101 protein-coding genes and 1 pseudogene (2 of these 102 running past the window's edge) are annotated in these 115,343 nt (G+C 39.5%); 55 read left to right on the top strand and 47 right to left on the bottom strand.

From position 1 onward, the window contains the following. A protein-coding gene (locus LG336_RS09285; RefSeq protein ID WP_404332293.1) for an AAA domain-containing protein crosses the window boundary here: on the top strand, window positions 1-3,690 show its 3' portion. Its footprint begins 63 nt before the window's first position; only the last 3,690 of its 3,753 coding nucleotides appear in the window; its start codon lies off the left edge, out of view; its stop codon occupies window positions 3,688-3,690. Window positions 3,691-3,810: 120 nt separating this feature from the next. On the opposite strand, the gene LG336_RS09290 is transcribed toward LG336_RS09285, so the two are convergent. Then, complete coding sequence (locus LG336_RS09290; RefSeq protein WP_404332294.1) at window positions 3,811-4,098, bottom strand: hypothetical protein; 288 nt, start codon at window positions 4,096-4,098, stop codon at window positions 3,811-3,813. A 274-nt stretch (window positions 4,099-4,372) separates the two neighbouring features. On the opposite strand from LG336_RS09290, the gene LG336_RS09295 reads away from it, so the two are divergent. Continuing rightward, window positions 4,373-4,525 carry a hypothetical protein gene (locus LG336_RS09295; RefSeq protein ID WP_404332295.1) on the top strand — a complete coding sequence of 51 codons (153 nt, stop codon included), beginning with the start codon at window positions 4,373-4,375 and terminating at the stop codon, window positions 4,523-4,525. 216 nt (window positions 4,526-4,741) lie between these two features. Here LG336_RS09295 and LG336_RS09300 read toward each other — a convergent pair whose 3' ends face one another. Continuing rightward, the gene (locus tag LG336_RS09300; RefSeq protein WP_404332296.1) at window positions 4,742-5,185 is read right to left on the bottom strand and encodes an Rrf2 family transcriptional regulator; all 444 of its coding nucleotides are present in this window, start codon (window positions 5,183-5,185) and stop codon (window positions 4,742-4,744) included. Window positions 5,186-5,616: 431 nt separating this feature from the next. Between LG336_RS09300 and hmpA the strand changes: the two genes are divergently transcribed. The 4 genes from hmpA to queE all read left to right on the top strand — a co-directional run bounded on the left by hmpA (window position 5,617) and on the right by queE (window position 9,156). Next, window positions 5,617-6,840, top strand: a complete 1,224-nt coding sequence (hmpA, locus tag LG336_RS09305; RefSeq protein WP_404332297.1) for an NO-inducible flavohemoprotein — start codon at window positions 5,617-5,619, stop codon at window positions 6,838-6,840. 456 nt (window positions 6,841-7,296) lie between these two features. Beyond that, window positions 7,297-7,962 carry a 7-cyano-7-deazaguanine synthase QueC gene (gene queC / locus LG336_RS09310; protein WP_404332298.1) on the top strand — a complete coding sequence of 222 codons (666 nt, stop codon included), beginning with the start codon at window positions 7,297-7,299 and terminating at the stop codon, window positions 7,960-7,962. Further along, window positions 7,962-8,444 (top strand): 6-carboxytetrahydropterin synthase QueD, encoded by a 483-nt coding sequence (queD, locus tag LG336_RS09315; protein ID WP_404332299.1) that lies wholly within the window; start codon window positions 7,962-7,964, stop codon window positions 8,442-8,444. Before queC ends, queD begins: the two co-directional genes overlap by 1 nt. Further along, window positions 8,437-9,156 carry a 7-carboxy-7-deazaguanine synthase QueE gene (queE, locus tag LG336_RS09320; RefSeq protein WP_404332300.1) on the top strand — a complete coding sequence of 240 codons (720 nt, stop codon included), beginning with the start codon at window positions 8,437-8,439 and terminating at the stop codon, window positions 9,154-9,156. Before queD ends, queE begins: the two co-directional genes overlap by 8 nt. Before the next feature lie 86 nt (window positions 9,157-9,242). Here the strand turns inward: queE and LG336_RS09325 are convergent, their stop codons facing one another. From LG336_RS09325 to LG336_RS09335, 3 genes are all read right to left on the bottom strand, one after another. Beyond that, window positions 9,243-10,619: an MFS transporter gene (locus LG336_RS09325; RefSeq protein WP_404332301.1), complete on the bottom strand. Its 1,377-nt coding sequence runs from the start codon at window positions 10,617-10,619 to the stop codon at window positions 9,243-9,245. Window positions 10,620-10,742: 123 nt separating this feature from the next. Beyond that, entirely contained in the window at window positions 10,743-11,192 is a 450-nt protein-coding gene (locus LG336_RS09330; protein ID WP_404332302.1) for a PaaI family thioesterase, read from the bottom strand. 62 nt (window positions 11,193-11,254) lie between these two features. Next, window positions 11,255-11,830 (bottom strand): TetR/AcrR family transcriptional regulator, encoded by a 576-nt coding sequence (locus LG336_RS09335; RefSeq protein ID WP_404332303.1) that lies wholly within the window; start codon window positions 11,828-11,830, stop codon window positions 11,255-11,257. A 392-nt stretch (window positions 11,831-12,222) separates the two neighbouring features. On the opposite strand from LG336_RS09335, the gene LG336_RS09340 reads away from it, so the two are divergent. From LG336_RS09340 to LG336_RS09365, 6 genes are all read left to right on the top strand, one after another. Further along, on the top strand, window positions 12,223-12,555 hold the full coding sequence (locus LG336_RS09340; protein WP_404332304.1) for a PadR family transcriptional regulator: 333 nt from the start codon (window positions 12,223-12,225) through the stop codon (window positions 12,553-12,555). After that, the gene (locus tag LG336_RS09345) at window positions 12,552-13,244 is read left to right on the top strand and encodes a DUF1129 family protein (protein WP_404332305.1); all 693 of its coding nucleotides are present in this window, start codon (window positions 12,552-12,554) and stop codon (window positions 13,242-13,244) included. The genes LG336_RS09340 and LG336_RS09345 overlap by 4 nt, the downstream gene beginning before the upstream one ends. Before the next feature lie 217 nt (window positions 13,245-13,461). Continuing rightward, window positions 13,462-14,229 carry an HAAS domain-containing protein gene (locus LG336_RS09350; protein WP_404332306.1) on the top strand — a complete coding sequence of 256 codons (768 nt, stop codon included), beginning with the start codon at window positions 13,462-13,464 and terminating at the stop codon, window positions 14,227-14,229. 157 nt (window positions 14,230-14,386) lie between these two features. Continuing rightward, window positions 14,387-15,616, top strand: coding sequence for a Bcr/CflA family efflux MFS transporter (locus tag LG336_RS09355; RefSeq protein WP_404332307.1), 1,230 nt, complete (start codon window positions 14,387-14,389; stop codon window positions 15,614-15,616). A 369-nt stretch (window positions 15,617-15,985) separates the two neighbouring features. After that, window positions 15,986-16,876: an acyl-ACP desaturase gene (locus LG336_RS09360; protein ID WP_404332308.1), complete on the top strand. Its 891-nt coding sequence runs from the start codon at window positions 15,986-15,988 to the stop codon at window positions 16,874-16,876. Between the two features lie 278 nt (window positions 16,877-17,154). Next, on the top strand, window positions 17,155-19,437 hold the full coding sequence (locus LG336_RS09365) for a helicase C-terminal domain-containing protein (protein ID WP_404332309.1): 2,283 nt from the start codon (window positions 17,155-17,157) through the stop codon (window positions 19,435-19,437). Between the two features lie 605 nt (window positions 19,438-20,042). Here the strand turns inward: LG336_RS09365 and LG336_RS09370 are convergent. Further along, window positions 20,043-20,894 (bottom strand): LysR family transcriptional regulator, encoded by an 852-nt coding sequence (locus tag LG336_RS09370; RefSeq protein ID WP_404332310.1) that lies wholly within the window; start codon window positions 20,892-20,894, stop codon window positions 20,043-20,045. A 146-nt stretch (window positions 20,895-21,040) separates the two neighbouring features. Between LG336_RS09370 and LG336_RS09375 the strand changes: the two genes are divergently transcribed. The 3 genes from LG336_RS09375 (at window position 21,041) to LG336_RS09385 (ending at window position 25,007) form a co-directional block, all read left to right on the top strand. Beyond that, on the top strand, window positions 21,041-22,006 hold the full coding sequence (locus tag LG336_RS09375; protein ID WP_404332311.1) for a DMT family transporter: 966 nt from the start codon (window positions 21,041-21,043) through the stop codon (window positions 22,004-22,006). 346 nt (window positions 22,007-22,352) lie between these two features. Beyond that, window positions 22,353-23,804 carry an MFS transporter gene (locus LG336_RS09380; protein WP_404332312.1) on the top strand — a complete coding sequence of 484 codons (1,452 nt, stop codon included), beginning with the start codon at window positions 22,353-22,355 and terminating at the stop codon, window positions 23,802-23,804. 18 nt (window positions 23,805-23,822) lie between these two features. Next, window positions 23,823-25,007 carry a M20 family metallopeptidase gene (locus LG336_RS09385; protein WP_404332313.1) on the top strand — a complete coding sequence of 395 codons (1,185 nt, stop codon included), beginning with the start codon at window positions 23,823-23,825 and terminating at the stop codon, window positions 25,005-25,007. A 133-nt stretch (window positions 25,008-25,140) separates the two neighbouring features. Here the strand turns inward: LG336_RS09385 and LG336_RS09390 are convergent, their stop codons facing one another. Together LG336_RS09390 and LG336_RS09395 are read right to left on the bottom strand one after the other, a co-directional pair. Then, window positions 25,141-26,025, bottom strand: coding sequence for a 3-hydroxyacyl-CoA dehydrogenase (locus tag LG336_RS09390; RefSeq protein ID WP_404333124.1), 885 nt, complete (start codon window positions 26,023-26,025; stop codon window positions 25,141-25,143). Window positions 26,026-26,584: 559 nt separating this feature from the next. Then, window positions 26,585-26,812 carry a hypothetical protein gene (locus LG336_RS09395; RefSeq protein WP_404332314.1) on the bottom strand — a complete coding sequence of 76 codons (228 nt, stop codon included), beginning with the start codon at window positions 26,810-26,812 and terminating at the stop codon, window positions 26,585-26,587. A 290-nt stretch (window positions 26,813-27,102) separates the two neighbouring features. Here LG336_RS09395 and LG336_RS09400 point away from each other — a divergent pair, with 290 nt between their 5' ends. Next, window positions 27,103-27,741 carry a hypothetical protein gene (locus LG336_RS09400; protein WP_404332315.1) on the top strand — a complete coding sequence of 213 codons (639 nt, stop codon included), beginning with the start codon at window positions 27,103-27,105 and terminating at the stop codon, window positions 27,739-27,741. A gap of 316 nt (window positions 27,742-28,057) precedes the next feature. On the opposite strand, the gene LG336_RS09405 is transcribed toward LG336_RS09400, so the two are convergent. The 5 genes from LG336_RS09405 to LG336_RS09425 form a co-directional block, all read right to left on the bottom strand. After that, window positions 28,058-31,768, bottom strand: a complete 3,711-nt coding sequence (locus LG336_RS09405) for a polysaccharide deacetylase family protein (RefSeq protein WP_404332316.1) — start codon at window positions 31,766-31,768, stop codon at window positions 28,058-28,060. 527 nt (window positions 31,769-32,295) lie between these two features. Next, window positions 32,296-33,405, bottom strand: a complete 1,110-nt coding sequence (locus LG336_RS09410; protein WP_404332317.1) for a GerAB/ArcD/ProY family transporter — start codon at window positions 33,403-33,405, stop codon at window positions 32,296-32,298. A gap of 16 nt (window positions 33,406-33,421) precedes the next feature. Next, window positions 33,422-34,600 carry a Ger(x)C family spore germination protein gene (locus LG336_RS09415; protein ID WP_404332318.1) on the bottom strand — a complete coding sequence of 393 codons (1,179 nt, stop codon included), beginning with the start codon at window positions 34,598-34,600 and terminating at the stop codon, window positions 33,422-33,424. Window positions 34,601-34,621: 21 nt separating this feature from the next. Beyond that, on the bottom strand, window positions 34,622-36,139 hold the full coding sequence (locus LG336_RS09420; protein ID WP_404332319.1) for a spore germination protein: 1,518 nt from the start codon (window positions 36,137-36,139) through the stop codon (window positions 34,622-34,624). 646 nt (window positions 36,140-36,785) lie between these two features. After that, window positions 36,786-37,316 (bottom strand): DUF2179 domain-containing protein, encoded by a 531-nt coding sequence (locus LG336_RS09425; RefSeq protein ID WP_404333125.1) that lies wholly within the window; start codon window positions 37,314-37,316, stop codon window positions 36,786-36,788. Between the two features lie 352 nt (window positions 37,317-37,668). Between LG336_RS09425 and LG336_RS09430 the strand changes: the two genes are divergently transcribed. The 6 genes from LG336_RS09430 to LG336_RS09455 all read left to right on the top strand — a co-directional run bounded on the left by LG336_RS09430 (window position 37,669) and on the right by LG336_RS09455 (window position 43,600). After that, window positions 37,669-38,493, top strand: a complete 825-nt coding sequence (locus LG336_RS09430; protein ID WP_404332320.1) for an amino acid ABC transporter substrate-binding protein — start codon at window positions 37,669-37,671, stop codon at window positions 38,491-38,493. A gap of 25 nt (window positions 38,494-38,518) precedes the next feature. Then, the gene (locus LG336_RS09435) at window positions 38,519-39,181 is read left to right on the top strand and encodes an amino acid ABC transporter permease (protein WP_404333126.1); all 663 of its coding nucleotides are present in this window, start codon (window positions 38,519-38,521) and stop codon (window positions 39,179-39,181) included. A gap of 15 nt (window positions 39,182-39,196) precedes the next feature. Next, window positions 39,197-39,946 carry an amino acid ABC transporter ATP-binding protein gene (locus LG336_RS09440; RefSeq protein WP_404332321.1) on the top strand — a complete coding sequence of 250 codons (750 nt, stop codon included), beginning with the start codon at window positions 39,197-39,199 and terminating at the stop codon, window positions 39,944-39,946. A gap of 213 nt (window positions 39,947-40,159) precedes the next feature. Beyond that, complete coding sequence (locus tag LG336_RS09445) at window positions 40,160-40,732, top strand: TetR/AcrR family transcriptional regulator (protein WP_404332322.1); 573 nt, start codon at window positions 40,160-40,162, stop codon at window positions 40,730-40,732. Window positions 40,733-40,882: 150 nt separating this feature from the next. Then, the gene (locus LG336_RS09450; protein ID WP_404332323.1) at window positions 40,883-43,258 is read left to right on the top strand and encodes a YhgE/Pip family protein; all 2,376 of its coding nucleotides are present in this window, start codon (window positions 40,883-40,885) and stop codon (window positions 43,256-43,258) included. 87 nt (window positions 43,259-43,345) lie between these two features. Next, window positions 43,346-43,600, top strand: a complete 255-nt coding sequence (locus tag LG336_RS09455; protein ID WP_404332324.1) for a hypothetical protein — start codon at window positions 43,346-43,348, stop codon at window positions 43,598-43,600. Between the two features lie 73 nt (window positions 43,601-43,673). Here the strand turns inward: LG336_RS09455 and LG336_RS09460 are convergent, their stop codons facing one another. Then, window positions 43,674-43,997, bottom strand: a complete 324-nt coding sequence (locus LG336_RS09460; RefSeq protein ID WP_404332325.1) for a hypothetical protein — start codon at window positions 43,995-43,997, stop codon at window positions 43,674-43,676. A gap of 214 nt (window positions 43,998-44,211) precedes the next feature. On the opposite strand from LG336_RS09460, the gene LG336_RS09465 reads away from it, so the two are divergent. The 4 genes from LG336_RS09465 to LG336_RS09480 all read left to right on the top strand — a co-directional run bounded on the left by LG336_RS09465 (window position 44,212) and on the right by LG336_RS09480 (window position 46,900). Continuing rightward, window positions 44,212-44,439, top strand: a complete 228-nt coding sequence (locus LG336_RS09465; protein WP_404332326.1) for a VOC family protein — start codon at window positions 44,212-44,214, stop codon at window positions 44,437-44,439. Beyond that, window positions 44,375-44,584 carry a VOC family protein gene (locus tag LG336_RS09470; protein ID WP_404332327.1) on the top strand — a complete coding sequence of 70 codons (210 nt, stop codon included), beginning with the start codon at window positions 44,375-44,377 and terminating at the stop codon, window positions 44,582-44,584. Before LG336_RS09465 ends, LG336_RS09470 begins: the two co-directional genes overlap by 65 nt. A 144-nt stretch (window positions 44,585-44,728) precedes the next feature. Further along, window positions 44,729-45,646: a LysR family transcriptional regulator gene (locus LG336_RS09475; protein WP_404332328.1), complete on the top strand. Its 918-nt coding sequence runs from the start codon at window positions 44,729-44,731 to the stop codon at window positions 45,644-45,646. Window positions 45,647-45,796: 150 nt separating this feature from the next. Continuing rightward, window positions 45,797-46,900, top strand: coding sequence for a 5-methyltetrahydropteroyltriglutamate--homocysteine S-methyltransferase (locus LG336_RS09480; protein WP_404332329.1), 1,104 nt, complete (start codon window positions 45,797-45,799; stop codon window positions 46,898-46,900). A 156-nt stretch (window positions 46,901-47,056) separates the two neighbouring features. Here LG336_RS09480 and LG336_RS09485 read toward each other — a convergent pair whose 3' ends face one another. The 3 genes from LG336_RS09485 to LG336_RS09495 form a co-directional block, all read right to left on the bottom strand. Continuing rightward, window positions 47,057-47,269: a hypothetical protein gene (locus LG336_RS09485; RefSeq protein ID WP_404332330.1), complete on the bottom strand. Its 213-nt coding sequence runs from the start codon at window positions 47,267-47,269 to the stop codon at window positions 47,057-47,059. Window positions 47,270-47,585: 316 nt separating this feature from the next. After that, a complete protein-coding gene (locus tag LG336_RS09490) occupies window positions 47,586-48,044 on the bottom strand; it encodes a GNAT family N-acetyltransferase (RefSeq protein WP_404332331.1) in 459 nt (152 codons plus the stop codon). 169 nt (window positions 48,045-48,213) lie between these two features. Then, the gene (locus tag LG336_RS09495) at window positions 48,214-49,281 is read right to left on the bottom strand and encodes an NAD(P)H-dependent flavin oxidoreductase (RefSeq protein ID WP_404332332.1); all 1,068 of its coding nucleotides are present in this window, start codon (window positions 49,279-49,281) and stop codon (window positions 48,214-48,216) included. Between the two features lie 288 nt (window positions 49,282-49,569). Between LG336_RS09495 and LG336_RS09500 the strand changes: the two genes are divergently transcribed. Beyond that, entirely contained in the window at window positions 49,570-50,097 is a 528-nt protein-coding gene (locus tag LG336_RS09500; RefSeq protein ID WP_404332333.1) for a YceI family protein, read from the top strand. Window positions 50,098-50,181: 84 nt separating this feature from the next. Here LG336_RS09500 and LG336_RS09505 read toward each other — a convergent pair whose 3' ends face one another. The 4 genes and pseudogenes from LG336_RS09505 to LG336_RS09520 all read right to left on the bottom strand — a co-directional run. Beyond that, window positions 50,182-51,489 carry a M48 family metallopeptidase gene (locus tag LG336_RS09505; RefSeq protein WP_404332334.1) on the bottom strand — a complete coding sequence of 436 codons (1,308 nt, stop codon included), beginning with the start codon at window positions 51,487-51,489 and terminating at the stop codon, window positions 50,182-50,184. Between the two features lie 293 nt (window positions 51,490-51,782). Next, entirely contained in the window at window positions 51,783-52,136 is a 354-nt protein-coding gene (locus tag LG336_RS09510) for a small nuclear ribonucleoprotein (RefSeq protein WP_404332335.1), read from the bottom strand. A 185-nt stretch (window positions 52,137-52,321) separates the two neighbouring features. Then, complete coding sequence (locus tag LG336_RS09515) at window positions 52,322-53,641, bottom strand: peptidoglycan-binding protein (RefSeq protein ID WP_404332336.1); 1,320 nt, start codon at window positions 53,639-53,641, stop codon at window positions 52,322-52,324. 394 nt (window positions 53,642-54,035) lie between these two features. Beyond that, a pseudogene (locus LG336_RS09520) lies at window positions 54,036-54,323 on the bottom strand (SIS domain-containing protein); the annotation flags it as partial. Between the two features lie 188 nt (window positions 54,324-54,511). On the opposite strand from LG336_RS09520, the gene LG336_RS09525 reads away from it, so the two are divergent. Further along, window positions 54,512-55,948, top strand: coding sequence for a glycoside hydrolase family 1 protein (locus tag LG336_RS09525; protein WP_404332337.1), 1,437 nt, complete (start codon window positions 54,512-54,514; stop codon window positions 55,946-55,948). A gap of 52 nt (window positions 55,949-56,000) precedes the next feature. On the opposite strand, the gene LG336_RS09530 is transcribed toward LG336_RS09525, so the two are convergent. The 4 genes from LG336_RS09530 to LG336_RS09545 form a co-directional block, all read right to left on the bottom strand. Then, complete coding sequence (locus LG336_RS09530; RefSeq protein WP_404332338.1) at window positions 56,001-57,008, bottom strand: FecCD family ABC transporter permease; 1,008 nt, start codon at window positions 57,006-57,008, stop codon at window positions 56,001-56,003. Then, window positions 57,005-58,015, bottom strand: coding sequence for a FecCD family ABC transporter permease (locus LG336_RS09535; RefSeq protein WP_404332339.1), 1,011 nt, complete (start codon window positions 58,013-58,015; stop codon window positions 57,005-57,007). Before LG336_RS09535 ends, LG336_RS09530 begins: the two co-directional genes overlap by 4 nt. A gap of 67 nt (window positions 58,016-58,082) precedes the next feature. After that, window positions 58,083-59,012: an iron-hydroxamate ABC transporter substrate-binding protein gene (locus tag LG336_RS09540; RefSeq protein ID WP_404332340.1), complete on the bottom strand. Its 930-nt coding sequence runs from the start codon at window positions 59,010-59,012 to the stop codon at window positions 58,083-58,085. Next, window positions 58,963-59,808, bottom strand: a complete 846-nt coding sequence (locus LG336_RS09545; protein ID WP_404332341.1) for an ABC transporter ATP-binding protein — start codon at window positions 59,806-59,808, stop codon at window positions 58,963-58,965. The genes LG336_RS09540 and LG336_RS09545 overlap by 50 nt, the downstream gene beginning before the upstream one ends. A gap of 377 nt (window positions 59,809-60,185) precedes the next feature. Between LG336_RS09545 and LG336_RS09550 the strand changes: the two genes are divergently transcribed. After that, window positions 60,186-61,253 carry an NAD(P)/FAD-dependent oxidoreductase gene (locus LG336_RS09550; RefSeq protein ID WP_404332342.1) on the top strand — a complete coding sequence of 356 codons (1,068 nt, stop codon included), beginning with the start codon at window positions 60,186-60,188 and terminating at the stop codon, window positions 61,251-61,253. Between the two features lie 143 nt (window positions 61,254-61,396). Here the strand turns inward: LG336_RS09550 and LG336_RS09555 are convergent, their stop codons facing one another. Further along, window positions 61,397-61,594 carry a hypothetical protein gene (locus LG336_RS09555; protein ID WP_404332343.1) on the bottom strand — a complete coding sequence of 66 codons (198 nt, stop codon included), beginning with the start codon at window positions 61,592-61,594 and terminating at the stop codon, window positions 61,397-61,399. Between the two features lie 512 nt (window positions 61,595-62,106). On the opposite strand from LG336_RS09555, the gene nhaC reads away from it, so the two are divergent. After that, window positions 62,107-63,543 carry a Na+/H+ antiporter NhaC gene (nhaC, locus tag LG336_RS09560; protein ID WP_404332344.1) on the top strand — a complete coding sequence of 479 codons (1,437 nt, stop codon included), beginning with the start codon at window positions 62,107-62,109 and terminating at the stop codon, window positions 63,541-63,543. A 352-nt stretch (window positions 63,544-63,895) separates the two neighbouring features. Here nhaC and LG336_RS09565 read toward each other — a convergent pair whose 3' ends face one another. Beyond that, window positions 63,896-65,242, bottom strand: coding sequence for an N-acetylmuramoyl-L-alanine amidase (locus tag LG336_RS09565; RefSeq protein ID WP_404332345.1), 1,347 nt, complete (start codon window positions 65,240-65,242; stop codon window positions 63,896-63,898). 224 nt (window positions 65,243-65,466) lie between these two features. Here LG336_RS09565 and LG336_RS09570 point away from each other — a divergent pair, with 224 nt between their 5' ends. Beyond that, window positions 65,467-65,973 (top strand): GNAT family N-acetyltransferase, encoded by a 507-nt coding sequence (locus tag LG336_RS09570; protein WP_404332346.1) that lies wholly within the window; start codon window positions 65,467-65,469, stop codon window positions 65,971-65,973. A gap of 244 nt (window positions 65,974-66,217) precedes the next feature. Here LG336_RS09570 and LG336_RS09575 read toward each other — a convergent pair whose 3' ends face one another. Further along, window positions 66,218-66,946: a glycosyltransferase gene (locus LG336_RS09575; protein WP_404332347.1), complete on the bottom strand. Its 729-nt coding sequence runs from the start codon at window positions 66,944-66,946 to the stop codon at window positions 66,218-66,220. A gap of 301 nt (window positions 66,947-67,247) precedes the next feature. On the opposite strand from LG336_RS09575, the gene LG336_RS09580 reads away from it, so the two are divergent. Genes LG336_RS09580 through LG336_RS09595 form a run of 4 tightly spaced genes read left to right on the top strand, consistent with a single transcriptional unit; the run spans window position 67,248 to window position 70,248 of the window. Continuing rightward, window positions 67,248-67,991: a sugar phosphate nucleotidyltransferase gene (locus tag LG336_RS09580; RefSeq protein WP_404332348.1), complete on the top strand. Its 744-nt coding sequence runs from the start codon at window positions 67,248-67,250 to the stop codon at window positions 67,989-67,991. Then, window positions 67,988-68,938 carry a dTDP-glucose 4,6-dehydratase gene (gene rfbB / locus LG336_RS09585; RefSeq protein WP_404332349.1) on the top strand — a complete coding sequence of 317 codons (951 nt, stop codon included), beginning with the start codon at window positions 67,988-67,990 and terminating at the stop codon, window positions 68,936-68,938. Before LG336_RS09580 ends, rfbB begins: the two co-directional genes overlap by 4 nt. Before the next feature lie 12 nt (window positions 68,939-68,950). Continuing rightward, complete coding sequence (rfbD, locus tag LG336_RS09590; RefSeq protein ID WP_404332350.1) at window positions 68,951-69,793, top strand: dTDP-4-dehydrorhamnose reductase; 843 nt, start codon at window positions 68,951-68,953, stop codon at window positions 69,791-69,793. Beyond that, window positions 69,790-70,248, top strand: coding sequence for a dTDP-4-dehydrorhamnose 3,5-epimerase family protein (locus LG336_RS09595; protein WP_404332351.1), 459 nt, complete (start codon window positions 69,790-69,792; stop codon window positions 70,246-70,248). Before rfbD ends, LG336_RS09595 begins: the two co-directional genes overlap by 4 nt. Before the next feature lie 321 nt (window positions 70,249-70,569). Here LG336_RS09595 and LG336_RS09600 read toward each other — a convergent pair whose 3' ends face one another. After that, a complete protein-coding gene (locus LG336_RS09600) occupies window positions 70,570-70,740 on the bottom strand; it encodes a hypothetical protein (protein ID WP_404333301.1) in 171 nt (56 codons plus the stop codon). A gap of 102 nt (window positions 70,741-70,842) precedes the next feature. Continuing rightward, entirely contained in the window at window positions 70,843-71,007 is a 165-nt protein-coding gene (locus LG336_RS09605) for an NAD-dependent epimerase/dehydratase family protein (RefSeq protein ID WP_404332352.1), read from the bottom strand. A gap of 178 nt (window positions 71,008-71,185) precedes the next feature. Between LG336_RS09605 and LG336_RS09610 the strand changes: the two genes are divergently transcribed. Then, the gene (locus LG336_RS09610) at window positions 71,186-71,746 is read left to right on the top strand and encodes an acyltransferase (protein WP_404332353.1); all 561 of its coding nucleotides are present in this window, start codon (window positions 71,186-71,188) and stop codon (window positions 71,744-71,746) included. A gap of 102 nt (window positions 71,747-71,848) precedes the next feature. On the opposite strand, the gene LG336_RS09615 is transcribed toward LG336_RS09610, so the two are convergent. The 3 genes from LG336_RS09615 to LG336_RS09625 are packed head-to-tail and all read right to left on the bottom strand — an operon-like array spanning window position 71,849 to window position 75,062. Further along, window positions 71,849-72,268: a sugar 3,4-ketoisomerase gene (locus LG336_RS09615; RefSeq protein WP_404332354.1), complete on the bottom strand. Its 420-nt coding sequence runs from the start codon at window positions 72,266-72,268 to the stop codon at window positions 71,849-71,851. Between the two features lie 23 nt (window positions 72,269-72,291). Further along, window positions 72,292-73,449 (bottom strand): DegT/DnrJ/EryC1/StrS family aminotransferase, encoded by a 1,158-nt coding sequence (locus tag LG336_RS09620; RefSeq protein WP_404332355.1) that lies wholly within the window; start codon window positions 73,447-73,449, stop codon window positions 72,292-72,294. An 8-nt stretch (window positions 73,450-73,457) separates the two neighbouring features. Next, window positions 73,458-75,062, bottom strand: a complete 1,605-nt coding sequence (locus LG336_RS09625) for a glycosyltransferase (RefSeq protein WP_404332356.1) — start codon at window positions 75,060-75,062, stop codon at window positions 73,458-73,460. A 445-nt stretch (window positions 75,063-75,507) separates the two neighbouring features. Here LG336_RS09625 and LG336_RS09630 point away from each other — a divergent pair, with 445 nt between their 5' ends. Together LG336_RS09630 and LG336_RS09635 are read left to right on the top strand one after the other, a co-directional pair. After that, window positions 75,508-75,861 carry a hypothetical protein gene (locus LG336_RS09630; RefSeq protein ID WP_404332357.1) on the top strand — a complete coding sequence of 118 codons (354 nt, stop codon included), beginning with the start codon at window positions 75,508-75,510 and terminating at the stop codon, window positions 75,859-75,861. A gap of 225 nt (window positions 75,862-76,086) precedes the next feature. Beyond that, window positions 76,087-77,124, top strand: a complete 1,038-nt coding sequence (locus LG336_RS09635) for a hypothetical protein (RefSeq protein ID WP_404332358.1) — start codon at window positions 76,087-76,089, stop codon at window positions 77,122-77,124. 260 nt (window positions 77,125-77,384) lie between these two features. On the opposite strand, the gene LG336_RS09640 is transcribed toward LG336_RS09635, so the two are convergent. Together LG336_RS09640 and LG336_RS09645 are read right to left on the bottom strand one after the other, a co-directional pair. Beyond that, complete coding sequence (locus LG336_RS09640) at window positions 77,385-78,851, bottom strand: S8 family peptidase (protein WP_404332359.1); 1,467 nt, start codon at window positions 78,849-78,851, stop codon at window positions 77,385-77,387. Window positions 78,852-78,905: 54 nt separating this feature from the next. Next, on the bottom strand, window positions 78,906-79,265 hold the full coding sequence (locus tag LG336_RS09645) for a hypothetical protein (RefSeq protein ID WP_404332360.1): 360 nt from the start codon (window positions 79,263-79,265) through the stop codon (window positions 78,906-78,908). A gap of 429 nt (window positions 79,266-79,694) precedes the next feature. Between LG336_RS09645 and LG336_RS09650 the strand changes: the two genes are divergently transcribed. From LG336_RS09650 to LG336_RS09660, 3 genes are all read left to right on the top strand, one after another. Beyond that, window positions 79,695-82,202 (top strand): hypothetical protein, encoded by a 2,508-nt coding sequence (locus LG336_RS09650; protein WP_404332361.1) that lies wholly within the window; start codon window positions 79,695-79,697, stop codon window positions 82,200-82,202. A 33-nt stretch (window positions 82,203-82,235) separates the two neighbouring features. Continuing rightward, window positions 82,236-83,435 carry a hypothetical protein gene (locus tag LG336_RS09655; protein ID WP_404332362.1) on the top strand — a complete coding sequence of 400 codons (1,200 nt, stop codon included), beginning with the start codon at window positions 82,236-82,238 and terminating at the stop codon, window positions 83,433-83,435. A gap of 666 nt (window positions 83,436-84,101) precedes the next feature. Next, window positions 84,102-84,371 carry a hypothetical protein gene (locus tag LG336_RS09660; RefSeq protein WP_404332363.1) on the top strand — a complete coding sequence of 90 codons (270 nt, stop codon included), beginning with the start codon at window positions 84,102-84,104 and terminating at the stop codon, window positions 84,369-84,371. Window positions 84,372-84,539: 168 nt separating this feature from the next. Here the strand turns inward: LG336_RS09660 and LG336_RS09665 are convergent, their stop codons facing one another. Next, entirely contained in the window at window positions 84,540-86,069 is a 1,530-nt protein-coding gene (locus tag LG336_RS09665) for a glycosyltransferase (protein ID WP_404332364.1), read from the bottom strand. A gap of 236 nt (window positions 86,070-86,305) precedes the next feature. On the opposite strand from LG336_RS09665, the gene LG336_RS09670 reads away from it, so the two are divergent. After that, a complete protein-coding gene (locus LG336_RS09670) occupies window positions 86,306-87,382 on the top strand; it encodes a glycoside hydrolase family 99-like domain-containing protein (protein ID WP_404332365.1) in 1,077 nt (358 codons plus the stop codon). Next, complete coding sequence (locus LG336_RS09675; protein ID WP_404332366.1) at window positions 87,375-87,959, top strand: class I SAM-dependent methyltransferase; 585 nt, start codon at window positions 87,375-87,377, stop codon at window positions 87,957-87,959. Before LG336_RS09670 ends, LG336_RS09675 begins: the two co-directional genes overlap by 8 nt. A gap of 164 nt (window positions 87,960-88,123) precedes the next feature. On the opposite strand, the gene LG336_RS09680 is transcribed toward LG336_RS09675, so the two are convergent. Next, a complete protein-coding gene (locus LG336_RS09680) occupies window positions 88,124-89,116 on the bottom strand; it encodes a glycosyltransferase family 4 protein (RefSeq protein ID WP_404332367.1) in 993 nt (330 codons plus the stop codon). 170 nt (window positions 89,117-89,286) lie between these two features. Beyond that, on the bottom strand, window positions 89,287-90,513 hold the full coding sequence (locus LG336_RS09685) for a glycosyltransferase family 4 protein (protein WP_404332368.1): 1,227 nt from the start codon (window positions 90,511-90,513) through the stop codon (window positions 89,287-89,289). A gap of 357 nt (window positions 90,514-90,870) precedes the next feature. Here LG336_RS09685 and LG336_RS09690 point away from each other — a divergent pair, with 357 nt between their 5' ends. The 3 genes from LG336_RS09690 (at window position 90,871) to LG336_RS09700 (ending at window position 93,112) form a co-directional block, all read left to right on the top strand. Continuing rightward, window positions 90,871-91,581, top strand: a complete 711-nt coding sequence (locus LG336_RS09690) for a glycosyltransferase (protein ID WP_404332369.1) — start codon at window positions 90,871-90,873, stop codon at window positions 91,579-91,581. Window positions 91,582-91,866: 285 nt separating this feature from the next. Next, entirely contained in the window at window positions 91,867-92,622 is a 756-nt protein-coding gene (locus LG336_RS09695) for a hypothetical protein (RefSeq protein ID WP_404332370.1), read from the top strand. Window positions 92,623-92,635: 13 nt separating this feature from the next. Next, window positions 92,636-93,112 carry a hypothetical protein gene (locus LG336_RS09700; protein WP_404332371.1) on the top strand — a complete coding sequence of 159 codons (477 nt, stop codon included), beginning with the start codon at window positions 92,636-92,638 and terminating at the stop codon, window positions 93,110-93,112. Between the two features lie 147 nt (window positions 93,113-93,259). Here LG336_RS09700 and LG336_RS09705 read toward each other — a convergent pair whose 3' ends face one another. Then, on the bottom strand, window positions 93,260-94,939 hold the full coding sequence (locus LG336_RS09705) for a hypothetical protein (RefSeq protein ID WP_404332372.1): 1,680 nt from the start codon (window positions 94,937-94,939) through the stop codon (window positions 93,260-93,262). A gap of 558 nt (window positions 94,940-95,497) precedes the next feature. On the opposite strand from LG336_RS09705, the gene LG336_RS09710 reads away from it, so the two are divergent. Continuing rightward, the gene (locus LG336_RS09710) at window positions 95,498-96,853 is read left to right on the top strand and encodes a beta-propeller fold lactonase family protein (RefSeq protein WP_404332373.1); all 1,356 of its coding nucleotides are present in this window, start codon (window positions 95,498-95,500) and stop codon (window positions 96,851-96,853) included. Between the two features lie 98 nt (window positions 96,854-96,951). On the opposite strand, the gene LG336_RS09715 is transcribed toward LG336_RS09710, so the two are convergent. Further along, entirely contained in the window at window positions 96,952-98,085 is a 1,134-nt protein-coding gene (locus tag LG336_RS09715) for a glycosyltransferase (protein ID WP_404332374.1), read from the bottom strand. Window positions 98,086-98,320: 235 nt separating this feature from the next. On the opposite strand from LG336_RS09715, the gene wecB reads away from it, so the two are divergent. The 5 genes from wecB to LG336_RS09740 all read left to right on the top strand — a co-directional run bounded on the left by wecB (window position 98,321) and on the right by LG336_RS09740 (window position 103,302). Next, the gene (gene wecB, locus LG336_RS09720; protein WP_404332375.1) at window positions 98,321-99,412 is read left to right on the top strand and encodes a non-hydrolyzing UDP-N-acetylglucosamine 2-epimerase; all 1,092 of its coding nucleotides are present in this window, start codon (window positions 98,321-98,323) and stop codon (window positions 99,410-99,412) included. Next, entirely contained in the window at window positions 99,405-100,391 is a 987-nt protein-coding gene (locus LG336_RS09725; protein WP_404332376.1) for a polysaccharide biosynthesis protein, read from the top strand. The genes wecB and LG336_RS09725 overlap by 8 nt, the downstream gene beginning before the upstream one ends. Then, window positions 100,392-101,225, top strand: a complete 834-nt coding sequence (locus LG336_RS09730) for a dTDP-4-dehydrorhamnose reductase family protein (RefSeq protein WP_404332377.1) — start codon at window positions 100,392-100,394, stop codon at window positions 101,223-101,225. Beyond that, window positions 101,218-102,120 (top strand): NAD-dependent epimerase/dehydratase family protein, encoded by a 903-nt coding sequence (locus LG336_RS09735; protein ID WP_404332378.1) that lies wholly within the window; start codon window positions 101,218-101,220, stop codon window positions 102,118-102,120. The genes LG336_RS09730 and LG336_RS09735 overlap by 8 nt, the downstream gene beginning before the upstream one ends. A gap of 105 nt (window positions 102,121-102,225) precedes the next feature. Continuing rightward, a complete protein-coding gene (locus tag LG336_RS09740; RefSeq protein ID WP_404332379.1) occupies window positions 102,226-103,302 on the top strand; it encodes a glycosyltransferase family 4 protein in 1,077 nt (358 codons plus the stop codon). A gap of 67 nt (window positions 103,303-103,369) precedes the next feature. Here the strand turns inward: LG336_RS09740 and LG336_RS09745 are convergent, their stop codons facing one another. From LG336_RS09745 to LG336_RS09755, 3 genes are all read right to left on the bottom strand, one after another. Then, window positions 103,370-103,843 (bottom strand): hypothetical protein, encoded by a 474-nt coding sequence (locus LG336_RS09745; protein ID WP_404332380.1) that lies wholly within the window; start codon window positions 103,841-103,843, stop codon window positions 103,370-103,372. 271 nt (window positions 103,844-104,114) lie between these two features. Then, a complete protein-coding gene (locus tag LG336_RS09750; RefSeq protein WP_404332381.1) occupies window positions 104,115-104,993 on the bottom strand; it encodes a glycosyltransferase family 2 protein in 879 nt (292 codons plus the stop codon). Window positions 104,994-105,092: 99 nt separating this feature from the next. Beyond that, complete coding sequence (locus LG336_RS09755) at window positions 105,093-107,810, bottom strand: hypothetical protein (RefSeq protein WP_404332382.1); 2,718 nt, start codon at window positions 107,808-107,810, stop codon at window positions 105,093-105,095. 307 nt (window positions 107,811-108,117) lie between these two features. Here LG336_RS09755 and LG336_RS09760 point away from each other — a divergent pair, with 307 nt between their 5' ends. After that, a complete protein-coding gene (locus tag LG336_RS09760; RefSeq protein ID WP_404332383.1) occupies window positions 108,118-109,377 on the top strand; it encodes a hypothetical protein in 1,260 nt (419 codons plus the stop codon). Further along, window positions 109,374-110,108: a GT-D fold domain-containing glycosyltransferase gene (locus LG336_RS09765; RefSeq protein ID WP_404332384.1), complete on the top strand. Its 735-nt coding sequence runs from the start codon at window positions 109,374-109,376 to the stop codon at window positions 110,106-110,108. Before LG336_RS09760 ends, LG336_RS09765 begins: the two co-directional genes overlap by 4 nt. A 57-nt stretch (window positions 110,109-110,165) precedes the next feature. On the opposite strand, the gene LG336_RS09770 is transcribed toward LG336_RS09765, so the two are convergent. Together LG336_RS09770 and LG336_RS09775 are read right to left on the bottom strand one after the other, a co-directional pair. Continuing rightward, complete coding sequence (locus LG336_RS09770) at window positions 110,166-110,669, bottom strand: Mov34/MPN/PAD-1 family protein (RefSeq protein ID WP_404333127.1); 504 nt, start codon at window positions 110,667-110,669, stop codon at window positions 110,166-110,168. 271 nt (window positions 110,670-110,940) lie between these two features. Then, the gene (locus LG336_RS09775; RefSeq protein ID WP_404332385.1) at window positions 110,941-112,059 is read right to left on the bottom strand and encodes a hypothetical protein; all 1,119 of its coding nucleotides are present in this window, start codon (window positions 112,057-112,059) and stop codon (window positions 110,941-110,943) included. Between the two features lie 660 nt (window positions 112,060-112,719). Between LG336_RS09775 and LG336_RS09780 the strand changes: the two genes are divergently transcribed. Continuing rightward, window positions 112,720-113,574: an HAD family hydrolase gene (locus LG336_RS09780; RefSeq protein ID WP_404332386.1), complete on the top strand. Its 855-nt coding sequence runs from the start codon at window positions 112,720-112,722 to the stop codon at window positions 113,572-113,574. Window positions 113,575-113,721: 147 nt separating this feature from the next. On the opposite strand, the gene LG336_RS09785 is transcribed toward LG336_RS09780, so the two are convergent. Further along, a complete protein-coding gene (locus LG336_RS09785) occupies window positions 113,722-114,732 on the bottom strand; it encodes an NAD-dependent epimerase (RefSeq protein ID WP_404332387.1) in 1,011 nt (336 codons plus the stop codon). After that, window positions 114,729-115,343, bottom strand: partial view of a hypothetical protein gene (locus tag LG336_RS09790; RefSeq protein ID WP_404332388.1) — the 3' portion only. The gene runs 639 nt beyond the window's last position; the window shows 615 of its 1,254 coding nt (coding positions 640-1,254); its start codon lies beyond the right edge, outside the window; it ends in the stop codon at window positions 114,729-114,731. The genes LG336_RS09785 and LG336_RS09790 overlap by 4 nt, the downstream gene beginning before the upstream one ends.

Raw genomic sequence — 115,343 nt, forward strand, 5'->3', positions numbered from 1 at the left:
ATTCGGTTGCTGAAGCTTTATAATAAATGGAGTTTTGATTTAACGGAGCTTGATGAGCTCGAGGGCGGTGCGGTTAGTCATTCGATTGTAGAAAAAGTCATCAAGCAGTCGAAGAGTGATGTTTTGTTGTTGAAGCCGTCATTGAATGACGACCAATCGATGCTGATTTCACGAAAGCTGACCGATTTGAGCAGAAATATGAAAGGAATCGAAGAAGAAACAGGGGTTCATGATTTTTATTTAGGGTTTCCGTTTTTGTCGGGAACGTTGGCTGACGGTACGTTTTTTCAAGCGCCGTTATTTTTATATCCTGTCAGGCTCGAAAAGAACAATGTGAACGCACAGAAATGGGTGTTAAAGCAGGATGAAGGTGGGCCACAAATCAATCGCACATTGTTTTTAGCCTTTAAAAAGTTGAATAGCCTCACGTTTTCGGAAGAGTTTTTTGAAGAGGCGGCAGAAGTGGCAAAGAACTATGATTACCAAACCTGGCTGTCGTTTTTTTCAGAACGTGATATCCAGATTTCATTTACCGAAAATGGGCTGACCCGGCTAAAGCAATATAAAAAAGAGGAGATTCCAGAACTGGCGAATCTCACACTACTGGAGAATGCCGTGATTGGGAACTTTCCTCAAGGAAGCTCCTCATTGGTGAAAGATTATGAGGCACTCATTGAACGGTCAGAGGAAGGCGGTTTGTCATTGGCTGGGGAGCTAATTTCGCCTGATGATCAAGAAGTGGGCGAGGGCCTCGGAGACCAAACTAATGATGAGGAAAATACCAGAGAAAATCCAGACATCCTAAACCTATTGGAGGCGGACGGTTCTCAAGAGGAGATTTTAAAGGAAGCTCGTTATAAAAAAGGCATTGTCGTTCATGGGCCACCTGGGACAGGGAAATCGCAAGTCATTGTCAACCTAATCACAGATGCTCTGAAACAGGAAAAGAAGGTCCTTGTCGTTTGCCAAAAACGTGCGGCTTTGGATGTGGTCTACCAAAGGTTGGATGGATTGGGCTTAAGCAGTCATATTGCCCTCGTCCATGATGAGAAGAACGACCGGAAGAAGCTTTATAGTAAAATTTCCGCCGTTTTGGAACACAATCAGGTCACCTATGAGCAGGCTGTGCAATTTTTAGCATCGGTCTCCAATAAATTGTCTTCTCAAGAAGAATTATTAAATAGCATTGCGAATGCTTTGTACGAATATCAGGACTTTGGCTTCCGCTTGTACGATTTATATGGAAAAGCCAAACCGGTCGGAGAAACCTCACAAATTGTGGATTTAAATGATGTGCTGCCAAGCTTAAACCGAGACCTTTTAGACGATGTATCGGAAAAGGTGTTTACATACGCAGAATGGTATGAACGCTTTGGGGATGAATCGTATCCTTTAAAACAGAGGAAATCGTTTGCTGCGTTCAGTATGAAAGACAAACTTGAACTGATTGAATTAATGGACCAACTCATCGGAAAGGCCAGAAATTCGGTTGACTACCTAAATTCGCTTGACCACGAGAAGATTACACCGGCTTACACCTGGTTAATCCAAAATAAGCTTGATAAAATTTATCCTGACCTCGAGGAGGGAAACAAGCGAACCTTACAGGGATTGAGGTTATGGTGGTGGACCTCTTTCTCAGGAAAGTCGATTATCGAAGAGTTGATTGAAGGGGAGAAATTTAAAGGAACCAACTCAACGGAATGGTTGAAGGTGAAAACTTCCCTAATTACCATGCATCAGCTTGGCAAGGAAACGAAGAAAATGGCGGATGAAATTGAGCAGTTAAAACGATACTTTGACGATTCATTTGTGGATGGGCTGAAAACTCGGGTCTCCGAGGGAGATATTCCACTAAGTGAATTAGATAAAATGGTTGAGTACCTCCATCGTGATTTTGATGACCTGCAGCAAATGGATCATTATTGGAATAGCTGCACGGAACTAGAGAGGAAGGTAATCTCGAAATTACAAACGAAAACGAACAACACCGAGTTGGGGCTAGCTGACTTTTGGGTTGACCTTTTTAGGAATTCGGCCTATGTTCATTGGATTGACCAAACAGAACAGAAATATCCTCAAGTTCAGAAGGTCTCTACTAGTGAGTTTGGAAGGATTCGCGAATCGTTCGCCAATCTTATTGAGGAAAAACGGAAGGCGGCTACTCAGTATTTGATTCATACCCTGACATCCAATGTTGACCAAGCAAAGCAACACCATTTTAGACGCGTGAAAGAGCTGAAACACCAAGTAGGGAAGAAGCGAATGATTTGGTCGCTACGGAAATTGGTGAATGAATTTGCCCCCGATGGGCTGGTTGATATCTTGCCTGTATGGCTCGCCTCTCCTGAGATTGTGTCCTCAATCTTCCCGTTAAAAGAAGGACTGTTTGATCTTGTTATTTTTGATGAAGCGTCTCAATGTACAGTGGAAAGTGGGATTCCTGCTGTCTACCGGGCCAAACAATTGATTGTTGCCGGAGATGAGAAGCAACTTCCGCCATTTAATATGTTTCAATCATCGGTCGTGAATGAGGACGATGAGGAAGAACAACATGCACTAGATGATTCCGTCAGCTTGTTAAACCTTGCGCAAAGACGGTTTCCAGAAAAGATTTTACAATGGCATTATCGTTCAAAATACGAAGAGCTCATTAACTTCTCTAATCATGCTTTTTACAATGGCCATGTCCAAATTGCGCCCAATGTCGTTCCGTTTAAAACACCACCGGCGATGCAGTGGATGAAGGTGGATGGAAGATGGATTAATCAGTGCAATGAGGTTGAAGCTCTAGAAGTGATTAAAGCGTTAAAGGATATATTGGTGAAACGGCCAAACAAGACGGTTGGGATTATCACGTTTAACGCGAAACAGCAAACGAAGATACAGGATCTGATTGAAATGACTGCAGGAGAAGATGAAGAATTCAGCGCTGTTTACAATCAGACGATGGCCAGAGATTTAGATGAGCGCGTTTTTGTTAAAAACATCGAGAATGTCCAAGGGGATGAAAGAGACATCATTCTCTTCTCAATTGGCTATGCCAAGAATGAAGAAGGCAGAATCTACAATCGGTTTGGGATGCTGAATCAAAAAGGTGGAGAGAACCGGCTGAATGTTGCGGTTACTCGTGCGAAGGAAGAAATTATCGTTGTCTCTAGCATCGAGCCTGAGGAACTGAATGTGGCTAGCACGTCGCAGATGGGGCCAAAACTTTTAAAATCGTACTTGAAATTTGTAAAGGCTGTTGCGAATGCACAGACTGAACAAATCGACGCTGTGGTTCAAGAAATCAATGAAAACGTCAATACCCGTGTTCAACATCAAGACTTACACTTTGACTCTCCATTTGAGGAGCAAGTGTATAAGCAGCTACGGAATCTTGGATACGAAGTCACGACACAAGTGGGGATGTCAGGATACCGGATTGATTTGGCCATTGTTCATCCGAAGGACCCTTCGAGGTTTATTTTAGGAATTGAATGTGATGGAGCAATGTACCACAGCTCAGCAAACGCTAAAGAACGGGATGTCTATCGCCAGCGTTTCCTAGAAAGCAGAGGCTGGACGATTGAGCGAATCTGGAGTCGAAACTGGTGGAAAAATCCTTCAGCAGAGATTGAGCGAATCGGTCAGAAGGTGAAAGAGTTGTTGAAGAGTGGGGAAGTTAGGGAAAAGGTTGTGAATTAGGTGGGGCGGGGCAGTCTGGATTGGGTTATCCAGACTGTTTTTTATAGAAAGATTAGATAAGTAACATAATTACGTTAATCAATACAATCGTTAGAATTAAACCTAACGTTTGGGTAAGTACTATGTTACTTTTTTCGAAAAGCTAAATAATGCGATGACGAAACAAAGCATACTCAATGCCCAAACTACTCCAGAAATACCGATCTGGAGCGAAATTTCTTCTGAAGCCATTGGATGATTGAAGTCAAAGGCCATACCAGTCAATGCAAAATAGACCGCAATCGAAACAAATAATAAATGCAGGAAGGTCCAAATGTATCCTGAACGTTTATTTTTCACCCAAAGGAATATGGTAACTAAGATGGCAATCCCCATCACAATCGTAAATCCACCTATTAACAAACCCATAACTTCCTGTTCTAATGGTATAAGCCTACACCTCCACTTAAAATTTCATTTTAAATACAAAATTTCCCAATCTCTTTTACTTTAACATAGAAATTCCCGTTTTTATTAAGCAAAGGGTCGTAATCTTTGTTTATTTTGATAAGTTTTCGTTCAAAGCAGAGTTATTTGTGAAAAAGAGAGCATAGAATGCGTCCACTGTCTTGAGAAAGATTATTTCAATTAATTTTGGGAAAGGTAAAAATGGAAAAGAGTCGAGAGGATTGGAGGGAAAAGAATGAAGGAAGATTTTAAAGAGAAGCGAATAACCAATGATCAACACAAAATGAAGTCGTTCGTCGAATTGTCTGAAGAAATCACCAATAACCCAGAATTAGAAAATAGGCAACCAACACCTCAACCGAAAGACTTTGACGAAATTGAGTATTGATTGACTAGATGTGTGAACTTGAGGAGCAAAGGGATTTACCCTTTGCTGCTTTTGCTAAGTTTTGTTCGAAGGAAAGTGATTGTTTTATTTTGAAATGGGAGTATATCAATGCGTTCCCACTCTTCCTAGTAGAACTGGATTTTATAGATTTCCGGATTATAAAAAAACGTACATTCTAAAAAAGGCAGCGAAGTTCACCGCTGCCTTTTCTACAATCTAATTATCTACTGTCGACTGGAATAGCTGATTCAACTCGTCTTTGTTATGGATCATGTCTTCTAATGTATATCCATTTAGGACGTTGATAAATGCGAGAAAGGCTTCATAGAGTGCGTGCTTTAGTTTGCAAGCGGGAGAAATGGCGCAATAGCCGCCCTCCTGAAAACAATCAACAATATGGAAATCCTCTTCGGTTTTTGAAACAACGTCTCCGATATTAATCTCGTTTGGCTTCTTGGCGAGCTTGATACCGCCGTTCCGGCCGCGAATTGTCTCAATATAGCCAAGCTGACCAAGCTGATGAATAATCTTCATTAAGTGGTTTTTCGAAATACTGTAAACCTCAGAAATTTCTTTTATCGTGCTTAATTCTTCTTCCTTTTTTAATGCCAAAAATATTAAAACTCGTAAGGAATAATCCGTATAGTTCGTTAGCCTCATGCTAAAAATCCCCTTAACTCCCGTGAAATTGTATAGTTAGTTCCATTATATCATTTTTAAAAGGTTGTTTTCGTAAAGATTGTTGTTAAAATTGTAAAAATCTTAAAGCCGATTTTTACTACCTAAAGCCGATTTTAACGCAAGATAAGCTATTTTTTGTACGTCGTAGTTAGTTTGCAAGCTCTTTTCTCATAATATAAAAACTATTTTGCAGTGATACAAAGGTTAACCCATTCTATCTTGTATCCCAAACCCATCAAGAGAAAAGAGCCTTTTAAAAGAATGTGTTGAATGTGATGTAAATCTCTGATTCTGCTTAATTTGTGACAAATTTATGAAAGATGTATTTAAAATGTATCTTTTATTAGCGCTGTTATTATATTATAAACATGTAAATAAAATATATCTTTTATGAAAAAGGGGACGGAACCATGCTAAATGAAAAGACAATTGCAATTATTAAAAGTACGGTACCAGTGTTAGAAAAACACGGAAAGGACATTACAAGCCATTTCTATCAGCGTATGTTCAGTAATCATCCGGAACTTTTGAATATTTTTAACCATGCGAATCAAAGACAAGGGCGTCAGCAAACCGCATTGGCGAATGCTGTTTATGCAGCAGCAGCGAATATTGACAATTTAGGGGCAATTATTCCGGTTGTTAAACAAATTGGTCAGAAACACCGTGCATTAGGAATTTTACCAGAGCATTATCCAATTGTTGGAGAGAATCTATTAGGTGCAATTAAGGAAGTATTAGGAGATGCAGCGACAGATGAGATTATCGACGCTTGGGCGGAAGCGTACGGGGTAATCGCAGATGCATTCATTGGCGTTGAAGCGGAGATGTATAAAGAAGCAAAAGAGCAAGAAGGCGGTTGGGAAGGATTTAGATCCTTTGTTGTTTCAAATAAAGTGGAAGAAAGTAATGTCATCACTTCTTTTTACTTAAAACCTGAAGATGGAAAGGCGATTGCTTCTTATCAACCAGGACAATATCTGACTGTAAAAGTTCAGCCAGAAGGGGATAACTATACACATATTCGCCACTACAGCCTATCGGATGCGCCAGGAAAAGAGTATTATCGCATCAGTGTAAAACGCGAAGACAAGGGCGTTGTTTCAAATTACTTACATCAATCTCTTCAAGAAGGAGATAAAATTTTGGTGAGTGCGCCTGCCGGTGATTTCGTTCTTGAGCAAAAAGATACACCAGCTATCTTAATTAGCGGTGGGGTTGGATTAACACCGATGGTCAGCATGGTGAAAACGATTGTTGAACAGCAGCCAGAGCGTGGGGTAACGTTCATTCATGGTGCGCTAAACAGCACTGTGCATGCACTAAAAGAAGAAATCACGCAATTAGCAAACGAAAATAAAAATGTTAACAGCTTTGTCGCTTATTCTGAACCAACTGCAGAAGATCGTGGTGCGAAAAACTACGATAAAGAAGGATTCATTGATTTAGCGTGGTTAAAATCAATTGTGCCTAGCAATCAAGCAGACTTCTATTTCTGCGGACCACTGCCATTTATGCAAGTTGTTTATCGTGCGCTTAAAGAATGGGGTGTACCAGCAGAAAACATTCATTTCGAATTCTTCGGTCCAGCAAGTCAATTAGAAGAACCGGTTTCTACGTCAGTATCTAAATAAAATAGGGAGACATTGAGATCTGGCCCCCGCCGTGTTAACGCTTTAGTACACTGGGGGTCAGTGAGACAATGTTAATTCTATCATCCACAGGATCAAATCTCTTATTCATACTCTTGTCTAGTTGTTCCTCCATTTCGTTCATTCTTTCATCCATATGTGCTGTGCCTAAAGGAATTTCAATATATCTTGAATTCTTGTCTGTTCCATGCTATCATCTTTTTTGTTCTATAAAATTGTTATTTCTGTTTTCAAGATGTTTATCGTATGGCATTATCCATTTTTCCGTGGGACAATGAACCTGTCCCCTTGTCCCACATGGAACAAGGGAGCATTGTCCCAATATATAAATCCGCGGATGCGGTGGAGGTTCTAGCACCCCTCTTTAAAAAAACTAGATGAAGCGGTACTTCCATCTGGGGGTATCGCTTTTTCGATTTGAAGGGAGTATTTTTATAAATGTTAAAAGATGAAAAAGCGATTGTGGTGTTTAGTGGTGGTCAAGATAGTACCACTTGTTTGTTTTGGGCGTTGAAACAGTTTAAAGAAGTTGAGGCCGTGACGTTTGACTATAACCAAAGACATAGTCTTGAGATTGAGTGTGCAAAAAATATCGCAAATGAACTTGGTGTCAGGCACCATATTTTAGATATGTCCTTATTAAACCAACTAGCTCCTAACGCTTTGACGCGTTCAGATATTGAAGTGACAGAGGGGAGTGAAGGGGAGCTTCCTTCGACATTTGTTCCAGGTCGAAATCTGTTATTTCTAACCTTTGCCGGGGTCTTGGCAAACCAGGTAGGAGCAAAACATTTAGTGACCGGAGTATGTGAAACCGACTTTAGCGGCTACCCAGACTGTCGCGATGTGTTTATAAAATCCTTAAATGTCACATTAAATCTATCCATGGATTATGATTTTGTGATCCATACGCCTCTCATGTGGTTAAACAAGGCAGAAACATGGAAATTAGCAGATGAATTAGATGCATTTGACTTTGTTCGAGAAAAGACTCTCACCTGCTATAACGGTGTGATTTCGGATGGTTGCGGAGAATGTCCTGCATGTAAACTTAGACAAAAGGGTCTCGACGACTACTTGTCTGAAGTGAAGGAGAGGATCTAATGACAGAGTTTCGCATTGTAGATCAACTTCAAAAAATCGATGTTGATATTCATAGAAATCAGCTAAAATATCATTCAAAACGTGTGCTTGTAAGCAAGGAATTCACCTTCGACGCCTCTCATCATTTGCACAATTATGAAGGCAAATGTAAAAATCTTCACGGTCATACGTATCGAGTGATTTTTGGGATAAGCGGGTATGTCGATGACCGTGGATTAATGATTGATTTCGGTGATATCAAGGAGATTTGGAAGTCGGAAATTGAAATCTATTTAGATCATCGATATTTGAATGAAACGCTCCCACCTATGAATACAACAGCTGAAAATATGGTGGTTTGGATCTATGAGAAAATGCTAGATGCACTTAAAACAGAAGAAAATACGAAGAAATATAAAGGGGCAAGAGTCGAATTTGTTCGACTATATGAAACTCCGACAAGCTATGCCGAAGCGAGACGGGAGTGGATGGAACTTGAGTAAAATCCCGGTAATGGAGATATTCGGCCCAACGATTCAAGGGGAAGGAATGGTCATTGGGCAAAAAACCATGTTTGTTCGAACAGCAGGATGTGATTATTCATGTTCATGGTGTGACTCAGCTTTCACTTGGGATGGTTCTGGAAAACATTTAATCAAACAAATGGATGCTGATGAAATATGGAAAGAGTTAACACTACTCGGTGACGACCGTTTTTCCTTTGTAACCATTTCAGGAGGGAATCCAGCTTTATTAAAAAATCTAGATTCCTTCATCCTTTTGTTAAGAGAAAAAGGGATTAAGATTGGATTGGAAACACAGGGGAGCAAATGGCAAGACTGGTTTACCAACATTGATGAACTGACCCTGTCCCCAAAACCACCTAGCTCAGGAATGGAAACCGATTATGAGATGTTGGACACGATTACTCAGAGGTTAGAATCAATCAATAACTTCAGCTTAAAGATTGTTGTCTTTGATGAGAAGGATTTTGAGTACGCCAAAGATATCCATAAAAGATATCCTCGCGTGCCTTTCTTTTTACAGGTCGGCAATCAGGATAGCACGACAATGGAGCAGGACAAATTAGTACTAGACCTGATCAATCAATATGAATGGTTAATCAACAAAGTGGTAGAAGATTCAGAGATGAATGATGTTAAGGTACTTCCTCAACTTCATACGTACGTATGGGGGAATAAACGAGGAGTGTAACTAGGAGCAAAGGGGGACCACCCTTTGCTTCTTTTGTTTGAATAGAAAAGGGAGCATTGGGTACGTCTCCGCGCTTACCCCGTTACCTAACTTGGCTGGCTTACTCTAACTCTTACTCTTCTTCTATAGAGGCCGAATATGATCCCAGCTATTAGGATAACACAGGAGAATCCAATATAAATATTTCGATAAACCATTTCGAAAGCTAGACCTTCTTGAAGGGTCATGAGTAATGCGGAAATGGTTACTCCGAGTCCAGCACCGAAAAATTGCATTAATTGGAGAATGCCTATCCCTGAACCAATTTGTTCGGTTGGCAAGATCCTTGTTATCTCGTTCGAAATACTCGAAGAAATGGATGTAAAGCCAACGCTAGCAAGCATATAGATGAAAAGGATGAAATTAGGATTAACAGTAGAAAACCATGCAAATAGGATAGAGGCACTTACTAACAATAGCTGCCCAAAAATAATTAAGGGTGCATTCCCAAAACGGTCAATGAGTCTTCCGATAAATTGACCAGCAACCACGGCGATAACGGCTCCTGGAAAAATAATCATTCCTACCTCTGCTGCTCCTTTTTCGAAAACAGTTGTTAGAATGATGGGCATTAAAAACAGATTTGAAAAGTTGATGTAAAAAGCTGAACTATTAATAAAAAGGAGCTTTGTATATTGCTTGTTTCTGAGAAGAACGGGCGGAATAAACGGCTCTTCCGTCCTATGAAGATATTTCCACCAAATGGAAAAAAGTACGACTGTTCCTAATAAAATCCAATACGAAAACGTCGTTAGATACAGTAACAGACTTGTCACACTAAGTCCCGTAAGAATCGCGCCGAATAAATCAAAATGCCCTTTTTTAATTGCTTCCTTTGGCAATAAATTTAGGAAGAAAGGAATCGATAGGACAGAAATGATTGTGACAACGAAAAGATACTTCCAGCCTAAGTATTGAGTAATCACTCCCCCTAAAACAGGTCCTAACCCAAAGGCCAATGAGGCAGCTGAAGTAATAAAGGCCATCGCTTTTCCACGCCTTGATAAAGGGATATATCGTCCAGCCATGATCATGCTTAAACCCATAACGGCTCCTGCTCCAGCTGCTTGAAGAATACGAGCTCCTAAAAGAAACAAAAAATGAGTTGAAAAGAAACCGATTACTGATGCGATTCCAAATAAGAAAATTCCATGAAGTAGAAGTCTTGAGAGGGGAACAAAATCGGATAGTCGACCAAAAGTTAGCGTTGAAATAGCAAAGATGATGGAATAACCTGAAACCAGCCAAGAGGCCATAGATGAGTTTAAGGATAAGTCCTCAATGATAAAGGGTAAGGCAACATTAAACATGGTTGTATTCATGACCACCAGCAAAATGGTCAAACTCCATACTAAAATGAGTTTATTCTCATGAAAGGACACTGTGCTTTCCGGTTTGGAAGAAGCCGTTAGAATAGAAGACATTTGATCCCACCTACTTTTATCATTTTTATAAAAATGAACGCTAAATCGTTCTACTGTTGGATGACATCTAAAACGATTATTGCCCTCACATTGCATGGGCCTTCTTTTCACAAGAGGCCAGTCCTATGAATCTATTTTCACTCTTTTACCATTAGAATTCCCCTTCAAAACCATACACGAACTTGTCGAATGTGCGACGAGACTTTGTTTTTCATCATATACATGACATTCCAGCAATCCGACAGAGGAGCCTTTTTTAATCAATTGTCCCTCAGCTCGGAGTTTCGATTTAAAAATCGGTTTCATGAAATTTAATTTAATTTCCATCGTGGTAAAAAGTTCATCCTCTGCCAAGGTCGTCGCAAATGCATAGCCCATAGCGGCATCGGAAATATCACATAAAATCCCCCCGTGAAGTGTGCCCATCGGATTATGTAATCGTTCTGTGGCATCCATTTCAATCACAACTCTGCCTTCTTCAACATCTGTTACGTGAAAACCTAATACCTGTGCAACAGGCGAACCCGGGATTTCACCTTTGGCCATTTTTTTCAAGACCTCTAAATGATTCATTTCTTTTACCCTCCATATTTATAATAAGGTTATTTCTTTTTAGAACGTTCATTCTAAAAAGGCTAATCTAAGATGGCTAAAGTTGAATCAATGATGTTTTCTAACTTCTCTTTATCCTCTGTTGTTTTGCATAACACTCTAATCCCAATGAATGAATTATGAATAAATTGAGCGGCTTTTTCTAAATCAAGTTCCTCGGATATTTCTCCATTCCTTTGTCCCTGTACTAATAGCTCGTAGATGAATGATTCCGTCTTATTAAAACTTTTACGAATCCTGTCTGCAATTTTTTCGTCATGTAAGGATAATTCGACTGCAGTATTCACAATTAAACATCCTGGAGGCTTCTTTTCATTCGAAGAAACCGTCATTTCAAATAATCTTCTGATCGCTAATTTGGCAGATTGGGTCGGTCTAATTTCCTGCTCCATTTTTTTTTCCGTTGTTTCTTCGAAAAGTTGTAAAGTCCGTAAAAACAACGTCTGTTTATCCCCAAATGTATCATAAATGCTTCGTCGATGGATGTTCATATAGTCAACTAAATCCTGCATAGATGTTTTTTCATAGCCATTTTGCCAGAACAGCACCATGGCTTTCCGCAACACCTTCGCTTCATCAAATTCCTTGTGCCTGGCCATCGCTACACCTCCTTAAAAGAAGCTTATCATTATTAGAACGATTGGTAAAGAATATTCTGATTATTAAATAAAAAGTGAGACCAAGGATAGACATAGGGAACGGAGCATATTTGATTTATTTTAAAAAGGAAGCATACCGAATCTGGTGGGGGGAAGAACCAGGGATTTTAACAAAATAGCCTATTGACGAAAAAATGAAAAAAATTTACAATAGAGGAAACTACTAGGTAAAACAAAGTAGTTGTTTTTACATTCACTATCTTGCTTTACCAAATACTCAAGGGTTGCCTTATTTTTTAATTCACTATCTTGTTTTACCAAATACTCAAGGTGCCTTATTTTTTATCGTTCACTACCTTGTATAACAAGTTAGTGGGGAAAGGAAATCGATCATGTCAATAAGAAGCCAACTATTAAAAGGAATTTTGGACGGGTGTGTATTGGCTGTCATTGAAAAGGAGCCTGTCTACGGCTATGAGCTTTCACAGAAGTTGCTGAAGATTGGTTTAGCGGACGTGAGTGAAGGAACAATCTACCCGATTCTTTTACGGCTCCAAAAGAATGGACTCATTCGGGGGGAAATGCGACCTTCTGAATCAGGACCAAATCGCAAGTATTATTTTTTAACAGAAGAAGGGCAAGAGGCATTAGCCATCATTACCGAGGAATGGAAGCAAATCTCAAAGCCTGTGAGCGAATTACTGATTGGGAGGAGAGAAGGATGAATGCCAAGAAATTAATCGAAGAAAACAATCGGAAACGGGAATGCTTAACCCCGGAAAATGAAGCCTATTATAGTGATTTGCTGATTTATATTCGACTGCAGTTTACCCTATCCGAGCAGAAATCGGAAGAAGTCTTGATGGAATTGCTTGATCATTTACTGGATGGCCAAAAGGCTGGGAAAACAGCAAAAGACATATTTGGCGATGATCCAAGGGGCTATGCGGAGGAGATGATTGAACATCTTCCAAAGGAGGAAAAACGAGCACTTATTCCATATATAGGGGGAATCATTGGCGACATTCTCGGGTGGGTATTGATCATTAGAGGGGTGCTTTTCCTTGTTTTATCCCGATTTATAGAAGTGGACACACTGGTTCACCCTGTTACTGTGTTGGTAATGGCGCTTATCATTGCATGCCTTATCATGTTTACGGTTGTGTTTCTTTTTAAGATGGTCGAACGCTCCTTGTTTAAAGGAAAACGGAATACGCGTAAAGAAACCATTATTGCTGGACTCATCGGTGCAGGAGGTATGGCTGCTGTCCTACTCGTAACCAAATTTCTACCTGAAATGGGCCCGTCATTTGACTTCTCGTGGTGGGCATCCTGTCTCGTGGGTAGTGTACTTTTGGTCGCACTTTATGTGAGCAAGAAAATAAAAGGCTGTTTTCGTAAAGATTGTTGTTAAAATTGTAAAAATCTTAAAGCCGATTTTTACTACCTAAAGCCGATTTTAACGCAAGATAAGCTATTTCGTACGTAATAGGTGGTTTGCACGTCCTTTTCTCATAATTAAAAGGCTACTTTGTAGTGAAACAAAGCTTAATCCAACCTATTTTGTTTCCAAGTGCAACAAAGTTTGAGAAAAGAGCCAAATAAAAAGTGTGTAAGGAATGGAGGAGGAAATGATGCTTTCAGTAAAAAGTGAGGCGTTTATTGATAATCTGAGGATGTACTTAATGATGTCAGGAAAAAATGAACGTGAAATAAAAGAGCTAATCGAGGAATTAAAGGATCATCTCGTCGAAGTGGAGAAAAGCGGGAGAAAGATTGAGGATATCATTGACCTTACACCCGAACAATATATGGCTTCACTGAAAAAGGAAATGAGGACGGATTATAAACATTTATTCAAACTTCTTCCCATCTTTTTTCTTGGGGTCATTGCTTATTTCCTAATGGGTCCTGCCATAAGGGGGGAGTTTGCCTTAAATATCATACAGGTAATAGGGTTCCCCATTATCGCTATGTTTGGGCTTATCATCTATGTTTCCTTTTTACAAAAAGCGGGTCGGAAACAATATTCCAATAAGAAGTTCTTTATTGGGGGAATGATCGCAAGTTCAATTGTCACCGTCACAACCGTCCTCTTATTGGTTGTAAGTTCTATTCTGGTTGACCCGTTTTTTATCGGTGATTGGATAACAGATCTCATTGTCATTTTGATTTGCTGCTGTATTTTCGTCACAACAGCGGTTTGGAGTAAAACCTGGTTTCCTATTTGGCTCCCAGCGATTCTCTTTATTCCGGATGTGGTGTCCCGATTTTCGGATTGGAGTGTTGAAAGAATCCTTATCGTTCAATTGGCTTCCTTTGTACTGATGTTCGTAGTCCTCTTTTTGAATTTATGGAGAGAGGAAAGAAGGAAGAAAGCTAAGATTATTCCCAAATAAAAACCAGAAAAGGAAATACCGATTTTTTTTAGTAGGTTTTCCTTCAAGGGAAAGGGTTTATTCTATTTCAAAAGGAAGCCAATCACGACGTCCCCATGCTTGCTTCTATGTTAAAATGTGTAAGTATGTTTATTTGAAGGAGAGGAGCTGGAGATGGATGTATCATAACCCGACAGGGAAGGAACGCTTAGGGTTGGCTTTTCTTCTCAGTATGCTGGGAATATTAGGTCCTCTTAATATCGATATGTATTTGCCGAGCTTTCCAAATATTGCGGAGGATCTTGGTGTAGGTGCTTCCCTCGTGCAGCTAAGTTTAACGACTTGCTTGATTGGTCTGGCGGTTGGTCAGATTGTCGTCGGTCCCATCAGTGATGCTAGGGGGAGAAGAAAACCATTATTGGTTTGTATTTCTTTATTTGCAGTGTCTTCTCTATTATGTGCGCTCGCACCTAATATCGCGACCTTGGTTGTCGCAAGGTTTTTACAGGGTTTTACGGCTTCAGCAGGAATTGTCCTTTCACGTGCGGTTGTACGAGATGTATTTAGTGGCCGGGAACTGACGAAATTCTTTGCGCTTTTAATGGTCATCAATGCAACTGCTCCGTTAATGGCACCAATGGCTGGAGGAGCCATCTTGCTTTTGCCTTTTGCAAGCTGGAATACGATTTTTTATTTCTTAGCTCTAATTGGACTGATCATCGTTTTGACGACTGCGATGAAATTAAAAGAGACCTTACCACCTGAAAAGCGGACACCAAGCTCGGTTCGGCACTCTGTCCGCACAATGGGAAGTTTGATAAAGGACCGATCCTTTATCGGCTATGCGTTGACCGTTGGATTGATTCATGGTGGAAGCTTTGCTTATGTAGCGGGAACTCCTTTTGTTTACCAGGGGATTTATGAAGTATCTCCGCAGGTGTTTAGTATACTATTTGGGATAAATGGTTTAGCCATCATTACAGGTAGCTTTATGATTGGGCGCTTTAGTTCGTTCATTCATGAAAGAAGCTTGCTAAGAATCGCCGTTATTACGGCCGTAAGTGCAACTTCTGTACTCCTGATTATGACCATCATTAAAGGGCCAATTGCATCGCTTGTAATCCCTATTTTTATCTATATGACAACCATGGGGATGATCCTTACAAGCTCCTTTACACTAGCCATGGAGAAACAGGGACATAGGGCAGGAAGTGCGAGTGCCTTGTTAGGTCTACTGCCTCTGTTAATCGGTTCCATTGTCTCACCTCTTGTTGGAATCAACGAAACCACGGCCGTGCCTATGGGGGCAACCATGTTTATCACCTCATTGATTGGAGCAATGGCCTTCTTTACATTAACAAAACCCAAAGAAATTAAATCCAGCCTAAAATTAAAGATGGGGAACTGAAGGAAGCAAAGGGGATGTCCCCTTTGCTTCTTTAGTTTCGTTTTAGTGAGTATCATCGATGTATTTAGAAAGTGGAGCATAGGATATGTTCCTATGCTTCTTCTTTTTCCTCATAAAACAAGTGGATATGTTATAATAGAACTTGGTAATAGGTACTAATACTTGGTGTAAAAATATTCCGGCGCAGAAAATAATCCGAATTTTTACAGTTTTCGAGGAACTACTATTCACTAAAATTATAGAAATCATGTTTGGTTTGGGAGTTGTAAGAGGGATTATTAATGGGGCAGAGCTTCATTATCGAGGTGGAACGAACACTTTTTATCGATTGAATCATTTTATTAACTTTAAAATAATGGAGGCGTTACTTTGCTAACAAATCATTTAGACTTTAGATTGGAACCAAAACTGAAAGAAATGTACGAAGAACATAAAAAGCGGGCTGAAAAAATCGATTGGGGGTACCATGAGTTTTTGCCATGGGACAAGGCAATGGATTTCAGGCGTGTTCCTTGGGATGAGAGCCAAGTTACCCTGCCTAAATCAATCATTACAGCAGTTGAAACAGCGCTGTTAACAGAAGTGAATCTTCCTTGGTTTACTTCTCATTTGGACCAAACCTTTAAAGGCTCCTTATCCATTATTAAGGACTTTGTCCATACGTGGACAGCGGAAGAGGATCAGCATTCCAATTTGCTTGAAACCTACCTGTTAATCACCCGTAATGTAGACCCTAATCGACTTCACCAACTGCATAAACAAACTTTAGAGAATGGCTGGAATCCTGATTACGATACACCTTTCGAAACCATGGTGTATACCTCGATGCAGGAACTTGCAACGATGGTGTTTTATTATAATGTAGCCAAAGTAGCTGGTCCCCATGATAAGGATTTAGCCAGCATGCTTCGCCGCTTGGCAAAGGATGAGACCCTACATTATGCCTTTTACCGCGATGTGATAAAACTTCATCTCCAATTAGAGCCTAATTACTGTTACTATTTGGGGAATGTGATCAAGAACTTCCAAATGCCAGGTGCCGTGATGCCTGATTTCGAAGATCGGATGGCGATCATTGCTAAAGAGGCAAACTATGGTCCATTAGAATATTTCGACCAAGTTTTAGATGTCATTGTTGAGTACTGGGAGTTAGAAAAATTAAGACCGATTGCCCCAGAAGCGGAAAAAGCAAGGCTTGATATTTTAAAGTATCACTCCAGGTTGAAGAGAGTAAGAGATAGATATTATAAAAACAAGTAGTCCAAAAGAATCAGCAGAGTCATTTTGCTGATTCTTTTTTATACATTGGAAGCATTTGCCCACAGGAGAAGGAACCACATAACAGGTTTAAAAGTGATAAAATAGTGATTGAAGATTTGTCGTGTAAACATCTATAAAACTAAAGGCTTAAGTCGGGTTAGAAGCTGTACTTAGAAAATGGGCAACGCCTCTGCGACACCTCGCAACGTTTCCCGTCTGTTCTTTATATTCTCGTAGACAAGCTACAATACTATAATTTGAAAAATTAGGAGATAAGGATGCTACCTGAAATAAAGCTCTCTGTGCGCTCATTAGTTGAATATGTATTCAGAAGTGGAAGTATTGATAATCAATTTCGAACGGCCACCACCATGACCGAGGGGACAAAAGCGCACAAGGCGATTCAAAATACGTATGCAGAAACCGATCAAAAGGAAGTTTTTCTTAAGACGGAAGTCGAATATGATTCGATGATTTTCGTGATTGAGGGCCGGTGTGACGGGCTTCTTTTTCATGATGATGAAATCCTAATCGATGAAATTAAGTCTACTTCTAGGGACTTGAGTTTAATTGAAGAAGATAGTAATCCTGTGCACTGGGCCCAGGCGAAGGTTTATGCCTATATCTATGCAAAAGATCATGATCAGCAAGAAATGAGTGCTCAATTAACTTACGTGCAGACCGCAACTGATGAGCAAAAGAAATTTAAAAAGCGATTCAGCTTTCAGGAGCTTGAACAATTTGTTAACGAACTAGTAAGGCAGTATTCTCCCTATGCATCGCTTATAAATGAGCATCGATTACGTAGAAACCAAAGCATTCAAGAATTAGCTTTTCCTTTTGAAAAGTACCGTGAGGGTCAACGCAAGCTTGCGGGGGCCATTTATAAAACCATTTCTGAGGAAAAGAATATCTTTGCCAATGCCCCAACAGGAATTGGAAAAACGATTTCGACCATCTTCCCCACGGTTAAGGCGATGGGCGAAGGGAAGCTTGAACGAATGTTTTATTTAACGGCAAAAACCATTACAAGACAAAGCGCAGAAGATGCTTTTTCGCATTTGAAAAAGAAAGGTTTATGTTTGAGCGCTGTGACGATTACGGCAAAGGAAAAAGCCTGTTTTAAGGAGGAGACCCTTTGTCAAAAGGAATATTGCGAGTTTGCGAATGGATATTATGACCGAATCAATGAAGCAATGTTGGATATTTTCTCTCATGAAACGTTTATTAATCGAACCATCATTGAAGAATATGCGAGAAAGCATACGCTTTGTCCATTTGAGTTCTCTTTGGACATAGCTTCTATCGCGGATGCGATTATTTGCGACTATAATTATATTTTTGACCCAAAGGTATCATTAAAGCGTTTTTTTGATGAGCATAAAAAACAATCTGTTTTATTGATTGACGAAGCGCATAACCTAGTTGATCGTGCGCGAGAGATGTTTTCAGCAGAATTGTCAAAATCAAACTTCCTTGCACTAAAACGGGAATACAAGGGTTCCACCATATACGATTCTGTTACGAAACTAAATAAGTATTTTATTGAAATAAAGAAACAGTGTTCGGAAAAGGGGCATCTTGTGCTAAAGGAGTTACAGGCTGACTTGGTCGAGATGCTTGAGGAATTTGTCCGTCATGCTGAGGTTGAATTATTACAACAATCAAGGTCAGACCATCAGCAATTGCTAGTAGACACTTATTTTACTGCCACCGGTTTTGTTCGAATATCCAAGCTGTACGATGAACGATATGTGACTTATGTGGAAGCGGAGAAAAATGAGGTACATCTAAAAATGTTTTGTTTGGATCCTTCTCATTTGCTGCAGCAGGTTCGTAAGAAGTTTCGAACCACTGTCTATTTTTCAGCCACACTTTTACCACTGCCTTATTTTGCCGATATGCTTGGTGGCACAGCGGAGGACTATTCCATTAAGATACCTTCGTTATTTTCAAAAGAACAAGCTGAAGTATTTATTCAACCATTATCCACCCGTTATCATGACAGAGATCATACAAAGAAACAGTTGGTTGACATGCTTTCAAAGCTAGTTCAAGGGCGAAGCGGAAACTACCTGATTTTCTTTCCTTCTTATCAATATATGAAAAATGTCTATGAGGACCTAACAACAACCTATCCTGATATTCCTACCATCATCCAAACGAATAAGATGGAAGAGGAAGAACGGGAACAGTTTTTAGAGAAGTTTAAAGAAGGAAATAACCAAACATTCCTTGGCTTTGCCGTATTAGGTGGGATTTTTTCTGAGGGGATTGACCTAAAAGGGGACAGGCTAAATGGTGTGATTGTCGTTGGGGTCGGCCTCCCACAGGTTTGTCTCGAACGAAACATTATAAAGGATTACTTTCAATCAATCGGAAAAAATGGGTATGATTACGCCTATACCTTCCCTGGAATCAACAAGGTGATTCAAGCAGGGGGGAGATTAATCAGGTCTGAAACTGATTCGGGCACGATTGTCCTGGTAGATGACCGTTTTCTTACTAAGAAATATCAACAACTTTTACCTGTTGAATGGGAAGATTTTACGATTATTTGAGGTATGGAAGCAAAGGACGAACCGAGACCACTGAAAAACGTATTTTGGATAAGGCCCAAGTTGTGCACAATCAGCGAATAGGGATTTATTGGAGTCTAGGAGGAAAACAGTAGGACTTATTAAGATCGGTGAAACCGAACCTATTAATGTGACTGCTTCATTAATATCGAAAGCAGATTGGTCACATGAACGGCTATAGCGCACCAAAAAGGCTGAGAAGAAAGAAAAAGTGCTGTATGAAAGCTTCATAGCGCAGCAAAAAGGCTGAGAAGAAAGAAAAAGTGCTGTATGAAAGCTTCATAGCGCACCAAAAAGGCTGAGAAGAAAGAAAAAGTGCTGTATGAAAGCTTCATAGCGCAGCAAAAAGGCTGAGAAGAAAGAAAAAGTGCTGTATGAAAGCTTCATAGCGCAGCAAAATGGCAGGGAAGAAAGAAAAAGTGCTGTATGAAACTCTCAACATGACCGTTTTCCTAATTCTGAAAGCAGATTGCTCACATTGAAGTAGTGAATTTAGTCAGTACCCTCGGACGTACCCCTTTGCTTCTTTCATTTATTTTATTTCAAATGGAAGCATACGGTACGCCTCATGCGCCTCTAAACGAATCCTATTTATTGGTTTCAATGGTTTCAATAAATTTTTCGATGGTTGTCGTTAAATAGGCATCCGCTCTTCTAATAAACACCGTTTTAATTGTGCTGTATTGCTTTGGAAGGCGATGGCATTGGATGAGTCCGTTTTGTTCCATATGAGTGACGGCTGACTTTGGAACGAATGTTACACCCAGTCCCATGGTGACACTTTGCAAGATGGTTTCTAAGGTACCGAATTCCATCACTCTTTTCGGTGTGATGTTTTGGTCTTTATACCAAGCTTCAAGACGCGCCCGGTATCCACAGCCTTTGCTAAAACATAAAAATGGTTTCTCTTTCAACTCTTCCAGGGTGATGGCCCCTATATCCGAAATTAAAACAAGTTCCTCTTGAAACACCTGATGCGATACAAGGTCTGGATGAAAGTCTGATTCTGTAACGAACGCTCCGTCCAATTTATGGTGGAGCACTTCTCTTTGTAGTGTTTCGGTTACCCCCGTATATACAGATAAATCGACATTTTGATAGTTTTTAATATAGCTAGATAAAATTTTAGGTAAATGAATGACGGTTTCAACGGTCCCAATTTCTAATTTGCCGGACGGTACCGTTTGATTGCGAACGGCTTGTTTCATTTCATCTGTTAACGACAATATTTTGTGACTATAAGTTAAAAGCTTTTTCCCCTCAGGTGTCAAACTCATCCCACGGCGGTGTCGGTTAAATAGGGGAGTATTCAGTTCACTTTCTAATTTATGTATTCTAGCTGTAAGATTCGATTGCACATAGTTGAGCTCTTTTGCTGCGCCAGTAATGGTTCCTTGCTCCGCAACTGCCTGAAAAATCTCTAAATCTTTAAATTCCATTTTGCTCCCCATCCCCGTCTATTTTTCTATAGATATATGATATCACAAATAATGATGATTGATTATCATCATTATTCATTTTACGAGATACCAAAAAGGATGGATAATGAACCTTATATTTATTGAGGAAGGTAGGCAGATGGAAATTGAGTAAAAATGTATTGTTTGGGGCCATTTTATGTTTTATTGCTGCTGTTTCATGGGGAGCTATGTTTCCTGTCGCCCATGCAGCTTTCAAACATATTGATCCATTTTATTTTACACTGATTCGGTATGGGGCGGTAACGATTATTTTGGTCGTACTCTTACTCTGGAAAGAAGGAAAGCAGGCTTTTCGCATGGAAGGAAAAGGTCTACAATTGTGGTTTTTCGGGACAATGGCGTTTACGGTTTATAATCTCTTGATCTTCTGGGGAGAAGATTTATTAGGCGAACCAGGGGTAATGGTCGCGTCGATTATGGAGTCATTAATGCCGATGATATCGATTGTGATTGTCTGGATGTTTTTTCAAAAACGTCCCCACCTCTTTACCTTCCTATGTGTGCTGGTATCCTTTATCGGTGCGATGTTCGTGATTACAAAAGGGGATATGAAAGCATTTCTAGGTGCGACGGATGATTTTATTCCTTCCTTTCTTATCTTCATTGCAGTCGTTGGCTGGGTCATTTACACAATGGGTGGTAGTGAATTTAGAGGATGGTCCGCTTTGCGGTATTCGACGCTTACTTGTATCCTTGGCACGCTGACATCGCTTGTCGTGGTGATTGGTGCAACCATGGTTGGCTACATCTCAATTCCGTCAGGAGAAGTCATCCAAGCCACAAGTCCACATTTATTGTTTATGATTGTTTTTCCAGGGTTGATCGCGTTGCTAGGTTGGAACATCGGAGTGAGCATTCTATCACCGATTAATGCGTTATTATTTATTAACTTTGTGCCCGTCACGACGCTATTGGTTTCGGTTTTCCAAGGTTATGATGTAACCGTTTTTGACTTAGTTGGAACGGTCTTGATCATTCTTTCCCTTTTATCCAACAATCTTTTCGTCAGATTGCAAAAGAAAGAATCCAACCAATCTGTTCAAACAAAATTACGTCAGCAGGTATCTTAACGGTCAACAAAGAAGCAAAGGACGTACCCTTTGCTTCTTTCTTATTTCACAACTCTGTTTCTAGAATGACCTGGAAAATCTAAAAATGCAGGTAAAAAAAAGACAATTCATTCAAATGATTGTCTCTATTTAGGCTTCATTTTTAGATATCCCAAAAAACACCTCTTTATGCAAGTGGTTTAAAATAGGAAAAGTGGATTATTCTAATTAAAAGTGGATGATCAAAATGCTTTGGTATCATTTGTGGGTCTATACCCACCTCATTAATACAAAATGGTTTCTGTGGATGGTCGTGGTGAAACGCAGGTTCGCTTTTTATTCGAATAAATGAAGCGGAGGAAATCTTATGGAGAAAACAAGTTATAAAGGCACGAATAAAATGATTACGGGAATTGTCTTTGGCGTGATTACGTTTTGGCTGTTTGCTCAAGCAATGGTCAATGTGGTTCCGGCTGTTCAGGAGGATTTGGGCATTTCACTTGGTACCTTGAACATTGCCATCAGTTTAACGGCATTATTCTCTGGAATGTTCATTGTTGCTGCGGGTGGATTAGCAGATAAAATAGGTCGCAAGAAAATGACTTATATCGGGTTGATCCTAAGTGTAATCGGCTCCCTTTGCCTTGTATTGGCACAAGGTTCGGTTCTATTGATCATCGGTCGTGTGATTCAAGGACTTTCTGCAGCATGTATTATGCCTGCAACCATTGCGTTGATGAAAGCTTATTTTGAAGGAGCAGAACGTCAACGGGCTTTGAGTTATTGGTCCATCGGATCCTGGGGAGGCTCAGGGGTTGCTTCTTTCGCGGGAGGTACCATCGCAACGTACCTAGGGTGGAAATGGATTTTTATCTTTTCGATTCTTTTTTCTTTACTTGGTATGTGGCTGATTAAAGATACACCAGAAAGCAAAGGAGAATCAACTGGTGCATTTAAATTTGACTATACCGGGTTAGTTGTTTTTATTATCACAATGGTGGCATTGAATGTATTTATTACGTTTGGCTCAGATTTAGGCTGGACAAGTCTCATTACCATCGTCCTAGCGGTTGTGGCCATTGTTGGGGCCATCGTGTTCTATAAAATTGAAAAAAACAAAGAGATTGTTTTAATTGACTTTGCCTTATTTAAAAACAAACCGTATTCTGGTGCCACTTTCTCAAATTTCTTATTAAATGCGATTGCTGGGACGCTTGTTGTCGCCAATACTTATGTCCAGGTAGCGAGAGGCTTTAGTCCCTTTCAATCAGGGATGCTTTCGCTTGGGTATTTAGTTGCTGTGTTAGCCATGATTCGTGTGGGTGAGAAAATTTTGCAAAGAGCAGGTGCAAAATCACCGATGATTTGGGGAGCTGTCATCACGACCGTTGGTGTCGCGATGATGGGATTAACTTTTTTACCTGACTTGGCGTACACAGTAGTGGTTTTTATTGGCTTTGCTTTATTTGGACTTGGATTAGGGATCTATGCGACTCCATCAACAGACACATCTGTATCCAATGCTCCTTCCCACAAAGTCGGAGAAGCTGCAGGGATTTATAAAATGGCGAGTTCACTGGGAGGGGCTTTTGGTGTCGCAATATCTGCAACGGTTTACACGACCATTTCCGCAAATGGAAACTTGAATCTGGCTGCAACGATAGGGATTATCGTAAATGTCGCATTCGGTGTTCTCTCCATTCTCTCGATTATTTTTATGGTCCCTAAAGATGCAGGGAAGACATCGACCGAAAAAGAAACGAAGAAAGCACCATTAAAAAACCCTCCTGGGCAACCAGAACCTGAACCTACTCATTAAGGAAAGAAGGCTAGACAAATGTTAGCAAACGAATTAATGAAGAAATTAGATGAAAAAAAGGATCGGATAATCGAGATTCGCCGTTATCTCCATGAACATCCAGAACTTTCTTTCCATGAAGAACAAACGGCTAACTATATTGCCGATTTCTATAAAAATGTCCCTGTTGATTCTGTCGAGACAAATTTCGGTGGTGAACGTGGGATTGTGGTCACGATAAAAGGATCCAAGCCAGGAAAAACGATTGCCATCCGTGCGGATTTTGATGCCTTGCCAATCAAGGAAGAAACGGGTCTGCCTTTTGCCTCAAAAAACGAAGGGGTTATGCATGCTTGTGGGCATGATGGTCATACAGCCTACATGTTGATTTTAGCTGAGACCATAGCGGAAGTGAAAGATCAATTAAAAGGAACAATCAGGGTCATCCATCAACCAGCTGAAGAAACGCCTCCTGGTGGAGCAATTGGCATGATTAAAGCAGGTGTTCTGGATGGCGTAGATGCAATTCTTGGAATTCATGTGATGTCGAATATGAAAACCGGTCATATTTATTATCGAAGTGGCAACACGCAAACGGGAAGATCTTATTTTAAATTACTCATTCAAGGGAAAGGTGGTCATGGCTCCTCGCCTCATTTGGCAAACGATGCGATTGTCGCAGGAAGTGCTTTTGTCATGAATATCCAAACAATCGTCAGTCGCCGAATCAACCCCTTTGACACTGCTTCCGTGACCATTGGAAGCTTTGACGGGAAGGGCAGCTTCAATGTCATTAAAGATGCGGTAACCATTGAAGGAGATGTTCGGACGATGTCCCCTGAGACCCGAGAGGTGGTGGAAAGGGAGGTACACGCCTTTGCTGAAGGGTTAGAAAAAACGTATGGCGTTAAAGCTACACTTGAATATAAAAATGACTATCCAGTCCTCTATAATGACCCAGAAGTAACGGAACAGGTACGGCAAGCTTTAGAACAAGCTTCCATCCCAGAAGTAGAAGCCGTTTTGGAGACACGACCACAGCCGCCTTCAGAGGATTTTGCTTACTATCTTGAAAAAGTACCGGGTTGTTTCTTCTATGTGGGTGCTATTCCTGAATCAGGTGAGGCCTTTCCACACCATCACCCAAAATTTGATATCAATGAGAAAAGCTTAATCATTAGTGCGAAAGCGATGGCTTCTGTTGTCGCATCTTATTGTGAGTAGGGACACCTGCTTTTTTTTTGATTTTGGAAGCAAAGGGGACGTCCCTTGTATTAGGTAAGGGAAAAATTTTGAGGGATAGAGAGAGGAGCACAAGGTACGTCCCCCTATGCTCCTCATGACCCTAACCCATTCTTTAAACGTTTAGTAAATCAGCTTTCTTTTTGTAACTATAAAACCCTTCGCCCGTTGCGATTCCAAGTTTTCCTTTATCGATATACTCAGTCTTCAATAACTGTGCTACCTTTTCAAATTCTGGATTTCCTGCCTGTGCTTTTGCATTGGCGATATTATAGGCTGTTGTAATGCCGATTACATCTAAAATCTGAAACGGACCTTTTGGGGATCCTGTGGCAATTTGCCACGTTTTATCAATGGATTCCACATCGGAAATTTCATTCACTAGAAGCAACTGAGCGGCTTCTAACAAGGGAACCAATAGGGAGTTTAAAATATATCCTGGTTGTTCTTTATGTAACGGTAAGGCAACCATGCCAATAGCCTTGGCAAACTCTAGCATATCATCAAATACTTCCGAATCTGTTCCAGGATGCTTCATGACTTCAGCTGAGTTGCTTACCCAAATTTGATTGGCAAAATGCAACGCTAAAAACTTCTCTGGTCGACCCGTATCTTCTGCGAATTGACTTGGCAGTAGAGTAGAAGAGTTGGTCGCAAAAATCGTTTTTTCAGGAGCGACTTGCCCTAATTTCTTATAAAAATCAGATTTAACTTGAACGACTTCAGGGACAGCCTCAATGACAAGGTCCGCTTCTGCGACTGCTTCCGATAAGTCACTGAAGAAAGAGAGGCGATTGTAAGCTTGATTGACTTCTTCCTCGGTAGACTTGAAATGTTTTTGATAACGAGGCTTTAGTTTCAAGAGTCTTTCTTTTGCCCGCTCTACTGCTTCCTCATTAATATCGTATACTGCAACATGAAATCCTTTGAAAGCGATTTGGAATGCGATTTGACTCCCTAAAACGCCACAACCAGCAACAGTAATATGCTTGTAATTCATCATCATTTTCCCCCTTGTAAACGATTACTTTCCTAAAATATTATTGCATTAATTTGGAAAAAAATGAAGAGGTTTGGGAGAGATTGAGGATAATATTTTGAAATTTAGCTATTTTCCATAAGTGGTTTATGAGTTTTGTCCATGACAAGAGCTCTCAAGGGCATTTTGAGTATCATGGAGGAGAATTTGTCCATGACAAGAGCTCTCAAGGACATTTCGAGCATCATGAAGAGGATTTTTGTCCATGACAAGAGCTCTCAAGGACATTTTGAGTATCATGAAGAGGATTTTTGTCCATGACAAGAGCTCTCAAGGACATTTTGAGCATCATGAAGAGAATTTTGTCCATGACAAGAGCTCTCAAGGATGCACAAACCATTTTTCACTTTGCATATGCCATATTCCAAGATTTAAAGGAGATATGGAGGACAAAGGGGGTATTTCAGGGAAAAGAATCTATTGAATTATAGATTTACAAGTAATGGTAGTAATTGTATTTAAGTCATCCAGAATTTAAAAAAGAGACAATTCATATTCAAAATGATTGTCTCTTTTTCCTTTACCATCCATAACCGTATGGTCTAACAATAATAGGTACAGCAGGACCTGAATATGGAAAAGATTGTGGGAAAGCTTGGGTAGGTGGTTGGATATTGTAGTGAGTTCCTCCGATATTATAAAATTGCGGATGCCCAGGGAAAATGTGTTGACCCCATGCCCCGACGGTTGCATGCGGATACCCTTGATACGTAGCGGTACCATTCATTCCAGTTATAATGGTGTACATGATCATCTCCTCCTTCCAATCACTGCCATATCCTATGCAGGGGAGACAAGGAAGGGAGTTTGTCCTTGTGGGAAATAGTCTTTTAACTAGAAAATTATGGTGCCTGACCCCCTGCGAGGGAACGCTTTAGTGCACTGGGGCAGGCACCAATACTTATATTTTATTGGGGAGTGGCTTCAGTAAAAGGAAATAAAAAGAGACTTTCAGAATTCTGTTTGTTTACCCCCATAATATGTGTTGGTTCGTTCGTATTTTATAAATACAATCATAAACAACACAAGGGGAATCATATGAACGGATTAAACAAGGGAGCCATTGCTATGGTATTAGCGGGCTCTGTTACATTTTCAGTCAGCAACATTTTGTTAGTCGAACAAGCTTTTCAACGAATATCTGATGCTAATCCTTTATCTATAACTGGAGACATCATAAAAGAAAATGGAATTAGCCAAAGAGAAAAAACGAAGAAAGAACTGACTCCAACAGCTGAAGAAAAAGAGGTCCGGACCGATTTTTCTTCTAAAGCAGCTACTAAAAACAATAGGGCAGCTAATCAACAGGATACGAACACACCTAGCAAGAGTTCGACAACAACTCCTGATGTTACGAAAAAGACAACGACAACAAAAGAATCATCACCAAAGGCTACGACTACTACTACGTCATCAAAGACAAGTACAACAAGCTCAGCCACAAAACCAACTGAAAATACGACAAACCCAAAAGTACAAAAGACATCGACTACCCCCGCGCCGACAGGAAACACAACAAGTAGTACGAAAAAGGCAACAACTACTCCTGTGCCGTCAGGAAATAAAACAAGCAGTACCAAAACGACTACCAACCATGGACAACAAGTTTCGCAAGACGCAAAAGAAAAGGCCGCAACCCAGCGGGATCAAAAAGAAAATAACGGAAAGAAAAAGTAATTCTTTCAAAAAGGGGTCGCCAAAGGTGACCCTTTCATTATTTTCATTCAAAGAGAAAGGCTCTTTTCTCAAACTTTGTTGCTCTTAATATAAAATGGGTTGGTTGAAGCTTTGTTTCACTACAGAATAGCCTTTAAATTATGAGAAAAGAGCGGGCAAACTTCCTATAACGTACAAAATAGCTTATCTTGCATTAAAATCGGCTTTAGGTAGTAAAAATCGGCTTTAAGATTTTTACAATTTTAACAACAATCTTTAGGAAAACAGCCAATAGAAAAAAGGCCTTCCCAATGGGAAGACCTATACACATTCTCTATTACATATCTTCCTTCATCTTCACAACAGAGGTTTCCTGAGTTACATTGCCATTTCGTTTTAGTTTATTCCAACCAACGGTTACTCCCTTTATGGCCGAGAGGATGGATTTGAGCACCACATACGTCATAAGCTGTTTGTATAAGATTCGTTGTAAAAACAATGAACCGAGTGGTTTAGGACTTTCTTTCTCCAATCGAAATGCATAAAGAGAAGCAAAGAAGTCTAGCAAGTAGAATAGCATAAACCCAATGGTTGCCTTTCCAGGGTGAGGGCTAAAAAGGGCGATAATGAACAATAGATCAGCTATTGGCGAAATGATTTGATAGAAATATTGGAAAAGCCACATGTTCGGTAAGGCAATATAGCCTAATGAGTGATGTTTTTTATCGAATAAGGCCTCACGGTGTTTCCATAAGCATTGCAGGGTACCATAAACCCAACGGTATCGCTGCTTTGCCAAGCTTCTAATATCTTCTGGGACTTCTGTAAAGGCATAAGCTTTTTCTTCAAATTCAATCTTTTTCCCATTGCGTAAAAGAGTAAGCGTGATATCGGTATCCTCTGCTAGTGTGTCCTCTTTAAAGTATCCTGCTTCTTCTACTGCCATCTTTCTCCATGCACCAATTGCACCTGGTACAACGGTTATGCAATTCAGAGCGGCAAACGCCCTTCTCTCTAGGTTAAAGCCTGTCACATATTCAATATGCTGCCAGTTCGTAAGGAGGTTCCCTTTATTGCCGACCTTTACATTGCCTGATACAGCTGCAACATTTTCATCTTTAAAATGATTCACGAGCAAGGAGATGGCATTTTCAGCGATAATGGTATCTGCATCAAGAGCAACTATGATTTCTCCCTTTGCTTCTTTAAAGCCAAGGTTCACGGCGGAAGATTTACCCCCATTGTTTTTCTTAATGAATCGAATGAGAGGGTGGTTTGCATAAGCTTCTTGAACAACAACAGCCGTACCATCACTTGATCCATCGTCGATAATCAAGATTTCCATGCTTGAGTAATCACTGGATAAAATCGAATCAACAGTGTTGCAAATGACTTTTTCCTCATTGTAGGCAGCGATTACGACACTGACAAAAGGGGTAAAGGTAGGGTCTATCTCGGTTTCTTTATACCTTTTGACTTGCTTCCTTGAGAGGAAAATGAAAACAACTAGTCTCAAGATTCCTAAAAGGATAGCTGAATAGAACAGGAAGCTTAATCCTGATTGCCAGCCTTGTAAGACTTTGAATACAGCCTTCTCATAGACCAAATAGGGGTTGTCCTGATTGACAGATGGCATGATCTGAATTTCGCTTTTTTCAACTAGACCAGCAATGGTGGTAAATGTGTAGCCTCTCTTTTTAAGTTCTTCAATAATCAGAGGCAAGGCTTTGACAGTATTGGAGCGATCGCCGCCAGAATCATGCAGCAAAATGACATTTCCATTTGGCAGCTGATTCAATACCTGATTGACAATTTCAGTGCTAGTTAGTCCCTGCCAATCGTTGGAATCAATCGATTGACCAACCATGGTATAACCCATCTCCTGTGTCTGTAATAGAGGCAACAGTTCGCTCTTTGTTGTTTTCAGTTCAGCGTCCGTTACGTAGGGAGGACGGAAAAGGGTCATCGAATGGCCTGTCATTTCTTGAAATAAACGCTGAGTCGCATTTAGCTCCATTCTTATTTGCATTGGGCTCATGGATGCAACATCAGAATGGGTAAATGTATGGTTCCCAATTTCATGGCCTTCGTTATGCATCCTTTTAACCAGTTCAGGATGAATCAAAGCATTCTCCCCAATAATGAAGAATGTTCCTTTAATATGATGCTTGTCCAAAATGTCCAATATTTGAGGGGTATAGGTTGGATCCGGACCATCATCAAAGGTAAGGACCACTTCCTTTGATTTAGGTTTTCCATGCCGAACAACCTCTAAAGGCTTTGGCAATTTATCATAGGTTTCAGTTTCAATCATCCCGTTTTCTTCCAGTTGAACCGTCCTTGTCCCTTCTGATGGGGAAACGATTGTTACAATCTCCCCTTTACCGCTAGAGTGAACAGATTCAGGAATAACCAAGGAAGTAAGGGCATTGGATGGATTGCTGATTTCCTTTGGTTTATTGATGAAATTCCAGATAGAAGGATCTTCAGACCCAAGGCGCCAAATCGCTATTCCTCTTGAGCCACTATCGATCGCTAACTTCATATGATTATAGACGGTAGCACCATCTAAAAACCAAACAGTATGTTTTTTTTCGTTTCTCTTGTATTGAAAATAAGGGTTGCCTGCCTGTGAGTTCCAATGGATTTGGAGGCTGTTTCGACTCACCATTTTCATGATATCGTTGAATGTCATGATATCTGCGGGCTTTTTGGAGTTTTCTTCCCAGTCGTACCCATAGCTACCCAAACTGACAATTAATTTTTCCGAAGGGATATTAAGCTGGGTTAAGCTCTCTTTTACCCAATCAGATGATGCTATAGGTCCAGGACCACTCATCGTGTGGTGCTCGTCATACAACATCACAATCATACGGTCCGCACTGGCCGCTAAGGAAGCATAATCAAAGCTTTTGTTCATCGGAGGGACAGCCAGTGTGACCATTAAGCCCTGCTGATGAAAGGATTTATAAACCTTATTCATAAAATCAGTAAAATGCTCTTTGTCCTCTTGTTTTATTTCTTCAAAGTCGATATTAATTCCATCAAAGTCATTTGCTTTCACAGAATCTAGCATATTACGAATAAATAAGTCTTCAGCACCTGGAGTCGTAAATAACTGGTGGAGGATCTCGCCATCCCATTTTTTATTAATAAAATTCGTAACCGATGGAAGAATGTTGATATTATGTTCTTTTGCCTTTGCAACAATAGAGCGGTCCACGTTGGTATTTAGGCTAAGGTTAGGAGTTAGCTGCATCCACTCCGGTACTAATGTTGTAATCGAGTCGATATTATTTTCAAAAGAAATTTGGCTGTTTTGATCCCAATTGACGTAAAAACCAAACACTTCCTGCTTCGTCGCCAATTGTTTTTCGTTCAATTGTCCCATATTCTTTTGAATCAGAGTGGAGAGATCTGTTTTAGGAACCTGTGTAGCAAGTTCTTCTTCACTTAACGTTGTATAAATCGGCTTCCTCTCGTTCTCTGTCATCTTGTTAGGATTCAATTCTAGCTCAGGAAAGTCTGGGTTCGTATTAAGGCCTTCTATAAAAATCGTTGTCACCAAGATAATTAAAATAGTAAAACCTACGCTCATGCGTTTAATAATGGACCAGCGTCTTTTGGCAGGGTCAAGAAAAACATGTTCTTGATCTAGCGCTCTTTTTTTTAACCCTAAATTGTAAAACCAGTGAAAGAAAAAATAGCAGACAAAACCAATTAAGCCTCCCATCACCGCTGATACAATGGCTTGTGTAGATTGGACATTCGTTATTAGACCTGAAAATATCTCGTAATCTTTCAATATGCTTAAATCCAGAGTGGGTAACTGGCTCATGTTAGGAACAAAAACCGTAATCAACGTTCCAAGGAATAACGCAATGATATTTAGACGCAACAAAAGTGAAAAAGCAAGCAATAATGGAATTCTGAAATAATCTAAAGGTAAAAAGGCCAGAAAAAACCCTAGTGTACTTGCAACCGCCCCAGCATTTCCTGCGACAGGTGCAAATAAGGATCGGACAATCCACCTAAAAACTCGATTCATGTTGACTCCTCCCAAAGGTGTAGTATCGAAAATAGATACGATTTTTATTCTGTTGATTTTTGGACAATCAAAATCTACATATTAGTCGGATTATTAGCGGGAAGTTCACTATAGTAACAACTTCCTGCATTAGATTTCCTTCGACAAAAAATGACTAACATTAAAAACTTAGGTAAACAGTTTGAAATTCTGGGGGTAAGAGAAAAATTTTGAATTTTTTAAAATGCGGATAAGGACGCATCAAGCGAAGGGGGGCGGAATCTTCAAATCAAATCTCCAAGAAAAAGATGCTGATCTTGTAAAGACATTAGAAGAAAAATTCACGGAATTAAATGAGTGATAGAATTTGCCCGTAAAACCACGTGGGCTTGCCCCGTGGAGTAAGTTAGTAGCAAACTATGAAAATGACTATGGCGGTTATTGTCATACGAGACGTTGATTTTGTGCCTGACCCCGACGCGGTAATGCTTTAGTGCACTGGGGGTCAGGCAGAAAAAAACTTAAAATAGTAGTTTGTACTAAAGTAATCAGCCTCCCTTAGCACCTTGTTTCAGTCGACCCTTAAAGATCTTTCCTAAAATCCAGAGCAAAATCGGAAGAGGTATCGCAATCGATAGGGCAAGTGTGACCCAATAGTTTTCGATGAAAATCATCGCCCTCGAGTGATCAAGGACGATCCACAATCCTACCGATGATAGCAGGAGAGCGACGGGGATAAGAACGGGGCGAAAGTCTTTCATCCCGAACATTTGCTGTGTACAGATCGATGCGCTTAAGAAAATAATCGATACTTGCGTAAAAGTGGAGACGGCAAAGAAGGCAATCATAATGAGTTCATAGCGGTGTAAAAACAATCCGACTTCCGCGCTTCTGGCCATTTGCATGCACGATATGTTGTAACTCCCGGTTACTTCTGGGGAAAGAACACCTGCTTCGAGGATTGGCCACATAATCACCATAAAGCCTGCAAATAAAATTCCCATCACACCCGGATGAAACGTTGATCCTTTTTTAGCAATAGAGGGGTAGAGAATACCGGCAATGACGGTGGCAATTGCCCAGTCTGAATTATGAAACCTGCTTGCCCAAGCCGTTCGCACCACGCCAGAGTCGAAAACAGGCATTAATTCACGAATATCAAAATAGGAAAGGGAGCCGAGGATAATCAGCATGTTTAGAAAAAAGAGCAATAAACCGCCGATTAAAGCGACTCTCCCAAGGACCTCTAACCCATGAAAGGCAGAGAAAACACCAACAATGAAAGCCACGCCGCAGAATAAGTAAATGGGTGCATCGGGTAAAAAATAATCATTTAAATGATAGACAAACGTGGCAAGAACGACGACGAAGGCTCCTGTTAAAAACAGAAAAAGCAGGAGCGCAACGATTTTTCCTCCCCATTTTCCTAATAGAAAGAAGGAATGTTGAATGATCGTATGCTTAGGGGCTCGAGACATGACTTTAAAGGTCAACCACATCACAAAGACCCCTTGAATAATAGCTAAAAGGGTCGCCAACCACATATCACTGCCTACTTCACGGGCGATTGAACCCTGGGTTAAGCCGATGGCTTTTGCGTAAATTAAGTTAATGACAATAGCGATGAACATACCGCCTGATATTTGAACCTTCGTCATGGTTATTCCTCGTTTTTCATTTTTTCGCTGGTTTAAAAAGCAGTGAAGAATCATTAATTTCAGCTGTTGTTTTGACTTCTACCAGTACGTCTGGAAAGACAATTTCCCAATTTTTTTCAAGCTTTCGCCATTCAACAGGAAATTGATTGTGGAAGATCTCCCCAAGATGAAGAAAATCCGATTTCGTTTCAGATTGGGCAATTTTCACAACTCTTTCTACGTGATTTTTCAATTGTGCCTCTACCTGTTTTTCAAGGTCCTTCATTTGAGAGGTATTCTTGATGGTAAAGGCACAGGGACTTTCTACAAGGGAACCTATAACAGAGTAATCCACCGTAAATACAGGTTGATTTTCTCTTACATTCGGCGTTACCTTGAACCGTTGATTCACTAATTCAAGTGAGATTTTCTTCTTTTCGTCATCGGGACAAACGAGGACCATCATGCCAGTTTCAGGTTTTTCGATAAATGGTAGCAGTCCTTTCATTTCTTTAGGCTCAATGACACTGACCATTTTTTCACCTTTAAAAACACCAGCACCAGCCAATTCAATTTGTTTGATGCTTCCAGCTTGGCCGGGTTTTTTATTTGAAACTCCTTTATTGATAAACTGAACGCGAGCAACAACGGGCTCAGTGCTTTTATCGGCCAGTGCCGCTTGTAAATCGATCATCTGCGTTCTCGGGGCTTGTACAGATACCCCTGTGTAACGAAACAATTTATTAATCGCTTCACCTGGAATGACTTCAATTCCACTAAGGGTGGATACAATCTCGCTCGCTTTTTCCGGGGTCACCATGACCCATGTGCGCATTCGTAATTCGGGATTTCTGGTGAAAAAGTCGACCACTTCCTGGATTCCTTCCTTGGCGTAGTCTTCACTTATGACAATGGCATAATTATGAGCCCAAAACACCCTGCGGGAAGAGAAGGTCGATAAGTTTCGAATTGCTTCAAATAGGGTTTGCCCTGTGGAAGACGCAGCCCAGATAGGATCGCCTGTTTGCCCAGAAGGAGCACCTGTCTGTCCTCTTGAATCAGCGGGGCGAACGACCTGAACTGTGATTTCTACTTGACCATCGTCAGCCTTATCAATGCCTACTGCCATCACAATTGCTAAATCATTGATTTCTCTTTTACCCGCACAACCGGTAAGAAAGAGGATAAAAGAAAGAATGAATAATATCCGCTTCATGCTAACACCTTTTTCATTCTATTACGACTGATCATTTTCACGATTGTCTTCTCCTTCTGCTAAATGGGCGGGACGTTTCAACGTCCACCAAGGGAAACGAAGAATGCTATCCTTTTGGTCATTGGCTCGAAACGGAACCATCGGAGAAAGGAAAGGTTCTCCAAAGGATCTTAATGACAGAGCATGAACTAGTAAAAGAGTAAACGCTGCAGCGAATCCTAATAAACCAAGTGTCCCAGAGATAATCAGGAGCGGAAACCGAAGCAAGCGGATGGAAAAGGAGGCTGCATAATTCGGAATGGAAAATGATGCAATCCCTGTGATGGCAATGACAATTACCATAAAGGGTGACACAACCCCTGCCTGCACGGCAGCTTGCCCAATGATTAACGAGCCGACAATGCTCACTGCTTGTCCGATTGGCTTTGGCATGCGTAATCCGCCTTCACGAATCAGTTCAAAAGCGAGTTCCATGAGTAATGCTTCTACTAGAACCGGAAAAGGGACCACTTCTCTTCCTGAAGCAATCGTCAACGCAAGAGTGGTAGGAATCATTTCTTGATGGAAGCTAACAAGCATGACGTAAAGAGAAGGCAGAACGAGACTTATAATCAATGCCCCTAACCGAACCAACCGATAAAATGTTCCTAGCATATAATTGGAATAATAATCATCACTTGCTTGGATATACTCCCAAAAGGTGCTAGGCATAATCAGGACAAAAGGGGAATTGTCGACAAAGACCGCTGCTTTTCCTTCCAACAAGGCGGAGGCTACTTTGTCAGGGCGCTCTGTACCTTGAATCGTAGTAAAAGGAGAATAGCGACCATCTGCAATCAGTTCTTCGATATAACCAGAATCCATCACTCCATCAAGCTTTACTTTTTTGAGTCGTGATTGGATTTCTTCTATTAATCCTTCTTTCACCGTTCCTCTAATATAGGCAATCGAGATGCTTGTCTTTGTTTTTTTACCAATTTCTAATGATTTCAGGGAAAAATAGGGGGTTTGTACCTTTCTCCTGACTAATGCTGTATTGCTTCGGATATTTTCTGTGAAGCCCTCGCGCGGTCCTCTGACGACCTGTTCTGTTTGTGGTTCTTCCACGCTTCGTTCATTCCAGCCTCTAGATGCCAATATGAGCACATCATCATAGCCATCGAGAATAATCATCGAATCCCCTGCAAGAATGCTAGTGATTCCTTCTCGAAAAGTGGACACGAGGTTAGATGTTTGATTATACAAAATATGGGATTTAATATAATTGGGCAACTGGTTTACGGAAAAAAATGGGTGTTCTTTCATGATCTCCGGCGCTTTATACATGAACGTTTCGATGGCAGAATCAATTGTATCGGTGGTAGATAGACCATCTATATAAAGACATATACCGTCGATTTGGCGATGTAGACGCAAGGTAAACTCTCTTTTAACCAAATCGTCATTTTCTTTTAGAATGGTTTCGATTTGGTTCACGTTGCTAGATAATTTTTTTTTGAAAGGCTCCGATAGTAATTTTTCGATTCTCTCTTGATTCAAATTCCCATACCATCCTATTTTTAGTAAGCTTCATTTTAGATTTACCAGAATATAACTTTCTATGCGGTTCGTTTAAAACAAGAAAAAATGGAAACTTCTAAACCAAAAGGGGAGGATCAATATGGACTGGTATCATTTGTGGATATATACCCACCTCATTAATACAAAATGGTTTCTGTGGACAGTCGTGGTTTTCATTCTCTTCCTAAACGCAATCGCCCCATTGCTCATGTGGGCCGTAACAAGTAGCAAACTAGTCAAGAAAAGACGTGCCTGAGACAGAGGGACAGGTTCATTGTCCTAGAATTTTGGGTGCACTGGGGGGGAGACCCCAAATACCCGCAAAACATTTTTTCAGGTACTTACGCCATAGGAAAAACAGCTCAAGCGTATTATATCGATAAAAAAAGTAAGGATGAGTTAGATAGCATCATGAAAGAAGCAAGTGATGAAGGGAAAGATAAAGCTTCAGGATTAGGGTAATGACACGTGCTACGTTTCCCTTGATGTGGAAATTTGGGTCTGATCCCCGGTGCGGTAACACTTTAGTCCACTGGGGGTCAGGCACCCAAAAGGTTTCATGATATCACAAAAAAACCACCCTAGTATTATAAGGAGGGTGGTAGAAAAGCTTAGCTACTTTTCATTATGATTTTGCTTTTCTTTGTTTTTTCATCGACCTTAATAGATAGCCCCCTTTAAATTTACGTGGCTCATAAGAAATAATAAATGCATTTGGCTCAAATTGTTCAATCATTTTCATTAGTTTTTCTTCGACACTTCTTTTTGTCAAAATTTGAAGTTGATAACGGACGCTATCTTTTCCCATCCCTTCGAAAACAGTAACACCGAAGCCACTTTCGCGAAGATTCGAAACAAGCTCCGAATTCTTATTCATTAAGTTCACAGTGAGGGTTGTATATCCTAAGGCTAATTTATTTTCAATATAGCCACCTAAATAGATTCCAGCAGCAAAGCCCATGGCATAAACAAGCATCTCAGCAATACTTTGCTCGCCACTAAGAACAATGGATAGACCAAACACATAAATCAACGCTTCTAAAAATCCAAAAATAGAAGCAAGTATGGTCATGTTTTTAACGACAAAAATGATTCGTAGAGATAAAGTCGGTACCAATATGATTTGTAATAAAAAAATCAAAAGGATATTTGGCAATGTAACCGCTCTTTCTTTATGATTTAGTTCTCGTAATGAGTTTATATTCTTAATTTCTAGCATGACCAAAAACCATAAAATCATGAATCGTACTAAGACGTACCGAAAGACAAACTTGTCTCCTAAATTTATAAAACTACCCTTAACAAGGACTAAAAACTAGTAGAGAACAGTTCTCTACTAGCTTTTTTGTTTTACTGTTCCACCAATCCTGAAACAAGAAGAAAGGCATTGGTTGTGAGTTATTGGCCAAAAATCGTCGAAGTATTTACAAGGGATATTCTAGGCCAAGGTGTGTATGGGATTCGAAAATCGAGCAAATAATACTAGCAAAAAGTCTGGGGGTTGTACAATGAAAAAAGTATTTTTAGGCCTATTTATGTTGGTCCTATTGTTAGCAGCATGTACTGGGGGAGGAGAAGAAGAGAAGAAAAAAGAGGAAACGAAGGAAAAGGATGCGCCAAAGGAAGCAACCTTGTATGACGCAATCAAAAAAGATGGCATCCTTCATGTCGGTACAGAGGGGACGTATGCACCCTTTACCTTTCACAATGAGGAAGATGTCCTTACTGGGTATGATGTCGAAGTCATCAAAGAAGTGGCGAAGCGCTTGGACTTAGAGGTCAAGTTCATGGAAACTCAATGGGATTCGATGTTCGCTGGCTTGAATTCAGAACGATTTCATTTGATTGCCAATCAAGTCGGAATCAATGAAGAACGAAAGGAAAACTATGATTTCTCTGAACCATATACCTACTCAAATGCTGTGCTAGTCGTACCGAAAGATAGTGAGGGGATTACCTCTTTTGAAGACCTAAAAGGCAAAAAAGCGGCGCAGTCCTTAACGAGTAATTATGGAAAAATTGCTGAGGAAAATGGGGCTGAACTTGTTGGCGTTGAAGGACTTGCGCAAGCGGTTGAGCTGATGAAGCAAGGTCGTGCCGAAGCAACGGTCAATGATAAATTAGCTGTATTGGATTATATCAAACAACAGGGCGAGGATGACATTCAAATTGTTGCTGAGACCGATGATGTGACAGAAATGGGCTTTGCCTTCAATAAAGGCAATGAAGAGCTAGTCGATGCTGTCAGTGAACAATTAAAAGCGATGAAAGAGGACGGAACGTTAGAAAAGATCTCACAAGAATGGTTTGGTGAAGATGTTTCTAGAAAGTAATGTCGTTTATACAATAACAGCTGGGATGGAGGGATGGGAGTTGTTCATTAACTCCCTTCTTCCTATGCTATCAGGGGCGATTCAATATACGATTCCGCTGACATTCATTTCGTTTATCGGAGGATTGTTTCTTGCTTTACTAACTGCGATGATGCGCCTAGCGAATTCGCGCATTGTTCAGATACCAGCGCTTGTTTATGTTTCGGCGATTCGCGGCACACCACTGCTTGTGCAATTATTTATTATTTTTTATGGACTGCCGAATATTGGCTTAAATATTGATCCGTTTCCAAGTGCTGCGATTGCCTTTATCTTGAATGTCGGGGCCTATGCCTCCGAGATTATCCGCGCATCGATTCTCTCGATTCCAAAAGGGCAGTGGGAAGCCGCCTATACAATCGGTATGTCGAGGAGGACCGCACTACGAAGAATCATTTTGCCCCAATCGGCGCGGGTTTCGGTTCCGCCGTTATCGAATACCTTTGTTAGTCTTGTCAAAGATACATCGCTTGCATCATTGGTGCTAGTAACGGAGCTATTTCGTAAAGCCCAAGAAATTGCTGCCAGGACATATGACTTTTTATTATTGTATATGGAAGCGGCACTCATCTATTGGGTCATTTGTTTTCTTTTATCATTAGTGCAAACCGTGATTGAAAGGCGTTTGGACAGGTATGTGGCGAAATAGGGAGGGGGAGGATTCGTGTTTTTAACCATTCGTGACTTAGCAAAATCATTTGGTGACAATGAGGTGTTAAAAAGCATCAATGTGGACCTCGATAAAGGCGAAGTACTCTCAATCATCGGTCCTTCCGGCTCTGGTAAAACGACTTTGCTGCGCTGTTTTAACGGGCTCGAAACACCAGATAAAGGAATTATTACCTTTGAAGATGGTCTGAAATTGAATTTTCAGGAAAAAATCAAGAAGCAAGAGATTGATCGCTTACGAAGAAAGTCAGGAATGGTATTTCAATCCTATAATCTGTTTCCACATAAAACGGTGGTTGAAAACGTCATTGAAGGGCCTATAATTGTTCAAAAAGAAAGGAAAGCGAGTGCCATTGAGCGTGCTGAGGAGCTGCTCGCAAAAGTTGGGTTAAAAGAAAAGAGAGATTTTTATCCGCATCAGCTGTCAGGTGGGCAGCAGCAACGGGTGGGTATTGCCCGAGCGTTGGCCTTGAAACCGGAGTTAATGCTATTCGATGAACCCACATCGGCCCTGGATCCCGAATTGATTGGCGAAGTTTTGACAGTGATGAAAGACTTGGCGAAAGAAAAATGGACCATGATCATGGTAACTCATGAAATTCAGTTTGCTGGAGAAATTTCCGATCAGATTCTTTTTATGGATGGTGGCTATATCGTTGAACAAGGCAGTCCACAAGAAGTGCTGAAAGCGCCAAAAGAGGAGAGAACGAAACAATTTTTACAGAGAATCTTGAATCCAGCGTAGTTGACTGCTGGGACAGAGGGACAGGTACATTGTCCCAGAAGTTTGTCCCTGACCCCCGGGCACGGTAACGCTTTAGTGCAGTGGTCAGGCACCAAAGTGGGGGCACCAACAAAACAATATTGTGCTTTGATTTTAAATGTGCTATGATTCCTTTTGTACTAAATGACCAAAATTATCATCTGGTCAGTTTTGAGTAGAAAAGGGGTGAAGGGATTGGCAATTGACCGTAGGCAGTTAATTATTGAGGCCGCTCATAAATCGTTTTCTTTATTTGGCTACAAGGCTACGACCATGGATCAGGTTGCGAAGGTAGCGAATGTCGGCAAGGGGACCATTTACACTTTTTTTAAGAATAAAGAAGAGCTATTTGACGAAATAATTTCCTCGCTTATTAGGGAAATGCGAGCCGCCGCCGAGGAGGTTATGGATGAGCACAAAACCTTCCATGAAAATGCGAATCATGTGCTTTTTAAATTGTTGGAGTATCAAAAAGAGCATCAGCTGACAATCAAGCTCCTTCAAGAAGGAAGAGAAATGGGCACACGTGAAGTGGTCGACGTCTTGAATCGACTAGAAGAGATGATTGTTCAATACGTAAAAGAAATCGTACAAAAAGCGGTCGATAAAGGGGAAATTGAACCTTGTAACCCAGAACTAACAGCGTTTGTTATGTTGAAATTATATGTTGCGCTGATTTTTGATTGGGAGAAATCTCACAAACCTTTAAATCAGGATGAGATCTTTCAGGTTTTCCAACAATATTTAATTAATGGATTGTCAACCTAGTACAATCCCATTTTTCACCTTAAAATGACCAATTGTCTAAAATGGTCACTTTTTCACTTTCAATAGAAATATGTTCGTGTATCAACCCTTTTTTATATCAAAAACTGACCATTCGATGAAAATAGTTAATCAGTAAAGGTGGGAGAAAGAATGAAAAACTCGTTGTTTGTAGCGGAATGGAAACAGATTTTTAGCAACAGGAAAGTGTTAATTCCCATCCTTGCTGTCATCTGTGTTCCAATTTTATATGCTGGGATGTTTCTTTGGGCCTTTTGGGATCCGTACGCACAGCTAGAGGATTTGCCGGTAGCTGTCATTAATCAGGACCAGGGTGCAGAGTTTGAAGGAGAACAGTTGGAATTAGGAGATAGGCTTGTAGATAATTTGAAAGAGAATGATAGTTTTCAATTTCATTTTGTTTCAAAAGAACAGGGATATCAGGATTTAGAAAATCAGAAATATTATATAGTTATTGAAATTCCAGAGGACTTTTCAGAACATGCAACAACATTACTAGATAACGAACCTCAAAAGCTATCATTAAAGTACGTGCCAAATGAAAGTCACAATTTCTTATCTGCCCAAATAGGTGAAACGGCCGTTAATGAAATCAAAAGTGTCATCTCAAAGGAAGTAACAGCAACCTATGCGGAGACGATTTTTGACAAAGTAACGGAAATGGCAGATGGCTTTCGTCAAGCCAGTGATGGAGCAGGAGAACTACACAATGGTGCGGGGAAACTTGCGGAGGGCGCGAATACGCTAACCGAGAACCTGGAAATCCTTGCGTCTAAGTCAATCGAGTTTAACGAAGGTATTGGTAAAGTTCAATCGGGTTCAGGGGAGGTCGCAACTGGATTAGATGAACTATCTACTGGTGTGAATCAATTATCACAAGGTAGCAACCAGCTGTTAGCTGCCTCAAAAGAGTTGCAATCTGGTTCTGCACAGTTGATCTCAGGCTTAGCAGAAACGGAAGCTGGCATGAGTGAACTGGATACAAAACTCCCTGCACTTGTTGCCGGAACTAGCCAGGTTCAATCAGGGCTTATAGAGTTTCAGGAGGAGCTTCCAGGGCAATTGGCCGCTTCAATTGGAGAACAACTTGGTACAAGTGTGAATCAAATGAACGCTGGGTTGGATCAGCTCGAGACCCAATTAAGTTCTCAATTATCAGCAGGTATCGCCGAGCAAATTGCAAGTCAGCAAACAGCTCAAATGACACAGATGTTTGAAGCACTTCGCAAGGCGAATATTGATCAAAATACGCTCCAAGCGATTCAACAGCAGCTCGCAGAAAGTACACCTTCACAAGCAGATTTGGAAAAGCAGCTGAAGGTAGGGATTTCACAAGGCTTAAATCAAGGCTTTACCCAATATAAAACAACGGTTAGTGAACAATTAGATGGTTCCACTAGCCAATTAGAAGCACAAATCCAAACTGCGGTCGCTCCGACTTTTACCGAGTTAATCAATGGTTTGAAGACCATTAACGAAAACCAAGTAAAGCTCCAAGACGGGGTGCATCTGTTAGCAGAAGGCTCTAGTCAGTTAAGCGGGGGAGCATCGAAACTAGCAGCAGGTCAAAATGAGTATGTAAGGAACTTAGCGCAATTCGATGAAAAACTAGCTTCTGCTACTGCTGGTGCAAACAAATTGGCCACAGGGGCGGGTGAACTTAACACTGGTATGGCCCAACTAGCAGACGGTTCAAGTAAAATCAGTGATGGAACGAACCAGCTTGCGGATGGTTCGAAAGCGCTGGTAGACGGAACTTTACAAGTAGAAGGTGGAACCAAAGAGTTAAAAGATAAACTTGGCGATGCTGCAGGACAAGCTGGTTCAGTGAAGGCCGATGATCAGACGTACGACATGATGGGTGAGCCTGTGACTGTCGAGAACGAAGCCATCAATGAAGTGCCAAACTATGGAACAGGGTTCGCTCCCTATTTTCTATCCTTAGGCTTGTTTGTCGGGGCTTTATTGATATCAATTGTGTATCAAATGAAAATGCCGTCTGTTCGTCCGAGAACTGGCTTTGCTTGGTTTCTCGGGAAATTCGGTGTCTTTGCTGTCATCGGAACGATTCAAGCGATTATCGCCGATATCATCTTGTTGTTTGGCTTAGGAATGGAAGTTCAAAGTGTGCCACTCTTTATCCTTACGTCAATGGTCATTAGTTTTACCTTTATGGCACTGGTTCAATTTTTTGTTACCTTGTTTGGGGACCCTGGACGTTTTATGGCCATCCTCATCTTAATTTTCCAATTAACCACGAGTGCTGGAACCTTCCCACTCGAGTTAATTCCAAAGGCTTTACAACCAATTAATGCGCTATTACCAATGACGTATAGCGTTCAGGCCTTAAAAGCGGTCGTATCAAGTGGGAATTTTGCTTACATGTGGCACAATATTGCCATTCTCATCGCTTTCATGGCCGGATTCGCCACTCTTACATCGATTTATTTTAGTATTCAACATAAAAGTAAACGCGATTTGGTTCCGGAACAAAATGTAGCAGATTAAATTTTGGAGGGACATTGTCCCGGGAAATTTTGCTCTGACCCCAGGTCGGTCATCCTTTAGTGCACTGGTGCTGGTGGGGAAGAAGAATTGCTTACTGAGCTACCTGTTGAAGCTTCAATACTTTATTTGAAGATTACCGCTCATGGTCAGGACTATAGCTTTTACTTCGGAGAAAACACGTCGAATTACCAGACACTATTAGAAAACGTAGACGGAAGAATCTTAAGTACTGATGTGGCCGGAGGCTTTGTCGGGACGGAAATAGGCTTGTATGCGAGTTCAAATGGTGATCGTAGTAAAAATAAAGCCTATTTCGATTGGTTTGAATATGTTGGGGGATAAAATCAAAGAATAAAACTAAGGACGTCCCCTATGCATCTAAACACAGGGGGCGTCCTCAGTTTCTGCAGAAATCTTATTTATCACGGTATCCTCCATAACCGCCGTGATGTCCCCCGTGGTGACCACCATGGTGGTGTCCGTGATGTCCCCCGTGGTGACCACCATGGTGGTGTCCATGATGTCCCCCGTGGTGACCACCATGATGGTGTCCATGATGTCCACCGTGATGCCCACCGTATCCACCATAACCGGGGTAACCTCCATATCCTCCATGACCAGGAAAGCCTCCATAACCAGGGTATCCACCATAACCTGGATAGCCTCCAAAACCGCCAGGTCCACCGTATCCGCCGTAACCAGCCTGGCCAAACAATCCTAAAATTCTTTCATCGTACATAATACCACTCCTCTAATAGGGTTCGTTTTAGGATATGTAAGCACAAGTTTTTAGGTAGGGCTTATACCCAAAATCCCCAAAAAACAAATAGGGGACACGCCCTGTATTCGAAGCACAGGGAACCTCCCCTGTTTATTCCAACATGAAAATCAACTATAATAAATTTAGTCCGTAATAGGAGGAAGACAAAAATGGAAAAAGTAATACCATTTTAATGTTTCATGATGGCAATGCAGAAGAAGCGCTGAATTTTTACACATCCATCATTGAGGATTCCCAAATTACAAGCATAGTTCGATATGGGGCGAATGAAGCTGGACCTGAAGGCACGGTAATGCAGGCAATTTTCACCTTAAAAGTGCAGGAATTTATGTGCATTGACGGTCATATCAAGCGCCATTTCACTTTTTCCTTCTTTCTCAATTTATCTTACTTGTCATAGTGAAGAGGAATTTGAGAGTCTATATGAGAAACTGGGTAAAGGTGGACAAGAACTAATGCCTTTAAACGATTATGGTTTTAGTAAAAAGTTTGGTTGGGTAAATGACTGCTTTGGAGTTTTATGGCAACTAAATCTTCCTTTTTGAAAAATACTAAAACTGGGGACGTACTCTGTGCTTCGAAGCAAAGGGCACGTCCCCATTCTCTGCCAGGAAAAGTTAGAAATAGAAGAGAACTGATATGAAGTGTATAATTCAGAATAGTAATTGCTAATAGAAAAGGGATGGAAGATGACATTACAACAATTAAAATATGTAATTGAAGTAGCAAGAAGTCGGTCGATTAATAAAGCAGCACAAAGCTTGTTTATTAGTCAGCCTAGCCTTTCGAACGCACTAAAAGAACTGGAAGAGGAAATCGGGATTACGATTTTCTCACGAACCAATAAGGGAATCGTCATTACTAAGGAAGGCTCGGAATTTTTAGGGTACGCCAGGCAGGTCGTGGAACAGGCGGAACTTCTTGAAAATCGCTATACCAAAACCCGGTCACTGCAACAAAATTTCTCTGTATCTGGCCAGCATTATGCCTTCGCGGTAAGTGCCTTTGTCCGACTTTTAAAAGAGTATGACCGTGAAGAATACGAGTTCACCTTACGAGAAACTAGGACCTATGAAATCATTGATGATGTGAAAAACCTGCGTAGTGAAATTGGAATTTTATATATGAATGATTTTAATAAAAATGTTATTTCCAAGTTTTTAAGAGAAGGAAATTTAAAGTTTCATGAGTTATTTGAAGCGAAGCCCCATATCTTTATTAGCTCAACCAATCCGCTCGCAAAAAAAGACTACGTTACCTTAGCTGATTTGGATCCTTATCCATATCTCTCTTATGAGCAAGGCGATTATAATTCCTTCTATTTCTCCGAGGAGATTCTTAGCACGTTGACTAGACCGAAGAATATCAAGGTAAGTGACCGGGCCACGCTATTTAACTTGCTGATTGGCTTAAATGGCTATACAATTTCCACAGGTGTGATTAGTCATAAATTAAACAGTAAAGATATTATTGCCGTTCCATTGAAGGTGGGTGAACGGATACACGTTGGTTATATTACGCATAAAAATGTCACGACTAGTAAGTTAGGCAATATCTATATCCAATATTTAAAAGAATCAATTGATGAGGAATTACGACAGTTATAGTCTAAACCTATAACAAGGGATAGATTTTATGTGTTACGTTATAATGATTCTCCTATGCTACACTTACGTTACACCAAATCAAAAAGATTCTTAATCTTTCGCTTAATAAATAAAAGGGTGAACTGATTAGAAGAAAGTAGGAGATACATAATGACAAAAACACTTGTAAAAGCACCTTTCAGAGCCGATCATGTAGGAAGTTTATTGCGTCCAGAAAGAATTCATCAGGCTAGGAAGGATTTCCAAGCAGGGAATCTTTCAGCACAAGAACTGCACACAATTGAAACAGAAGAAATCAAAAAAATCGTTGATAAGCAAATTGAAGTTGGACTACAGGCTGTTACAGATGGTGAATTCCGTCGCCGTTTCTGGCACACCGATTTCCTTGAGCACCTTAATGGGGTAGAAGGCTATGTTCCAGAATCTGGATTTGCTTTTAAAGGAGAAGAAACGGAACGCTATGATGTTCGTGTTATTGGGAAAATTTCGTTTAACCAAGATCACCCTCATATCAAAGACTTTATCGAATTTAAAGAAATCGTTGGTGATCGTGCGGTTGCTAAACAAACCATCCCAAGTCCGAACCAATTGTTTAACGCTGGAATTCGTAATCTTGAAATCTATCCAGACATTGAAGAGTATACAAATGATGTTATCCAAACATACAAAGATGCAATTCAAGCGTTCTATGATGCAGGTTGCCGTTACTTACAATTAGATGATGTGTACATTGCTGGTTTGAATGCACCTGAGATTCCATTTAACGACAGTGGCTATTCTCGTGAACAATTAATTGATTTGGCATTACGTGTGGCGAATGGCGTTTTAGAAGATAAGCCTGAAGATCTTGTGATTACAACGCATCTTTGCCGTGGAAACTATCGTTCCAAATGGGCATTTGAAGGCAGCTACGCAAAAATCGCGCCAACTCTATTTGCTAAAGAACAAGTAAACGGATTTTTCCTAGAATATGATGATGACCGTTCAGGTGATTTCGGACCATTAGAGCACATTCCAAACGGAGGTCCACAAGTGGTTCTAGGTGTGTTCACATCCAAGCATGGAACACTTGAAGACAAAGAAAATATTAAAGCGCGTGTTGAAGAAGCAACAAAATACGTGCCATTAGAGCAATTATGCATCAGCCCACAATGCGGGTTCGCTTCTACGCACCACGGAAATATCTTAACTGAAGAAGAGCAATGGGCAAAGTTGAAATACATCGTAGACATTTCAAAAGAGATTTGGGGATAAGATTTTAAGCGAACAGCTAGAGATGGCTTTTCGCTTTTTACATTAAATCTATTTTCAGTGTAATGCGTATTTCTAAGATTATTCGACGACCGTAGTAGTAAATATTAAGAAAGATGCGAAACCAGAGCGGTATAAGCTCACAAAAAAAACACCCGATTATTCGGATGCATACTTCATGATTCCATGTAAATAAACGGAACTTTCACGCTGGACACATTCTCTTAACTTGATTTTTCCTTCACTTTCTAATTCTGTCAACCATACATTAATCTTATTTTCTTCCTCTTTTGTCGCCTTAGGAATCTCTGTTGAAAACAAATTACCTCGACTGGCATTGCGTAGACTTTTTAATAAACCAATTTTATTCATTCGTCACCCCTCTATCTATTATTTATTTTCGACACAAAGGGGTTTTTCTCCTTTGAATACCGATAATTTCTTCCGAGTTTCTGGGACAAGGGGACAGGCACCTTGTCCCGCTTTAATTATGCACAAATAACCCTCTTAATGTCCATTTGTCGGTGGAAATCTAAGCTAATTCTGCAACAACATCTTGAAACAAAGCGTTCACACTTTGTTTTTTTGCTAGCCGTGGACTTTGTCCGGACCAAAGCGTCCATTCTTTCAGCGCTTATTTTTTTACCTTTAGGCTGATCTTTGGTACTGGGGGAGTTCATGTTAGTACTTACCGCAGTTCCTTTGTCATAAAAACGCTGTTCGGATCTTCCTTGTAGTCTGCGAAGGGCCCACAATATTTAAAGCCAAAAGTTTCATATAGTTTTCTTGCTGGTTCAAATGAATCCATCGACCCCGTCTCCAAACTCAGCTGATTATAGCCTCGCTTTAAGGCTTCCTCAAGAATGTGATGAAGCATCCTTCTGGCAACACCTTTTCTTAGATGTGAGGATGAAGTTCTCATTGATTTAATCTCACCATGAGAGCAGCTAATTTCTTTTAGCGCTCCCATTCCAGTTAAATCAGTTCCTTCCCATACAGTCCAAAAGGTTATGTTTGGTCGTCTTAGCTCCTCTAAATTTAATGCATGAATGCTTTCCGGAGGAGAACTCAAAGTCACCCCCTGAAGATGCTCTTTGATCAATTCAGCCACTTCGGCTCTGGTTAAATCATCTTTTTTTATTTCCATAAATAAACCTCCGATGGACATGCATGTCCCAATTATCCAACAATTTGCTCGACATCTCCCCAAATTACCGGGGACAAGGGGACAGGCACCTTGTCCCACTCTAATATGCACCAAGAAAGGCTATAGCTACCTGCGTCCCTAAGGTTCATCTTTATAGCTGTTTTTCGTTCTAGATTTTATTTAATACTGCAACGACATCTTGAATCAAAGCTTTTACACTTTGTTTCTTAGCCAACCTCGGACTTTGCCCAGACCAAAGCGACATATTTTCCCGGTTTTTATGTGACGAAGCGGCTTTTCTTATTCCTTGCGTTAAGGTGTTTTGAATCGGAAAGGGTGGTAAACAGTCTTCAAATTGCTGCATGTCTGAAATGAATTTGTTTTTCACTCCTCGTGCCCATTTTCCTGAAAATGAACGAGTGAGAACAATCTGGTCTTCTTGGGAATGCAGGATTTCTTTTATATGTATCTCATTTGCGCCACTTTCGATACAGGTTAGGAAGGCAGTGCCCATTTGAACACCCTGTGCGCCTAAGCAAAGGGAAGCCGTTAGCCCTCGGCCGTCCATAATCCCTCCAGCAGAGACCACAGGAATTCTTACGTGATCCGCTACTTGCGGGATAAGGGACATGAGACCCACTAAACTCTCCTGATGTCCGTCAATAAAGTTTCCGCGATGCCCACCAGCTTCACTGCCCTGTACAACGACAAGGTCCATTCCACTCTTTTCAATTTCAATGGCTTCATTCACCGTCGTAGCCGTTCCAATCACAATTATGCCATGTTGTTTCATAGCCTCAATGATTTCTCTAGATGGAATCCCAAAGGTAAAAGAACAAACTGGAACTTGTTCTTCAATAATCACTTTTATCTGTTCATGAAAGATCTGGCATACTTGATTAAAATTTGGAATTTCTATGGACGCTTTATCTTTTACATGCAATTGTTCTCGAATAGGTTTTAGGAGCTGGTTGGCTTTTTCAATATCATTCTCTTCAACTTCAAATTCGCTCGGAACAAATAAATTGATTCCAAAGGAGTTGGACGTTAACTCCCTAATTTCTCTAATTTGATCCCGTATTTGCTTCGGTGTCATATAGCCCGCACCTATCATTCCAAGAGCACCATGATTTGAAACCTCGGCCACTAGCTTAGAAGTGGTAATTCCTCCTGCCATTGGTGCCTGAATTATTGGATACTGAATACGCAAAAGTTGCGTCATTTTATTTGTAAACATCCTTACACCTCTATCTTTTTGTGTATTTCTATTTAATTCTTGGCCAAACCCGAAAATCCTCTTTGGGAGAAGGTATGTGTCCCTTAAAACCCGGTCTTCCTTTGCATCCTGGATAATTTCAAAGTATCAAAAAATTTCATCAATAAAGTGTTGACATTAGTTAAGGATATGTGATAAATTTATCTCAGGTTAAAGATATTTGAATTCAGAACAAAACCAAAATTTTTTTTGGCTGTATATCTCGAAATCAAGATAAAAAAACAAAAAAACAAACTGGAGGAAATAAAAATGACAAAATGGGTAGTAGATCAATCACATTCATCAGTAGGATTTGAAGTAAAGCACATGATGGTATCAAAAGTAAAAGGTCAGTTTGATTCTTATACAGCAGCTGTTGAAGCAGAAGACTTAACAGATTTAACAACAGCTACAATCGCATTTAACTTTGACGTAGCAAGCATTAATACAAGAAGTGAGGATCGTGATAATCACTTAAAATCAGCAGATTTTTTTGATGTAGAAAACAACCCAACAATTGAATTTAAATCTACAAACATTACAAAAGATGGGGAAGATTACAAAGTAACTGGAGACTTAACGATTAAAGGTGTAACAAAACCGGTCACATTTGATGTTGAATACGGTGGTAAAGGTAAAAACCCATGGGGTGTTGAAGTTTACGGTTTCGAAGCAGAGGCAAAAATTAACCGTGAGGAATTTGGCCTTACATGGAACGCAGCACTTGAAACGGGTGGCGTACTAGTAGGAAAAGACATCAAAATCAAAGTTGAATTAGAAGTAAACCCAGCAGCATAATGATGGGACAAGGGGACAGGTACAATGTCCCACTTCCAATAATAGGAAAAACAGAGGGACAATGTACCTGTCCCTCTGTCCCTGCTATTTTAATATATCCCTGAGTTCGGACTCTCTGATTTCGACGGCGTAGTCGTAGGCTGTTTTTCCATCGGAGTCTTTTAGTGTTTTATCTGCACCATTTGCTAGTAAAAGTTCTACAATTTCAACGTCCGATACGTTATAAACGGCATTCATCAAAGGGGTGGAGCCCCAATTGTCTGCAGTGTTGACATCAGCTCCGTTTTCGATTAACCACTGTGCAGCCTCAACATCTCCCCATATCACTGCATATTGAAGGGCTGTATATCCATCAGTATCCTTTTCATCGATAGGTGTTCCTTCAACGACAAGCTGTTCAAGCCTTTCCATGTCCTCATCCATCACAGCTTGGATAACAGGTGGATACTCAATCATCTCTTCTTCATATAAATACTCTTCATCCTCATAAAAATAAGGATCTTCTAAAAACGCCGTTAAAGCTTGAGTTCCTCTTACAAGCAGAACGGCTGCACCTGTTAGGGAAGCGACTAATACAATAGAAGCAATAGTTCCAACGATGATTCCTGTTTTCTTTTCCCGAACAAGAGGATAAAGTTCTGGACTCACCCAGTGATCCAACGCGTTTATTCGCTTTGGTAAATCGGGGTGGCTCGATAGCTTTTCACTCAACCATGCAAAAAAGCCTGATTCCTCACTTAATTGCTGAACATAAGCCTCTTTATTCATTTTACCCGAAAGCTTTTTGCCGATTGCTAGCATGGATAGAGCCTCTTTGGCTGTATCGACGTTGCTTACATAATAAGCCGCATAGCGGTCACATGTATATTCACAAGCGCGTAAATAGGCTTCTCCTAAGAAAGGCACAAACATCGCCGGAAGCAAAAGGAGGTGAACCAACACATGACGCCGTTTAAGATGGGCAAACTCATGGGCTAGAACAAACAGCACCTCATCTTCACGATTTTCTTCTACTAGGTCAAAAATTTCTGAATAGACAACCACCATATTTTTACCGAAAAAACGGGTTGCAAAGGCATTCAGGATTCCCATCGATTCCATTACATAAATAGCAGGCATTTTCTCTAGTTCCATATCCTGAGCAAGCTTTACTGCTTTCTGATAAAGGAAAGGAAATTGCTGCTCACTCAGGCGAACGCCATTTCGGCGAATCGATGCCATCGATAAGGCATGAAAAAAGTAAGAAACCAGCATAAGACCTAAAATGATGGCAATGCCAATAACAGAGAAAAAGAGAACCACATAAGTCAAAATACTAAAGATCAAAGTTACTGCAAAATAAATATTCTCCTTACGATAAACCAACCTATTTTTCAAACTTTCTTCCAGCACCTTTTTTCCCCCTGTGTGATCATTCTTATTTTTTAAATAACAATAAGATTATAGGAGAAATAAGAATGAATAGGAAGATAAATTTTATGAATAAGGTTGGAAGATTTAACTAGTAATCTAGTGATGCTCTCGACTCGCGTAGTAAAATAGAAGTAGGATAAATGATGCGACACAAAAGCCGTAGAGAAAGAAGAAGCTTTCCTTAAAAAAAACCGCTTTTAACATTGGGAAAAGCCAAAAAAGTCCACCCAAGTGGACTTTTAATTTTATCTCTTTTTACTATTCCTATCTTTTTAATAATAAGGATAGGAAGGATACGGAGACAGATAAGGCAATAACGATACTGCTACTACATAAGGGAATGGGAAGCGCCGGCGTCTGAACCGCCTAAACCTTCTTCGTGGCCGCCCATATCCGTAATCGTCATAACCACCATAACCACCATAACCACCATAAAGGTCAAATTGCCTAGTGTTTCCTCCGTTATCTCCTTGATCTGGTACGTCCTCACCAACTAAGACAGACATATTATTGCCGTCCACTGATTCAATAATTCCATCGTAGGTTTTTCCATCATTCATCGTTATGACCACGTGATGATACATGAGCTTAACACAGTGGTCATGCATGTTTCGTGTTATATCCATGTTTTTCCAACCTCCTCACACCTCCATGATATTCACCTAAGGCTGTGGGGGTCTATTGTACCCTTAAGAAGGATAAGCCTATTTTAAAAATTTCAGGTACAACGTACCAATTCATATTGGGGATATGAAAAGGCAACCATCATATTGACGATGGTTGCCTTCATTTAAGCCTGCTTTGGGTTCTTTTAAAGTGCCTTTTTAGTGGCTGGTCCGACTACACCGTCTACCTTTAGTTTATTGGATTTCTGAAATTTCTTAACGGCTGCTTCTGTATTTGATCCGAAGACTCCGTCGATTCCCTTTGTGCTATAGCCTTTGTTTGTAAGGACCTGCTGAAGTTTCTTCACTTCAGCACCTTTCATCCCCTTTTTCAGGAGAGTACTTGAAAAGGTTGTTTCCACTGGAACAGGTTTTGCAGCTGTTTGTTTCGTTACTTTAGAGGTTGCAGTGGATTTTTTGGCTGTTGTTTTAGGGGCAGAGGTCTTCATACCCAGCGCCTTTTTGGTGGACTCTCCGACTACACCGTCTGCTTTGATGTTATTGGCTTTCTGGAATTTCTTAACGGCCGCTTCTGTATTCGAACCGAATATTCCGTCAATTCCTTTTGTGCTGTAGCCCTTGTTTGAGAGGACCTGCTGAAGTTTCTTTACTTCAGCACTTCTCATCCCTTTTTTCAGGGGAGTGCTTGAAACGGTTGTATCCACTGGAACAGCTTTCCCCACTGTTTCTTTTTTTGCAGGTGTCTTAGCAACAGAGGTCTTCATACCCAGCGCCTTTTTGGTGGACTCTCCGACTACACCGTCAGCTTTAATATTATTGGCTTTCTGGAATTTCTTGACGGCTGCTTCTGTATTTGAACCAAATATTCCGTCAATTCCTTTTGTGCTATAGCCCTTGTTTGTAAGATCCTGTTGCAACTTCCTAACTTCAGCACCTTTCATGCCTTTTTTTAGGACCGTGCTAGTAGGGGTTGTCGTCACTGGAACAGCATCACCCCCTGAAACTTTATAGCCATTAGCCGCTGCAATCGAATGAAAGGATTTACTTGAAGATGTAATAATAACAGGGGTATTCACTTTCACTTGATTATAAAGCCATTCTACTTCGTCATCGTACATTCGCACACAACCTGCACTTACATAGCCGCCGATTGTACTAGGATTATTGTTGCCGTGGATGGCGTACGTTGTTCCCCAAGTGCCTCTTGCATTAATGCCAAGCCATCTGTTTCCAAGCGGATTCCTAGGATCGCCGCCAGGAATGTTCCCGCTATAATATGGGCGATTCTTAATTTTATTCACTATCTTGAATTTGCCCTCCGGCGTGTAAGAAGGTTGCCGACCGGTTCCCACCTTGAAGGTTTTGACCAGTTTATTATTACTATAATAAGCCAGTTGATTATTCGACTTATTGATAATAATAAAATCACTGCCTGCAGCCTGTGCTGGTACCTCAAAGAACACGATAGATACAAGCAGCACCAAACTAATTATGAATTTTTTCATTCCCATCCTCCCCTTAGTTCAAAAACGCTTCTATGATTTCTAGATTCTCTTTTAATAGATTTTTATAAAAAGAATATAAAAACGCTTTTGCACTTTAATAGATTTCTCTCTCTTATAATCGTTACATATTTCACCCTTATTTGGTAATAATTTCTTTCAACTTATTGCGACAAAAGAACTATATATTTGTCGTTAATTGGAATAATTAGGGTCTTTGTGCAGGGTAAACTAGGAAAAGAGTACTGGAGATTGACGCGTTAGGGGGTAGCCGTCCAATGGGGAACAAGTTGGGTGAAAAAAGGCTCTTTTCTCAAACTTTTGTTAAAATCTGCTCTTGGATTTTAACAAAAATCTTTACGAAAACAGCCTTTAAACCTTCACTTGGAAGTTTTGTCTATTGATTTAGTTGATGAATTTCTCGAGCGATCGATATTAAAACATAAATCACCGGTACTTGTGAGGTAATATTCGATTCCTCAACGTATTCCTCTGTCACATAATAGGGAATATTTAGATCAGAGATTTTAGCGATCGTTGAAAGTTTGTTGTTGGTAATACTAACAATTTAACTTCCTTGTTGTTCCAGTTGGTGAAGATGATTGATGGTACATGGATTTTCTCCTGAGACAGACAGCGCAATGGTTACACTATTAACCTTGAGTTTTATAGTGAATCGGGAGTGCGGTTACATTTGTGAAATAACTGCCTTTCTCCGTTAAAAAAAAACTAGTTGGCTCTACTTGCATTTACGATTAGGTAAAACACAGGTAGCATGCTTATTAGAGCAGTTTAAATAAAAAGTAGAGAAATGAATTATTTTATGGGTAAAACAAATAGTAAGGTTGGAGTAAATTTCTGGAGGTACTTTAAATGAAAACATATCAGTTCCCGCAAGGTTTTTTATGGGGAGGGGCTACGGCAGCGAATCAAATTGAAGGAGGGTTTCATGAAGGCAATAAAGGCTTAAATATTGCCGATGTTCTTCCAGGTGGAAAAGAGCGGCTAAACATCTTGATGAATCCAGGTTTTGATTTTGAAATTCATCATGATCAGTATGACTATCCGAATCATGAAGCAATCGATTTTTATCATCGTTATAAAGAAGATATCGCGTTGTTTGCGGAAATGGGGTTTAAAGCATTTCGGATGTCAATCGCTTGGACTCGAATCTTCCCAAATGGAGATGAGGTAGAACCGAATGAAGAAGGTTTAGCTTTTTATGAACGTGTTTTTGATGAATTACAAAAGTACGGGATTGAACCGGTTGTCACGATTTCTCACTATGAAATGCCTCTCCATTTGGTAAAAGAATATGGCGGATGGCGAAATCGGCAAGTCATCGCGTTCTTTGAACGATATACCCGTACGATTTTTACTCGCTATCAAAAGAAAGTGAAATACTGGATGACTTTCAATGAAATCAATAGTAGCTTGGTGATGCCGATTCAAGGTCTTGGGTTTTCGATTCAAAAGGAAGAGGACAAGTACCAGCCGACCTTCCAGGCGTATCATCACCAATTTGTCGCAAGCGCGATAGCGGTCAAAGCTTGCCATGAAATCATTCCTAACTCGAAAATTGGCTGTATGATTCTTTATGCACCTGTCTATTCTTTCGATAGCCATCCGGAAAATGTTTTATATGCCCTACAAGAAGAGCAGCTGTTTAACTACTATTGTGGGGATGTCCAAGTACGTGGTGAGTATTCATCTTTCATGAAGAGATATTTTAAAGAACATAACATCGAACTAGAAATGCAAGATGGAGACTTAGAATTACTGAAGGAAGGGGCAGTTGATTATATTGGATTTAGTTATTATATGTCCCGCACCGAAAAGAAAGAGAAATCGGATGAGGAAGCATCACAAGGAAATATTATTGGTGGCATCAGAAATCCATTCTTAAAAGCAAGCGACTGGGGCTGGGAAATCGACCCAGTAGGCTTACGAATCAGTTTAAACAAATTATATGATCGCTACCAAAAACCGCTGTTTGTCGTGGAAAATGGACTAGGAGCCTATGACAAAGTCGAAGAAGATGGGAGAATCCAAGATGACTATCGAATCGATTATCTTCGTGAGCATGTCAAGGCGATGGGGGAAGCGATTGAAGATGGAGTCGAATTAATGGGCTACACAAGCTGGGGCTGCATTGATATGGTCAGTATGTCGACAGGCGAGTTCTCGAAACGTTATGGGTATATCTATGTTGATAAACATGACGATGGAAGTGGAACATTAGAACGGAAAAAGAAGAAATCCTTTTACTGGTATCAGGACGCCATCACAACAAATGGAGAAAAACTATAATCTCAAAAATTGAAACCGCACGGTGAATCCCACCACAACGTGCGGTTTCTTTTTACTTTTTCAATAATAAATACACAAAATAAGGTGCTCCGATGAGTGAGACCATGATCCCAGTGGGCACTCCACTTGGTTCAATGATATTGCGCCCAATCGTGTCGGCGAATAATAACAACCAGCCACCAAGGAGAGTGGCAACGGGGATAAATAATTGATTTCTAGGTCCTACTAACGCTTTTGCGATATGTGGCGCCATGAGACCGATAAAACTGATTCCCCCGGTGACAGAAACTGCAGAGGCCGCTAAAGCAACGGCTGTTAAAAGTAACACCATTCGTTCTTTCTCAATCGAAACGCCCACGCCAATGGCCACCGGCTCGCTTACTCCTAAGAGATTCAAGCGGTGGGCCTTATACAATGTAAACGGGATAAGGAGTACGAGCCAAGGAAGGAGGGCCCAAATAAATGGCCAATCTGTGCCCCAAATATTTCCGGCTAACCATTTGGCAATGAAGTCGACTTTTGTTCGGTCGGCAGAGGAAATCAGAACGATCATCGCTCCGGAAAAGGCCAATGAGAATCCAACTCCGATTAGTACTAACCTTACTGGTTGTAGGCCACTATTTTTATTATAAGCGAGCAAATAAATGAACATTGCTGTTAAAATGGCACCCACAAAGGCAACAAGAGGAATCATATAAACAAATGAGCCAACCTCAATCGGAAAAAACAAGAAGAAGACGGCAATGGCGACCCCGGCACCAGAGTTAATCCCGATGATGCCGGGATCTGCTAGGTCATTCCTGGTGATTCCTTGTAAAATCGCCCCTGATACAGCAAGGGCCATCCCTGCTAATAGGGTGATAAAAATCCGTGGCAATCGTACAGAAAACAAAACAAATTCCTCTTTGAACGTACCTTGACCGAATAGAGTGGGGAGGATTCTATCATACGATACACTAGAATACCCCAATCCCATTCCAACAATCATCGTAACGAGGATAAGCAATAAAGAAACCGATAAAATGATTCGCTGTTTCTTGATGAGTGCTGGATGGATCATGTGAATGCTTTCCCTCCTTTCCTTACAATAAGCAGGAAGAAGGGGAGACCTAGCATGGCGACAATCGCTACGACGGGCGTTTCATAGGGGGCATGAATCGTTCGACCAAGTGTATCGGCGAAGAGCATAAAGGTTGCCCCCGTGATGGCCGACATTGGTAAAATAAAGCGATAATCCGTTCCAACAAACACCCGAACAATATGGGGAATCATCAATCCAATAAAGGCCATATTTCCAACGAGGGCAACCGATGCCCCAGCGAGGATGATAATGATCACAAAAAGAATTCCTTTAATCTGGGTGATTTTTTGGCCTAAGCCAACCGCCACTTCCTCGTTTAAGCTGAGAATGGTAAGTTGCCTTGAAAGGAAAAAGGACACAAGCATTCCTACCACAATAAAGGGAACGATTACTTTTAATTGCCCCCAAGTGGTACCAATCATTCCCCCAGCGGTCCACATCGAGACATCTTTTGATATTTTAAAATAAAGACCAACCCCTTCAGCGATTGCGTATAAGAAGGCGGAAATCGCAGACCCGGCTAATACGATACGAAGAGGGGAGAATCCACCTCGTTTCATGGCACTAATCCCAAAAACAAGCATTGCCCCTATGGCGGCTCCGATAAAACAGGCAATCATTGTAATAAAATAATTGGCTGTAGGGATAAAGGCAATGGTAATGGCCAATGCCGCATTAGCTCCGGCAGTTAATCCGAGTAATCCGGGATCAGCAAGGGGGTTTCTTGTCATCCCTTGCATAATTGCACCCGAAACGGCAAGCGCTGCGCCCACAAAAATGGCTGCAAGTTCACGTGGTAAACGGATTTCGCGGATAATCGATAGGTTATCTCCTGTAGTAGAAGTCGTAAGGGCGAGCCAAACATCTTTCAGCGATATATCTGCTGCCCCAAAAACCATCGCAACAATAAACATGCCAATAAATACAAGGAATCCCGCGATTAGTTTGAAGGCAAATGAGGTGAAAACGAGCGTTTTTTTCATCATGAGTTTCGGATATTCCTTTCAATGGATAGGGAAAGAGGAATTCTAGAAAAGAATTCCTCATAGATAATTAGTTGCTAAGAAAAGATTCTTTAAAGAATGCTAGTTGTTTTTCAAGTGTGACAGGATCACTGAAAGATGCGCCTTGGCCATTCATTTCAAACACACGATTATTTTTAACAGCAGGGATGTTTTTGTATGTTTCTGTTTCTTGGTATGACGTATCGGCGTCAGAGTATTTACTTAGAATGACGTAATCGCCAGCGTACTCAGGAAGAACTTCTGTTGATAATGTGTAATAACCGGATTCTAATGCGACTTCTTGTACTTTCTCCGGCATTTTCAATTTCATTGCTTGATATAAAATTTCTGTGCCACGTGCCCAGTTGTCACCGAAGACGTAAAGGTCTTTGCCATAGCTTTCAATAACAGATACGGTTGCATCCTCGCCGATTTTTGCACGGATTTCTTCTCCAGCTTCTTCTGCCCGTTTTGTAAAGTCATCGACCCAAGCTTGAGCTTCTTGTTCCTTGTTTAGTAGTTTCCCAATTTCTAAGTGTTGCGTTAAATAATCTACTTTGCCCCAGGTATAGGTAACAGTAGGAGCAATTTCACTCAATTTATCTACGTTTTTAATATTCGATAAGCCAATAATTAAATCCGGTTCTAGCTCAATGATTTTTTCTAAGCTTTCGTCGGAAACTTCTTCGGCATCTTTTAATTCTTCAGCAAAGGTTGGATTGTTTTTAGACCATACATCCACGCCAACGACATTGACACCTAAATCGAGGACATTTCCTGTAAAGCCTGAAAGTAAAATGACTCTTTGTGGATTGGCAGGGACTTCAATTGGCCCTGTTTCCGATTCGTATGTAATGAATTCTGGCGTTTCCTCTTCTTTTGGTGTAGAATTGCTGTCCTTTTCTGAAGCCGCTTCATTTCCACATCCACTAATAATGAGCGCTAGCACTAGCATAAACGGGAGTAATAATTTTTTCATGTTGATGTTCTCCTTTTAATAGATTGTAAGTGATACACATTGGTTTACTTGTTCTTGGGTCACGGCCGATGACCGCATCGATTTGAAAAACTTCACGAAGTACTTCCGGGTTGATGACTTCCTCGCAAGCTCCTGCCTTGACGATTTCACCATCTTTTAACGCGATGATATAGTCAGCGAAACGAGCCGCTTGGTTTAAATCGTGGAGCACCATAATAATGGTTCGTTCCTGTTCGCGGTTTAACGTTTGTAATAACTCAAGCACTTCCAGTTGGTGTGCCATATCTAGATAGGTCGTCGGTTCATCAAGAAAAATGATGTCCGTTTCTTGCGCAAGTGCCATGGCAATCCACACACGTTGACGCTGGCCACCGGAGAGGGCATCAACGGGCCGATATTTATAGTCCATCGTACCTGTCACCTCAAGGGCCCAATCGATTGTTTCATAGTCTTTTTTTGTTAATCTTCCAAAACCATTTTGATAGGGAAAGCGTCCATATGAGACTAATTCTCCAACCGTTAGCCCTGCTGCACCTTCAGGCGTTTGCGGAAGAATGGCCATTTTTTTTGCAAGAATTTTTGTGTGTTCTTTTGAAATATCTTTTCCGTCTAAAAGGATTGACCCTGATTGAGAAGAGATAATACGAGTAATTGCCTTCAATAATGTTGATTTCCCGCAGCCATTGGACCCAATGATGGTTGTAATTTTGTTATCGGGGATCGTTACGCTGAGATTTTTAACAATTAACCGTTCACCATAGCCGATGTTCAAATCATCTGTAAAAAGGCGAACCATTCTTTTTGACCTCCATCCTCCAAGTTAAGTGATAATGATTATCAATGTCGATTACGATTTAACTATAAAATTCACTTGATTAAATGTCAATAAAAAATTTTCTGTAAATGGGAAATTAGTAGGAGAGGACCTTGTGAGGGGATGTATCTTTACTTATATGGCTTCCGGGCTCCCCCTGGCGATTTTTTTATGTTCGAAAGCATGACCTGCTAGTACAAGGAAAGCGAGGAGCCTAGTTAGGAAATCAACATTACGGTTTAAAAGACCGTAAAGAAAAAATAAATCTTGTGAAAATTCGTATTGTAAAAAAAGGAGATATCACGTATTCTTATTGATAATGATAATCAATTACAATTAGTGGTTGGGAGTGGACGGAAATGAATCATCAGGAATTATTCGATGTAACAGTCATTGGTGGGGGACCAGCAGGGTTATATTCCACTTTTTATAGCGGTTTAAGAGAAATGAAAACAAAACTCATCGAATTTCAACCAACATTAGGTGGAAAACTCCATGTCTATCCAGAAAAAATGATTTGGGATGTTGGAGGAGTAACGCCACTTCCAGGTGCAAAATTAATGGAGCAGCTTATCGAACAGGGATTAACGTTTGATCCAGAAGTGGTATTGAATGAAAAAATCGTCTCGATTTCACGCAAGCAAGATGGAACCTTTGTATTGAAAGCGGCTTCGGGGCAAGCTCATTACACAAAGACGGTGATTGTGGCTGTTGGAAGCGGAATTTTAAATCCGAAAAAGCTAGAAATCGAAGGTGCAGATCGGTTTGAGGTTGCGAATATTCATTACACGGTAACCTCTCTTCGGAGATTCAAAGATAAAACGGTGATCATTTCGGGGGGAGGGAATACAGCACTTGATTGGGCGAATGAATTAGAGTCCATTGCGAAAAAAGTGTATATCAGCTATCGGAAGGAACATCTCTCAGGCCATGAAGCCAAGGTAACCGAGCTCATGAACAGTTCTGTTATTTGTCTTCCCCAAACAAGTATTACTAGATTAATTGCTTGTGAGAATCATGAAAGGATTCAAACGGTTGAGCTAACGGATCAAGAAACGGGGGAAGTATCCTATCAAGAGATTGATGACGTCATCGTCAATCATGGGTATGAACAAGATACGAGCTTACTGAGAAATAGTAAATTGGATATCGAAATGGTCAATGATTTCTACATTGCAGGAAATTCAACCAGTGAATCTTGTATTGAGGGAATTTATGCCGCCGGAGATATTTTAAGCTATGAGGGAAAAGTAAATTTAATCGCTGGCTGTTTTCAAGATGCAGCAAATGCCGTTAATAAAGCGAAGCAATATATTCAACCAACAGCCCAGAAAGCGGCCATGGTCTCGTCGCATAATGAAGTCTTTCAAGAGCGTAATCGGGAATTGGTAAGGGAAATGATGAGGGGGAAGTCACTGGTACGGTGAAATCTTTATTTGAAAACAAGCCGTGCCGTTGCTCCTAAATGCAGAGCCGAGAGGGGAGGGCAGGGACCAACCATTGCTCCCTGCCCTCCTCATTTTAAAATGAGAAAACCGATAAAATGGGGGAATGGTTTGTTTCCCACTTCCTAAACCATCCGTTCTAACCTCGGGATCCGGTTGTTTTTTTCACATTCACTGAGATGATTGACGACTTCAAAGGCATTCCAGGTTTCTTCGCATTCATTGCATTGCAACCACCCATCAGATAAACCAGATAAAAGGTGCCCTTGTATTTGTGGGGTTCGTTCTAGGATTTCAATTGCCTCTTCAAGCATAAAAATCATCGCTATTATCATCCTTTCCGTCCGCTATGTGTATGCCACTTCTATCAACAACTTTACTCCTCCGTGCTGTTGGTCTTCATTTGTATAGGAATCACTTATCTTAAAAGTGAGATGGGGAACTTGTTGAAAGCCTGATTAGATTAATAGACTGTTTAAAGAAGCACGGTTTTATATAAAATAAACCGCTAGTGTTACACCTAATTCTCATCTCCTCGCCCAGGTCGTGCGTTTGACGAAATAGAGGGAGTTGTGCCCAAGTGGATGGATATATTACATCAAATGGAATGGCGGGGTCTTTAGGTTGATGAAGGCCTTTTTCAGTGTCGGACGGTTCCTCCGTTTCCCTAATAATCAAGCAAGAATAGAAGGAATATAGAACTAGAAAGATTTATCAAGCTCTAAAAGAAACAACGACCCCGCCCTGGTGTTTTTTTTAAAATTTTTGTATGGCTTTATCAGATATATCAAAGGATATGAAGAGCTTAAATTAAAAGTAAAAAAGGAGTGATTTTTTGCAAAACGACAATATTAAAAAACCATCTTTCCTATATGCGTTATTAATGTTAATTTCACCTACTATTATTATTGCGATGGGGATAGTTGCATTTGAAGCACCTATTCAAATATTGATGTTTATAGGTATGATTGTATTGATCCCATTTATGAAAGGGTTAGGGTACACCTATATACAAGTAAAAAAAGCAATGATGTCATCAATGAGTAAAGCCTTGCATCCTGGTATCATTCTTTTATCCGTCGGCATTTTAATCGGTGCATGGATCGCTTCGGGTACCGTACCTACTTTAATTTATTATGGTATTCAAACGATTTCCCCTCAATTCTTTTTAGTAACAAGCTTATTATTTTGTTCGCTTGTATCGATGGCTATAGGAAGTTCATGGGGGACGATTGGTACGGCAGGGATTGCCATGATGGCGATTGGTGCGAGTTTAGGCATCCCACCGGGAATAACTGCTGGTGCCGTTATTAGTGGAGCATATTTTGGGGATAAAATGTCGCCTCTTTCCGATACGACTAACTTAGCACCAACTGTTACAGGAGGAGAGTTATTCACTCATATTAAACATATGCTCTGGACGACCGTACCTGCTTATCTTATTTCTGCAGTAATCTTTACCTTTATTGGTTTACAATATTCTGGAGTTGCAGATGCGGAGAGTGTAAGGGTTCTGACAGCTTATTTAAGCGAAACATTCAATCTTGGGTTAGTCTCGTTGATTCCTATTGTGGTTCTAGTCACCTTGTTAGTAAGAAAGCAACCACCGATTCCATCTATCTTCATTGCTTCCATAGTGGGTGCTCTTGTAGCAACTCTCTATCAAGGATTCGGAATCTCAGAAATGTTAAGTATTTTATACAGGGGTTATGTAGTGAATTCTGGAATTGAGATTGTCGACAGCTTACTGCAACGTGGTGGTTTAACAAGTATGCTTGAACTTATTGCTTTGTTCTTATTTGCACTAGGTCTAGGTGGTATGCTTGCTGAAACTGGAGTATTAGAGGCATTAATTGCTTCGTTTGCAGATAAAATTCAACACACTGGATCACTAGTTTTGGTAACAATCATTGTGAGTTATGTGACTCTTGGAATCGGTGGATCCATTTACTTCTCTACTGTAATGAGTGGGACTTTAATGAAACCAATTTTTGAAAGATTAAATCTAAGACCAGAAAATCTCTCAAGGACAATAGAAGATTCGAGTACACAGGGTGGTGCCTTAATCCCTTGGACTGGTAGTGGTATTTTCACAGCAACGACACTTGGTGTTCCAACTGCTGTGTATTTTCCGTTTTGTTTCTTAGCTCTCATTACGCCGCTAGTGGCACTGTTCTACGGTATGACTGGATTAACAATGACTAAGTATGAAGAACTACAGAAAGAAAAACTATCTATCAAATCTGTTCAAGGTAAGCCTAGGAAAAATTGACCAAACAAACAACTGCAAGCCCCGCATTTATGTATGGGGTTAGGTTGTTTTGTATTATGAAATTATCGGAATTGTGAAACGGTGTACTTAAATGGGTGTATTATTAAACGGTAATGCTCCTTTCTTCAAATAAAGATGAGGTAGTTTAAATAAACATAGTTCTATTTGATGAGAAAAACAAACCCCCATTTTAAAGAAAATGGGGGTTTGTTTTTTAGCTCTTTACCCTAATCACTTTGGACCTTAATTAAAAATGTGGCAAGCTATCCTGTTTTATATTTAACACAACATTCACCTCAAGAGGTTTCTTGGTTCATGCCATACCAAAAGAGCATTAAACATATGTCAGTTCCTAATCTTTATTTACTTTTTGAATAACCGTGTCGATATTCTGCTTTGTATTCATTAGTAATCGTTCATACACATTTAGAAGGGCTTGGCCATAGCCGTTTCCTGGGACCGCCCATTTTCCATTTAAAGCTTTCCATGTTGTCGCAGATCCTCTACTTACCAGGTTAAAACGTGGATCTACTAATGGAGATTTTTCTGGTAATGGTTTAGTGGAAGCATACGCATATAAATGTTGAATATGGGCTAGGACTCCTTTTTCTGGCGTAGAAAATCTTGCACCTGGATTGTCTGGTCCGGTCGCCCCTATCCCGGCAAAATTGTTTTGATCAGGCTGTACGGTACCAGTAAACCGAAGATAGTCTGTTTCAAGCATCGCTTGTGCAAAGGCAACGTCCCCTCTGATCCCATATTGCGGTCCGATTGTTGCATAATACCTTCCTAACTCAATTGCATTAGGATTGACACTCTGGACAAATAAATTCATTTGCTCAGCTGATAGGAACGTTTCGCCTAAGATGGTATATCCGGAAACCTCATTGTTAGGAGAGTCAGGATTTTCTGAAACGATAAAGGCATCACTAATGCCAGCTCTTTTCACTTCTTCCAAACGTTCCTCAGCATTTTCTCTTTTCGAAAAGGCCCCAGCTTGGACACGGTACCAAGTTTCACCGGAAATGGTTGTCGAGAAAGCAAAGGATTCAATTCCCTTCGAACGAAGGAATGCTACACGTTCGTTTGCATTTTCTTTTGTTTTAAATGAACCGGCAATGACCTTATAAATCGTTCCCGTTTCAACCGGTTTTTTCTTAAGGTTAAATGCTTTGGCAACCCCATTTACATGACCTCTTGCTACATTCTGACGCCAGGAAGACTGTTTCATCAAATTAGCATCATGTGTATTGTCAATAAATCCATTTTCTGATAGAAATGCAGGCATCGTTGTCTCACGCAGCACGTGAAAATCGGCCTTTTTCTTTCCTCTATCTTTAAGCTGATTTAATATCATCACTTCTGTATGAATGATATCTTGATATTTTGCTGTAGTGGAAGTATCAGATAAACTGCTATGAATATAATCCTCATATCCTTGTGCAGAACCATTAAAGGCATTGCAATGAATGGACAGGTAAAAATCAGCACCCCATGAATTTGCCTCAGTCGTTCTCTGATTTAGGCTTTTGTTGATATCACTTGTTCGGCTCATTCTGACTTGAACATTTTCGTATTCGTTAATTAATATTGAACGGATTCTAAGTGCAATATCCAAGTTAATATCTTTTTCATTTAAACTATTCCCTCGTGCACCTGGATCGGAGCCGCCATGCCCTGGATCTAGATAAAGCTTCAATTAAACTCCCTCCAATCATAAAAAGTTATTACACTATAATATATGTGATGGGAAACACTTTTGAAAGGGACAAACTACCACTTATTAGAAAATGTGCTAAAAACCATAGTTCGTTACTAGATTAAGAATATCAGTAAAAACAGGTTTGTGTAATAAGTAATTCCCAAAGGGTATACAATGCAATAGGGAAAGATAGCATAAATACTAATCTGAGGGGTGGTGTAGTGGTTACTCCTATCCTAAGTACGAAAAGATTATCATTACGGAAAATGAAGGTTCATGATTTTAAAAATTTGATGGAAATATTTTCAGACCCAGAAGCTATGAAGTACTATCCTGCAACAAAAAACGGAAAGCAGACAAACGAGTGGATTAAATGGACCTTGGATAATTATGCGAAATACAATACGGGGCTCTGGATTGTAGAGGATAAGACATCAGGAGAGTTTCTTGGCCAATGCGGGATAGTCCCCCAAGAAGTGGATGGTGTAATCGAGATGGGGATAGGCTACTTGTTCGCAAGACGTGTATGGGGGAATGGATATGCTACTGAAGCTGCGTTAGCTTGTACAAATTATGGTCTTCAGCAATTGAAATTTAGGAAGATTGTTGCCTTGATCGATGTAAAGAATATTCCATCCATCAAGGTTGCTGAACGTATCGGGATGAAATTTAAAAAGACAACTATTAAATGGGGTAAAAAGGTGTATGTGTACTCTGTGTCAAAATAATTTGAAGCAAAACACAAATATTCTTTCTGATTATTATGGTCATTTAATACATTGAGTCAAAACAGTATCGTGTTAGCAAACCGAATACCGTTTTGACTTTTTTATTTTCATTTGGTACGGCTTACTGAGGTTTTTATCTAAGGGATATAAATGGAGCAAATGACTATTGATTTCATACGAGCTAATTCCATACTTATAAGAACTACCCGTAGTATTCTTTGGGTTTAGGAGAGCCTACCTCCAGTTACCTTTTATATCTGTTTATCAACTTAACAATGAAAGGGTCGTACTTTTTCTTTAGAGCTTGTACCTCCTTGGCTATTTGGTTATTGAATGTTCTGGTTCCCATTTCATCATGAACCCTATATTGAAGGAGGGGCTCATTTAGATAAAAAAGTTCATAATGTTGAACTGCTCGTAGCCAATAGTCATAATCTTGAGTGAATTTTAGATTCTCATTAAAGAGTCCTAACGTTGTAAAAAGTTCCATTTTCATCATTACAGTACATCCATTGATTGGACAGCCTCGCCGGAATTGTTCTAAAAACCTGAGTTTATTTGTGTATTGGATGCTTGCTGATTTTTTTAATACGGCCTTTTCGGAATCAATCAAAGAATAATTAGTGTAACTAAAAGAGGCATTCGTCTGTTCCATAAAAGTTAATTGTTTTGAAATCTTTTCTTCCATAAAAAGATCATCTGAGCTTAGCCAAGCAAAGTATTCTCCGGTAGCATTTAAAATTCCTAGATTAAGAGCGCTTGCTGTACCACCATTTTCCTTTTCAAAATAACGAATGTCCTTTAAATAAGGGGTTATTTTTTCTGTGTATTTTGTTGAACCATCATTTACGACAATGACTTCTATATAAGGATAGGTCTGATTTAAGGCACTCTCTATGGCCTGGTCAATGTAAGAGCAATTATAAAAAGGTATAATAATCGAAACCTTGGTGATAGTAATCCCTTCTTTCACTTATGAATCACAGCTAGGAAAATAATAACATTCTAATAAGAGTTTCCCACTTTAAAACATAGTATGAATTCTTCGGGTAAAAGTGAGACGTTTTGTTGGGAAATAGACAAAAAAACGAGGAAAAATGAGTTAATGGAATTCGAAATCCTTATTTGGAAATCTCTTTCATGACAATGAGGAAATTTAGTTCCAAAAATCCAAATCCTTCATATAGTACTACAGAATTGCTTAATAGCTGATAGGAAGATAGGGATATGAGAGTATTTGCTTTAAAGGAGCTGATCATTATGGTGGGAATGATATGAAGGGAGTAATCCTTGCTGGTGGTTCAGGCTCACGCTTGTATCCACTTACCAAATGTCTGAATAAGCATCTTTTGCCAGTCGGGAAATATCCAATGATTTATTGGTCAATTTTAAAGCTCCGTGAAGCAGGAATTGATCAAATTATGATTGTTACGAATAAGAGTGACCTTAATTCCTTTATTGAATTGCTTGAGTTAGGTGAGGAACTAAATGTAAGTATTCATTATCGTATTCAAAATAACCACGGGGGAGGAATAGCTGACGCGCTATTGGGAGCGAGAAGTTTTATAGCTGAGGAAAAGTTTGTCATGTTGTTGGGTGACAACCTTTTTGATGATTCTTTGTTGCCATCTGTGGAATCATTTGAAAAACAAGGGATGGGAGAGGCGAGGGTGTTTCTAAAGAAAGTTGACGATCCCTTTAGATATGGAGTACCAACCATTGACAAGGAAGAAAAAAAAATCACCTCAATTATTGAAAAACCAAAAAATCCGCCGACCTCCTATTGCGTGACCGGAATCTATATGTATGATCACACTGTTTTTCCGTTAATTGAAACGATCCAACCCTCAGCTAGGAATGAGTTGGAAATTACGGATGTCAATAACTTATTTATTAAAAAGAATCTACTAACCTATGAAGTCTTACAAGGGTGGTGGATCGATGCAGGGACGCATGATTCGCTATTTAAAGCAAATCAACATTTTTATGGCAATAACGGTAAGGAGGGGAGGTTTTGACTAAGCACCTTCTTATTACAGGTGGAGCAGGGTTTATTGGATCAAATTTTATTTTCTACCTATTGAATCATACTGATTATTCGATAACAAATATAGACTTGTTAACCTATGCAGGGAAAAATATCGAAATTATACCCCAAGCTCAGAAAAGTCGGTATCGTTTTATCAAATGTGATATCAGTGATCCTGATCAATTATCTAAAGTATTTGATCAAAAGTATGATGTGATTATTAACTTTGCAGCAGAATCCCACGTTGATCGAAGCATCCAACAGGCTCATCCCTTTATTTATACAAATATAAATGGGACCTTTAACCTACTCGAAGCGGTTTTATCAGGCAAAGCGAGCAAGTTTATTCAAATCTCTACGGATGAAGTATACGGATCTCTGGAACCAAACGATCCTCCTTTTACAGAAAAAACCCCGCTTGCACCGAATAATCCTTATTCTGCAAGTAAGGCGAGTGCAGACTTACTTGTTAGAGCTTATTATAAAACACATCAACTTCCAATAATGATTACCCGATGCAGCAATAACTTTGGTCCGAGGCAGCATCCTGAAAAACTGATTCCTAAAGTTATCACAAATGCACTAAATCACGAGGTAATTCCATTATACGGAGATGGGCTAAATATCCGTGATTGGATCTATGTTGAGGATCATTGCCGTGCCGTTCATATGGTACTGGAAAAAGGTACTATCGGGGAAATCTACAATATTGGCGGGTCAGAAGAGCTGACCAATAAACAAGTTATTCAACTGGTTCTGCAACAACTTGGAAAAGACGAAGGCTTAATTAAGCATATAGAAGATCGAAAAGGACATGATCGCCGGTATGCTATGAATTCTTCAAAGATAAGGAATGAATTGGGGTGGAAGCCGATTACCTCATTTTCTGAAGGGATTCAAAAGACAATTGAATGGTATAAAGACAAAGGTATTTAAGGTGGTGTCTCCTTGAAGGTTTTAATCACCGGTGCAGAGGGACAATTAGGGAAGGAAATGATGAGGAAGCTAAGGCTGCTTCATTCTGTAGTCGGGCTTGGGAAAAATCAGCTTGATGTGACAAACTTTTTGAAAGTAGATGATTGCATTTCTAAGTTAAGGCCAGAAATCATTGTTCATGCTGCAGCTTTTACAGGAGTGGATCAATGTGAGACCGACAGAATCACTGCTTTTAAGGTAAATAGCATTGGGGCTGAAAATGTAGCATATGCTGCTAATAAAATAGGTTCACGCATGTTTTATATAAGCTCAGATTATGTATTTGATGGACGCAATGGCATTCCATATGTAGAGGAAGATCAACCCAACCCGCAATCTATATATGGAATGAGCAAGTGGCTGGGAGAGGAACTTGTCTCAAAATATAAGGAGACTACGATCATCCGTACATCCTGGTTGTACGGACATGAGGGAAAGAATTTTGTTAAAACAATGTTAGAGCTAGCAAAAAGGAACCGTGAAATTAAAGTGGTAAACGACCAAATTGGTTCACCTACCTATGTAAATGATTTGACTGAATCGATAATGACACTATTTCATAAAAAAAACGGGATTTATCACGTAAGTAATTCGGGTTCATGCTCATGGTATGAGTTTGCTAAAGAAATTTTTGTGAAGGCGGGGTATAATGCTGATTGCATCAAGCCGGTAACTACACAGGAATATGGAGCATTGGCACCGAGACCGCTTTATTCGGTTCTTGCCCACGATGCCTTAGATAAAGAAAATGTCAAACCTCTTCGGAATTGGGAAGAAGCATTAGCTCAATTTATTGAAAAGGAGGTAGTTCAATGATAGAGGGAGTTGTCATCAAAAAATTAGTAAAACATTGTGATGATCGAGGATTCTTTGCGGAATTGGTCCGTGATGATGAACCGGAATTGCTCTCGAAATTTGGTCAGGCTTCTTGGTCGATGTCCTATCCAGGTGTCATAAAAGCCTTCCATTATCATGATAAACAAGATGATCTGTGGTTTTTTCCTTCTGGTAATGCTCAAGTAGTTCTATATGATCTACGAAAGGGCTCTCCGACGTATAAAAAAACAGAGGTTTACTATATGGGGGAAGAAAATCCAATTATGTTACTTATTCCTAAAGGTGTTGCGCATGGTTATCGTGTACTAGGCGAGAGACCAGCTACCATTATTTATTTCACAACTGAATCTTATAATCTGCAGAGTCCGGACGAACATAGACTTGATTGGGATGATCCAGAAATAGGGTTTGATTGGGAGACAAAATATCGATAATCTATTTAAAGAGAGATTGGCGATTGAAAATCCGCTTTAATGACAAATGCTGAACATATTAAAGCGATTCGGAAAATGACGTCCCCCAGGGGCCACTAAGAGGTCCATTAAAAGAAAAGGCAGAAACGTTTACCAAAAGTGAACGTCTCTGCCTTCTTTTTATTTTAAAGGTTTGCTTAACCGGGGCTGTTGATTTCCACTTCAGGCGCTTGCTTTATGTCCCTTAAGTATTTTTTAGAAATGGCTCCGGAAGAAGTCGTGATTGATCCAAGTTCTCCTACCAAGTTCCGTAAATTGATTGAGACGTCTCTCTTCGGTCATTTAACTCAGAGAATGATAGGTTTCAGCCAACCCTTGTGCAATGTCCATCTTAGGATGCCAGTTAAGTAGGTTTTGTGCCTTGCTGTTATCTAGGCAACTGTGCTTTATATCTCCTGGCCGTGGACTTGTGGTGATGGCATCAATTTGCGATTGATGAATGACTGTCAACATTTCCAATAATTCATTTACTGATGTCTTACGTGTATTGTTTCCTGGTGCCCGCGCGCTACAGCTGCACTATTCGCCTTCACTACATCTTTATAATAGATAAAATCACGTGTCAATATCAACCGTATGGAGGTGGGAGAGGGGATGGACATAGTCGAGACTTCCAGACACCAAGATATCTATTATAGATTCCTTTACGCCACTAAGGATTAGTTCTTCAACCAGATGGGAGCCTATAAACCCTTCGCCCCCAGTAACAATAGCTTTCATTGACCTTACTCCTCTCGTCTTTTTTTTATCGTATGTAAGGGGAAAGAGATTTGTCTTAGGAGGATATCATTCACGGTGTGTGTTCTAAACATCACATCCGTACATATAGTATAGGGGGAATTCCTTCTTCTTTATAGAAGGGGATCAAACCGAATTGTAACCATGGAGGTGTTTCAATGTGTCGGATAGCTTTATTCATCCCAAGGCGTTAGTTGAAACGAAAAACATTGGTAAAAACACCAGAGTTTGGGCCTTCGCTCATATCCTTGCAGGTGCAATGATCGGACAAGATTGTAATATTTGTGATCATACTTTTATCGAGAACAACGTAATTATTGGGAATGAGGTAACGGTAAAGTCCGGAATATATATATGGGATGGGATCTATATTGAAGATAAAGTGTTTTTGGGCCCAAACGTTGTATTTACCAATGACCTACGTCCTAGAAGTAAACGAAATCCAACAGAATTTGTAAAAACCCATATATGTTACGGGGCAAGCATAGGAGCAAATGCAACGATTATTGCAGGGAACAAAATCGGGAAATGGTCAATGGTAGGGGCAGGTGCGGTGGTTACAAAAAACGTTCCTGATTATGCTTTAGTTTATGGAAATCCTGGAACAATAAAAGGCTATATTTGTGAATGTACAGAAAAACTTAATTTTGAAAACAATGCTGCTTCCTGTTTATGCGGAAAAAACTATTCATATAAGGAAGGGCAAGTACAGAAGCTTTAACATAATCACTAATTTTATTTCGAGATGACTTGGGTATAATGCTAACAAGCGAGAGTCCTAGAATAAGGGATTCTCGCTTTCGTTTGTAAAGAACTGTTATTCTCACTCTCTACTTATTTCGTTGTTTTCAGCAAGCGTTTTAAATTGTTCGTAATTTCTTATATAATCATTTTCATTATAATAATCACTCGCTAAAACTAACAGGACACAATCATCAGAGAAATCATACATCTCGCGCCAGACTAACGAACCTATATATAAACCCGTACTCTGATTGTTTAAGACCACTTCTTTCGTTACTTTATTGTTATCGATATGAATGGTACAACTGCCTTTAACTGCGATTAATACTTGATCGAGATTCTTATGAGCATGAAAACCACGTCTTACATTATTTTTCGTATCAAAAATATAATATACCCTTTTAATTTTGAAAGGAATATTTTTATGCTCCTCTAATGCTATTAGAGAGCCTCTGTTATCTCCTAAAACATCAAAATGAATTAATTTACTTTCCATCATATCCGCACCTTACCGAGAAATCATTAATATTTATTCACAATATTTGTAATGCTTTTAACATCTTCTAGGTCTAAAATCGGTGATATAGGAAGACTGATAACAGTGTTATGAATAAGTTCTGAAATGGGAAAATGATTACCCCGCCATTCCCGATATGCTTCTTGCTTATTTGGTGCAATTGGATAGTGGATAACTGTCTGTATATTGTTTTTTGTTAAATATTCTTGGAAATGGTCTCTAGTATTGGTTCTAACGACAAACAAATGCCAAACATGAGATAACCTGTCATGATTCTCAATATGAGGCAAAATGAGTCTTTCATTTGTTATATGATTTAAATAATACTCCGCAATTTTCCGCCGTTTCTCATTATCTTCGTCTAAATGTTTTAGTTTTACTGTTAGGATTGCAGCTTGTATCTCATCTAGACGGCTATTCATGCCTTTAAACAAATTTTTATATTTTTCAAGGGAACCGTAATTCCTGAGTGCTCTGATTTTTTTTGCTAATTCGCTGTCATTTGTAGTTATAGCGCCCCCGTCACCTAGGGCACCTAAGTTTTTACCAGGATAAAAACTAAATCCTGCTGCATCACCTAAATTACCTGTCTTTTTGCCGTAATAAACGGCACCATGGGCCTGTGCAGCATCTTCTATAATGATTAAGTTGTATTTATTCGCAAGGGTATATATTTCATTCATGTTAGCCGTTTGCCCATATAGGTGTACGACCATAATGGCTTTTGTCTTTTGGGTAATTTTTTCTTCAGTTTTTTTATAGTCAATAGTATAGGATTGAAGGTTTGGTTCAACAAGAATAGGGAGTGCATTAACTGCTGAGATCGCTAATATTGATGCGATATATGTGTTCGCTGGAACAATTACTTCATCCCCTTCTTGAATCCCATAAGCTTGTAAAATAAGAATGAGTGCATCAAGTCCGTTTGCTACCCCGATTGCATGCTTTACTCCACAATAGTCGGCAAAATTTCTTTCAAAATCCCCAACTTCCTTACCAAGGATATACCAGCCACTTTCAACGACACGATTTATAGCCTCATTCAATTCTTTTGAGTACTGATTATTTATTTTTTTCAGGTCTAAAAACGGGATCACGTCATTATCACCTTCTAATCTAGATTTTTTGTAATCTGTGATTGAAAAGGATTTTTTTATATACAAGATAGTATTTATCTTTTTAAAATGGTTAAACATTCATGATGACAATTATTTAATTCTGCAATAATAGATCTGTTATCCTTTTCGAAGGCATGGTCCAGAGCTAATTTATTTACATTGTGAATAAATCTAGTGCTATATGACAGCCATGTATTTAATAATTTTTTGTATTCATCAGAACTATAGACGAATACCGCATTTGTAAAAGAATCTTTTATTAAGTAATACCATTCTGAGGTGGCTTTTATCATATTAACTATATCATTAGTGTTTTGACCACTATGCCATCTGAAAAAGCTTAGTGGCTCTGCTATATAGACTGCATCACCATTGTGTATCAAATGTAACCAAGTGCTAATGTCCGACAACGGAACATATTGCCGGCCAAAATATGTTCCGAAATTTTCTTCTATATCACTCTTTCTGAACAATACAGTTGTGGGCTCACCTATAACATTTAATAAATTTGCGATTACAAACTTTCCTAACACACTCCCATTAACAACAGTATCGATTTTAAATAGCTTTTCTGTTGCCCTACGTGGACTTAAAATTTCTCCTTGTTCATTTATTAGTTGTCTAAATGAAGTGACAAGCTTAATGTTATTAAATTGAAGAAAATAATCCATCATGCTGGATATTTTTACACTTGAGAACAGGTCGTCATCATTCAAAAAATTAATATATTCCCCAGTTGATAACTCAAAGCATTTAATACAATTTTCTAGGCCTGTAGATCCACCTAATTTTTGTGGGTTTCTTACATATTTAATGTTCGAATCTTTTTCTAAATAGGACTGAATCATGAGTTCAGTAGTTTCATTCGTACTATCATCACAAACTATGATTTCAATATTTCTATAGGTTTGCCCAAGGACACTTTCCAACGCTTCTTTTAAAAAGTCGGGTCTATTATAAGTAGGGATTAGGATACTAACTAATGGATATAAAAATGTAGAATATTCATCTAAAAAAACATTTCGATAATATTCATATTGATTTCCCAAATAATTATAACCACAATCATGCATGCACCACGGTTCTTCTTGTTTGGGTACAACTACTGAATACCCCTTTCTTAAAAACTCTACAGAGTGAGAAACATTATAAAAATGCCAATCATCAAAGAGATCTTCACGCCACGGGATATCATACTGGGTAATCATCATAAATCCTTCAATCGCTTGAACAATTTTATAATCATTATCAAATTCATGAAAAGATATTAATTGCATTTTTCCAGTGTGACTATCGTGAAACTTACCAAACTTATTATGAGCATCCATCCATATCCCACTAGTTGGCAATACTTCACAACCCGCCACTCCTAAGAGACCGATCTGTTCATTGTTTTTAAAGATAGCCAAAAAATCATAAATGAAATTTTTATTACTAATAAATACATCTTGGTGAAGGTATACTTTATACTTTGCATTCGTTTTCTCCATGCCTTTATTATATCCAGCGCACATACTGGTTGCATTTCGTATTGGGATAATTTCTATTTCATAATTAACAGGTATGTTAAGGGATGAAATGTGTGAAATTGATTTATTAAGCAATTGTTCATTGTCAGAGCAGTAGATAAAGGCAATTTTATTTTCATTTATATCCATATACTTCACCTTCTAAAAATTAATTTTTATGAAATGCAGCAGTTTAATACATTTTATGCTTCAAAGCTATTTTTTATATTTCCTGATAAAAATAGGTTTCTTCATTAACTAATTTACCTGGTTATTATTGTATGAATAAAAAATAGAGTTGTTTGGGCTACGCTGATTTAAGGCAAACCATGCAAAACATTGTAAACTCTTATTACCCAAAGGATTTTTAAAGGCAAAAATTAGCCTATATTTCTTTGGAGGACTCCATTTTTCCCATTAAATGGAACAGTGGAGTTCTAAAGTTCATATAAATAGTTTCAGATACATTTGAATGATTTGTTATCGATCCTTTAGGTGGCACTGGAATATAAGTGAAGTAATTTTATTCCTAATATTCATTGCTTAGGATCTTCTGTAAATGTATGAATCTGGTTTAAAAGGAGGTTGAGAATGCTTGGCGATTTTATCAACTGGGCCAATCGATAATGACCCGAATGTGGGAGCGAGACCAACACAACAGGTAATTGTTAAAATGGTTAACACGGATTCAATCAATTCCTCTTTGGTCTTAATTGAGGGGTTTTATTTAAACGGAATAAGGACGTTGTATGTTCAAGAGCAAGTAGAATTATCTCCAAACGAAGTTGAAACGAGGAATTATTTTGCTAATTTTGATGCTTATGAATATGTTATTACCACAAGCGGACCAGCAGAAGAAAGTACGGAAATATCCATTTGGGGAACAAGTGCTTCCGGAGAACTCACAGCCTTACATCGCCTTGTTTCAGAAGAGCAGCTAGAAGAATAAAATCAGCAATTGTACCGGGTAAATAACACACTCGTTTAAAATTGTTTGAAAATAAGATATAGAGTACAAGGCATGAAAATGTTTTTATAGTATACTAATAGGCTTTTCTTGTTGTAAATCTAGGTGGAAATATTCTTTTTTTACATGCCTATGTAATTTAAACTCTATTTCTTCTCATGATTGAAGTGAAGAGAAAAAAATAACGAAAGGAGGTTGAAGGAGTCAATGGCTATATTATCAACTGGACCAATTGCAAATAATCCTGTTGGTGGCGAAAGACCTACTCAACAGGTAACAATTAAATTGGATAACAGAAGCTCCACTGATTCTGCTACAGTTTTAATACAGGGATATCATTTAAATGGTTCAAGGGTACTCTACGTACTTGAGACGGTGGAATTGACACCTAATGAAGTCGAAACGAGGAATTATTTTGCTAACTTCGATGCATTTGAATTTGTTTTTACTACTAGTGGCCCAGCCGAAGAGAGTACCCAAATATCAGTTTGGGGGAAAAATGCAATAGGACAATTAGTACCTGCACATCGTCTAGTTTCGGACGAACTCTTAGGAGCAGACGAGGGACCACAGGGACCGATAGGACCACAGGGAGACCAGGGACCACAGGGAGACCAGGGACCACAGGGCACCCAAGGACCACAGGGAGACCAAGGACCACAGGGAGACCAGGGACCACAGGGCACCCAAGGACCACAGGGAGACCAAGGACCACAGGGCACCCAAGGACCACAGGGAGACCAAGGACCACAGGGCACCCAAGGACCACAGGGAGACCAAGGACCACAGGGCACCCAAGGACCACAGGGCACCCAAGGACCACAGGGAGACCAAGGACCACAGGGCACCCAAGGACCACAGGGAGACCAAGGACCACAGGGCACCCAAGGACCACAGGGAGACCAAGGACCACAAGGCGACCAAGGACCACAGGGAGACCAAGGACCACAAGGCGACCAAGGACCACAAGGCGACCAAGGACCACAAGGCGACCAAGGACCACAAGGCGACCAAGGACCACAGGGAGACCAAGGACCACAGGGAGACCAAGGACCACAAGGCGACCAAGGACCACAAGGCGACCAAGGACCACAAGGCGACCAAGGACCACAGGGAGACCAAGGACCACAGGGAGACCAAGGACCACAGGGAGACCAAGGACCACAGGGAGACCAAGGACCACAGGGAGACCAAGGACCACAAGGCGACCAAGGACCACAGGGAGACCAGGGACCAGTAGCTTAATATTTTCCATTAAAAGGCTGACTCAAAGGTTGTTCATATTATGACTTTTTGGGTCAGTTTTTTTATCATTTATTTAGGGCTAACTTTTTTGCCTTCTTCAAAGATTATGTATTAAAAAGTAACCCCCATTTAATATACCAAAAAAGTCAGCATACTAAACGGGGAGTATAGGGTGTGGGTTCTAAAAACTGAGAGATTGCAAATAGGGGAAATCATAAATGTTTACATAATAGTATCTCTTCTTATTGCTTTATTAAAGCTTAAGACGTTAATGGGGTAAGATCAGTAAGGTCTGTAAGCTCAGGTCGTAAAATTAGGTTGATTATTGTATTGGTGCTGTCTAAATTCGTAAAAGTGGCAGTAAAATCACTATATGGAGCTACTTTTATTTGAAACTCAACAGGAGAGTCAAAGCCAATGGTATAGTTTTTTGATGTGACCTTCCCGGGTCCAATAACAAATACTTCTGAAATAAACGGGGTGAAAGTGCCGTTTGTATTCAATCTAAATGCCCTTAAAGTAACTGTTTGGACAATGCTTTCTTCCTCGTTAATCATATCAATGAATAGTTTGTTTCCTTGTGGTACACTATTTCGAATTGCTCCAGTCGTCAATATGACATTATCTCTTAGTGTAAGCTGAATTGCTTTAAGAGCATTGACTCTCCCATATCTATAGAAAGTTCCAGTACCTTGAACTCTGTCTGTTGTCGATTCAATGATTCTTCGGACTTTATCTTTTAGGGAGGGATTTACAGCAAGAATTAATCCAGCTAGTCCACTTACAAATGGTGCTGACATCGACGTTCCATTTAAAAATCGATACTCCCCATTAATAAAGGTTGACAATATACTTACCCCAGGTGCAGCAACGTCAACCCAAGAGGCTCCAAAACTTGAAAAGGAGGCTTTCTGGTCGTTTTCGTTAGTAGCTGCAACACTTGTTACTTCTGGATAAGCTGCAGGATATTGCAGTTCACTTGTATTATTGTTACCTGCTGACGCGACTAAAATGACTTTTCTGCCTGCGGCATATTCTACTGCGGATTGAAGAGTAGAGCTGTTTATATTGGAACTGAGGCTCATATTAATAACATCAGCACCATTGTCAGCAGCGTATATGATTCCCATGGCCACGCCACTAAAGCTCCCTTGATTAAACTCATTTAAAACTTTAATATTCATTAATTTAACGGCGTTAAACGTGACACCGGCAACACCAAGGCTATTATTGGTAACAGCACCTGCAATTCCCCCTACATGTGTTCCATGTCCAGTCTCATCTTCGGGATTCGATGAGCTTGAAAAATTTGCATTCAGAACAATTTTGCCATCAAGGTCAGGATGATCCAGGTCTAGACCGCTATCTAATATGGCAATCAGGACGCAGGAAGTACAATCTGAATTAAGGACATCAGAGGGAATTAAATCCCATGCTTCAGGTGCCTTTATCTTAGTTAATCCATATTGCTGTGGAAACAAAGGGTCATTCGGTATCAGAGTTGAATGGACCATTCCGTCTTGTTCAACAAATTTCACTTCACTTAATGCACAGTATTGGCTAAGGCATGCCTGTAAATTATCTGGGTTGACATGCACTACGTCAACATGAATTTGTGGGATTTCTTCGATAAACGTTATACCAATTTGTTTGTGGATTAGATGACGTATTTCAGAAGAGATATGTGGATGGAAGCCTACTAGGAGCTTGCCTAAGGATACATTCAATTTTTTTTCTCCTTTCTTTTGAATGATTTTCCTGATAATAAGAGTTTAACAGCATTAAGAAATAGGTGTGAGGGCGGATATTTCTGTGAGTTCTGGTCTGAAAATTTGACGAATAATGGTGTTTGAACTGCTTAAATAGGTGAATGTGACTGAGAAATCATTGGAAGGAGATACGTCGATTTGAAATTCGACCGCTGGTAAGAATCCTACTAAGTAGCTTCTTGCTGCAAATCTCCCAGGTAAGATAGAAAAGGCTTCGGAAACAAAAGGAGAGCGAGTGCCATCTGGTTGTAAGCTAAATGCACGGATAAAAACGGTTTGTGGAACACTAACATCTTCATTGATAATATCTAAATTGATTCTGTTTCCTTCTGGAAGCGCCTTACGAATTGGACCAGTTGTCAAAGCTGTCAATATACATCACTCCTTTCTAATATGTGTGATATTATATGTTTTTTCTTTGAAATGGCTTGTACATATGTCCCATAAAAAAATACTCTGGTAACTATCTCATTCTCAGATTATTTATACCATGATTTGAAAATTTTACTATATAAATCCTTCTTTGCATTGTTTTTTATATAGGCAGGGACTTTAGTTTCTTAACTGGGACTTGTTTCAGATGAGCTGTTGGAAGAATAAAATTAGCAGGTGTACTGGGTAATAACACACTCGTTTTTAGATAGGTTGAAATAAGATACAGAGAACAAGGTATGGAAATTTACTTAAGTATTCTTATAGGCTTTATCTCGCTATAAACATACCTTTTATTATCGTGCCTTTGTGATTTAATCTCTATTTTTCCTGTTTGAAATGTGAAAAAAACGAAAGGAGGTTAAGTGATTGGCAATATTATCAACTGGCCCAATTGCAAATCATCCTGTTGGTGGTGTCAGGCCTACCGAGCAGGTAACAATTAAATTGGATAATAAAAGTACTACCGACGCTTCTTTTGTTTTAATACAGGGATACTATTTAAATGGTTCGAGGACAACCTATGTACTCGAGATGTTTGAATTAGCACCTAATGAAGTCGAAACGAGGAATTATTTTGCTAACTTCGATGCATTTGAGTTTGTTTTTACCACAAGTGGTCAAGCCGAAGAGAGTACTCAAATTTCAGTTTGGGGGAAAAGTATCTCCGGACAACTAGTGACTGCACATCGCTTAGTTTCAGATGAACTGTTAGGTTCAAACGAGGGTCCACAAGGCGACCAGGGCCCACAAGGAGACCAAGGGCCACAAGGGGATCAAGGGCCACAGGGAGACCAAGGCCCACAAGGAGACCAAGGCCCACAAGGCGATCAGGGCCCACAAGGAGACCAAGGTCCACAAGGCGATCAAGGTCCACAAGGCGATCAGGGTCCACAAGGAGACCAAGGCCCACAGGGAGACCAAGGTCCACAAGGAGATCAAGGCCCACAGGGGGATCATGGCCCACAAGGAGACCAAGGCCCACAAGGAGACCAAGGCCCACAAGGAGACCAAGGCCCACAAGGAGACCAAGGACCACAGGGAGAACAAGGTCCACAAGGAGACCAAGGCCCACAGGGAGACCAGGGCCCACAGGGAGACCAAGGCCCACAGGGAGACCAAGGCCCACAAGGAGATCAAGGCCCACAAGGAGATCAAGGTCCACAAGGCGATCAGGGCCCACAAGGAGACCAAGGACCACAGGGAGACCAAGGTCCACAAGGAGATCAAGGTCCACAAGGAGATCAAGGTCCACAGGGAGACCAAGGCCCACAAGGAGATCAAGGTCCGCAAGGAGACCAGGGTCCACAAGGAGATCAGGGTCCACAAGGAGATCAGGGTCCACAAGGAGATCAAGGTCCACAAGGCGATCAAGGTCCGCAAGGCGATCAAGGTCCGCAAGGAGATCAAGGTCCACAAGGAGATCAAGGTCCACAAGGCGATCAGGGTCCACAAGGAGACCAGGGTCCACAAGGAGATCAAGGTCCACAAGGCGATCAGGGTCCGCAAGGAGATCAGGGTCCGCAAGGCGATCAAGGTCCGCAAGGAGATCAAGGTCCGCAAGGAGACCAGGGTCCACAAGGAGACCAAGGTCCACAAGGAGATCAAGGTCCACAGGGAGACCAAGGCCCACAAGGCGATCAGGGCCCACAAGGAGACCAAGGTCCAATTAGCCAAGAGGTTCAAATTGAAAGTATTGGTCCAGAAGTTAGCTCGCAATTCGATGAATTAAACACTTCAGAAAGGACACCAATTGTTGAACTAACCTCTGTGTATGGTCTATCCGATTTACGTGACTTAGTTGAAACAACAGGCTCTGGAACGGTAACCAACACAACAGTGGAATACCAAGTAACGACAACCACTGGAGCTACAGATAGTGCCACACTAGATAGTGTGGAAAGAGGTAGATATATGCCAGGATATGCAGGGCAAGCAGGCATAGGAGTTCGAATACCATTAGCCCCTACCAATGACCAAGTATTCCGTTGGGGGATGGTAGATGATGTGAACGGAGCATTCTTTGGTCAAAGTGTAGCTGACGGAATATTCGTCGCAATAAGAAGAGCGGGAGTAGATACAATTATTCCTCAAACGTCTTGGAATGGGGATCCGTTGGATGGTACAGGACCGAGTGGTTTAACGCTTGACTTAGCATTAGGTAATATTTTTCAAATCACCTTTACTTGGTATGGTTACGGCGTGATTGAATTTAACGTAGTCGTGCAAAATCCAACAACACTAGCACAGGAAGTTGTGACAGTGCACCGATTCCGCCCAGCAAATGAAACGAGTTTAACAGATCCCAACTTACCGCTGCGGGCACAAATCGAAAATAATGGTGCTACGGCAGATACTCGAAATCTATTTGTAGGAGGAAGACAATATAGTATTTTAGGTAAATTCAATCCTGAATTTAGAATTACTTCCGAAAGGCGAACTGTTACGGTTGATACGGGAGGTCTGCCAGTTATATCATTCCAGAGGAAGCCTGAATTTCCAGCAGGTTCTTCGAGACCGAACTCTGTGAGTGTGACATTAGAGGGTTTAGATATCGTTACAGATGATGATGTATATTTCCAAGTAATTGTAGGAGGAACCCTAAATACAGCATTTACTACCTTTCCAACAGTAACGACTAATATTCCAAGTAATGAAACTGCTTTACTTGTTAACGATGATGCTACCACCATTACAGGGGGGCAAGTGGTTTACCAGGGTGTTGCAGCGGGAGCCCAAGGGTCTAACAGACAGTTAGCGACAGCCAGTCTATTAAGCTTTCAACTTCCAGATGAACAACCAGTTTCACTAGTAATTGGGACATTCAGCGGACCAACAAGTGTATCAGCGGTATTCAGAGTAAATGAAGAATGGTAAATAAATGCGATTTTAATAGAAAGGAGGGTTTATATGGTTTCAATTAATAATGTCGGACCTAATGTTAGTTCTCAATTTAGTGAACTTATGGTCTCAAGGAGAACTCCTGTAGTTGAATTAACTTCTGTATACGGTTTATCCGTTTTACGAGATTTAGTTGAAACAACAGGCTCTGGCACTGTAACTAACACAACAGTGGAATACCAAATAACAACAACCACTGGAGCTGCAGATAGTGCAACACTAGATAGTGTGGAAAGAGGCAGGTATATGCCAGGATATGCCGGTCAGGCAGGTATAGGAGTTCGGATACCACTAGCCCCAACGAATGACCAAGTATTCCGTTGGGGGATGGTAGATGACGAGAACGGAGCCTTCTTTGGTCAAAGTGTAGCTGACGGAATATTCGTCGCAATAAGAAGAGCGGGAGTAGATACAATTATCCCTCAAACGTCTTGGAATGTAGATCCGTTGGATGGTACAGGACCGAGTGGTTTAACGCTTGACTTAGCATTAGGTAATATCTTTCAAATCACCTTTACGTGGTATGGTTACGGCGTGATTGAATTTAATGTAGTCGTGCAAAATCCAACAACACTAGCACAGGAAGTTGTGACAGTTCACCGATTCCGCCCAGCAAATGAAACGAGTTTAACAGATCCCAACTTACCGCTGCGGGCACAGATTGAAAATAATGGTGCTACAGCGGAGGTACGAAATTTATTTGTAGGAGGAAGACAGTACAGTATTCTTGGTAAATTCAATCCTGAATTTAGAATTACTTCCGAAAGGCGTACGGTTACAGTGGGAATAGCAGGCTTGCCAGTTATATCATTTCAGAGAAAGCCTGAATTTCCTGCAGGTTCATTGAGACCGAACTCCGTAAGTGTGACATTAGAGGGAATAGATATTGTTACAGCGAATGATGTATTTTTCCAAGTAGTTGTGGGGGGAACTTTAAATACAGCGTTCACGACCTTTCCTACTACAAATACTAATATTCCTAATAATGAAACGGCTTTACTTGTTAACAATGATGCGACAACCATTACAGGAGGAGAAGTCGTTTTTCAAGGAGTTGCTTCAGGTGCCCCGGGTGCGAGTAGAGATTTGGCAGAAGCAAATTTATTAGACTTTGAATTGCCTGATGATGAGAGTGTATCTTTAGTGATTGGAACTTTCACTGGAACCTCTCTCGTTTCTGCAGTGTTACGTGTAACCGAAGAATGGTAAAAATTTTTGTTGTTCCAAAAGAAGTTACTTTTGGAACAACTTTATTAAAATAAATGATCTTATATTTAAAGGTGTTAAAACCAAAGAGTTATATAAGTGGAAGGCGAAACCTTCGCAAATTGTTGGGCGTATGTTCGTCGCTATTGGGTGTCAGTTATACAACGATTTATATCAACTCGAAAGGAAAATTAAACACTTGTCTCCGAGTAAGCGAAGAAAAAACGCCAAAAGTAGTCCAAGCCATTTGTAGATAAATTCCTCGAGTGGGTTAAAATGTCACCATTCTACGGAAAAAAATGCACTAACAAAAGCAGCTGAATACACAAGTGGCGGCCAGAAACTATTTGCTAACTTGGATGCATTTGAATTCGTGTTTACTACAAGTGGTCCAGCCGATGAGAATACTCAAATTTCAGTCTGGGGGAAAAGTATCTCCGGACAATTTGTGACTGTACTTCGATTAGTTTCAGAGGAACTGGAGGTTCAAACGAAGGTTCACAAGGCGATCAAGGTCCACAGGGACCACAAAGAGCGGATGCTCCGACACTTGCTTTCGTTAATAATCTTGCTTCAATTACTATCTTCCCCCCGTTAAATACAGAAGTAACAGTTGCAAGCGTTACAACTGACGTTGTAGCCGGTCAGAACATCAAAGTGGATTATGCTTTGGGGGTTGAACCTGTTACTACGGCTAATAGTACAATGACAATCGAATTTCGAACCTACCGAGATGGGGCACTGCTTCAAACAAAAGTGTTCAATAGAAGCATAAGTGGCGCAGGTACTCAAAGATTTATGGTTGGAAATACCTATGTCGATACTGCTCCAGCGACGAATCCGACTTCAACATATGAGTTGCGGCTTATCGTAACGGCTGCAACCAATATCACCTCGGTTACTGCTGTCAATAGAGATTTGAATCTAATCAAATTTTAATCAAAATTCATCAATTAATCATTGTTGATCCTTTTTATCAAGGGCTGCCTGAATTTGCGGGTGGGCCCTTTTTTCAAACAAGTAAAACTAAGAAAGTTGATCGATTGCGTAAAAAAAGCTGAAGAAGTGAAGTGTTCTTCAGCAAACCAATATTTTAAATAAAATGAGTCAGGGCATAACGACCTCTTTTTCCTTGCATGAAGCACAGTATTTAGCATATTCAATACATGTTTCTAACGAATCATTGGGCTCCATCGGCCACCAACGGATCGCTCCTGTAGGTGCTTTGGAAGCAAACCTTATAACGTCAGACGGAACGTTGCCGACAACGACAACTTCTATTTCTGAAAAATTATTTTCCAGTGCCTTGTTTAGCGTGTTATATAAATGAGTATTGTCGCCTGGAGGTAAAGAATAGGGAATCGGATATAAGAAAGATTTTTTTGCTGGATTTTCATCTATGATATGAACGGATTTTCTCGATGGATCACCCGGAGGTGTCTCCCACACACGTCTATATGGAAAAAGTTCAGGTAAACCGAGTTCCTTGAATCTATCAAGTATTCTATTTTGATAAAAAATTCTAAGCTCATTTACTAGAATCTGAATCTGTTTGTTTCTAATAAACGTAAAATTATTTCCATTCTCATTTCGGTATTGGATATACACTAAGTCTGGTATTGCCGCAAACTTAGTACAAAGGAATGTCCGTACTAACAGATCATAATCATCTGCAACTAAAAGTTCTTCCCTATGGCCACCAACTAAATGGTAACAATCCCTCGTCCAAGCACGTGGATGATTCGGTAAACCAACTAAATGACGGATTGTGTTTCTATTGATGGTTGTATGCTTTTGAACATTTTGCCAACGGTTCATTTCATGAATCCAAACTCGATAATGGATACTGTATCCATAGCCACAATCCCAGCCATACCAATGAGCGTTTTTGCTCTCTGCATATACTTCTGTACAATCACCATAAACAAAACCACAATCTGGATGTTGTTGAAAGGCATGCACAATTTTTTCTAAACAATCAGGAGTTAGTTCGTCATCATGGTCAACTTCTACTAAGATTTCACCAGTACATAGACCAGCCGCATACCTTTTGATTGCCCCTATATAGCCATTACGCTTATCCTGTCGAAACCTTCGAATACGAGAATCTTCTAAGGGAAGCAACGATTGGTGGTAGGTCTCATCTTCATCACCAGAGTCATCTACAATCACCCATTCCCAATTTTGGTACGTCTGATTCAAAAGAGAATGATACGGCCGCTGAATTTTCCCTTTTGACTTATAACTGGCTGTAAATACTGAAACTAAAGGAGTATCCGAAGTAAACCGAGTCGGTGGAATAGTCCTTTTCTCTGGGAGAGGATCAGTATGCTTAAGCCAGCAGTGAAATAAGTTATAGGGTTGAATCTCAGTTGGAGAGTGGAAGTGTAGCCAACGTTTTCTTTCATGAAGAGGTAAATTCCTAAGTGTTTTAAACTCTTCCCAACCTGATCCTAAAGAGACGAAAACGCGAGGTTTTTTTGGATGATGATCTACTAATTGATCATCAGGCCGACAAATATTCACCATGATGTGGCTTTCAGTTAGTTGCGTTATTAACTCTGTCAATTCATCTGTTGAGATACCTGTGGAAACAAAAAGATAGGTTGTCAATAATGGAGTATCATCCGAAGACATGTTTATTCCCCTTTCACCATACTTAGCAAATGGGAGGTTGCCTTTTTCCCAACCTCCTCTTCATATCAATTGCTTTTTTTTCATATAGATAATTTGTATGCGCTAAGGCGTGAAAAGTTCCTGCCAATCTATGGAGGCATGACGAACTTTTGAACATATTATATCTACATCGGCTTTATATAGAATGACGCGCTAATTGAGTTTACTTATTTAAAAATTTATGGGGAGAGATGTTTTTGAAACTGATCGCTTTCTATTTGCCTCAATTTCATGAGACTGAAGAAAATAATCGTTGGTGGGGAAAAGGATTTACCGAATGGACCCATACAAAAAAAGCAAAGCCATTATACCCTGGACATTATCAGCCAAGAGAGCCCTATCAAGATTATTACTATGATTTGACAGATGAAAAAGCACGGGAATGGCAAGCACAAATTGCAAGAGAACATGGAATCTATGGCTTTTGTTATTATCATTATTGGTTTAAGGGGAAAAGGTTGCTTCCGAAACCATTCGATGCCATTCTACAAAAAGGGGAGCCAGATTTTCCTTTCTGTCTTTCTTGGGCAAACGACCCGTGGATAAATACATGGACCGGATCAAAGAATGAGGTGTTGGTAGACCAAGATTATGGAGACGAAGAGGATTGGAAAGAACATTTCGAATTTCTCCTAACAGCCTTTAAAGATAAGAGGTATATCAGAGTAGAAAACAAACCTTTATTTGTTATTTATCGTCCTAGTGGTATACCCAAATGTGAGCAGATGCTGGATTATTGGCAAAGATTAGCTGTTAAAAATGGGCTAGAGGGCATCTATTTTGTCCAAACGCTAAATAGATTTAGCAACCCCGACCTTCAAGGATTCGATGCTCGTATTGAGTTTGAGCCTGGATACACAATGAATTTAACAAATGGTATCCATTGCGGAAAAGCAGTGGATGGATTTAAGCAAAAATTTAATCTTATGGATTACGATAAATATTGGTCCTATATTCTAGAAAGAAGGGTGGAAAATAATCATGTGAAAACTTTTTTAGGAGCGTTTATGGATTGGGATAACTCTCCAAGGGTCGGAGGAAGATCGCCACTTATCTTTACCGGCGCAACTCCAGAAAAATTCACTTATTATTTAACCCAACAAATAAAAAGATCGATCGAACTAAATAGTGACTTTATATTTATTAATGCTTGGAACGAATGGGGCGAAGGCACCTATTTAGAACCGGATAACCAATACGAGTTTCAGTATTTGGAAGCAACAAGAAAAGCTTTAGAAAATAACGGTTTAATCAGAGGTGAGGAAAATGACTGAAAATGCGTTTCAAATTGGCCAATTGTACCAGTTCATTGATTCTGTCAGTGGATGGTTGTCAACAGCAGAGCAAACCGCACTACTCCATTTGCCAGCTCTCGTGGATCATTTAGAAGGGGAGATTGTTGAGATTGGTTCCTTTAAGGGGAAAAGTACCGTTGCATTAGGTCTTGGGAGCAAGTGGATCAGTGAAAGGAAGCGGACTATTTTTGCGATTGATCCATTTGTTTCTAATGGATATTATGCCGATTATTTCAATGAGTTTCAGAATAATATTTTATACTATCGTCTGGTAAACTATGTTACTCCAATAAAAAAATTTAGCCATGAAGCTATAAATGATTGCCCTGAGCACATAGCAGCCCTTTTTGTAGACGGAGACCAAAATTATTCCGGAGTAAAAAAAGACATTGAGTTATTTGCACCAAGAGTTGTCGGCGGCGGATTTATCGCATTTCATGACTACACGATTTATCCTGATGTTAGAAGAGCGGTTGACGAACTATGTGAGGGTAGAGAATATGTACTTGTTTGTGATTATGATAGTTTGCGCCTCATAAGGAAGCTAAAAACATAACATATCTCAGATTAAGGTACCATGTTTTATTTATAAGAAGCCGCAAGAAATTCACACCTCTTGAATGACCGTGGGTGACGTTAGTAATGAACCTAGGACAATGGAGGTGGGCGCCGATTGGAGCGCCCGCTTATTGTTGTAAAATATATAAAACGAATTTTCTGTCATTTTATCCCCTGGTTTAAAGCTGACTGGCAGATTTGTTCAAAAATAGAACCACTTCTCTCAATTGTCCACTGTTCTACATCTTGTTTTGCTTGTGTTGAAAGTAATTTTCGTAATGTTGGATTTTGAATCAATCGAACAATGTCCGAAGCCAAGCGTTTTTCATGGCGATAAGACAATAGACAATTCATTTCATGCCGGCAGTATTCAGTATTTCCTCCAGAGTAAACAGTGGCGAGGGCAGCTCCACATTTCATCGCTTCTAATCCAGGCAAGGAAGCTGTTTCATAGACCGAGGATGAAACAAAGATATCTGACTGGCTATAAAGCCAGCATAATTCCTGATCATTTGCTGGAGTAAAGCAACGAAATTGATTTTCATCCCGTAGCTTTTGTAGTGACTCAGAATGATAAAATTCTTGTGGTGGGCAAATTAAATTGATTTGCAGGTGAGGGTATTGCTGTTTAACAATAGTTAATTGTTCGAGCAAATAGTCTTGGTCTCGTTGCCACGCATAGCCTCCTTCTGGCGCTCTGACGACTGCAGAGATTTGAAGAGCTTGATTTTGTTGTCGAATTCCTTTGTCTTGAAAGCTGGGGTTGATATAAATGGGAACAGTTTGTCCTTTTATTCCATGCAATAATGAAATCAACTCTTGTTGATACTTCGAAATAGTTATTAAATGAGGAGTTGTATAATAAGAATGAAATGATTTGTTTTGCTCAGGTAAGAAGACCGGTTCATAACATAAGCTAAAACGAATATGGAGCCCCTTGCCGTTTTGACTGGCTTGATGGGCTGAAGGCACAGTTGTGAAAAAATTTGAAACGATTAGATCGCTGTAAGGGTAATCGCGTTCAACTAGGTTTCCAACACTCTCTCCATAAATAATTTTTGCACGAATATCGTATTCATTGATGCTTTGTTGGGGCATAAGGATTGTTACATCATGCCCGGTATCAGCTAGGTAGTTTGTGATATCAGCAAGCATCCTCTGTGCTCCTCCCTTATTCAATGATAAGATCGGGAAGGTGAATCTGATTTTATTACTTTTCCTTAACATAACTTACATCTCTCCAAAAAATCCGAATTTTTCTTCCTTATTTCCAACACTCCTAATCCCGACGCCGTATAGGTTAGATATTTAATGGGAGATTTCCTTTATAAAGAAAGTTGCTTTTTTGAAAGTGCATTTTGGTATACATTTAATATGCTTTGGATGGCGTTATCCAATGACCAATAAGATAATCCCCAAGATTGTGCATTTGTCCCAAGAGTTTCTCTAAGCTGTCTATCTTCAAGTAATCTATTTAAGTTGAAGCAGAGGAGCGATTCATCTCCCGAAGGGGATATAATTCCCGTCGATTCATGGTTCACCATTTCAGGCAAGCCCCCAGAGTCGCTGACTATTACAGCCTTTCCGGCTATTTGTGCCTCAATGACAGATAAGGGTTGATTTTCAAGAAGACTTGGAGCGACAAAGATATCCGAACTTTCAAGTAAAGCAGGAATATCATCTCTTCTTCCTAAAAAAAATACATTGTTTTCCAGACCTAAGGCAATGCTTTGCATTTGTAATTCCTCTTTTTTATCCCCATCGCCAACAATCCAGCAAACCCAATCATTTCGGATTTGTTTTAACTGGGCGAGTGCGCCTACTAGGTGATGGACGCCTTTAATTTCCGTTAATCGGCCAGTATATGTGATTATTTTCTTGTTAACTGGTCGCTTAACGGGAGGACTTTCTTTTAATTTTTTTGCAAAACCTTCTATATCGTATCCATAGTGCAATACTTTAATTTGTTCTGGGGATACAAGAAACTCGTTTATAAGCATGTTCTTTAGCCAATTGTTTGCTACAATGGTGCATTCTCCTGATGAAGCGCCGTCAAATTCAAGTTTATCTATATAGGCGCATGCCTGCTTTGCCGTGGGGGTTTTTAAAACATTATTTACATGTTGCTTTAGCTCGTGGGCCACGGAGCCATGTAAGGAGGCTACTAATGCAGAATGATTGGGTCTGATTCGGTTCATACATGCAGTAGACAGAACATCTTGAGTGTGAATCAAATCGTATTTCTCAAGTCCGAGATAGGTAGCTCCTAATTCATAATAATAACGAAGAAATTCATAATGTTTTATTAAGGGGTCCTTATGGATAATGGCGTTGGTTTGTTGATCCAGTACTGGATACAGGAAAGATTTTAATTGATTCATTTCAATTTGACGCTGCTCATTGACAATGTGTACAAAGTGATTTCCCTCACCATATCCTAACAAGTCTACCTCATGTCCTAATGACTCTAGACGTATTTTTAATTGCTGCATATAATTCCATATTCCACCTAGATGAGGAACCATAAAGAAAGTGGCAAGCAAAATTTTCATTTATTACAGCTCCTTTCTTGAAAATGTAGAAACATTCTCTTTCCTGTCTTTCTTATAAGTATTCAAACCATTTCAATCCTGTTATGGACGGATGTCTTGGTTGTTGTCCCATTTTTTATGTAAGGGTTATCTATTTGGAAAATATCATACGAACAGGTTAAATATTGTATCGCAAGCCTAACGCAAGAGCATGTTTAAAAGCATAAGATAAGTAAGGTGGGTTTAATAGAATCGAAATAACAAGGTGAATAGTAAAATGAGAAACTTATGGTGAACATGCCCATTTTTTTGGAATCAAAGGTGGAAATGAAACAGTCACAAAAAAAGTTCACTTCATCTGTTTTAGGAGGGGAAACAATGGAACCCAAAGTTACAATTATTATTCCGTTTTACAACTGTCCGTACGTTGATCAGGCAATTCAAAGTGCGTTAAATCAAACATACCAAAATGTTGAAATTATTGTTGTAGACGATGGTTCGACGATAAACACTGATAGAATCATCCCATTTCAAGAAAAAATCATTTACTTGAGAAAAGAGAACGGAGGGACCGCTACAGCATTAAACCATGGTATAGGTTCAGCTTCAGGAGAATATATCGCCTGGTTAAGTTCGGATGACTATTTTGTCCCTGAAAAAATAGCTAAACAAATGACTTTTATGCTTAACAATAATGCAGAAGTCAGTTTTACAAATTTTGATATTATTGATCAAAATAATCAGGTTATAACCCCCTTTTGCGGTTTGCGCTTTTCTGATATAAAAGAGGTTTACAAGCAATTTTTTATTCTTAATCCTGTAAATGGTTGTACAGTAATAATGAAGAAGAGCCTGTTTGAACAAATTGGGTACTTTAATCCTGTCCATCGTTACACACATGATTATGAAATGTGGTTCAGGGTACTCATTTCCGGGCATAAAATGGATTATTTGGATGAAGCACTAACTAAATTCAGATGGCACGAAGGCTCTGGAACAAGTCAATTTCAGCCAGAAATAAAAAAAGAAATGGAACTTATTGAAAGCTGCTTTCGACCGATGTTGGCAGAATTTTTGAAACAGCAATAGCCTTAAAGGAAACTAGTCTTAGATATTTTGGATACAAAATGGTGTGGTTTTTAATATGAAAATACATTTTAGTAAATCAACTGCTCAATCAATAGCTGGCTGAAAAAGATAGAATAAATTAATAAAAAGAGATTAGCATTTGTCCAAGCATTATGACTTAAAATTTCATACGGTAAAAGTAAGGATGAAATTTAAGGCAGTATTTACTGGGAAAACACAAGTAGTCCTGTTGTATTGGTGGGCCCTCTCGCCAAACCCAATCCTAAGGAAGGGAGAAGTAACCGTATGAGTATATATTCAACCGGCCCTATTGAAAATAATCCTGTCAATGGGGTTCGACCCACTCAACAGGTGACGGTAAAAATTGAAAACAAAAATTCCGAAGACTTTTCTACAGTTTCAATTCAGGGATATGCATTAAACGGAACTAGGACATTATATGTGAGCGAACTGCTTTCAGTTGCTCCAAACGAAGTAATTACTAAAAACTATTTTGCGGATCTTAACGCTTTTGGTTTTGAATTCATAACAGGAGGTGATGCAGAGGATGATACTGATATTTCTGTATGGGGAAAAAATGCGGCCGGCCAGTTGGTTACTGCCCATCGTCTAGTCTCCAGTGAGCTTTTAGGGGAAGCAGAAGCGGAATTCTTATGGGGAGAAGAGGCCGTCATATGGGCGGATTCAAGTGCTCCTGGTCCTGGAAATGGAACTCCTTTTGATCCATTCAACTCTTTACAGGCAGCCATTAATGCAGCCACTAGTAGTCCGCTAGCATCCACCTTCGGTATGAGAGCCCGATTGGTCATTCTTATCGCAGCAAACTCTGCTTTTGACGAGGATATTGTCATCCCCCCTGCTAGACATGTACAACTTCTAGGACTAGGACCTTGGGTGCTTGGAAATGCACAAGGTGCAAATTTTTCCTCTACCACCCCACGGAACGTTACCATCCAAACAGATCCTGCTGCTGAACAATTTTACACCAGCCAAGGTGCAAGCGTTTGTTGCCCGACCCGTAACGGTAATTGGTACGTTTGATAATGGTACATCAGTGAGTACACATACGAACTACACAGACGGTGCAATTATAAGTGGGGACATCACATTTGAAAACGTTGCAGTTGGCGATCCATTCACTACGATTGAATTTCAGCTCTTGAACACTAATGTTGTAGGAAATATCATTCAGTCAGGGCATATGGGACAGCTTAATACTTATGTATATAACAGTAGGCTAACGGGCAGTGTGGTTCACAATGGTTTGAGACTTCAGCGTTTGGTTGACAGCCGTACAGATGTAGTCATAAATATAGCTGTATATTCCCATATATCAAATTCCACGATAAATGGAAATGTGACTGTTTCAGCTGCCTCATCTGATGTACCTCCGACAGGTGTTTTTAGTAGTCAGTTTTCTACAATCACTTGGAATGGACCACTTACATTGGACACGGCATCCAACTTCTACTTTGTCAGTAGTGCTTCAACCTTGGTGGGGGCGAAAACGGTTCTGTTTAGTCTGGCATGATTACTGCAAGGTAATCTCTCTCCTTGACTACCAAATAAAGAAATAAACAAAAAAAAGCGATTGGCAGCCAATCCCTTTTTTTATTTTGCACAGTGGGTTCGAATGGAAAATCAATCTTTATACCAGAAACTGGACTTACTGTTAACACTATACATTTGTATTCCCTTGTAAATCAAATTTATCTAAGGTCATTCCAAATGTGGCAGCTGTTGCGTTATAACCTACTGGAAAGATTGGATCCACGATGTCTCCAGGCCGTTGTCCATAGCCATTCGGGAAGTTAAAGATATTTGAGTATACTTTAATTTGATCGTCTGCTGGTATGTTATTTCCACCACCGCCTCCGGCAAAATACACAGCTAAACGTTGAGGGTCAAGGTTTGTGAACTCATTATTTTGAATCAAAAGCTCTTCAACAAGTGTGTAATCCACTCGCGTTGTTAATATGATAGAACTTCCAGAATTCGTTTGATGATCAATCATGTTATCTTCAATAAATAAACTAGTTGGACCATCAAGAATGGCAAAAAAGTTGACAAATTGATTAAAACTTTCCATGGTATTTCCGCTAACATTTATTGTTCCAGATACCGTATAGGAAACAAGATTAGGTTCAAAGATAACCGCTCCTACACTTGTTGAGTTCCCTTGAAATGTGTTATTCAAAACATTTGTTGTTCCATCTACCATTTGAAATCTTAAAGCTTGAGTATTAACAGCATTGTGAATAAATTCATTATCCTCAATTGTGATATTTTCGGCAAATATATACCCACTTCGTACCGTTCCTTCTATAATATTAGAACTGATTGTAATATTTTCATAAAGATTATCTAAAGTTCTTAGTGGTACACTAAACACTGCGTTACTCCCGGTCAATGCCCGATTACTAATCAAATGCAAGTTATCTACGGTTACATTATCAGCCTGAATCACAAGACCATCCAATGTATTAGTCGGGCTGAATACAATTTGTGGTATAACGTCTCCTTCTCCTTGTAAGGTTAAGGATTTATCAATAACTAATTGGTTTTCAATGTTATAGGTTCCTTCTAAAATATGAACTGTTCCTCCTGGGTTAACTGCTGTTACGCCTTCTTCAATCGTCCCAAACGGATTTGCCTGACTTCCATCTCCATCAGTCGCTCCAGCCTCCACATAAATATTATTTGGATCGACTGTTACCTGATCGACTGCATTATTTAAAGCAATTTGGACACTTTCTACACTTGTAAATCCAATAGGCGGACGGTTATTTAATATGATTTCGGCCACTTGATTCTTTTGGGTGTCACTTAAAGGATTATAAGCTGTAAGATCAAGGCCGAGCGCAGGATCTTCAATCGCGGTACGCATTTCAGCTGGGGTTTGAGCCTCATTGACAGCTTGTAAGGCAGGATTGATAAGGGTTACGGTGGGTGTTCCGAATTCTCCTGGTAAAACGCGTTGAACAGCAACAGTTTCTCCTTGTGCATTTTCTGTGAAAATCGTCGCCGTAATTTGACTTCCTCCACCTGGGTCCGGAAACGTTGTAATCCGGACACCATACACAGGGATCAAAGGACTGTTTAGAGTCACGGGAAGAACAAACACCGGTCCTGCTCCATTACTAGCTGATCCGAATTCAGTTAATCCAACTAAACTTTGAGCATAGATAATTTGCTGAGAATATCCTTCTGCATTGGGTTCAGGAATTCTATACACTTCAATTAACACATTTGCTGGTAAATTTTCAGTGCCTGTGTTCTCGACACGAATAAACATTTGCTGAGCGATTTGGCCCGTACCATCTATATTGACAATAGGTCCAGTATCATAAATAGCCAAACTAATTCCTCCTTTCTTTTTGATTACCACATTGTATGGATAAATCACTGCTAAGGTTTGTGCTTGTACCTATGAAAATATTTATGTTTTTCAAACCTGCAGTCAATAGAAGCTTTCTTCTTAACTCATTTTTGAAACAGTTTTCTAAGAATACTTAGAAGGGGGAGACATAGGTGTTTATTTTGCGTGTAAAAAGATTGATTTTTTTGTATTTTGTCCAATCCAGATTTTAAATCCAACATATGATACCTATAGATCCCCTCTTTTTAGGATATAGGGTACTCATATCATCCAGAGAACTCACACCCTTACATCGTCTTGTTCAGAAGATCAGCTTGAAGAATAAAATCTGTAATTGTACTGGGTGAATAACACACTAGTTATAAATCGTTTGAAATAAGATATAGAGTACATGGCATGAAAATGTTCTTACAGAATTCTTATAGACCTTTTCTTGCTATAAACCTACCTTTTGTTATCGTGCCTTGTGATTTAATCTCTCTCTATTTTTGTTAGTTTGCGTTTGCAGTGTGAAAAAACGAAAGGAGGTAGAAGTGATTGGCAATATTATCAACTGGACCAATTGCAAATAATCCTGTTGGTGGCGCCAGATCAACCCAACAAGTAACGATTAAATTGGATAACAGTAGTTCCACTGACTCTTCTTTAGTTTTAATACAGGGCTACCAATTAAATGGTTCAAGGACAACCTATGTACTCGAGATGGTGGAATTAGCACCTAATGAAGTTGAAACGAGGAATTATTTTGCTAACTTCGATGCATTTGAGTTTGTTTTTACCACAAGTGGTCCAGCTGAAGAGAGTACTCAAATTTCAGTTTGGGGGAAAAGTAACTCCGGACAACTAGTGACTGCACATCGATTAGTTTCAGATGAACTGTTAGGTTCAAACGAGGGTCCACAAGGAGACCAAGGCCCACAAGGCCCACAAGGTCCACAGGGCCCACAAGGGGATCAAGGTCCACAAGGAGATCAAGGACCCCAAGGGCCTGAAGGGTCACCTGCTACTTTCACCAATCGAATTTATGTTGCAAATAGTGTTGATGACAACGTTTCTGTGATTAGTGGGGTGTCCAATACCGTGATTGCTACTATACCCGTCGGGGATCAGCCTAGAGGAGTGGGAGTTAACCAATTAACCAATCAAATTTATGTAACAAATTCTACCAGCGATAATGTTTCCGTGATTGATGGGTCAACCAACAACGTAGTTGCTACCATCACCGTCGGCAATCAGCCTTTTGAAGTGGGGGTCAACCCATCGACCAATCTCATTTATATACCAAATAGTGTCGACGATAATGTTTCCGTGATTAGCGGAGCGACCAACACCGTGATTACGACTATCACTAGCGGGGATTTTCCAAGCAATGTAGGAGTTAATCCATCGACGAATCTCATTTATATAGCAAATAGTAGTGGCGATAACGTTTCTGTGGTTGATGGCATAACCAATACCGTGGTCGCTACCATTCCAGTCGGGGATGGTCCAGAAGGAGTGGGCGTTAATCCATCAACGAATCTTATTTATGTGGGAAATCAGGCTACCGATAACGTTTCGGTGATCGATGGAGCAACCAATACTGTAATTGCTACGATTCCCATCGGGGATCTCCCGCGAAAAGTGGGAGTCAATCCAACAACCAACCATATTTATGTGGCAAATGAAAATAGTGACAATGTTTCGGTGATCAATGGAGCGACCAATATTGTGACTGCTACGATTCCAGTCGGGGACTCGCCAAATGGAGTGGGAATCGATCCATCGACCAACCTCATTTATGTAGCAAACCGGGGCACCGACAACGTTTCCGTGATTAATGGAGCGACCAATACCGTGATTGCTACGATTTCCGTTGGGGATTCGCCGATAGGAGTGGGAGTCAATCCTTAATAACACCAACCATATCACTGTATACAAAAAAGGCGATTTCAACAAGATGTAGTCGCCTTTATTGTTATACAGTATAAATGAATGATTATTCTCATTTCTTAGGAGTGCCTACTACTGTCCTCTTGTTTTGGATGATCTCTTTCTGTAGACTCTTTCACTAATTCCTCAAGCAATTGAATATTTTGGAGTATCCCTTCGTCCAAAGGTAGGTATGTGTGAGCTTTTTGATTATGATAAAAAGAACGTTCATAGTCTCCTAGTTGGAAAAAGCAAAGACCAAGTTGCTTGTGAGGGAGCCAAGTTTGAAATGGTTGGCTTTCGTTAACTAAAGGATGATCTGGGAGTGGTACATCTATGGCCAGTTTGTACCAGAAAGTAGCCTGATAAAATTGATTTTTATCTAAGAAATGTTCCCCTAAGCGACAACAAAATTCAGGACGAGGAATGTCATATTCAAAGGTTTTTAATGTGACTTCTTGTTCTTTCTCTCGGTTTCCCACTGCAAAATAGCAACTAGCTAGTTTGTTATATACATAAAGTCGATGTTCCACAGAGATACCCTTAAATGCTAAGAAATGGTTATAGGACTTAATGGCTTTGTCAAACATCTGATGTTTATGCAATTCCCTCGCATAATGAAATACATCTTGACTTGTCATCTTTTTCCCTTTTCGTATTTGATTTTCATAGATTTTTAGGTTTCGATTTGATTCGAACTGCATCGGATTTTTCCTATGTTCAACAACGATGTCACTATCATAATTTTTTGATGTCCCGTCTGTTTGTATATCTTCATGTACATAGCCATGCCAACGAAAATATTTGCTCCGTTTTACCAATCGAAGCCGCCGGACGCTAGCAATTACGTTATTAAACTTGTCAAACAAGGTATGGTAGATCATAGAAACAGAATCAATAGAAAAATCGAGGGATTGTTTTAGTTTCATGAGTTTTTGGTGATCTTCTGGTAAAAGGATGTCATCCGCATCCAACCATAAAATATAATCCATTGTAGCTTGATCAAACGAGTAGTTACGTGCGGCTGAAAAATCATCAATCCATTTAAAATCAAGGACTTGTGGCGTCCATTTTATAGCAATTTCTTTTGTCTTGTCATTTGATCCTGTGTCCACAATGATGATTTCATCCGGGATCCCCTTAACGGACGCTAAACATCTATCAAGGGTCTCCTCCTCATTTCTGACAATCATACAAAGGCTAATTGTAATCATATAAACACCTCTAACTTTATTTATCATTTATCTTACAAGTCTAACCTAGAAAAGGTGAAAATCCTTCAAGGCAATACTTGCTTTTATTCTTTAGCAGACTAGGGTTAGTTTACAGGAAAGATGATTGTACAGCCTATGGCAACAAGAAGACAATTGCATAATGTAAAGTAAAAGGGAAGGGCTGAGCAGAAAAAATAAGGGTAAAGTTTATTTTATTATGTTAGGGGTGTAAGTAGTGAAGGTGATGACGATTTTAGGGACACGGCCTGAAATTATTCGTTTAAGCCTGATAATTGAAAAACTAGATGTTTTTGCTAGAAGACATGTTTTAGTTCATACAGGACAAAATTTCACGTCTTCATTAAGTGAAGTATTTTTTCAGCAATTAGGGGTGCGAAAGCCAGATTATGTCTTATCGGAACAACAATCTTCTCTTGGTAAGCAATTAGCCACCATGTATGAAAAACTAGAGACGATTTTTAATAAGGAAAAGCCTGATAAAGTGTTGGTATTAGGAGACACCAATAGTGGATTAAGTGCCATTTTAGCGGAAAGAATGGGGATTCCTGTCATCCATATGGAAGCTGGGAACCGTTGTTTTGACCTGGAGGTACCTGAGGAAAAAAACAGGCGGGTTATTGACGCCATTTCAAGTGTTAATCTGCCCTATACCCATCAAAGTAGAGAAAATTTAGTCAAAGAAGGGATCCCAACAAACCGGATTATTGTGTCAGGCAATCCAATTGGTGAGGTGTTGGGGAAGTTTAACGATCAGATTGAACAAAGTACTGTTCTTGAAAAACTGAATTTGAAAGAGAACAACTATTTTTTAGTAACAATTCATCGCGCTGAAAATGTCGACCATAAGGATCGACTAATGGAAATTATGAGGGGAATCAATATGGTAGCTGAATCCTTTCAAACAAGAGTAGTTTGTAGCATCCACCCTCGGACAAAATCCCAGTTGGAGAAGAGTTCAACAATAGAGGTTCATCCATTAGTTGAGTTTTATGAACCATTTGGTTTCTTTGATTTTGTCAAGCTCGAAAAAAATGCTTTGTGTGTGTTGACTGATAGCGGAACGGTTCAAGAGGAGTGTTGTTTATTTCACGTACCAACGGTTACGATTCGAAAAACTACGGAAAGACCTGAGACAATCGAGTGTGGAAGTAATATGTTATCTGGAATTGATGCAAGTCAAATAGTTAATTGTGTTCATGTTATGGTAAATCAACCTAAAACATGGACTATTCCTGAAGGGTATGATCATAAAAACGTTTCTGATAAAGTGCTAAAAATACTTTTGGGAGGGACACAAGTTGTTTGAAAATGAAACCATTTTAGTAACCGGCGGTACAGGTTCATGGGGACATGAATTGGTCAGGCAGTTACTAACATATAAACCGAAAGAAATCCGTATTTTTTCAAGGAATGAGACAAATCAATTTGCCATGAGACAAGAATTTGACAATAACCCAAAATTGAATTTTATTATTGGGGATATTAAAGAAAAAGATTCTATAACCGAAGCTTGTCAAGATGTAGATTATCTTTTTCATCTTGCCGCCTTAAAGCATGTTCCGGTATGTGAGGACCAACCAATCGAAGCATTGAAAACGAATGTCATTGGAACGCAGAATGTGATTGATGCAGCAATAGCATGTAATGTTCATAAAGTTGTATATATATCAACAGACAAAGCCTCAGATCCTTCCAATTTTTATGGACTATCAAAAGCAATGGGAGAGAGGCTGATTATTCATGCAAACACCTTAAAGACAAAAACAAGGTTCGTCTGTATACGAGGTGGAAATGTTCTAGGCACGAATGGAAGTGTGATCCATGTATTTAAAAAAGCAATTCATGAGAAGCAAAAGGTTGGAATTACAGATTTAAACATGACACGTTTTTTCTTGACTGTCCAGGATGCAATCAAATTGGTATTTAAGGCAACCTTTGAAAGCTTCGGTGGGGAAATCTTTGTGATGAAAATGCCTACATGCAAAATCTTGGACCTGGCTAAGGTACTGATTGAAACTTCAAATGTAGAAAATGTTGAGGTTGAAATACTTGGTATAAGACCAGGTGAGAAAATTCATGAATTGCTCCTATCTGGTTACGAAAGTACAATGACAGTCGCATATGATGATGAATATTTTGTTATTTTGCCAGCAATCCACATCAAAGGTCTTAAGGAACATTATGCTAAATATAAGCCCGTGAATCTTGAAAATTATAACTCTAGTAATGGATTAATGAGTAAAGTTGAGATTAAGGAAATGCTCCTGAAAGGTGGGTTTATATAAATGAAACTACTGGTCCTTGGGGGGAAAGGGATGGCTGGCCATGTAATGACCGAATATTTCAAACAAAAACCCCAGTATGAAGTTTTCTATACCTCAAGAGATCCTAATGATAAAAATGGGATTTATTTGGATGTTACGGATTTTACAAGAATTGAAGAAATTGTTGAAAACATAAAACCTGAGATTATTATCAACTGTGTCGGTATTTTAAATGATTATGCAAGTGAGAATCCTTTATTGGCATTCCAGGTGAACAGTTTATTACCACATCAACTAATTAAATTAATGGAGAGACAGGGAGGGAAATTAATTCAAATTAGTACAGATTGCGTTTTTTCTGGGAAAAAGGGTGATTATACAGAAAATGAGATTCCAGATGGTACTTCGGTATATGCCCAAACTAAACAATTAGGGGAAATTTTTAGCGACAAACACTTGACCATTCGTACATCGATAATTGGTCCGGAATTGAAAGATGATGGGATTGGTTTATTTCTATGGTTCATGAAGCAAGTAGGTGAAATCAAAGGATTTAAAAGGGTTTTTTGGAATGGTGTAACAACAGTTGAATTAGCCAAGGCTACCGAAGCAATGATCCAGTCGAAGGTTACTGGATTGTACCATTTAGGATCAGAACTGAAAATTTCGAAATATTCACTATTAAAATTAATACAGAAGGTCTTTGAAAAAGACGATGTGAATATCATTCCAGATGAGGCAGTCACCCTCGACCGAACCATTATAAACACAAGGACAGATTTTCTTTACTCTATTCCATCTTATGAGCAAATGCTATTGGATTTAAGAGATTGGGTGGGCAAAGTAGATGAATAAACAGCCTAAGCTGTTGATAACAGGGGGAAGTGGATTTACAGGACAGCATGCATGTGAACATTTCTTAAATGCAGGTTTTGATGTGACGGCCGTTATAAGAAAAAATCAATTTTTTCTAAACGGGTTAAAGATAGAAGGTTGTGATTTAACGAATAAGGATGAAGTAAAAAAACTAGTAACAAAGGTAAAACCCCAATATGTTCTCCACTTAGCTGGACAAAACCATGTAGGCCAGTCCTGGCTTGATCCTATTGCTTCTCTAGAAACGAACTCCATGTCCACTGCTTATTTAATTGAATCCCTTCGTCAGGAAGTACCATTCTGCAAAATCCTAGTTGCTGGATCAGCCCTTCAATTTAACCCAACAAATATGTCTGAAATTACTCATCCATATAGTTTAAGTAAAACGCTGCAGACCCTAATTGCCCAATCCTGGGGAGTCATGTACAACATGCATATTGTGATTGCCAAACCATCTAATTTAATTGGACCTGGCTGCTCAAATGGTGTTTGTTCTATCTTCGCGCAGAAAATTGTAGCAATGGAAAATAACAAAGCAGACAGGACTCTAGAGGTGAATAACCTCAGTGCTTTGCGTGATTTTATCGATGTAAGAGATGCGGTGAGTGCCTATGAAACACTATTACTAAAAGGAGTGCCTGGAGAAATTTATGATATTTCATCAGGAAAAGAACGTTCGCTTGAAGAAATCATCAATGTTTTGAAATCAATAGCAGCCGTAGACTTTGAGGTGAAGACAAAGTCGAATCAACGAATAGAGCCGTCGATTGTTGCAGAGCCAGTAAAACTCATGCAATTAGGCTGGCAACCTTTTTTTTCATTAGATACATCATTAAAAGATATTCTTGATTTTTATCGTAGGAAAATAGAATGATGGTTTTATTTAAAAGTTCTGTCATTAATTTCTCAAATGGGAATAAACCTTTAGGAGATGCAGACAGACAACGATTCTAGCTAAGAAATGAGTGGGGGGAAGGTATTGAATATATTATTCGTTTATTATGTTCCTAGTGGTGGAGTGGAGACTTTAAATCGCCAAAGGTCCACTGCACTAAGAAGGAAGAATATTAACTGTCACTTCCTCTATTATCAAAAGAAACGAGAACTGGTAAATAATCATGAAGCGCCAACATTTATCACAAATGAAGATGATGAAATAAAGCGAATTATTGATAAGGGGAAATATAGTGCGATCATTATTACTTCAGATTACCTGTCACTTAAAAGATTCAGGGACCTTGGGTTTGAAGGAAATCTTATTTTAGAAATTCAAGGGTTAGGAGCACAACATGTAGCAAGGTCAGTGTTGATAAATGCCTATCCGTATGTAACTAAGTACGCCAATGGGATATTAAGTTCGATAACTCCACATATTGAACAAATTCTGAGTGAACATTACCCATCATTTCCCAAGTTTATCTTCCACAATTGTTTTGATTCTAGCATGTTTACCTACAAGTCAATTCCTACAAAACGGCACCCAATCATTGGATGGACGGGGCGAATAGAAGACAATAAGAATTGGCGAGAATTTTTGCGAATTGGCCACCGTTTAATACATTTCCATAATCCAAAGATAAAGTTATACATGTTTGAAGATCATACCTTGGCGTCTTCAGAAGAGAGGAAGGCTTTTAATCGTATGATAAAACAATTGAATCTACAGAAGAACCTTAATATTCTTACAAATGTACCTCACGAGCAAATGGCTGATTATTTTTCAATGATAGGTGATTCTGGTGGGTTTCTATGTTCCACTTCAAAGGTAGAGGGGTTTGGTTATGCGATTGTTGAAGCAATGAGCTGCCGCTGCCCTGTACTCACCACAGATTCTGATGGAGTGAAAAATTCAATCATCGATAACAAAACCGGTAAATACTATAAGCTCGGCGATGTTATAGGAGCGGAGAAACAAGCGAAAGAACTCATGATAAATAAACAATTAAGAGAAAATATACGCTCAGCTGCCTTAACCCATATAAAAACACTTTATAGTCCAGCTCAATATGGGAATCATTTCATTAGAATGCTTACAACATTGGGTATTATTCAATGATGTTTCGAACAATACAGAAAAGAAAAGCCCCCGATTTAAGTTCAGGGGCTTATTCAAGTTGATAAGGCTATTGGGTAAGACTAGGGTCTATTAAAGATTCAAATATTTGCACAAATTTACGATCTGGAATAGTGTAGTTCAAAGGAAGTCTGTTGAGTATTAATTCCATTATGGCTTTGTCTTGCTGTGGAGCAAGTTCTAGAATCTCCTTTGGTGTAAAAAATCTAACTTCTTGGCAATTAGAGGAATTTCTAATCTTAGGACTTGGTTGTTGGAGCTTTCCAGCATTCCCTTGGAGCTGATGACTTTGCTTGTTGAGCATTCGTTTAGCAAGGGATAGCTGTTTTTGTTTTGGACTCTGCTGATTTTCCAAATTCTTTGACGTGGGTTTATTGAGCAGCCGATTTGGCTTAAACGACGGTTTCTTATCGACAGGCTTCTGACTTTGTTTTTTGAGCAGCTGAGTGGCTAGAGGCAGCCGCTTTCCCGGTCGTTTACCATGTGAATCATCCTTTGTGTTAAAAGGGTTCATTTCCATCATGTCCTCCCTATGAAATCATTACATACTATACAATATGCTATGAGACATAATAGGATATTGGAAAGGCGATTCGACCGTCTTTTAAAAAAAGCACTTGATCCCCTCTTTCTAGCTCTCAATGTTCACCCAGAGAATGGACTGGTCAATTTTAATGCCGAGTATTTCTAGATGAAAAAGGGATTATATTACAGTGCTTTGAACATACAGGATCAGAGTGATAGATGACGGAAAAAAGATGTATTTTGGAAAAGCTTTCCGATATAGATATAGGTTAAAAGTTTATCCCAAATTTATGAAAATACCAATCATCATTTCGCTTACGTTCTTTAAAGTATTTTCTCCTTTGCTTTGTGACCCCATCTCGAATGACTTCAGATTCAATTTGCTCTGCCTTCCCGTGGAGGATCAATTTTTTGCATTTTTGAATGCGCTCTTGGGTGAAATGGGAATAGGCCATCCGTAATAAATTATAATAGACATCATTATAGCTTACTTTATACGGATGGGCCTTTCTGAAGAGATGGAGAATCTTCACTTGTGGCTGGCAATGGCAACGATAACCGAATAGCCATAGCTTAATGGATAATTCTATATCATCATGGCCCCAGGTTCTAAATCCAGTTTCAAATCCTCCAACATTATCAAAGACCTCTTTTGAAATGGCGAAACAACCACCTGGCAAAATGGCTGTTTCAAAGAGGTCGCTTTGTTGTTCATTCCATTTTATTCTAAGATTAAATTTCAGCGTTTGCCCGTAACCAATAAAATTAGGTTTTTCGAAAGATGCAATAGCGGGTGCTACTGCGTCTGTTTTGTTTGCCAACAAAGGTTCTAGCAGTCTGTCAATCCACCAATCCTCGAATTCAAGATGGGCATCGCAAAAAAATAAATACTCTCCAACTGCATTTTGAGCACCAAGATTTCGTGCATTCGCTACACCAACACCATCTGCTTCAATTAGTGAGATATTGTTGTTTTTTTGTATTTTCAGGAAGTCACAACACTGATCTGTAGAACCATCGTTAATAACAATAACCTCAAAAGGAAAGCTGGTTTGTACGGAAAACAACGAATCAAGAGTAGTTTTTACGTTATCTCCTTCATTTTTAGCCGGGAAAATAATTGAAATGTAAGGACGATTATTCATCATAGTACCTCCTTATGTTTCCATTCCGTATTTTGAATAGCTGTGGAGCTCCCTGGAAGTGGAAACTGAAAGTTTTGCAAATCTTTTTGGGGCATATTCATTTTATTTTTTAAATTTGAACGGGTTAATGGTATTTGGTTGAGTTCCTGGCTTTTTATAAATAGGATTTTTCTGATAAAACAAATTTAAGGAATTAAGCGATTGATTCGGTTTGTTTTGGTCTGAGAAGTCTTTTCCAAGTGAGATTATCCCCTGAGTTTTACTATTTTGAGATGTGTAACCAGTTTCCATATATTTCTTTTTATTGGATGTAAAATGGTGATCGAGGAGGGTATTATTCGTTAAAACAGTCTCTGATTTTTTATACGGAAACTTAAATTTTGATTGGTTTTTTTGTTGATCATCTTTATGCTTCTTTTTTGGGATGGAGTCGAATCCTTTTGATGAGATATCCCTAGAGTTTTTTTGCATGCTTGCTGTATTGTTTTTCTGTCTCTTTTCTAATAGGCTTTTTTTCTTTTGTTCTTTAGGAGTTTCTTTAGGTGATTTCATTTCTTCAATTGTCTGTTTCAGGGCATCTATTTCTTGATGATAGTTGGTTTCCTTTTTAGAATGATGCACAATAAATTGGTTCAATTGCTCGACTTCTTGAATGTAGCTTTTTTCTTTCTCTTTTTCATCAAGAAGTTCCTTATTAACCTGATCTAATTGTGTGTTAAGCTCTTTTTCCTTTGAGGAAAGCTTCGAGATTGTATCATTCAATGCTTGAATTTCTTGAACATAGTTATTCTGATTGCCTTTTTCCTCTGAAAGGGACTGCTGCATTTGATCCAGCTTCTCATTAAGCTCTTTTTCTTTTAAAGAAAGCTTCGAGATTGTATCATTCAAAGCTTGAATTTCTTGAACATAGTTATTCTGATTGCCTTTTTCTTCAGAAAGGGACTGCTGCATTTGATCCAGCTTCTCATTAAGCTCTTTTTCTTTTAAAGAAAGCTTCGAGATTGTATCATTCAGAGCTTGAATTTCTTGAACATAGTTATTCTGATTGCCTTTTTCCTCTGAAAGGGACTGCTGCATTTGATCCAGCTTCTCATTAAGCTCTTTTTCTTTTGAAGAAAGCCTAGAGATTGTATCATTCAGAGCTTGAATTTCTTGAACATAGTTGTTCTGGTTTCCTTGTTCTTCAGAAAGGGACTGCTGCATTTGATCCAGCTTCTCATTAAGCTCTTTTTCCTTTAAGGAAAGCGTGGAGATTGTATCATTAAGAGCTTGAATTTCTTGAACATAGTTATTCTGATTGTCTTTTTCCTCTGAAAGAGACTGTTGCACTTGATCCAGCTTCTCATTAAGCTCTTTTTCTTTTGAAGAAAGCCTAGAGATTGTATCATTCAGAGCTTGAATTTCTTGAACATAGTTGTTCTGGTTGCCTTTTTCTTCAGAAAGGGACTGTTGCATTTGATCCAGCTTCTCATTAAGCTCTTTTTCTTTTGAAGAAAGCGTGGAGATTGTATCATTCAAAGCTTGAATTTCTTGAACATAGTTGTTCTGGTTGCCTTTTTCTTCAGAAAGGGACTGTCGCATTTGACCCAACTGCTCATTAAGCTCTTTTTCTTTTGAAGAAAGCGTGGAGATTGTATCATTCAGAGCTTGAATTTCTTGAACATAGTTATTCTGATTGTCTATTTCTTCAGAAAGGGACTGCTGTATTTGACTAAGCTGATCTTTTAAGTTCTTTTCCCTTAATGAAATCTCAGAAATTGTAAGACTCAATTCTTCGATTTTTTGTGTATAACTTGTTTCTTGCACCGAATAATTAGCAATGGTTTCATTGAGCTGAGTGATGTCCTGTAAAAGCGAGCTTTCTTTAGATTCAAGTGTAAACACTTTGTTTTTTAAAGTATCAACTTCTTGAGCGTATTGATCTTCTTTTTTAGTGTAAAGGGAGATGGTATGTTTCAAGTCTTGAATTTCGGCTTTTAATTGTTTTTCCCTTTCTTCATGTAATGTGTTCGCCTTATCTAACTGATAGAGTTCTTTCCTCAAATCTGATTCTCTAGATGTCAGATCATTTATAGTAGTAGTTAATTTGTTAATTTCTTGATTGTATGAATCTACCTTTTCTGACAGGTGTGATATAGTTTCCATAAGATTTGTTTCTTCTTTTTGATGATTTGATTGTTCTGAAAAGGACTCTATTTTATTCGTAACCCTATCAATCATTTCTTGTAAAATTGGAAGAGTTTCGTTAACTTCACCAATGGTTTCTACAAGGTTTTCATGACTATTATATTGATTAAAGGTATTTAATAAATTTTGAATATCAGAATGAACACTCTCTATCGTTTCTAAATAATCATCTTCATTTTTGGGAGTTAACTGTGAAATCATGGTTGAAAACTTGCTGTCGAGTTCTTTAAAGTACCCATCTATTCTTTCACCGAAATCTTCGTTAAACAAATTTTTGAAATAGCTCAATTCATTTTCGAGAAAATCATAATCCCTATTTTTAGATTCAAAACCTGATAGCTTACTATGAAGTGAATCTAGTTTAGCTTGTAAATGGTTATTCTGACCTTCAAGCTTAGAAAATTTATCTTCAAGAAGTCGCTTCTCTTGATCTGTTAGTTGAGCTAAATCCTTGGCCTTTTCAAGTTCCTTTAGTAATGTACGATTCTCCTCCTTTAACTTTTTCCTTTGATTATTCCCCCCAATCTCTTCAAGTTCCTTTACTTTCAACTTATAGTGTGAAAGCTCAGACTTTAGATGAATAATCATCTGTTCTAGCTGTACAACTTTATCAGAAGTAAATTTTGACAGCATCTAATAACACTTCCTTTTGTTAACATTTAAATAATTAAACGAGGTTACATTTACTATTATAAATGAACTAACATGCTCAAAATTCAAATGGATTCTTATATATATTTATATGTAGAGAATGGGTATTTGTTCATTTTTACTTGGTTCATTTATCCCTTTCAAAGAAACTTCCGTCATTTATTTCCTTTAAGGCCTTAGACCGATTTGAAGCATCTCTTTTTGTTTCATGCATATAGTATCAATGGGAATGTCTGTGTAATCCTTTGGGGAGGATTTAAAACCTGTATTGAGAAGAGGGGGACTCGGAATGGACTTAAGAATTGAAGTAGGAGAGAAGGAGAAAGGCAAGGTTAAATATGAAGCTTTGCCTGCTTTTCAATATTTTTTCCGTGAAATGGGTTTTGATGTCACCTTAGATACTTTAAATCAAAGTGTTCAATTGACGTCTCCATTACCAAAGAAAAAAATTGTCATCTCTTCAGAAGAAAATGGATTGCCACATCCATTCAGAAAACCTCATTTGGAAAGAAATGTGCTTAAGCAAATTCAAAGATTTTTGGAAGAAAGTGGTGCAGAAGTTTTTTTAACAAGGCAAAAGGGAGGTGTGGAAGCTGCAGATTTTCACCTGAAATTTACCTTGCTGGAAGTACCAAATATAAGAGAACCACTCCTAGAGTTAACGAGTTATTCAAAATACCAAGACCAAAAACTAGTAGAAGCGATTCAGTCTGAATGCAAAAAAATGAATATGAAATTTAAATTGAATGATCCAATCAGAAGCTATGATTCATCCACTTTAAAACTCCAAATCTTGTCCCCTGTTATTTCGAACGATGAGTTTTGGAATAGTTATGGGGAAAAGTACGCACTTTCCATAACCTCCGGAATATTTGCAAAGTTTCTTGGGAAATCGCCCTTATCATTCTTTTCATTTGTCCCAGTTGAAAATCTACTTTATATATTTTCATCAGCAGCCGATACCGAAGTTTCCGGAAAATCCGTTCAGGAGATGGAACGAAAAGCTATAAAGGAAAATTCAAATTTGAATAAAACAAATGTAACGAAAACTAAGGAAGCAGAGGTGTTTTTTGACTATAACCTTATAATTGATGAAGCAGAAAATCAAAAAATTCAGGTTCTTAGTCATCTCCATATAAAAAATATTGGGACTGAAATTCTTCAGAATCCTGTCATTTGTATCAGAGCCACGCCTTCTAAAAATGTAAAAGTAACTGGGCAGATTTTACCGCATAATTTTGCACAGACAAAAGGAGTATCAAATCAGGACGGAGCAAAAGGTTGGCTTTACATGAACGAAAAATGGATAGATGAGTTCGAGGAAAAAGGAGAGATCTGGATTTGTCCCATTCAATCTATCGACATTCCTCCTCGACAAACAGAATCGTTGTCCAACCTACAAATTAGTCTCTTAGATTACGATCACAAAACGATTCGTGTGGAAGCATTTGTCTTTTTTATCAATGATGAACTTGAGTTTAGATCGAATAATAAAATCTCAGTGTCCTCATTAAAAAAAGTTAGTTCCAATGGGGAGAAGGAAAATTGAAAAAGCCTGAATACCTATACGAAAAAAATCTGTTAAAACCTATAACCGTATTGAATATAATTGACAGGGCCGTGGCAGACAAAAAAGGATTTTCACTTGCTCGCTTTGGAATAGGAGAAATCAGTTATTTAAGCTGGCCGGAGAATACTTGGTTGGTTCAGGATTTTAAAAGATATGAAAAGTACGCAGGGGTCTTCTCCTCTTATCAAAAAATAAAAGCAGAGCTTGCTACCGCATTAGATAAGGCTGATGTGGTTGGGGTCATTATACCATCGAGGTTGGAATTTTGGGCAAAACAAACAAAGACAGTCTTTCAACAACTAAACTTTACCCCGAGTACATGTTGCTGTGCGTGGATTTTTCAAGATTACCTTAAACAAACAGATATCTGGCCATGGCTCAGGAAAAAGAAAGTTATCCTCATCGGTCGCCGTGTAAAAGAAGCATCCACTATTTTTCATAGGGAAGGAGTGCAAGTGGTCGACACTGTAGCAATCAATAGTGATATCGAAATCGAAAATGTTGTTAATATTGTTTCTGCCATTGATGATTGGGAGGTTGCGCTTATTTCTGCTGGCATACCAGCAACCATTTTAGCACCGAAAATTGCGAATGCCACCCAGAAGGTTGCCATTGATTTTGGACATTCGCTTGATATGTTAATTGATGGGGAGCATTTTGATCATGCAAAGACCGTATTGGAGTGGAAGAAAAATAATATCCGGAAATGAACCCCACTCTGAGATACATTCTATTATAGTAAAAAATGTGTTACAGGTGACTGGTCATTAATCACCTGTAACACGTATTTGGTAAGGGATAACTTTGAATCCTTCAAATTTGAATGCTTTTACAACCGCTTTTTTGGAGGCAAGTGACACAATAAAGTGAACCACATCATGACAATTATTGTATAAAATATCTTCACGGGAAGGATAAGCAATACCCGTAGGGTGAGAATGATAAATTCCCATAAACTGTTGTTGTTGTCTCTCCATTTTCGTAAAAACCTTTTCCGTTTCATCTAGGTCCATTGAAAAGGAATAAGGGCTGCGATGGAGATTTCTCATTTTCCAAACGCCTTTAACAAGCCCTTTGCTTCCTGACAATAAACCACACGCTTCAAACGGTAGTTCTTTTTGGCAGTGTGAAATTATTTCTTGATAAACCGTTTTTGTTAAATGAACAACAAGTGGCCGACTATCTGCCTCGTCCGCAACAACTTTTCGTTGGTACGGTCTGTACGGGCTGTAACTTAGGTGTTGCTTTTTTTTGGTACTGTGTTTGGGGATTAGCCATCCCTAATTTTTTTCTAATTTTACGACGTAGTTTGCCTGAAGCCATATTTAAACACTCCCTTTTTTTAAAAGCTTTCTGTATAGAAGTAAAACCATACTAATTGGTTAGGGGAATAATATGATTTGCCTCCACCATAGGTTTTCAGTCTTAGTTAGTTTGATTCTATATACCTCAATAACGAAACTGATAAAAATAAAACCGGGGGTTCGTGTCTTACCCCGGTATTAACATCCTATCATTTTTAGTTTATCATTCATTCAATCTCTAAAAGCGGTCGCAATCGTCTACTTCTACTTCTAGACCCGCGTTTGCTGCCACTGTTAGTGGGATAGTTACGATTGCAGATGGAGCAGTAATAACGAGTGTCAATGCGTCTGCACCACTAACGTCCACTAGTGTAAGAGCAAAGGTTGCATTTTCCGGTACCCCGCCAGCTGGTGTAAACGTACCTGTTCCTTCCACAGTTAACGTTGTATCACCAATACATTCTGGCTGTTCAAATTCAGTCGCAGTAAACGTGAAGCTTTGGTCTAAGTCATCGTCAGGAGTGCCGATTGGGGTTGGAGCTGGTGTATCTACGAATGTAGCAGTTAAACTGCTGCCAGCAAGTGTACATTGGTCACAAACAATAGCTGTTAGATCCAATTGTCCAGTTGGTGTAGATGGAGCCAACCCAATTTCAGCATAACCAATTGTTGCTGTTCCGCTAAATTCAGCAGCACCTTGACATTCACAGTTCAATGGTGGGAAGAATGTCGGACATTGCGGCGGGAAGGTTGGAATTGGGCAAGTAACTTCTTCTTCTGGAATTGGTACAATTGCACGTGGTCCACAGAATTTCGCTTCTACTTCAAGCTTTACCTCTGCTTCTACCTGTACGTCTTTACACATAACAACATCGAGCATAACCATGTTGCCAAGCATTTGATTCAAGACAACAGAGCATTGAACGTCAAAGATATTACAGTTGATTTCTGTTCCTTCTGGGAAGCACAAGATGACATCGTCTACGAAACTAACTGGTACAACAAAAGTACATCCTGGAAGAAGCGCCCCATCGCATAAGAATTGAACTTGCATATGAACATGGAAAGCAAGAGTAACAATTTGAGCCCCTGGTCCAAAATCTTCTGGTGCTGGACGGGAACCAACGAAATCGCAGTCACGAGTGCCCTCTACTTCTGAACATGTCGCTGTGATTGTGCTTCCTTGATGACGGCAATTTTCGATTTGTGCGAAGCATTCCTCAGGAATAGGTACTTTATTCCGATCACGATTTGTCAGTACAACCCAGTCATATACTTTTGTAACACGGATACATTCAGGTCCGATTGGATTTGGAGTCACTTGTCGGCCCTGGATGGGTCTGTTGTTTTTTCTCATATAACACCTTTCCTTTCTTAAAATGGTACTATTAGTTATTACAATAGCATCATATGGAAGAACCCCCATTTAGGTACAGAAATCCATGAAAAATAGGCGGAAAAACGTTGACGGGTTTTCCAAGGGGCTGGTAACTCAGCCTATGACGAGAAGAAAATTCCTTTAAAACAGACAGCTCCGTGGCTAAGGAAATCCACGCGGCTTTTTGTTTTAGATACCCACTTTAAATGGCCTAACTTTTAGATTGGAAAAATGTTCCAGTAAATTAAAGGACAACCGGAAACAATGAAGAGGGAAAAGAGAGTCAATCCGAGGTGACTATTATGAGAAAAGTGGATGATAAGCACCAGCAGCCAATACATCGGTATTTCTTTTCTGTATCGCTAATAGAAAGGAGAACATCAAATCAGGATAGGTGATTCTCCGTTTAAACGAAGAGGACTTCATGTGAGGAGGCTATGTTGCTAAAATACTTCTCCAGAAACGCATCCTTTCGCGACTGGAAAAACTGTGAATATTTTCAAATTTTTCTTCTGTGAGGTTTAATTGACATACAAAATTTATCCCCTAAGAGCAGCTAAAACTGAAATAATTGAGGCTGGATATAGTATTGTGTATACTAGCCAAATAACTCAATTATCGAAAATAGGGGGATTAGAAGTGAAAATCAAACCTAAGGCCATTTTTTTAGATATGGATGGAACGATTTTAAATCATCAAAATAAGGTCAGTATACATACAAAAGAAGTGATTGATGAACTAAGAAACCAGGGAATTTTCGTCTTTATTGCAACAGGTCGTGCGTTTGATGAAATAGAGGGAGTGGTGCCAGAAGGGTTTCAAGTGGATGGGTACTTTACATCAAATGGAATGGCGGGGTATGTCGGGAGTGAAGCCGTCTTTCAACATTCCATTAGTCATGAATTGGTGGAGACTATTATTGAAAAGGCGCGAGAAAATAAGGTCTATTACGAGCTTTTCCCATACGGCACACCTAGAATTACCTTAAAACAGGATCAACAATATGTTCTAAATGAAATTAGAGATCCGAAACCAGAATCCGTTGGAATCAATGAGTGGCTTTCACGTAAACAAGCCATAAAAGAAGAAATTGATTGGAAGAATCAGATTGAAGGAACTGAGTTTTCAAAGTTTTATTTTTTTGCAAGGACAAAAGAGCATATAAATTGTTGGAAGCATGAATTAGAACAATTAAAACAAGAAATCAATTTTACGACTTCAATCTCTTCTGACCACAATGTCGAAGTGATGGTCGCAAACGTGAATAAAGCAACAGGAATTCAACAGATGTTAAATCGCTTTGATTTATCGAAAAAAGAAACGCTTGCAATTGGGGATAGTGACAATGACTTACCAATGTTGCAGTTCGTTGGCTATTCCGTCGCGATGAAAAATGCAAACGAGCGAATTAAAGAAGTGGTCGATGACATTACAGAGTTTACTTGCGATGAAGAGGGGGTCTATCATTATCTTAAGGAGAAAATAATCCTATAGGAGGCAGTGGGGACGTTAAGTGGTCAATCCGCTTTTGTTCATTCCTATTAAAAGACCTAGGGGGGCAGGTACTTGTTCCATGCCAATTATAAAATGAAACAAGAAGCTTACATGACGATGAAATGTCCTGCCCTCCTATTGACTTTATTATTTATTTTGATGGTACTGTGTGTACCAGTTTACAAAATGACTTAAACCATCTTCTAAGGTTGTTTTGGGGGAGAATCCAAAATCCTTCTGTAAATCAGTAATATCCGCGTAGGTCTCCTTAACGTCGCCGGGTTGCATGGGCAACAACTCCAATTGCGCTTTTTTTCCAATGGTCTTTTCTAAAATCCTAATAAAATCAACTAACTTTACTGGATGGTGGTTTCCGATATTATAAATCTTGTAAGGGGCATAACTTGAACCGGGTTCGGGATGTTCTCGATCCCATCGATTGTTCGGCTTCGGTGGGCAATGAATCAATCGAATGATTCCTTCCACAATATCATCAATAAAAGTAAAGTCTCTACTCATTTCTCCATGATTAAATACCTTCACTTTATTCCCTTCGATAATATCTTTAGTGAATGAGTAATAAGCCATATCTGGTCTTCCCCAAGGTCCATACACGGTAAAGAAACGAAGACCAGTTGTTGGAATGTTAAATAAATGGCTATACGCATGGGCCATTAATTCATTCGCTTTCTTAGTGGCGGCATACAGATTGACTGGATGATCGACTGAGTCTTTTGTTGAAAACGGAATTTTTGAATTGGCTCCATAAACTGAACTCGATGAGGCATATATAAGGTGTTTGATTTGAAAAGTTCTACAAGCCTCTAAAATATTTGTAAATCCCATGAGATTCGAATAAACATAGGAACGAGGATTCTTAATACTATAACGAACTCCGGCTTGGGCGGCTAGGTTGATAACAATGTGGATGGAGTGATTTTCAAATATTGAATTTAAAGAAGTTTGATTGGCCAAATCTACTTTGAAAAATTGGAAATTGGACTCCTTTTCTAAAATCTCTAATCTGTCCTTCTTTAAATGGATATCATAATAGTCATTAAGATTATCTACACCAATCACTTGACTCCCTCGTGCTAGTAGCTCTTTTGCAAGGTGGAACCCGATAAATCCAGCAGCTCCTGTAACTAAAATGCTCATTTTTTTTGATCTCTCATTTTTTTTCTTTTTTTTGGTCGCTTTGATTTTGGTTGATTCTGGTTAAACTCTATACCGATCATGTCTTCTTCTTTCACTAAAGGAATTGGTGTTTTCGTCCATTGGGCATGGGTGTAAGGGTCTATTTTATTTACGTGCTCAAGGAAAGTGTCCAGGAACCCTCTTTCGTGGAGGTTTTGAAATAACTCGATTGGCCGATCTTGTTCACGAGAGAACGAATAGACGTGGTCGACTAATTTAAACCCTTGGTTGGTTACAAAAATATGTCTTAAGGGGGCATCAATTTGTTTAAAGCCTGCCTCCTTCATCGTTAACAAGATGTTTAATAGGCGCCGGGTGATATCCTCTGATAGGTGAGATTGTTTTTTTAGATACTGATTTAAGTTGGGTCCAAGTAAATATTCCATTCGTACATAGTTGGAGCCTGTTTCATGAACCTTTGGGATAAAAGACAAATGCTGATTGGATAAAAGCACGTCTTTTTCTTGTTTACAATGTTCTGGTTTCCCATAGATTTTTACACATTGATCTTCAGCAATTCGATAGACTGCTCCTTGATGCCCTTTGCCGATAAGAGGTTGAGTAACAGAGCT

It is taken from the genome of Mesobacillus maritimus, assembly GCF_044803185.1.
Lineage (GTDB): Bacteria > Bacillota > Bacilli > Bacillales > Cytobacillaceae > Mesobacillus_B > Mesobacillus_B maritimus_B.

Coding starts and splice junctions, on each gene's coding strand:
- LG336_RS09550 (WP_404332342.1), top strand. CDS start 60,186: ATGAATCATCAGGAATTATTCGATGTAACAGTCATTGGTGGGGGACCA.
- LG336_RS09600 (WP_404333301.1), bottom strand. CDS start 70,740: ATGTTGACAGTCATTCATCAATCGCAAATTGATGCCATCACCACAAGT.
- LG336_RS09775 (WP_404332385.1), bottom strand. CDS start 112,059: ATGAGAAAAAACAACAGACCCATCCAGGGCCGACAAGTGACTCCAAAT.
- LG336_RS09680 (WP_404332367.1), bottom strand. CDS start 89,116: ATGCTTGCTGATATCACAAACTACCTAGCTGATACCGGGCATGATGTA.
- LG336_RS09435 (WP_404333126.1), top strand. CDS start 38,519: ATGGAGGGATGGGAGTTGTTCATTAACTCCCTTCTTCCTATGCTATCA.
- LG336_RS09475 (WP_404332328.1), top strand. CDS start 44,729: ATGACATTACAACAATTAAAATATGTAATTGAAGTAGCAAGAAGTCGG.
- LG336_RS09330 (WP_404332302.1), bottom strand. CDS start 11,192: ATGAATCATTTAGAGGTCTTGAAAAAAATGGCCAAAGGTGAAATCCCG.
- LG336_RS09450 (WP_404332323.1), top strand. CDS start 40,883: ATGAAAAACTCGTTGTTTGTAGCGGAATGGAAACAGATTTTTAGCAAC.
- LG336_RS09480 (WP_404332329.1), top strand. CDS start 45,797: ATGACAAAAACACTTGTAAAAGCACCTTTCAGAGCCGATCATGTAGGA.
- LG336_RS09605 (WP_404332352.1), bottom strand. CDS start 71,007: ATGAAAGCTATTGTTACTGGGGGCGAAGGGTTTATAGGCTCCCATCTG.
- LG336_RS09525 (WP_404332337.1), top strand. CDS start 54,512: ATGAAAACATATCAGTTCCCGCAAGGTTTTTTATGGGGAGGGGCTACG.
- LG336_RS09750 (WP_404332381.1), bottom strand. CDS start 104,993: ATGATGAATAATCGTCCTTACATTTCAATTATTTTCCCGGCTAAAAAT.
- LG336_RS09785 (WP_404332387.1), bottom strand. CDS start 114,732: ATGAGCATTTTAGTTACAGGAGCTGCTGGATTTATCGGGTTCCACCTT.
- LG336_RS09405 (WP_404332316.1), bottom strand. CDS start 31,768: ATGAATCGAGTTTTTAGGTGGATTGTCCGATCCTTATTTGCACCTGTC.
- LG336_RS09410 (WP_404332317.1), bottom strand. CDS start 33,405: ATGACGAAGGTTCAAATATCAGGCGGTATGTTCATCGCTATTGTCATT.
- LG336_RS09300 (WP_404332296.1), bottom strand. CDS start 5,185: ATGAGGCTAACGAACTATACGGATTATTCCTTACGAGTTTTAATATTT.
- LG336_RS09295 (WP_404332295.1), top strand. CDS start 4,373: ATGAAGGAAGATTTTAAAGAGAAGCGAATAACCAATGATCAACACAAA.
- LG336_RS09595 (WP_404332351.1), top strand. CDS start 69,790: ATGATAGAGGGAGTTGTCATCAAAAAATTAGTAAAACATTGTGATGAT.
- LG336_RS09490 (WP_404332331.1), bottom strand. CDS start 48,044: ATGGAAATAAAAAAAGATGATTTAACCAGAGCCGAAGTGGCTGAATTG.
- LG336_RS09655 (WP_404332362.1), top strand. CDS start 82,236: ATGGTTTCAATTAATAATGTCGGACCTAATGTTAGTTCTCAATTTAGT.
- LG336_RS09460 (WP_404332325.1), bottom strand. CDS start 43,997: ATGTACGATGAAAGAATTTTAGGATTGTTTGGCCAGGCTGGTTACGGC.
- LG336_RS09510 (WP_404332335.1), bottom strand. CDS start 52,136: ATGGATATAACACGAAACATGCATGACCACTGTGTTAAGCTCATGTAT.
- LG336_RS09500 (WP_404332333.1), top strand. CDS start 49,570: ATGACAAAATGGGTAGTAGATCAATCACATTCATCAGTAGGATTTGAA.
- LG336_RS09735 (WP_404332378.1), top strand. CDS start 101,218: ATGAATAAACAGCCTAAGCTGTTGATAACAGGGGGAAGTGGATTTACA.
- LG336_RS09580 (WP_404332348.1), top strand. CDS start 67,248: ATGAAGGGAGTAATCCTTGCTGGTGGTTCAGGCTCACGCTTGTATCCA.
- LG336_RS09665 (WP_404332364.1), bottom strand. CDS start 86,069: ATGTCTTCGGATGATACTCCATTATTGACAACCTATCTTTTTGTTTCC.
- LG336_RS09355 (WP_404332307.1), top strand. CDS start 14,387: ATGTATCATAACCCGACAGGGAAGGAACGCTTAGGGTTGGCTTTTCTT.
- LG336_RS09400 (WP_404332315.1), top strand. CDS start 27,103: ATGAACGGATTAAACAAGGGAGCCATTGCTATGGTATTAGCGGGCTCT.
- LG336_RS09760 (WP_404332383.1), top strand. CDS start 108,118: ATGGACTTAAGAATTGAAGTAGGAGAGAAGGAGAAAGGCAAGGTTAAA.
- LG336_RS09380 (WP_404332312.1), top strand. CDS start 22,353: ATGGAGAAAACAAGTTATAAAGGCACGAATAAAATGATTACGGGAATT.
- LG336_RS09340 (WP_404332304.1), top strand. CDS start 12,223: ATGTCAATAAGAAGCCAACTATTAAAAGGAATTTTGGACGGGTGTGTA.
- LG336_RS09395 (WP_404332314.1), bottom strand. CDS start 26,812: ATGTACACCATTATAACTGGAATGAATGGTACCGCTACGTATCAAGGG.
- LG336_RS09690 (WP_404332369.1), top strand. CDS start 90,871: ATGGAACCCAAAGTTACAATTATTATTCCGTTTTACAACTGTCCGTAC.
- LG336_RS09350 (WP_404332306.1), top strand. CDS start 13,462: ATGATGCTTTCAGTAAAAAGTGAGGCGTTTATTGATAATCTGAGGATG.
- LG336_RS09485 (WP_404332330.1), bottom strand. CDS start 47,269: ATGAATAAAATTGGTTTATTAAAAAGTCTACGCAATGCCAGTCGAGGT.
- LG336_RS09615 (WP_404332354.1), bottom strand. CDS start 72,268: ATGATGGAAAGTAAATTAATTCATTTTGATGTTTTAGGAGATAACAGA.
- LG336_RS09715 (WP_404332374.1), bottom strand. CDS start 98,085: ATGATTACAATTAGCCTTTGTATGATTGTCAGAAATGAGGAGGAGACC.
- LG336_RS09365 (WP_404332309.1), top strand. CDS start 17,155: ATGCTACCTGAAATAAAGCTCTCTGTGCGCTCATTAGTTGAATATGTA.
- LG336_RS09695 (WP_404332370.1), top strand. CDS start 91,867: ATGAGTATATATTCAACCGGCCCTATTGAAAATAATCCTGTCAATGGG.
- LG336_RS09530 (WP_404332338.1), bottom strand. CDS start 57,008: ATGATCCATCCAGCACTCATCAAGAAACAGCGAATCATTTTATCGGTT.
- queC (WP_404332298.1), top strand. CDS start 7,297: ATGTTAAAAGATGAAAAAGCGATTGTGGTGTTTAGTGGTGGTCAAGAT.
- LG336_RS09730 (WP_404332377.1), top strand. CDS start 100,392: ATGAAACTACTGGTCCTTGGGGGGAAAGGGATGGCTGGCCATGTAATG.
- hmpA (WP_404332297.1), top strand. CDS start 5,617: ATGCTAAATGAAAAGACAATTGCAATTATTAAAAGTACGGTACCAGTG.
- LG336_RS09555 (WP_404332343.1), bottom strand. CDS start 61,594: ATGATTTTTATGCTTGAAGAGGCAATTGAAATCCTAGAACGAACCCCA.
- queD (WP_404332299.1), top strand. CDS start 7,962: ATGACAGAGTTTCGCATTGTAGATCAACTTCAAAAAATCGATGTTGAT.
- LG336_RS09515 (WP_404332336.1), bottom strand. CDS start 53,641: ATGAAAAAATTCATAATTAGTTTGGTGCTGCTTGTATCTATCGTGTTC.
- LG336_RS09465 (WP_404332326.1), top strand. CDS start 44,212: ATGTTTCATGATGGCAATGCAGAAGAAGCGCTGAATTTTTACACATCC.
- LG336_RS09325 (WP_404332301.1), bottom strand. CDS start 10,619: ATGTCTTCTATTCTAACGGCTTCTTCCAAACCGGAAAGCACAGTGTCC.
- LG336_RS09335 (WP_404332303.1), bottom strand. CDS start 11,830: ATGGCCAGGCACAAGGAATTTGATGAAGCGAAGGTGTTGCGGAAAGCC.
- LG336_RS09415 (WP_404332318.1), bottom strand. CDS start 34,600: ATGAAGCGGATATTATTCATTCTTTCTTTTATCCTCTTTCTTACCGGT.
- LG336_RS09545 (WP_404332341.1), bottom strand. CDS start 59,808: ATGGTTCGCCTTTTTACAGATGATTTGAACATCGGCTATGGTGAACGG.
- LG336_RS09385 (WP_404332313.1), top strand. CDS start 23,823: ATGTTAGCAAACGAATTAATGAAGAAATTAGATGAAAAAAAGGATCGG.
- LG336_RS09755 (WP_404332382.1), bottom strand. CDS start 107,810: ATGCTGTCAAAATTTACTTCTGATAAAGTTGTACAGCTAGAACAGATG.
- LG336_RS09675 (WP_404332366.1), top strand. CDS start 87,375: ATGACTGAAAATGCGTTTCAAATTGGCCAATTGTACCAGTTCATTGAT.
- LG336_RS09290 (WP_404332294.1), bottom strand. CDS start 4,098: ATGGGTTTGTTAATAGGTGGATTTACGATTGTGATGGGGATTGCCATC.
- LG336_RS09625 (WP_404332356.1), bottom strand. CDS start 75,062: ATGGATATAAATGAAAATAAAATTGCCTTTATCTACTGCTCTGACAAT.
- LG336_RS09370 (WP_404332310.1), bottom strand. CDS start 20,894: ATGGAATTTAAAGATTTAGAGATTTTTCAGGCAGTTGCGGAGCAAGGA.
- LG336_RS09430 (WP_404332320.1), top strand. CDS start 37,669: ATGAAAAAAGTATTTTTAGGCCTATTTATGTTGGTCCTATTGTTAGCA.
- LG336_RS09635 (WP_404332358.1), top strand. CDS start 76,087: ATGGCTATATTATCAACTGGACCAATTGCAAATAATCCTGTTGGTGGC.
- LG336_RS09535 (WP_404332339.1), bottom strand. CDS start 58,015: ATGATGAAAAAAACGCTCGTTTTCACCTCATTTGCCTTCAAACTAATC.
- LG336_RS09685 (WP_404332368.1), bottom strand. CDS start 90,513: ATGAAAATTTTGCTTGCCACTTTCTTTATGGTTCCTCATCTAGGTGGA.
- LG336_RS09540 (WP_404332340.1), bottom strand. CDS start 59,012: ATGAAAAAATTATTACTCCCGTTTATGCTAGTGCTAGCGCTCATTATT.
- LG336_RS09495 (WP_404332332.1), bottom strand. CDS start 49,281: ATGTTTACAAATAAAATGACGCAACTTTTGCGTATTCAGTATCCAATA.
- LG336_RS09390 (WP_404333124.1), bottom strand. CDS start 26,025: ATGAATTACAAGCATATTACTGTTGCTGGTTGTGGCGTTTTAGGGAGT.
- LG336_RS09345 (WP_404332305.1), top strand. CDS start 12,552: ATGAATGCCAAGAAATTAATCGAAGAAAACAATCGGAAACGGGAATGC.
- LG336_RS09745 (WP_404332380.1), bottom strand. CDS start 103,843: ATGATGGAAATGAACCCTTTTAACACAAAGGATGATTCACATGGTAAA.